The sequence below is a fragment of the Herbidospora cretacea genome (genome assembly GCF_001570605.1).
GTDB classification, from domain to species: Bacteria; Actinomycetota; Actinomycetes; order Streptosporangiales; family Streptosporangiaceae; genus Herbidospora; species Herbidospora cretacea.
Genome location: NZ_BBXG01000021.1, coordinates 1 through 115,343 on the forward strand (window position 1 = coordinate 1; position 115,343 = coordinate 115,343).

96 protein-coding genes (1 of these 96 running past the window's edge) are annotated in these 115,343 nt (G+C 71.2%); 61 read left to right on the top strand and 35 right to left on the bottom strand.

What is annotated here, in order from left to right; genetic code table 11:
* The first annotated feature begins 273 nt into the window (after positions 1–273).
* Both guaB and AW270_RS30735 read left to right on the top strand, forming a co-directional pair.
* Positions 274–1,755: an IMP dehydrogenase gene (guaB, locus tag AW270_RS30730; RefSeq protein ID WP_061299628.1), complete on the top strand. Its 1,482-nt coding sequence runs from the start codon at positions 274–276 to the stop codon at positions 1,753–1,755.
* Positions 1,756–1,779: 24 nt separating this feature from the next.
* On the top strand, positions 1,780–2,898 hold the full coding sequence (locus AW270_RS30735; protein ID WP_174549905.1) for a GuaB3 family IMP dehydrogenase-related protein: 1,119 nt from the start codon (positions 1,780–1,782) through the stop codon (positions 2,896–2,898).
* Between the two features lie 46 nt (positions 2,899–2,944).
* Here AW270_RS30735 and nagA read toward each other — a convergent pair whose 3' ends face one another.
* The 3 genes from nagA to AW270_RS30750 are packed head-to-tail and all read right to left on the bottom strand — an operon-like array spanning position 2,945 to position 5,502.
* A complete protein-coding gene (gene nagA, locus AW270_RS30740; RefSeq protein ID WP_082801948.1) occupies positions 2,945–4,066 on the bottom strand; it encodes an N-acetylglucosamine-6-phosphate deacetylase in 1,122 nt (373 codons plus the stop codon).
* Positions 4,063–4,926 carry an SIS domain-containing protein gene (locus AW270_RS30745; protein WP_061299630.1) on the bottom strand — a complete coding sequence of 288 codons (864 nt, stop codon included), beginning with the start codon at positions 4,924–4,926 and terminating at the stop codon, positions 4,063–4,065. The genes nagA and AW270_RS30745 overlap by 4 nt, the downstream gene beginning before the upstream one ends.
* 9 nt (positions 4,927–4,935) lie before the next feature.
* Entirely contained in the window at positions 4,936–5,502 is a 567-nt protein-coding gene (locus AW270_RS30750) for a dihydrofolate reductase family protein (RefSeq protein ID WP_061299631.1), read from the bottom strand.
* 130 nt (positions 5,503–5,632) lie between these two features.
* Here AW270_RS30750 and AW270_RS42335 point away from each other — a divergent pair, with 130 nt between their 5' ends.
* Positions 5,633–6,670, top strand: a complete 1,038-nt coding sequence (locus AW270_RS42335; RefSeq protein ID WP_245674933.1) for a WGR domain-containing protein — start codon at positions 5,633–5,635, stop codon at positions 6,668–6,670.
* Positions 6,637–7,023: a hypothetical protein gene (locus AW270_RS42340; protein ID WP_245674934.1), complete on the top strand. Its 387-nt coding sequence runs from the start codon at positions 6,637–6,639 to the stop codon at positions 7,021–7,023. The genes AW270_RS42335 and AW270_RS42340 overlap by 34 nt, the downstream gene beginning before the upstream one ends.
* Here the strand turns inward: AW270_RS42340 and AW270_RS30760 are convergent.
* On the bottom strand, positions 6,987–7,736 hold the full coding sequence (locus AW270_RS30760; RefSeq protein ID WP_061299632.1) for a TetR/AcrR family transcriptional regulator: 750 nt from the start codon (positions 7,734–7,736) through the stop codon (positions 6,987–6,989). The two genes, AW270_RS42340 and AW270_RS30760, sit on opposite strands and share 37 nt — an antisense overlap.
* Before the next feature lie 71 nt (positions 7,737–7,807).
* Between AW270_RS30760 and AW270_RS30765 the strand changes: the two genes are divergently transcribed.
* Both AW270_RS30765 and AW270_RS30770 read left to right on the top strand, forming a co-directional pair.
* Positions 7,808–8,629 (top strand): alpha/beta fold hydrolase, encoded by an 822-nt coding sequence (locus AW270_RS30765; protein ID WP_061299633.1) that lies wholly within the window; start codon positions 7,808–7,810, stop codon positions 8,627–8,629.
* A gap of 32 nt (positions 8,630–8,661) precedes the next feature.
* Positions 8,662–10,404, top strand: a complete 1,743-nt coding sequence (locus AW270_RS30770) for a glycerol-3-phosphate dehydrogenase/oxidase (protein WP_082801949.1) — start codon at positions 8,662–8,664, stop codon at positions 10,402–10,404.
* Here AW270_RS30770 and AW270_RS30775 read toward each other — a convergent pair.
* Together AW270_RS30775 and AW270_RS30780 are read right to left on the bottom strand one after the other, a co-directional pair.
* Positions 10,401–12,542 (bottom strand): beta-propeller domain-containing protein, encoded by a 2,142-nt coding sequence (locus tag AW270_RS30775; protein WP_061299635.1) that lies wholly within the window; start codon positions 12,540–12,542, stop codon positions 10,401–10,403. The two genes, AW270_RS30770 and AW270_RS30775, sit on opposite strands and share 4 nt — an antisense overlap.
* Before the next feature lie 31 nt (positions 12,543–12,573).
* Positions 12,574–14,460, bottom strand: a complete 1,887-nt coding sequence (locus AW270_RS30780) for a serine/threonine-protein kinase (protein WP_061299636.1) — start codon at positions 14,458–14,460, stop codon at positions 12,574–12,576.
* A 97-nt stretch (positions 14,461–14,557) separates the two neighbouring features.
* Between AW270_RS30780 and AW270_RS30785 the strand changes: the two genes are divergently transcribed.
* From AW270_RS30785 to AW270_RS30795, 3 genes are read left to right on the top strand one after another with little or no spacing between them, the layout of a single operon-like run.
* Positions 14,558–16,114: a succinic semialdehyde dehydrogenase gene (locus tag AW270_RS30785; RefSeq protein ID WP_061299637.1), complete on the top strand. Its 1,557-nt coding sequence runs from the start codon at positions 14,558–14,560 to the stop codon at positions 16,112–16,114.
* 49 nt (positions 16,115–16,163) lie between these two features.
* Positions 16,164–17,711 (top strand): glutamine-hydrolyzing GMP synthase, encoded by a 1,548-nt coding sequence (gene guaA / locus AW270_RS30790; protein WP_061299638.1) that lies wholly within the window; start codon positions 16,164–16,166, stop codon positions 17,709–17,711.
* 25 nt (positions 17,712–17,736) lie between these two features.
* The gene (locus AW270_RS30795; protein ID WP_063819400.1) at positions 17,737–18,981 is read left to right on the top strand and encodes an acyltransferase family protein; all 1,245 of its coding nucleotides are present in this window, start codon (positions 17,737–17,739) and stop codon (positions 18,979–18,981) included.
* On the opposite strand, the gene AW270_RS30800 is transcribed toward AW270_RS30795, so the two are convergent.
* The 3 genes from AW270_RS30800 to dprE1 all read right to left on the bottom strand — a co-directional run bounded on the left by AW270_RS30800 (position 18,870) and on the right by dprE1 (position 21,807).
* Positions 18,870–19,679: a polysaccharide deacetylase family protein gene (locus tag AW270_RS30800; RefSeq protein ID WP_061299640.1), complete on the bottom strand. Its 810-nt coding sequence runs from the start codon at positions 19,677–19,679 to the stop codon at positions 18,870–18,872. The genes AW270_RS30795 and AW270_RS30800 overlap by 112 nt on opposite strands.
* 92 nt (positions 19,680–19,771) lie before the next feature.
* On the bottom strand, positions 19,772–20,506 hold the full coding sequence (gene dprE2, locus AW270_RS30805) for a decaprenylphospho-beta-D-erythro-pentofuranosid-2-ulose 2-reductase (protein WP_061299641.1): 735 nt from the start codon (positions 20,504–20,506) through the stop codon (positions 19,772–19,774).
* Positions 20,503–21,807: an FAD-binding oxidoreductase gene (gene dprE1 / locus AW270_RS30810; protein ID WP_061299642.1), complete on the bottom strand. Its 1,305-nt coding sequence runs from the start codon at positions 21,805–21,807 to the stop codon at positions 20,503–20,505. Before dprE1 ends, dprE2 begins: the two co-directional genes overlap by 4 nt.
* 194 nt (positions 21,808–22,001) lie before the next feature.
* Here dprE1 and AW270_RS30815 point away from each other — a divergent pair, with 194 nt between their 5' ends.
* Genes AW270_RS30815 through AW270_RS30825 form a run of 3 tightly spaced genes read left to right on the top strand, consistent with a single transcriptional unit; the run spans position 22,002 to position 27,174 of the window.
* Positions 22,002–22,949 carry a glycosyltransferase family 2 protein gene (locus AW270_RS30815; protein WP_061299643.1) on the top strand — a complete coding sequence of 316 codons (948 nt, stop codon included), beginning with the start codon at positions 22,002–22,004 and terminating at the stop codon, positions 22,947–22,949.
* Positions 22,946–24,238 (top strand): polysialyltransferase family glycosyltransferase, encoded by a 1,293-nt coding sequence (locus AW270_RS30820; protein WP_245674935.1) that lies wholly within the window; start codon positions 22,946–22,948, stop codon positions 24,236–24,238. Before AW270_RS30815 ends, AW270_RS30820 begins: the two co-directional genes overlap by 4 nt.
* On the top strand, positions 24,235–27,174 hold the full coding sequence (locus AW270_RS30825) for a bifunctional glycosyltransferase/CDP-glycerol:glycerophosphate glycerophosphotransferase (RefSeq protein ID WP_061299644.1): 2,940 nt from the start codon (positions 24,235–24,237) through the stop codon (positions 27,172–27,174). Before AW270_RS30820 ends, AW270_RS30825 begins: the two co-directional genes overlap by 4 nt.
* Here the strand turns inward: AW270_RS30825 and AW270_RS30830 are convergent.
* Entirely contained in the window at positions 27,152–28,498 is a 1,347-nt protein-coding gene (locus tag AW270_RS30830; RefSeq protein ID WP_061299645.1) for a stealth family protein, read from the bottom strand. The genes AW270_RS30825 and AW270_RS30830 overlap by 23 nt on opposite strands.
* A 340-nt stretch (positions 28,499–28,838) precedes the next feature.
* On the opposite strand from AW270_RS30830, the gene AW270_RS30835 reads away from it, so the two are divergent.
* The 4 genes from AW270_RS30835 to AW270_RS30850 all read left to right on the top strand — a co-directional run bounded on the left by AW270_RS30835 (position 28,839) and on the right by AW270_RS30850 (position 32,144).
* Positions 28,839–29,675, top strand: coding sequence for a CDP-alcohol phosphatidyltransferase family protein (locus tag AW270_RS30835; RefSeq protein ID WP_061299646.1), 837 nt, complete (start codon positions 28,839–28,841; stop codon positions 29,673–29,675).
* Positions 29,668–30,669, top strand: coding sequence for a sulfotransferase family protein (locus tag AW270_RS30840; protein ID WP_061299647.1), 1,002 nt, complete (start codon positions 29,668–29,670; stop codon positions 30,667–30,669). Before AW270_RS30835 ends, AW270_RS30840 begins: the two co-directional genes overlap by 8 nt.
* 4 nt (positions 30,670–30,673) lie before the next feature.
* Positions 30,674–31,720 carry a sulfotransferase family protein gene (locus tag AW270_RS30845; protein WP_245674936.1) on the top strand — a complete coding sequence of 349 codons (1,047 nt, stop codon included), beginning with the start codon at positions 30,674–30,676 and terminating at the stop codon, positions 31,718–31,720.
* 94 nt (positions 31,721–31,814) lie between these two features.
* A complete protein-coding gene (locus AW270_RS30850) occupies positions 31,815–32,144 on the top strand; it encodes a helix-turn-helix domain-containing protein (RefSeq protein ID WP_061299648.1) in 330 nt (109 codons plus the stop codon).
* Here AW270_RS30850 and AW270_RS30855 read toward each other — a convergent pair.
* The 5 genes from AW270_RS30855 to AW270_RS30875 form a co-directional block, all read right to left on the bottom strand.
* A complete protein-coding gene (locus AW270_RS30855; protein ID WP_061299649.1) occupies positions 32,141–33,199 on the bottom strand; it encodes a glycosyltransferase in 1,059 nt (352 codons plus the stop codon). The two genes, AW270_RS30850 and AW270_RS30855, sit on opposite strands and share 4 nt — an antisense overlap.
* Positions 33,196–35,922, bottom strand: a complete 2,727-nt coding sequence (locus AW270_RS30860) for a bifunctional glycosyltransferase/CDP-glycerol:glycerophosphate glycerophosphotransferase (protein ID WP_063819403.1) — start codon at positions 35,920–35,922, stop codon at positions 33,196–33,198. Before AW270_RS30860 ends, AW270_RS30855 begins: the two co-directional genes overlap by 4 nt.
* Before the next feature lie 93 nt (positions 35,923–36,015).
* The gene (locus AW270_RS30865) at positions 36,016–36,630 is read right to left on the bottom strand and encodes an SRPBCC family protein (protein ID WP_061299651.1); all 615 of its coding nucleotides are present in this window, start codon (positions 36,628–36,630) and stop codon (positions 36,016–36,018) included.
* Between the two features lie 90 nt (positions 36,631–36,720).
* On the bottom strand, positions 36,721–36,933 hold the full coding sequence (locus AW270_RS30870) for a hypothetical protein (RefSeq protein ID WP_061299652.1): 213 nt from the start codon (positions 36,931–36,933) through the stop codon (positions 36,721–36,723).
* On the bottom strand, positions 36,923–38,365 hold the full coding sequence (locus tag AW270_RS30875) for a PspC domain-containing protein (protein WP_169807397.1): 1,443 nt from the start codon (positions 38,363–38,365) through the stop codon (positions 36,923–36,925). Before AW270_RS30875 ends, AW270_RS30870 begins: the two co-directional genes overlap by 11 nt.
* 155 nt (positions 38,366–38,520) lie before the next feature.
* Between AW270_RS30875 and AW270_RS30880 the strand changes: the two genes are divergently transcribed.
* From AW270_RS30880 to AW270_RS30890, 3 genes are read left to right on the top strand one after another with little or no spacing between them, the layout of a single operon-like run.
* Positions 38,521–39,675 (top strand): ATP-binding protein, encoded by a 1,155-nt coding sequence (locus AW270_RS30880; protein ID WP_245674937.1) that lies wholly within the window; start codon positions 38,521–38,523, stop codon positions 39,673–39,675.
* Positions 39,672–40,310 carry a response regulator gene (locus AW270_RS30885; RefSeq protein WP_061299655.1) on the top strand — a complete coding sequence of 213 codons (639 nt, stop codon included), beginning with the start codon at positions 39,672–39,674 and terminating at the stop codon, positions 40,308–40,310. The genes AW270_RS30880 and AW270_RS30885 overlap by 4 nt, the downstream gene beginning before the upstream one ends.
* 27 nt (positions 40,311–40,337) lie before the next feature.
* Positions 40,338–41,795 (top strand): glutamate-cysteine ligase family protein, encoded by a 1,458-nt coding sequence (locus AW270_RS30890; RefSeq protein ID WP_061299656.1) that lies wholly within the window; start codon positions 40,338–40,340, stop codon positions 41,793–41,795.
* A gap of 1 nt (position 41,796) precedes the next feature.
* On the opposite strand, the gene AW270_RS30895 is transcribed toward AW270_RS30890, so the two are convergent.
* Entirely contained in the window at positions 41,797–42,561 is a 765-nt protein-coding gene (locus AW270_RS30895) for a class I SAM-dependent methyltransferase (RefSeq protein WP_061299657.1), read from the bottom strand.
* Between the two features lie 132 nt (positions 42,562–42,693).
* Between AW270_RS30895 and AW270_RS30900 the strand changes: the two genes are divergently transcribed.
* Entirely contained in the window at positions 42,694–43,404 is a 711-nt protein-coding gene (locus AW270_RS30900; RefSeq protein ID WP_082801953.1) for a neutral zinc metallopeptidase, read from the top strand.
* Positions 43,405–43,433: 29 nt separating this feature from the next.
* Positions 43,434–44,165, top strand: coding sequence for a CPBP family intramembrane glutamic endopeptidase (locus tag AW270_RS30905; RefSeq protein WP_245674938.1), 732 nt, complete (start codon positions 43,434–43,436; stop codon positions 44,163–44,165).
* Here AW270_RS30905 and AW270_RS30910 read toward each other — a convergent pair.
* Entirely contained in the window at positions 44,154–44,873 is a 720-nt protein-coding gene (locus AW270_RS30910) for a PIG-L deacetylase family protein (protein ID WP_061299659.1), read from the bottom strand. The two genes, AW270_RS30905 and AW270_RS30910, sit on opposite strands and share 12 nt — an antisense overlap.
* 359 nt (positions 44,874–45,232) lie before the next feature.
* Here AW270_RS30910 and pcrA point away from each other — a divergent pair, with 359 nt between their 5' ends.
* Together pcrA and AW270_RS30920 are read left to right on the top strand one after the other, a co-directional pair.
* Positions 45,233–47,461 (top strand): DNA helicase PcrA, encoded by a 2,229-nt coding sequence (gene pcrA / locus AW270_RS30915; RefSeq protein WP_061299745.1) that lies wholly within the window; start codon positions 45,233–45,235, stop codon positions 47,459–47,461.
* A 316-nt stretch (positions 47,462–47,777) separates the two neighbouring features.
* Complete coding sequence (locus tag AW270_RS30920) at positions 47,778–48,722, top strand: amidohydrolase family protein (RefSeq protein WP_061299660.1); 945 nt, start codon at positions 47,778–47,780, stop codon at positions 48,720–48,722.
* Positions 48,723–48,725: 3 nt separating this feature from the next.
* Here AW270_RS30920 and AW270_RS30925 read toward each other — a convergent pair whose 3' ends face one another.
* Complete coding sequence (locus AW270_RS30925) at positions 48,726–49,565, bottom strand: hypothetical protein (protein ID WP_061299661.1); 840 nt, start codon at positions 49,563–49,565, stop codon at positions 48,726–48,728.
* Positions 49,566–49,753: 188 nt separating this feature from the next.
* Between AW270_RS30925 and icmB the strand changes: the two genes are divergently transcribed.
* The 4 genes from icmB to AW270_RS30945 all read left to right on the top strand — a co-directional run bounded on the left by icmB (position 49,754) and on the right by AW270_RS30945 (position 54,080).
* Entirely contained in the window at positions 49,754–50,155 is a 402-nt protein-coding gene (icmB, locus tag AW270_RS30930) for a coenzyme B12-dependent isobutyryl CoA mutase small subunit (RefSeq protein WP_061299662.1), read from the top strand.
* Between the two features lie 203 nt (positions 50,156–50,358).
* The gene (gene sucC, locus AW270_RS30935; RefSeq protein WP_061299663.1) at positions 50,359–51,540 is read left to right on the top strand and encodes an ADP-forming succinate--CoA ligase subunit beta; all 1,182 of its coding nucleotides are present in this window, start codon (positions 50,359–50,361) and stop codon (positions 51,538–51,540) included.
* Positions 51,540–52,415, top strand: a complete 876-nt coding sequence (sucD, locus tag AW270_RS30940; RefSeq protein ID WP_061299664.1) for a succinate--CoA ligase subunit alpha — start codon at positions 51,540–51,542, stop codon at positions 52,413–52,415. Before sucC ends, sucD begins: the two co-directional genes overlap by 1 nt.
* 129 nt (positions 52,416–52,544) lie before the next feature.
* Positions 52,545–54,080, top strand: a complete 1,536-nt coding sequence (locus AW270_RS30945; RefSeq protein WP_061299665.1) for a cell division protein PerM — start codon at positions 52,545–52,547, stop codon at positions 54,078–54,080.
* Here AW270_RS30945 and AW270_RS30950 read toward each other — a convergent pair.
* The gene (locus tag AW270_RS30950) at positions 54,077–54,478 is read right to left on the bottom strand and encodes a hypothetical protein (protein ID WP_063819401.1); all 402 of its coding nucleotides are present in this window, start codon (positions 54,476–54,478) and stop codon (positions 54,077–54,079) included. The genes AW270_RS30945 and AW270_RS30950 overlap by 4 nt on opposite strands.
* A gap of 95 nt (positions 54,479–54,573) precedes the next feature.
* Here AW270_RS30950 and purN point away from each other — a divergent pair, with 95 nt between their 5' ends.
* Genes purN through AW270_RS30965 form a run of 3 tightly spaced genes read left to right on the top strand, consistent with a single transcriptional unit; the run spans position 54,574 to position 57,617 of the window.
* Complete coding sequence (gene purN, locus AW270_RS30955) at positions 54,574–55,179, top strand: phosphoribosylglycinamide formyltransferase (protein WP_061299667.1); 606 nt, start codon at positions 54,574–54,576, stop codon at positions 55,177–55,179.
* A 26-nt stretch (positions 55,180–55,205) separates the two neighbouring features.
* Complete coding sequence (purH, locus tag AW270_RS30960; RefSeq protein ID WP_061299668.1) at positions 55,206–56,747, top strand: bifunctional phosphoribosylaminoimidazolecarboxamide formyltransferase/IMP cyclohydrolase; 1,542 nt, start codon at positions 55,206–55,208, stop codon at positions 56,745–56,747.
* A 9-nt stretch (positions 56,748–56,756) separates the two neighbouring features.
* The gene (locus AW270_RS30965) at positions 56,757–57,617 is read left to right on the top strand and encodes a bifunctional methylenetetrahydrofolate dehydrogenase/methenyltetrahydrofolate cyclohydrolase (RefSeq protein WP_061299669.1); all 861 of its coding nucleotides are present in this window, start codon (positions 56,757–56,759) and stop codon (positions 57,615–57,617) included.
* Between the two features lie 47 nt (positions 57,618–57,664).
* Here AW270_RS30965 and AW270_RS30970 read toward each other — a convergent pair whose 3' ends face one another.
* The gene (locus tag AW270_RS30970; protein ID WP_034383225.1) at positions 57,665–58,327 is read right to left on the bottom strand and encodes an FHA domain-containing protein; all 663 of its coding nucleotides are present in this window, start codon (positions 58,325–58,327) and stop codon (positions 57,665–57,667) included.
* A 181-nt stretch (positions 58,328–58,508) separates the two neighbouring features.
* Between AW270_RS30970 and AW270_RS30975 the strand changes: the two genes are divergently transcribed.
* The 4 genes from AW270_RS30975 (at position 58,509) to AW270_RS30990 (ending at position 63,219) form a co-directional block, all read left to right on the top strand.
* Positions 58,509–59,630 (top strand): citrate/2-methylcitrate synthase, encoded by a 1,122-nt coding sequence (locus AW270_RS30975; RefSeq protein WP_061299670.1) that lies wholly within the window; start codon positions 58,509–58,511, stop codon positions 59,628–59,630.
* A 55-nt stretch (positions 59,631–59,685) separates the two neighbouring features.
* On the top strand, positions 59,686–60,000 hold the full coding sequence (locus AW270_RS30980) for a DUF3017 domain-containing protein (protein WP_061299671.1): 315 nt from the start codon (positions 59,686–59,688) through the stop codon (positions 59,998–60,000).
* A gap of 49 nt (positions 60,001–60,049) precedes the next feature.
* Positions 60,050–61,264, top strand: a complete 1,215-nt coding sequence (locus AW270_RS30985; RefSeq protein WP_061299672.1) for an NADP-dependent isocitrate dehydrogenase — start codon at positions 60,050–60,052, stop codon at positions 61,262–61,264.
* A 113-nt stretch (positions 61,265–61,377) separates the two neighbouring features.
* Positions 61,378–63,219, top strand: a complete 1,842-nt coding sequence (locus AW270_RS30990; RefSeq protein WP_061299673.1) for a serine/threonine-protein kinase — start codon at positions 61,378–61,380, stop codon at positions 63,217–63,219.
* On the opposite strand, the gene AW270_RS30995 is transcribed toward AW270_RS30990, so the two are convergent.
* Positions 63,216–63,581, bottom strand: coding sequence for a hypothetical protein (locus tag AW270_RS30995; RefSeq protein ID WP_061299674.1), 366 nt, complete (start codon positions 63,579–63,581; stop codon positions 63,216–63,218). The two genes, AW270_RS30990 and AW270_RS30995, sit on opposite strands and share 4 nt — an antisense overlap.
* A gap of 60 nt (positions 63,582–63,641) precedes the next feature.
* On the opposite strand from AW270_RS30995, the gene AW270_RS31000 reads away from it, so the two are divergent.
* Positions 63,642–64,445, top strand: coding sequence for a COG1361 family protein (locus AW270_RS31000; RefSeq protein WP_169807398.1), 804 nt, complete (start codon positions 63,642–63,644; stop codon positions 64,443–64,445).
* Between the two features lie 143 nt (positions 64,446–64,588).
* On the opposite strand, the gene galE is transcribed toward AW270_RS31000, so the two are convergent.
* Complete coding sequence (gene galE, locus AW270_RS31005) at positions 64,589–65,527, bottom strand: UDP-glucose 4-epimerase GalE (protein WP_061299676.1); 939 nt, start codon at positions 65,525–65,527, stop codon at positions 64,589–64,591.
* 111 nt (positions 65,528–65,638) lie between these two features.
* Between galE and AW270_RS31010 the strand changes: the two genes are divergently transcribed.
* Genes AW270_RS31010 through AW270_RS31020 form a run of 3 tightly spaced genes read left to right on the top strand, consistent with a single transcriptional unit; the run spans position 65,639 to position 68,950 of the window.
* Entirely contained in the window at positions 65,639–66,928 is a 1,290-nt protein-coding gene (locus AW270_RS31010) for a hemolysin family protein (RefSeq protein WP_245674940.1), read from the top strand.
* 41 nt (positions 66,929–66,969) lie between these two features.
* The gene (gene trpS, locus AW270_RS31015; RefSeq protein ID WP_082801966.1) at positions 66,970–67,977 is read left to right on the top strand and encodes a tryptophan--tRNA ligase; all 1,008 of its coding nucleotides are present in this window, start codon (positions 66,970–66,972) and stop codon (positions 67,975–67,977) included.
* A gap of 10 nt (positions 67,978–67,987) precedes the next feature.
* On the top strand, positions 67,988–68,950 hold the full coding sequence (locus AW270_RS31020) for a YihY/virulence factor BrkB family protein (protein ID WP_245674941.1): 963 nt from the start codon (positions 67,988–67,990) through the stop codon (positions 68,948–68,950).
* Here AW270_RS31020 and AW270_RS31025 read toward each other — a convergent pair.
* Positions 68,932–70,041, bottom strand: coding sequence for a D-alanyl-D-alanine carboxypeptidase family protein (locus tag AW270_RS31025; RefSeq protein ID WP_061299678.1), 1,110 nt, complete (start codon positions 70,039–70,041; stop codon positions 68,932–68,934). The two genes, AW270_RS31020 and AW270_RS31025, sit on opposite strands and share 19 nt — an antisense overlap.
* A gap of 197 nt (positions 70,042–70,238) precedes the next feature.
* Here AW270_RS31025 and AW270_RS31030 point away from each other — a divergent pair, with 197 nt between their 5' ends.
* The 8 genes from AW270_RS31030 (at position 70,239) to AW270_RS31065 (ending at position 79,641) form a co-directional block, all read left to right on the top strand.
* Positions 70,239–71,411 (top strand): glutamate--cysteine ligase, encoded by a 1,173-nt coding sequence (locus AW270_RS31030; protein WP_061299748.1) that lies wholly within the window; start codon positions 70,239–70,241, stop codon positions 71,409–71,411.
* Positions 71,398–72,669, top strand: coding sequence for an amidohydrolase (locus AW270_RS31035; RefSeq protein WP_061299749.1), 1,272 nt, complete (start codon positions 71,398–71,400; stop codon positions 72,667–72,669). The genes AW270_RS31030 and AW270_RS31035 overlap by 14 nt, the downstream gene beginning before the upstream one ends.
* A gap of 156 nt (positions 72,670–72,825) precedes the next feature.
* On the top strand, positions 72,826–73,896 hold the full coding sequence (locus AW270_RS31040; RefSeq protein ID WP_218009389.1) for a BMP family lipoprotein: 1,071 nt from the start codon (positions 72,826–72,828) through the stop codon (positions 73,894–73,896).
* 72 nt (positions 73,897–73,968) lie between these two features.
* Positions 73,969–75,567 carry an ABC transporter ATP-binding protein gene (locus AW270_RS31045; RefSeq protein ID WP_061299750.1) on the top strand — a complete coding sequence of 533 codons (1,599 nt, stop codon included), beginning with the start codon at positions 73,969–73,971 and terminating at the stop codon, positions 75,565–75,567.
* A complete protein-coding gene (locus tag AW270_RS31050; protein WP_061299680.1) occupies positions 75,564–76,703 on the top strand; it encodes an ABC transporter permease in 1,140 nt (379 codons plus the stop codon). Before AW270_RS31045 ends, AW270_RS31050 begins: the two co-directional genes overlap by 4 nt.
* The gene (locus AW270_RS40790) at positions 76,700–77,965 is read left to right on the top strand and encodes an ABC transporter permease (protein ID WP_061299681.1); all 1,266 of its coding nucleotides are present in this window, start codon (positions 76,700–76,702) and stop codon (positions 77,963–77,965) included. Before AW270_RS31050 ends, AW270_RS40790 begins: the two co-directional genes overlap by 4 nt.
* Positions 77,962–78,357: a cytidine deaminase gene (locus tag AW270_RS40795; RefSeq protein WP_061299682.1), complete on the top strand. Its 396-nt coding sequence runs from the start codon at positions 77,962–77,964 to the stop codon at positions 78,355–78,357. Before AW270_RS40790 ends, AW270_RS40795 begins: the two co-directional genes overlap by 4 nt.
* The gene (locus AW270_RS31065) at positions 78,358–79,641 is read left to right on the top strand and encodes a thymidine phosphorylase (protein ID WP_061299683.1); all 1,284 of its coding nucleotides are present in this window, start codon (positions 78,358–78,360) and stop codon (positions 79,639–79,641) included. It begins immediately after the preceding gene.
* A 64-nt stretch (positions 79,642–79,705) separates the two neighbouring features.
* On the opposite strand, the gene AW270_RS31070 is transcribed toward AW270_RS31065, so the two are convergent.
* Entirely contained in the window at positions 79,706–81,490 is a 1,785-nt protein-coding gene (locus AW270_RS31070; protein ID WP_061299684.1) for an MFS transporter, read from the bottom strand.
* On the bottom strand, positions 81,487–82,134 hold the full coding sequence (locus tag AW270_RS31075) for a chorismate pyruvate-lyase family protein (RefSeq protein WP_061299685.1): 648 nt from the start codon (positions 82,132–82,134) through the stop codon (positions 81,487–81,489). The genes AW270_RS31070 and AW270_RS31075 overlap by 4 nt, the downstream gene beginning before the upstream one ends.
* 456 nt (positions 82,135–82,590) lie before the next feature.
* Here AW270_RS31075 and AW270_RS31080 point away from each other — a divergent pair, with 456 nt between their 5' ends.
* Genes AW270_RS31080 through AW270_RS39190 form a run of 3 tightly spaced genes read left to right on the top strand, consistent with a single transcriptional unit; the run spans position 82,591 to position 85,633 of the window.
* On the top strand, positions 82,591–84,150 hold the full coding sequence (locus tag AW270_RS31080; RefSeq protein ID WP_157522864.1) for an ATP-grasp domain-containing protein: 1,560 nt from the start codon (positions 82,591–82,593) through the stop codon (positions 84,148–84,150).
* Complete coding sequence (locus AW270_RS31085) at positions 84,147–85,379, top strand: GNAT family N-acetyltransferase (RefSeq protein ID WP_061299687.1); 1,233 nt, start codon at positions 84,147–84,149, stop codon at positions 85,377–85,379. The genes AW270_RS31080 and AW270_RS31085 overlap by 4 nt, the downstream gene beginning before the upstream one ends.
* An 11-nt stretch (positions 85,380–85,390) precedes the next feature.
* Positions 85,391–85,633: a hypothetical protein gene (locus AW270_RS39190; protein WP_157522867.1), complete on the top strand. Its 243-nt coding sequence runs from the start codon at positions 85,391–85,393 to the stop codon at positions 85,631–85,633.
* On the opposite strand, the gene AW270_RS31090 is transcribed toward AW270_RS39190, so the two are convergent.
* Positions 85,533–88,736, bottom strand: a complete 3,204-nt coding sequence (locus AW270_RS31090; protein ID WP_061299688.1) for an IS630 transposase-related protein — start codon at positions 88,734–88,736, stop codon at positions 85,533–85,535. The two genes, AW270_RS39190 and AW270_RS31090, sit on opposite strands and share 101 nt — an antisense overlap.
* A 429-nt stretch (positions 88,737–89,165) precedes the next feature.
* Here AW270_RS31090 and AW270_RS31095 point away from each other — a divergent pair, with 429 nt between their 5' ends.
* Positions 89,166–90,464, top strand: coding sequence for a hypothetical protein (locus AW270_RS31095; RefSeq protein WP_061299689.1), 1,299 nt, complete (start codon positions 89,166–89,168; stop codon positions 90,462–90,464).
* Here the strand turns inward: AW270_RS31095 and AW270_RS31100 are convergent.
* A complete protein-coding gene (locus AW270_RS31100) occupies positions 90,391–91,335 on the bottom strand; it encodes a hypothetical protein (RefSeq protein ID WP_157522873.1) in 945 nt (314 codons plus the stop codon). The two genes, AW270_RS31095 and AW270_RS31100, sit on opposite strands and share 74 nt — an antisense overlap.
* Positions 91,336–91,799: 464 nt before the next feature.
* Positions 91,800–92,210: a MarR family winged helix-turn-helix transcriptional regulator gene (locus tag AW270_RS31105; RefSeq protein WP_061299691.1), complete on the bottom strand. Its 411-nt coding sequence runs from the start codon at positions 92,208–92,210 to the stop codon at positions 91,800–91,802.
* A 107-nt stretch (positions 92,211–92,317) separates the two neighbouring features.
* Here AW270_RS31105 and AW270_RS31110 point away from each other — a divergent pair, with 107 nt between their 5' ends.
* The 3 genes from AW270_RS31110 to AW270_RS31120 are packed head-to-tail and all read left to right on the top strand — an operon-like array spanning position 92,318 to position 95,413.
* Positions 92,318–93,706, top strand: a complete 1,389-nt coding sequence (locus tag AW270_RS31110) for an MFS transporter (RefSeq protein ID WP_245674942.1) — start codon at positions 92,318–92,320, stop codon at positions 93,704–93,706.
* A 37-nt stretch (positions 93,707–93,743) separates the two neighbouring features.
* Positions 93,744–94,817, top strand: a complete 1,074-nt coding sequence (locus AW270_RS31115; RefSeq protein ID WP_061299692.1) for an adenosine deaminase — start codon at positions 93,744–93,746, stop codon at positions 94,815–94,817.
* A complete protein-coding gene (locus AW270_RS31120) occupies positions 94,814–95,413 on the top strand; it encodes a PH domain-containing protein (RefSeq protein ID WP_061299693.1) in 600 nt (199 codons plus the stop codon). The genes AW270_RS31115 and AW270_RS31120 overlap by 4 nt, the downstream gene beginning before the upstream one ends.
* Here AW270_RS31120 and AW270_RS31125 read toward each other — a convergent pair.
* From AW270_RS31125 to AW270_RS31135, 3 genes are read right to left on the bottom strand one after another with little or no spacing between them, the layout of a single operon-like run.
* Complete coding sequence (locus tag AW270_RS31125; RefSeq protein ID WP_061299694.1) at positions 95,410–97,044, bottom strand: phospho-sugar mutase; 1,635 nt, start codon at positions 97,042–97,044, stop codon at positions 95,410–95,412. The two genes, AW270_RS31120 and AW270_RS31125, sit on opposite strands and share 4 nt — an antisense overlap.
* A 14-nt stretch (positions 97,045–97,058) precedes the next feature.
* Positions 97,059–97,859, bottom strand: coding sequence for a purine-nucleoside phosphorylase (locus AW270_RS31130; protein WP_082801958.1), 801 nt, complete (start codon positions 97,857–97,859; stop codon positions 97,059–97,061).
* A 17-nt stretch (positions 97,860–97,876) separates the two neighbouring features.
* Complete coding sequence (locus AW270_RS31135; protein ID WP_082801959.1) at positions 97,877–98,329, bottom strand: gamma-glutamylcyclotransferase family protein; 453 nt, start codon at positions 98,327–98,329, stop codon at positions 97,877–97,879.
* A gap of 96 nt (positions 98,330–98,425) precedes the next feature.
* Between AW270_RS31135 and AW270_RS31140 the strand changes: the two genes are divergently transcribed.
* Both AW270_RS31140 and AW270_RS31145 read left to right on the top strand, forming a co-directional pair.
* Positions 98,426–99,817: an NAD(P)H-quinone dehydrogenase gene (locus AW270_RS31140; RefSeq protein WP_061299697.1), complete on the top strand. Its 1,392-nt coding sequence runs from the start codon at positions 98,426–98,428 to the stop codon at positions 99,815–99,817.
* A gap of 30 nt (positions 99,818–99,847) precedes the next feature.
* On the top strand, positions 99,848–100,279 hold the full coding sequence (locus AW270_RS31145; protein ID WP_245674943.1) for a VOC family protein: 432 nt from the start codon (positions 99,848–99,850) through the stop codon (positions 100,277–100,279).
* Here AW270_RS31145 and AW270_RS31150 read toward each other — a convergent pair.
* The 3 genes from AW270_RS31150 to AW270_RS31160 form a co-directional block, all read right to left on the bottom strand.
* On the bottom strand, positions 100,276–101,460 hold the full coding sequence (locus AW270_RS31150; RefSeq protein WP_061299699.1) for a pentapeptide repeat-containing protein: 1,185 nt from the start codon (positions 101,458–101,460) through the stop codon (positions 100,276–100,278). The genes AW270_RS31145 and AW270_RS31150 overlap by 4 nt on opposite strands.
* Before the next feature lie 249 nt (positions 101,461–101,709).
* Entirely contained in the window at positions 101,710–103,089 is a 1,380-nt protein-coding gene (locus AW270_RS31155) for a hypothetical protein (RefSeq protein WP_061299700.1), read from the bottom strand.
* Positions 103,090–103,227: 138 nt separating this feature from the next.
* Positions 103,228–104,964: an acetyl/propionyl/methylcrotonyl-CoA carboxylase subunit alpha gene (locus tag AW270_RS31160; RefSeq protein ID WP_061299701.1), complete on the bottom strand. Its 1,737-nt coding sequence runs from the start codon at positions 104,962–104,964 to the stop codon at positions 103,228–103,230.
* Between the two features lie 202 nt (positions 104,965–105,166).
* Here AW270_RS31160 and AW270_RS31165 point away from each other — a divergent pair, with 202 nt between their 5' ends.
* Complete coding sequence (locus AW270_RS31165) at positions 105,167–105,439, top strand: WXG100 family type VII secretion target (RefSeq protein ID WP_061299702.1); 273 nt, start codon at positions 105,167–105,169, stop codon at positions 105,437–105,439.
* A gap of 149 nt (positions 105,440–105,588) precedes the next feature.
* On the opposite strand, the gene AW270_RS31170 is transcribed toward AW270_RS31165, so the two are convergent.
* Positions 105,589–110,076: a type VII secretion EssC family protein gene (locus AW270_RS31170; RefSeq protein WP_061299703.1), complete on the bottom strand. Its 4,488-nt coding sequence runs from the start codon at positions 110,074–110,076 to the stop codon at positions 105,589–105,591.
* A gap of 539 nt (positions 110,077–110,615) precedes the next feature.
* Between AW270_RS31170 and AW270_RS31175 the strand changes: the two genes are divergently transcribed.
* The 5 genes from AW270_RS31175 to AW270_RS31195 all read left to right on the top strand — a co-directional run.
* Positions 110,616–111,317 (top strand): hypothetical protein, encoded by a 702-nt coding sequence (locus AW270_RS31175; RefSeq protein ID WP_061299704.1) that lies wholly within the window; start codon positions 110,616–110,618, stop codon positions 111,315–111,317.
* 3 nt (positions 111,318–111,320) lie between these two features.
* Positions 111,321–112,061: a CpaE/TadZ family protein gene (locus tag AW270_RS31180; RefSeq protein WP_061299705.1), complete on the top strand. Its 741-nt coding sequence runs from the start codon at positions 111,321–111,323 to the stop codon at positions 112,059–112,061.
* Entirely contained in the window at positions 112,058–113,362 is a 1,305-nt protein-coding gene (locus AW270_RS31185) for a TadA family conjugal transfer-associated ATPase (protein ID WP_061299706.1), read from the top strand. Before AW270_RS31180 ends, AW270_RS31185 begins: the two co-directional genes overlap by 4 nt.
* Positions 113,359–114,240, top strand: coding sequence for a type II secretion system F family protein (locus AW270_RS31190; RefSeq protein ID WP_245674944.1), 882 nt, complete (start codon positions 113,359–113,361; stop codon positions 114,238–114,240). The genes AW270_RS31185 and AW270_RS31190 overlap by 4 nt, the downstream gene beginning before the upstream one ends.
* Positions 114,241–114,463: 223 nt before the next feature.
* Positions 114,464–115,343, top strand: the 5' portion of a protein-coding gene (locus tag AW270_RS31195) for a type II secretion system F family protein (protein WP_061299708.1). The gene runs 59 nt beyond the window's last position; the window shows 880 of its 939 coding nt (coding positions 1–880); the start codon lies at positions 114,464–114,466; its stop codon lies beyond the right edge, outside the window.

Below are 115,343 nucleotides of genomic sequence, written 5' to 3' on the forward strand. Positions count from 1 at the left end.
GCCCCCGACCGCCGCCGCCGGTCCCGCTCGCACCCGGCGCCGACCGCCCGCTCCCGCCCCCGGTCGCCGACGGACAAGTCTGGCCGCAGCCGTCGCCACGGATCCACGCCAGACCATCCATCCAGGTCTGGTCATGCTGTGCCCGGCCAAGAGCGCTCGGGCCTGCGCGTGCGGAGCACGCGCCGTCAGACACGCGCCATCAGACAGGGGCCCTAGACTGGCCCGGAGGCCTGACGAGGTCTTCTTTGCCGCCGGAGGGGGTTCGCGGACGCCATGGCCAGATTCACCGAACAAGGGCTCACGTACGACGACGTGCTGTTGGTGCCCGCATACTCGGACCTGCAGCCAGGAGACGCTGACACCGGCACCCGGCTCACGCGCGGGATCACGCTGAAGATCCCGCTGATCAGCGCCGCGATGGACACCGTGACCGAGGCGCGCATGGCGGTGGCGATGGCCCGCCAGGGCGGCGTCGGCATCCTCCACCGCAACCTGTCGATCGACGACCAGGCCCGCCAGGTCGACCTCGTGAAGCGCTCCGAGGCCGGCATGGTCACCAACCCGGTCACCTGCTCGCCCGACGACACGCTCGCCGACGTCGAGAAGCTCTGCGCCACCTACCGGATCTCCGGCGCGCCGGTCACCGACGCCGAGGGCGTGCTCGTCGGCATCGTCACCAACCGCGACATGCGCTATGAGACCGACCACTCCCAGCGCGTCCGCGACGTGATGACCAAGATGCCGCTGGTCACCGCCCCGGTCGGGGTCTCCCGCGACGAGGCGTTCCGGCTGCTGCGCACCCACAAGGTCGAGAAGCTGCCCCTCGTCGACGACCGGGGCCGTCTCCAGGGCCTGATTACGGTCAAAGACTTCACCAAGAGCGAGCAATACCCGCTGGCCACCAAGGACCCCGACGGCCGCCTCGTGGTCGGCGCGGCGGTCGGTGTCGGCGGCGACGCCGAGGAGCGCGCCCGGACGCTCATCGACGCCGGGGCCGACGTGATCGTCGTCGACGTCGCCCACGGCCACTCCAAGGGCATCGGCGACATGATCGCCAAGCTGAAGGCCAACACCGCCGTCCAGGTCGTCGGCGGCAACATCGCCACCCGCGCGGGCGCCCAGGCGCTCATCGACGCGGGGGCCGACGCCGTCAAGGTCGGCGTCGGGCCGGGCTCCATCTGCACCACCCGCGTGGTCGCCGGTGTCGGCGCCCCGCAGGTCACCGCCATCCACGAGGCCTCGCTCGCGGCCGGTCCCGCGGGCGTGCCGCTGATCGGCGACGGCGGCCTCCAGTACAGCGGCGACATCGCCAAGGCCATCGCGGCCGGGGCCGACGCGGTCATGCTCGGCTCCCTGCTCGCGGGCTGTGAGGAGTCCCCGGGCGAGCTGATCTTCATCAACGGCAAGCAGTTCAAGTCCTACCGGGGCATGGGCTCGCTCGGCGCCGTCCGCAACCGCGAGCGCGGCGGGCAGTCCTTCTCCAAGGACCGCTACGCGCAGGACGCCGTGAGCGGCGACGACAAGTACATCCCCGAGGGCATCGAGGGCCAGGTCCCCTACCGCGGCCCGGTCGCCGCCGTGGCCCACCAGTTGGTCGGAGGCGTCAGGCAGGGCATGTGGTACACGGGGTCGCGCACCATCGCCGAGCTCCGCGACAACGGCCAGCTCATGCCGATCACCGCGGCCGGTCTGAAGGAGAGCCACCCCCACGACATCCAGATGACGGTGGAGGCTCCGAACTACCACCGTCGCTGACCTCTTCGAGCAACAGGAACACACATGACACAGGTGGAGATCGGGCGCGGCAAGACCGGGCGGCGCGCCTACGCCCTCGACGAGATCGGCATCGTCCCCTCGCGGCGCACCCGCGACCCCGAGGAGGTGTCGATCTCCTGGCAGATCGACGCCTACCGGTTCGACCTGCCGCTCGTCGTCAGCCCGATGGACAGCGTCGTCTCGCCCCGCACGGCGATCGAGATCGGCAGGCTCGGCGGCCTGGGCGTCCTCGACCTCGAAGGCCTGTGGACCCGCTACGACGACCCGCAGCCGCTGCTCGACGAGGTCGCCGAACTCGGCGCGGCCGCCGCGACCCGGCGGCTCCAGGAGATCTACACCGCGCCGATCCAAGACGAGCTGATCGGCCGCCGCATCGAGGAGATCCGCGCGGCCGGGGTGACGACCGCGGTGCGGCTGTCCCCGCAGCGCACGGTCCAGCACCACAAGGCCGTGATCGACGCGGGCGTCGACATCTTCGTGATCCGCGGCACGACCGTCTCGGCCGAACACGTGTCGGGCCGGGCCGAGCCGCTGAACCTGAAGCAGTTCATCTACGAGCTCGACGTCCCGGTGATCGTGGGCGGCTGCGCCACCTACACGGCGGCGCTCCACCTGATGCGGACCGGCGCGGCCGGCGTCCTGGTCGGGTTCGGCGGCGGCGCGTCCCACACGACCCGCAACGTGCTGGGCGTCGTGGTGCCGATGGCGACCGCGGTCTCCGACGTCGCGGCGGCGCGCCGTGACTACATGGACGAATCCGGCGGGCGCTACGTCCACGTCATCGCCGACGGCGGCATGGGCGGCTCGGGCGACATCGCCAAGGCCATCGCCTGCGGCGCCGACGCGGTCATGGTCGGCTCGCCGCTGGCCCGCGCGGCCGAGGCCCCCGGGCGCGGGTTCCACTGGGGCTCCGAGGCGCACCACCCTGATCTGCCCCGCGGACGTCGCGTGGAGTTCGGGACCATAGGGACGCTGGCCGAGATCCTCCACGGTCCGTCGTCGGTGGCCGACGGGTCGATGAACCTGATGGGCGCGCTGAAGCGGACCATGGCGACGTCGGGCTACTCCGACATCAAGGAGTTCCAGCGCGTCGAGGTCGTGGTGGCCCCGCCGCAGCCGTAAGACCGTTCTGGGACGGGGCGCCGGGAGCTTTCCCGGCGCCCCGTTTTCAGACCCACTCGCCCTGGCGCATCACGCGGTGGACCTCCAGGTCGTCGTTCAGGACGACCAGGTCGGCGCGTTTGCCGACGGCGATGGAGCCGACCTCGGCGTCGAGGCCCAGGGCTCTGGCCGGGTTGAGGGAGGTCACCTCGGTGGCCTGGCTCAGGGTCAGGCCGTTGAGCCGGACGCCTCGGCGGAAGGCCTTGTCCATGGTCAGGGTGCTCCCGGCGATGGAGCCGCCGCCCTCCAGGCGGGCTTCGCCGTTTCTGACCTCGACCTTCATGGGGCCCAGGTCGTAGTCGCCGTCGGGCATGCCGGCCGCGTCCATGGCGTCGGTGATGAAGGCCACGCCGCCCTTCGCCGAGCGGAGGGCCAGGTCGATGACCGCCTCGTGGAGGTGGAAGCCGTCGTTGATCAGCTCCACCGTCACGCGTTCGTCCTCCAGGGCGGCGGTGATCGGGCCGGGGTCGCGGTGGCCCAGGGGGCGCATGGCGTTGAACAGGTGGGTGGCGACGGTGGCTCCGGCGTCGATGGCGGCGCGGGCCTCGTCGTAGGTGGCGTCGGTGTGGCCGATGGCGGCGATCACGCCCGACTCTGCGCAGGCGTCGATGGCGGCCAGCGCGCCGGGGAGCTCGGGGGCCACGGTGAACATGCGGGCGTGGCCCTGGGCCGCCTCGATCAGGTCGGTGAACTCGCTCACCGAGGGGGTGCGGAGCAGCCCCGGGCGGTGGGCGCCGCACCGGGCCGCCGAGATGTACGGGCCCTCGAAGTGGACCCCGGCCAGCAGGCCCTCGGCGCAGAGCCCGGCCAGCATGCCGGCCGCCGCGCGCAGCGCCTCCAGCGGGGCGGTGACCAGGCTGGCGACGGCGGTGGTCGTGCCCCTGGACAGGTGGAAGGCGAAGGCGCGCCTGGCCTGCTCCTCCGAGCCCGCAGGGTAGCCCGCGCCGCCGCCTCCGTGGACGTGCATGTCGACGAAGCCGGGGACCACCAGGCGGTGGTCCAGCGACTCGCCGTCGCGGGGGGCGGCGCCGTGGCCGATGTGGGTGATGCGGCCCTCCTCGATGGAGAGCCAGCCGTCGGTGACCGCGTGTCCGGTGACGACCCGGGCGTTGACGAGGGTCTCGCTCAAGGAAGGATCACCGATCTCGTGAGGTGGAGGGGCTCGTCGGGGTTGAGGCCGCGCGCCTGGGCGCGGGCGACGGCCACGCGCTGGATCTTCACCAGTTCGGCCATCGGGTCGCGGCCCGACCCCACGAACGTGCCGCCGTGGCCGGTCACCTCAGCTTCGAGGCGTTCGGAGGGCCTGCCGAGCATCCACGTCACCCGGCCGGGCCCGGCGATCGAGATCGGGCCGTGGCGGTATTCCATCGCCGGGTAGCTCTCTGTCCAGGCCCGCGCCGCCTCGCGCATCTTCAGCGCGCCCTCGGCGGCCAGGCCGATGGCCCAGCCCCGGCCCAGGAAGGTGTACTGCTCCGCCTCCGGCAGGTCGCCGAGGTCCTCGGCCAGCGCCTGCTCGGCGTGCTCGATCGTCCCGGTCAGGTCCTCGCCGAGGTGGGCGCGGAGCAGCGCGAGCTGGGTGGTGGCGAAGCGGGTCTGGACGACCGACCGCTCGTCGGCGAAGTCGAGCACGATCACCTCGTGGGCCGCCGTCATCACGGGCGTCGACGGGTCGGCGGTGATCGCGACGGTCGGCAGCTCCAGGGCGCCCAGCAGGGCCAGCACCTCGGTCGTCGTGCCCGAGCGGGTCAGCGCGAGGACGCGGTCGTAGGTCCGGCCCAGCGGGAACTCCGAGGCGGCGAACGCGTCGGTCTCGCCCAGGCCGGAGCCCTCCCGGAGGGCGGCGTACGACTGGGCGACGAACCAGGACGTGCCGCAGCCGACGACGGCGACCCGTTCTCCCGGCCTGGGGAGCGGGGCGTCGGCGGCGAGGTCGGCGGCGCGGGCCCAGCAGGCCGGTTGTGAGGCTATTTCCGATTCGGTGTGCGTCACATCGGCACTTTATCCAGTTGTGTACCGACTGACGATCACCGCGTCGTCGCAGGTCCGCGAGTCGACGAGGGTCAGCCGGAGGCGGTCCTTGATCCCGCTCAGGAACGGGGTGCCGCCCGTCAGGACGACCGGGTGGACGACCATGACGATCTCGTCGAGCAGGCCGAGGCCGGCCAGCGTCGAGGCCAGGGCGTTGCCGCCGGTCAGCAGGATGTGCCCGCCCTCCTCGTTCTTCAGGGCGGTCAGGTCGGCCTCCACCGACGCGCCGCGGACGATCCGCGTGTCGCCGGGCACCTCGGTCAGCGTGTCGGACACGACGACCTTGGGCCGGGCCCGCCACTTGGGCGCGTAGGCGATGTCGTGGGGGTGGGCGTCCGGGTCCTGGTCGGCGGTGGGCCAGTAGGAGGCCATCCAGCCGTACACGACCCTGCCGTAGAGCAGGATGTCGGTCTCGTCGGTCAGCCCCTCGGAGAAGGCGGAGAAGTCAGGGCCCACATTGGCCCAGTCGAACGCGCCGCCGGGGCCGTCGATGTAGCCGTCGAGCGAGGTGTTCACCATGTAGATCAGCTTGCGCATGTCCGCTCCTCAGATTGTCGTCTCGTCGGTGAGTCGGAGCCGGTCGCGGGTTCTCTACATGCGTACCGGAAAAAATGTCCGCGTCTTCCCCTACGCTCGCGATCACTGAGCAAAGGGAGGAAATGGGGATATGACGTACCTGGAGCTGTCCGAGGAAGGCGGCGGGGCGCACAAGTTCTACGAGGCCGTGGTCTCGGGGACGCGGGTGACCATCACGTACGGCCGCATCGGAGAGAACGGGCAGGTCAAGGTCACCGACTTCCCGACCGAGGAGAAGGCGCGGGCCGCGGCGGCGAAGAAGGTCGCGGAGAAGACCAAGAAGGGCTACGCCCCGGCGGTGCGAGGGGTCCGGCAGCGCCGGGCGGTCACCCGGCGGGCGATCACCAGCACCCGCTCGACCGCCAAGCAGGCCCCCGTGCTGTGGCGGTTCGCCAGCGGCTCGGCCGCGTTCGGCATCTTCGTCGACCGGGAGCGCTGCTGGGTCGGCAACCAGGCCGGGCACGTCTACACGCTGACGCCCGAAGGCGAGATGACCGGGCGGTACAAGCTGCCCGACGGGGTCAAGTGCATCGTCGCCGACGACTTCTGGATCTACGCGGGCTGCGACGACGGCAAGGTCTACGACCTGAGCGGGAAGGTGCCTCGGGCGGCGTACGAGATCGCCTCCGACGTCGACATCTACTGGCTCGACATCGCGGACGGCGTTTTGGGCGTGTCCGACGACTCCGGGCGGATCACCACGATCGACTACGAGGACGAGTTCCTGTGGGCCCGCACCGGCGGCGGCAGCTCCGGCTGGATGGTGCGCAACGACTCCGACGCCGTCTACCACGGCCACTCCGGCGGCGTGGCCCGCTACGACCTCCAGGGCAGGCCGCCGACGGCGTCCTGTTCGGCTGGCAGGAGGAGAAGTCGGTGTACGCCGGCACGGCCAGCCGTACCGTCCACAAACTGGCCAAGTCGGACGGCGCGGTCGAGGCGGTCTACCAGTGCGACGCGGCGATCTACTCCTGCGCGACCTCGCCCGGCGGCCAGTACGTCTTCGCCGGTGACTCCGCCTCCTCGGTCTACTGCTTCTCGGCCGACGGGACCCGGCTGTGGAAGCTGGCGACCGGCTACGGCTCGGCGTTCTCCATGCAGTACCTCGACGAGCGCCTCTACATCGTGACCACCGACGGCTCGCTGGCCTGCATCGACGCGACCGAGCAGGCCATCGCGGCGGCCCGCGAGGGCACCGTCCCGCAGCCCCGCGACGTCAAGATCGCCGCGTCGCTGCCGGTGGTCGAGCCGTCGATCACGGTCGAGACGACCACCGACACCGGCGACGGTGTGCTGGTCGAGTGCTTCAGCGAGGGCGGCCGTCTCCGGATCCGCGTCCTCAGCCCCGGCTACGAGAACTGGAACGTCCAGTTCCCCCGCGAGATCCGCGAACCCGGCGCCCGGTACGTGGTCGAGGGCATCCGCCCGTCGGGCAACGGCGGCTTCTACCGCGCTTTCGGAGACATCCGCCGCCTGGTCTGATTCTCCAGGCCGTCCAGCAGCAAGGTCAGGCCGCCCGTGAAAGCCTCGTGGGCGGCCTTGTCCCATTCGACTGGGGGCAGATTGGCCGACCTCGGAAAACGCTCGGCGAAGTCGGGGACCAAGCTGCTCATCAGTCCGGATCTGGCCGTCCACCACTCCTGGTCTGAGGTGCCCGTGCCGGTGGCGGCGTCGCGGCTCTCCGCGATGGTCCTCGCCGAGCCTCTGACCAGGCTGAACAGGGCGCTCACCGTCGCTCTGACCGCCACGTCGGGGAGGGCCTCCAGCAGTTTCTCCAGGACCGTCTGTTCGTGGGGGCCCAGGACCGGGCGGGCATGGGAGACCTGGAGGAGCCACGGGTGGCGGAGATAGCGCTCGTGGACGGCCAGGGCCCAGATCTCGACCGCGTCCCGCCATCCGCTGGGGAGGTCGGGTACCAGCCCGGCGTGCGCGTGGTCGTACATGAGGTCGACGAGTTCTCGTTTGGTCGGGACGTAGGTGTAGAGGGCCATCGCGGTCCGGCCCAGGCGTTCGCCGACCGCGCGCATCGAGAGGCCGTCGAGGCCTGACTCGTCGGCGACGGCGATGGCCGCTTCGAGGATCGCGTCGACGGTCAGGGCCGGTTTGGGGCCGCGTCTGGGCGGGCCGTCGGACGTCGTCCGCCACAGGAGCGCCAGGGTGCGCTCGGGGTCACCTTGGCCCGCGTAGACGACCACGCGTTTCAACTCCTTACGGCATAAGCTATTGTCGTCGGTCTGAAATAGCTTACGGCATAAGGAGATCGCTGATGTACGCCACTCTCCACGACGGCGCCCGGATCGAGATCGAAGTCCACGGCCAGGGGCCCGCCCTCCTGCTCCCCGTCGACCCCCGGCCCGCCGGCGACGGGCCGGCGGCGGAGGCCCTGCGGGCCTGGGGAGGCGAGCCCGGCCTCGGGTCCAACCTGGTCGACGGGCTCAAGGGCCGGTTCACGGTGATCGCGTTCGACTACGAGGGGCACTGTCTGGCCGTGCCGAAGAAGGATCTGACGCCCGGGAACGCGGTGAGCGACCTGCTCGCCGTCGCGGACGCGGCGGGGGCGGAGACCTTCGCCTACTACGGCTACTCCTGGCTCGCCATGATGGGGCTCCAGCTCGCGATCCGGTCGGACCGCGTCACCGAACTGGTGATGGGGGGCTACCCGCCCCTCCACGGCCCCTACCGGGAGATGCTCGCCGTCACCGAGGCGGCCTGGGAGTACGCCAGGAACCCGGAGCCGCCGGCGGAGAACGTCGCCCCGGGCGACTGGGACAGCTCCACGCCGAGCGCCAGTCCCGACCAGACCGGGCAGTTCATGGCCCTCTATCAGGAGCTCCAGGAATTCGACGACCGGGCCGTCACGTTGCACATCCCCCGGCTGTGCTTCGCCGGGTCCGGGGACGCCATCGTCTACGGCGACAAGTGGGGCGGGGTCACGGTCGACATCGCCGGGCCGCTGCTCCGGCACCGGGAAGAGATCGAGGCGAGGGGCTGGGAGGTCCGGGTCCTCGACGGGCTCGACCACATGAGTGCCATGCGGTCGGAGGTCGTGCTGCCGATCCTGACAGGATGGGTAGGACGACACGGGTAGGCGCTTAGCCGTACAAAGGGAGAGTTATACCCATGACCGCGCTTATGGGGACAGGGCGGCTGGGGCCGGCGGAGCGATACGCGGCCCTGTCGCAGATGGCGGCGCAGGAGCTCGACGTCGTGGTGGTCGGCGGCGGCGTGGTCGGCGCGGGGGTCGCGCTCGACGCGGCCACGCGGGGGCTGTCGGTGGGGCTCGTGGAGGCGCGCGACTACGCCTCGGGCACCTCGTCGAGGTCGTCCAAGCTGATCCACGGCGGGCTGCGCTACCTCGAACAGCTCAACTTCGACCTGGTCAGAGAGGCCCTCCAGGAGCGGGCGCTGCTGCTGCAGCGGATCGCGCCGCACCTGGTCCGGCCGGTGCCGTTCCTGTTCCCGCTGACCCACGCGGGGTGGGAGCGGCCCTATGTGGGCGCGGGGCTGGTCCTCTACGACTCCCTCGGGTTCTCCTTCGGCTTCACCCGGGGCGTGCCGGGGCACCGGCACCTGTCCCGCACCCGCGCGCTGCGGCTGGCCCCGGCGCTGCGGAAGTCGGCGTTCAAGGGGGCCGTCCAGTATTGGGACGCCCAGGTCGACGACGCCCGCTACGTCATGACGATGCTGCGCACCGCCGCGACCTACGGCGCCCACGTCGCCTCCCGCACCCAGGTGGTCGGGTTCCTCCGGGAGGGGGAGCGGGTCACCGGCGTCCGGGTCCGTGACCTGGAGACCGGCGAGGAGATCGACATCCGGGCCAAGCAGGTCGTCAACGCGACCGGGGTGTGGACCGACGACATCCAGGAGCTCGTGGGCGGGCGCGGGCAGATCCACGTGAAGGCGTCGAAGGGCGTCCACCTGCTGGTGCCCCGGGATCGCATCCACTCGCTGACCGGGATCATCCTCCGTACCGAGAAATCGGTCCTTTTCGTGATCCCGTGGGGGCGCCACTGGATCATCGGCACCACCGACACCGAATGGACCCTCGACCTGGCCCACCCGGCCGCCTCGCGGACCGACATCGACTACGTGCTCGACCACGTCAACGAGGTCCTGGCGGTGCCCCTCACGAGAGACGACGTCGAGGGAGTGTACGCCGGCCTGCGGCCGCTGCTGCGCGGCGAGTCGGAGCAGACGTCCAAGCTCTCCCGCGAACACGTCGTCGCCCACCCGGTGCCGGGGCTGGTGCTGGTCGCGGGCGGCAAGTTCACCACCTACCGGAAGATGGCCGCCGACGCGGTCGACGCGGTGGTCCACGGCCTGGCCACGCGGGTGCCGCCCTCCTGCACCGACACCGTCCCGCTCGCGGGGGCCGAGGGCTACCAGGCCCGCTGGAACTCCCGCTACCGGCTGGCCCAGCAGTCGGGGCTCCACGTCGCCCGCATCGAGCACCTCCTCCAGCGCTACGGCTCGATGATGGACGAGGTCCTCGCCCTCATCGAGGAGGACCCGGGCCTGGCCCGCCCGCTGACCGGCGCCGACGACCACCTGCGGGCCGAGGTCGTCTACGCCGCCACCCACGAGGGCGCCCGGCACCTCAACGACGTGCTCAGCCGGCGCACCCACATCTCCATCGAGACCTTCCACCGCGGCCTGGCCGTCGCCGAGGAGGTCGCCCAGCTCCTCGCGGGGCCGCTGGGCTGGGACGACGACCAGGTCAAACGTGAGGTGGAGTACTACACCAAGCGGATCGAGGCCGAGCGCGCCGCCCAGGAGACCGACACCGACCAGGAGGCCGACGCGATCACCATCGGCGCGCCGGAGATCGTCCCGGTGGCCGCGCCCGATCGCGATCCGGTCTAGAACTTGATCCAGGTCCGGTCGGCGAGGCTGGCCTTGTCGCTGACCTTGACGCCGAGGTCGGAGAAGGTCCAGACGGTGTCGCCGATAATGACGCTGCGCCTGATCGACGGGTCGAGCGGCACGTTCGGGTCGGCCTTCGGGTGGGTGATCACCCCGGCCTTCTCGATCGTGTCGCCGATCTTCAGCACGAGCGCCTGCGAGCCGTCGTAGTAGTCGGCCCCCCACGTGGCGAGCGGGATCAGCGCGAGGCCGTCCTGCGCCCAGTAGAGGAAGGCGTGCGGGTCCCATTCGGCCTGGGTGGCCGAGTCCTCCTGGTGGTAGCGGGACAGCACCGCCGGGGCCCCCGGGTCGCGGACGTCGAACAGCGACACCTGGGTGCCCTGCGTCTGGCCCTTGGTGTTGGCCTCCTGGCCGACGCCGATCAGCCTGCCGTCGCCCGCCGGGTGGAGGTAGGCCGAGAAGCCGGTGATCTTGAGCTCGCCGGTGACCTTCGGGACCTGCGGGTCGCGCAGGTCGAGGGTGTAGAGCGGGTCGACCTGGCGGAAGGTGACCATGTAGCCGACCGGGCCGATGAACCGCACCGAGTAGATCCGCTCACCCTTGCCCAGACCGGTCACCTGGCCCGCCGCCGCGAGGGTGTCGGCCTTGAGGACGTAGACCCCGCTCTCGGAGGTCTTCGTGGTGTTGGTGGTGGTGGCCACGCGCAGGTGGTCCTCGTACTCCGACAGGGAGTACTGGTTCAGCAGCCGCCCGGGGACCGAGCCGGAGGCCAGGTAGCGGGGCACGCCGCCGCCGGACACGTCGAACCGGTGGATCTCGGTGCGCTCCGGCTGGACGACCTCCGGCACCACGTCGCCGCTCTCGGAGGGGGAGGGGGTGATGACCTCGGCCGTCGGGGGCGCCGACGACGGGGTCGGCGTGGAGACCGTCTCGGCCGTCGGCACGACCTTCTCCACGTCGGTCGGCGACGCCTGGACGTCCGGCGCGACCTTGCCCGGGTCGGGGATCTGCGTCGGCATGTCCGGGTCGGGCGACGGAGCCACCGGGGTGGCGGCGTCCGACGGCACGTCCGGCACTGGCACCGGGTCGACGTCGACCGCGATCGGCATGGGGAAGAAGCCGCCCCACCACAGGGGGTTGCTCGTCACGTAGAGGCTGGTCCCGGTGCCGTAGACGGTGTCGCCGTCGGCCGCGACGCTGATCGCGTCGGTCGTGCCGAAGGAGCCGTTCAGGTCCAGGGTGTGCACGGTCAGCAGCGACCGGCCGGTGAAGTCGGCCGGGTGGCTGACGTTCTCGCACTTCACCGCGCCCGGCGTGGTCTGGCCGCCTGACTCGATCTCGTATTTGGGCAGCCACGCGTCGAGCGGCGCTCTGCGGTAGGTCTCCTTGACCGCGTCCAGCATCTGCTGCTGGGTCATGTTCGGGTTGTACTCGGGCAGCGGCACCTGCGGCTCGCCGCGCACCACGATCCGGACGGTCGTGCCGACCATCCGCGCGTCGACGTGCTGGGCGTTGAGGGGGGCCAGGCTGCCGATGACCTTCGGGGTCCCGGCCAGGTCGACCAGCACGTAGCGCGGGGTGGTCGGGATCTCGAAGCCGGGCTTGGCGCGGGCGGTGGCCGAGGCGTAGCCGCCCTGGTTGAACAGCACCAGCGCGCGGTCCCCGGACACCAGCAGGTTGGCCTCGGTCCACCCCAGGTCGTCGCCGAGGAGCTTGAGCGTGCCGGTGACCCGCCGCGACTCGGCGTCGATCACGCGCAGCACGCCGCGGTTGATGGTGATGACCCGGTCGCCGTCGGTCTTGACCAGGTCGGGCTCGTCGACCCCGGCCTCGTGGACGTTGGTCGACGAGTGGGTCTGGTTCCCGGAGGCGGCGGTCGACTTCGCGACGTCGCGGGCGGCGGAGTCGGCCGCCTCCGCGCGTGCCATGGGCAGCACCTGGAAGGCCTGGGCGTGCTTGACCGCGGCCTCGCGCAGCCCTTCGAGCATGCTGTCGCAGTCGTCGAAGGCGACCAGCTTGATGTTCGTGGTCAGGTTGATCGGCGTCACCGGGTCGGGCGACGGGCCGGCACCCGGCGTGCACGCCGCCGCCAGCAGTGCAATCGCGATGGCTCCGGCCACGCGAATCGAGGTGGTCATGCCCCTAGGACGGATCGTCCCCCTTCCGGGTTCAGGGGCGGTGGAGGTAGGAGGAGCGGAAGTAGAGCTTGTCCATCGCCGCGTCGGTGGCCTGGATCAGGGTCTGGGTCTCCACGCCTTCCAGGTCGGTGACCACCACGGCGTCCTCGTCGTCGTCGGCGACGGCCGTGCAGAAGATGTGGGTGGCGTCCCACCAGCCCAGCACGGTGTCGCAGCCCGACTCGAACTCGTTGAGCACCGCGCCGGTCGCGGTGTCCCAGACGCAGAAGGTGACGTCCTTGTCCTGGCAGCGGGCCACGAACGAGCCGCCGCCCTCGCTGAACATGTCGCGGGGGTCGCTGAGGGTGCCGCCGATCGGGGGGAGCGTCCGCAGCTCGCGGCCGGTCAGGTCGTAGACGTGGGGGGCCTGGCCGTCGTCGTCGGTGACGACGGTGGTGACCGAGTCGCCGGTGCCGGTCCAGGCGAAGGCGGTGTCGCCCTTCAGTCCGGGCACGGCGACGACCGCGGCGGTCTCGGCGGCCGGGTCGACCACCACGAAGCCCTGGGTGACCGTGGTGTCGCCGGTCTTCTTCAGCGAGGTCAGCAGGACCTTGGTGCCGTCGGGCGACCAGTGGACGTAGTTGGTGGTCAGCGGCTTGGCCACGGTCTTCACGGTCACCGACGTGCCGCTCGACACCTGGGTGATCTTGACGGTGTCGGAGTCGTCGTCGTCGTACTGCCACGGGATCCCGGCCAGGCGGTCGCCGGTGGGGCTGGGGGCGGCGTCGGCGAGGGAGTGGCGGGTGAAGGTCGTCTTGCCGGGTTCGCGGACGTAGGCGTCCCACTTCTCCCGCTTCACCCAGAAGATCGACAGATAGGCCGGGTCCTGGGGCGACTCCCGCGCGACGGCGGTGGTGTCGTCGAGGTCGATGACCACCGGCGCCGGGCTGGGAGAGGGCGTCACGACGGGTGCGGACGACCGCGTGACCGGCGGCGGTTCGGAGTTCGTGGTCGCGGCCCACACCCCGCCGATCGCGGCGATCACCGCCAGCGCGGTCGCGCCCGTCACCACCGCCAGCGTCGGGAACCCGCGCCTCTGCGCGGGCAGCTGGGGGACGGTCGGCCGGGCCGCCGCCGGGTCGCTGACCAGCAGCCGGTCGATCACCTGGCGGGCGGTCGGCCGCAGCGCCGGGTTCTTGTTCAGGCAGTCGAGCAGGATGCCGCGCAGCGGCTGGGGGATGTCGCCCAGGTCGGGCTGCATGCGCAGCACCCGGTTGATCACCGCGGGCATGGTGTCGTTGCCGAACGGGGCCCGGCCGTTGGCGGCGTAGGCGATCGTGCCGGCCCACGCGAACAGGTCGGCGGCCGGTCCGATCGGGCCCCCGGCGAGCTGCTCGGGCGCCATGTAGGCGGGGGTGCCGATCATCGTCGAGGTCAGCGCCGTGTGGCTGCCCAGGGCCTTGCTGATGCCGAAGTCGATCACGCGCGGGCCGTCGGAGCCGAGGATGACGTTCGGCGGCTTGAGGTCGCGGTGGACGATCCCCGCCTGGTGGATCGCCGCCAGCGCGGTCGCCGTGCCGATGGCCAGCCGGTGGAGCGCGTTGCCGGTGCGCGGCCCGGTCTGCGGGATCGCCTGCGCCAGCGACTGGCCCTCGATGTACTCGCTCACGATGTACGGCCGGGCGTCCTCGGCCCCCACGTCGATGACCTGGGCGGTGCAGAACGGGGCCACCCGCTTGGCCGCGCTCACCTCGCGCAGGAAGCGCCGCACCATCTCCTGGTCGGCGGCGAGCTCCGGCCGCAGCCACTTGATCGCCACCCGCTCGCCGGCCGGGCCCTCGCCCAGGTAGACGATGCCCTGGCCGCCTTCCCCGAGGACCGCCTCCAGCCGGTAGCCGCCCAGGACGCGCGGATCGGTCGGGCGTAAAGGAGTCGCCATGACTCGAATTGTGGCCCATCCCGCCGATGACACGGCGTTGCGAATTGACCGTACCCGCCGGTAGTCATGAGCCTCGCTCCGGAATAGTCTCGCCGGTATGGCTGGTGAAACCCGGGTGCCCGACCCCGCGCTGCTCGACCGTCTCCTCCGCCACGTCACGTCGGAGGGCAAGACCCGGACCGTGGTCACGCCCTTCACCGGCGAGCCGCTGGCCGAGGTGCCGATCTCGTCGGCCGAGGACGTGCGCCTGGCCCACCAGAAGGCCCGGGAGGCCCAGGAGGCCTGGGCCGAGCTGCCGGTGAAAGACCGGATCAAGCCGTTCGAGCGGCTGCACGACGCGATCTTCGACCGCCGCGCCGAGATCCTCGACATCGTCCAGTGGGAGACCGGCAAGGCGCGCCGCCACGCCTACGAGGAGGTCCTCGACGTCGCCGCGAGCGGCCTCCACTACGTGCGCAAGGCCCCCGGCCTGCTCGCGCCGCACGCCCGCCGCGGGCCGTTCCCGCTGGCCACCCGGACCGTGGAGGTACGCCACCCGCGCGGCGTCGTCGCCCTGATCAGCCCGTGGAACTACCCCCTGTCGCTGGGGGTGAGCGACGTCGTGCCGGCGCTGATGGCCGGGAACGCGGTGGTCCACAAGCCCGACACCCAGACCTCGCTGTCCACGCTGTGGACCATCGACCTGCTGACCGAGCTCGGCATGCCGCCGGAGATCTGGCAGGTCGTGATCGGCGACCCGGCCGACATCGGCGAGCCCCTGATCGACGGGGCCGACTACGTCGCCTTCACCGGCTCCACCCGGGCCGGGCGCGCGGTCGCCGAGGCCGCCGCCAAGCGGCTGATCGGCTGCTCGCTGGAGCTCGGCGGCAAGAACCCCATGATCGTCCTGGACGACGCCGACCTCGACCGGACCACCCAGGGCGCGATCAGGGCCTGCTTCACCAACGCCGGGCAGCTGTGCGTGTCGATCGAGCGTCTCTACGTCCACGACGGCGTCTACGACCTGTTCGCCGAGCGGTTCACCCGCGCGGTCCGGAACATGAGCATCGCCCCCGGCCACGACTGGGCCACCCAGATGGGCTCCCTCACCTCCCAGCGCCAGCTCGACTCCGTCGCCGCCCACGTGGACGACGCGGTCGCCAAGGGCGCGAAGGTCCTCACCGGCGGCCGGGTCCGCCCCGACCTGGGCCCGTTCTTCTACGAGCCGACCGTCCTCGCGAACGTCACCGACGACATGGCCCTGTGCCGCGAGGAGACCTTCGGCCCGGTCGTGGCCCTCTACCGCTTCCGCGACGTCGCCGAGGCGCTCGACCTGGCCAACGACACCGCCTACGGCCTCAACGCCTCCGTCTGGACCGGCGACCCCGCCAAGGGCCGCGCCCTGGCCGCCCGCATCAAGGCCGGCACCGTCAACGTCAACGAAGGCTACGCCTCGGCGTACGGCTCGTTCGACGCCCCGATGGGCGGCATGAAGAACTCCGGCCTGGGCCGCCGCCACGGCTCCGAGGGCCTGCTCAAGTTCACCGAGAGCCAGACGATCTCCACCCAGGCGTCGTGGCTCGGCTTCGACCCGATCCTCGGCATGCCCTACGAGACATATGCGGACACCCTGGTCACCCTGCTCAAGGCGATGAAGAGGCTGCGGCTCAAATGACCCCCGGTAGACTGGCGGGACCGCCGGTTCATCTTCAGGGAGTCCTCCTGTGTCAGATTTCGACACGGTCCTGGTCGTCGACTTCGGGGCGCAGTACGCCCAGTTGATCGCCCGCCGGGTACGTGAATGTCAGGTCTACTCCGAGATCGTCCCCTCGACGATGCCGGTGGCGGAGATGCTGGCCAAGAAGCCGAAGGCGATCATCCTGTCCGGCGGGCCGTCCTCGGTCTACGCCGAAGGGGCCCCCGCCGCCCCCGAGGGGCTGTTCGAGACGGGCGTCCCCACGTTCGGCATCTGCTACGGCTTCCAGGTCATGGCGCAGGCCCTCGGCGGCACGGTCGCCAAGACCGGGATCGCCGAGTTCGGCCGCACCGACCTGACCGTCGTCGAGCCGGGGCGCCTGTTCGACATGCTGCCGGTCTCCCAGCAGGTCTGGATGTCCCACGGCGACGCGGTCGCCGAGGCCCCGGCCGGGTTCACGGTCACCGCCTCGACCGGCGAGACCCCGGTCGCCGGGTTCGAAGACCCCGCCCGGGGCTTCTACGGCGTGCAGTTCCACCCCGAGGTCATGCACACCGACCACGGCCAGAAGGTGCTCAAGGCGTTCCTCGACGCGGCCGGGTGCCGGCCAAGCTGGACCATGCTGAACATCGTCGAAGACGCCGTCGAGGCGGTCCGGGCGAAGATCGGCGACGGCCGGGCCATCTGCGCGCTGTCGGGCGGGGTCGACTCCGCCGTGGCCGCCGCGATGGTGCAGCGGGCCATCGGCGACCGGCTGACCTGTGTGTTCGTCGACCACGGGCTGCTGCGCAAGGGCGAGGCCGAGCAGGTCGAGCGTGACTTCGTGGAGATCACCGGCGTGAAGCTGCGGGTGGTCGACGCGTCCGAGCGGTTCCTCAAGGCGCTGTCCGGGGTGACCGACCCCGAGGAGAAGCGCAAGATCATCGGCCGTGAGTTCATCCGGGTCTTCGAGGACGAGCAGCGCGCGATCGTGGCCGACGGCCCGGTCGACTTCCTGGTGCAGGGCACGCTCTACCCCGACGTCGTCGAGTCGGGCGGCGGCACCGGCACCGCCAACATCAAGAGCCACCACAACGTCGGCGGCCTGCCCGACGACCTCCAGTTCGACCTGGTCGAGCCGCTGCGCGCCCTGTTCAAAGACGAGGTGCGCCGGGCGGGCGAGCAGCTCGGCCTGCCCGCCGCGATGGTGTGGCGGCAGCCGTTCCCTGGGCCGGGCCTCGGCATCCGGATCATCGGCGAGGTCACCCACGACCGGCTGGAGATCCTGCGCGAGGCCGACGCGATCGCCCGTGAGGAGCTGACCCGCGCCGGGCTCGACCGCGACATCTGGCAGTGCCCGGTGGTGCTGCTGGCCGACGTGCGCTCGGTGGGCGTGCAGGGCGACGGCCGCACCTACGGCCACCCGGTCGTGCTGCGGCCGGTGAGCTCCGAGGACGCGATGACGGCCGACTGGTCGCGGGTGCCCTACGACGTGCTGGCCCGCATCTCGACGCGGATCACCAACGAGGTCCGCGAGATCAACCGGGTCACCCTCGACGTCACCAGCAAGCCGCCGGGCACCATCGAGTGGGAATAGTCCAGGTCGGGGTAGATTGGCCCCGGTGACCACGTCTACCCGCCTGGCCTGGCTCGACGCGTTGCGCGGAATCGGCGCGCTCGCCGTGGTGGCCGAACACCTGCTCCCCTGGGTCTATCCGCCGTTGCGGCCCACGTTCATGAACGTGGGCATGTACGGCGTGGTGGTGTTCTTCCTGGTCAGCGGCTACATCATCCCCGCCTCGCTGGAGGGGCGGGGAGACGTGCGGGCCTTCTGGACCAGCCGGCTGTTCCGGCTCTACCCGCTCTTCCTGCTGGTCTGCGCGATCGCGCTGCTGGTGGGGCTGTGGGTGCCGATCCGCGAGCAGGTGCCCCGTGACGCCTCCGGGGTGCTCGCCCACGTGTCGATGCTGCTCGACGTCGTCCACGTCGGCGGGCTGGCCGACCCGATGTGGACGCTGTCGTACGAGATGGTGTTCTACCTGGTCGTCACGGCGCTGTTCGTGAAGGGCGTCCACCGGTTCAGCGGGTGGTACGCCATCGCCTTCGGCGGGCTCGCCGTGGTCGCCGGGCTGGTGATCGGGGCGCCCTGGCTGGGCGGACCCTGGCCCGCCGTGGTGTCGGGCGTGGTGTTCGTGGCCGGCATGGTGGCCCTGTTCACCAGGATGGCGACAGCCGCCGCTTACGTCCTCGGCGCGATGGCCCTGGTGCTGCTGGTCGGGTCGTCCTACGTGCCGTGGTTCGGGGCGGCGATCCTCGCGATGATGTTCGCCGGGACCGCCATCTACCGCTGGGAGAAGGGCACCGGCCCGCTGTGGCCGGTGTTCGCCGCGTTCGCGCTGGTGGCGATCAGCCCGGCCTGGGCCATCGCGGCCGGGTGGTGGTGGGTGCAGCCGCCCGTGTGGATCACCACGCTGGTGCTGGCCGGGGCGACCTTCTGGGCCGGGCGGGCGCTGCGCCACCGGACCCTGCCGAGGGTGTTCGTCTGGCTCGGGCTGATCAGCTACTCGGTCTACCTCGTCCACCACCCGATCCTGCGGATGGTGCCGATCGTGTTCGGCCACATGATGTCCAAGCCGCTGGGGGAGCGTGTGCTGCTGGCGGCGGGCTATCTGGCCGTGGTGCTGCTGGTGAGCTGGGCGACCTACCGGTGGGTCGAACTGCCTGCCCAGAGCCTGGGCAGGCGCCTTGTCAAGGCTCAGACCTCGCCGGCGGGCTGGCCGCCGAACGGGTCGTCCTCGTCCTCCAGCAACTGGCCGTCGTCGTCGGCCTCGTCGCTGCCCTCCGGGGCGGGCGGCGGGACGGGGTAGGACAGGCCGGGCGTCAGCTTGACGCCCTCCAGCAGGGTCGAGGCGGTGACGAAGTAGTAGCCCTGCTTCTTCAGCGTGGCCAGCACCTTCGGCATCGAGTCGACGGTCTCCTTGACGGTCTCGTGCATCAGGATGACCTCGCCCCGCCCGGCCACTTCGAGGGCCTTGGAGGTCAGCAGGCCGACCTGGCGGTTCTCCACGACCCAGTCGCCGGTCGAGGTCGTGCCGGGGATCAGCACCATGTTCAGCTTCGCGGCGATCTCCCGGACGGTGTCGTCGGTCAGGCCGCCGGGGGCGCGCATCACCGTCGGGTTCTTGCCGGTGACCTTCTTGATGAGCTTCTGGGTCTCGTTGACCTCGTCGTAGACCTCGGTCCGGGTCAGCTCGGTCAGCCACGGGTGGGTCCAGGTGTGGTTGCCGATCTGGTGGCCGGCCTTGGCGATGGTCTTCAGCAGCGTCTGGTGCCTGTTCACCTCGCGGCCGATCACGAAGAACGTGGCCTTGGCGTTGTACTTCTTCAGGGTGGCCAGCAGCCGGGTCGTGTGGGGCCCCGGGCCGTCGTCGAAGGTCAGCGCCAGGCATTTGTGGGTCGCGCAGAAAGGCTTCTTGGGTGCCTTCTTCGGCGCCGCCACGGCGGGCGCGGCCGGCACGGTGATCACCATCGCGACTGCGGCGAGGGCGGGGATCAGGCGGCGCATCACAGTCTCCTGCGTCTCACGGGCTTCAGGTTAAAAAGGCTTCACTCAAGCCCGAAGCGTAACGCCCGTTCTTGGGAGATTTCTGAGGTACGTCACCCGGTGATGCGGCGAATGAGGGATCCGGGCAGCCGCATGAGCTGTCCGAGGATGCCCGGCACCCAGACGACCTGCGTCTTCGCACGCAGCCCGTCGAGGATCGCGCCCGCCACGGTCTCGGGGCTCGTCGCGAAAGCGGGCGGGGTGACCCCTCTGGTCAGCTTGGTCCGGACGAAGCCGGGCCGGACCACCATCACGTGGACGCCCGATCCGCGCAGCGCCCCGGCCAGGCCCCGGGCGAAGGTGTCCAGGCCCGACTTGGCGGAGGCGTACAGGAAGTCGCGCGGGGACGGACGCCCGGCGGAGACCGATGAGAAGACCACCAGTGCGCCGTGGGTCTGGCGGCGCATCGCCTCGGCGCAGACGATCGCGGCGGTCATCGCCCCCACGTAGTTGACCATCGCCACGTCGGCCGCCTTGAGCGGGTCGAGGTCGGTGTCGCCCAGCAGGCCGCAGGCCACCAGGGCCACGTCGACGTCGCCGGTGGCGAACACGTCGCCGATCACCTTGGCGTGCTCCTCGACCCGGAACGCGTCGAAGTCGGCCGTCTCGACCGTGGCGCCCGCCTCGGCCAGCCGGACCGCCGCGGCGTCGCGGGCCGGCGAGGGCCGCCCGGCCAGGATCACCCGGTGGACCCGGCGGCGGACCAGCCGCATCGCCGTCGCCATCGCGATCTCCGAGGCCCCGCCGACGAGCAGCAGGCTCTGCGGTTCGCCGAACGCGTTCTTCACAACGACAACCTCCTGGCGAGATCTGACTGGAAGACCAGGCGCGGATCGAGCTCCCTGCGCCGCTCCCGGAAGGCGGCCAGCCCCGGGTACATCACCGGCAGCAGCTCGGGCCGCAGCCGCGAGTCCTTGGCCAGGTAGACCCGCCCGCCCGCCTCGGCCACCGCCTCGTCGAGCCGGTCGAGCAGCCAGGCCAGCCCCTTGGTGGTGGTCGGGAAGTCGAGCGCCAGCGACCACCCGGGCGTCGGGAACGACAGCCAGCCGCCGCTGCCCGGCCCGAACCGCTTGAGCACGGTCTGGAACGACGCGGCGTGGCTGCGCCTGATCCGTTCGACGATCTTCACGAGGGTCTGCTCGGCCCCCAGCGGCAGCACGAACTGGTACTGCACCAGCCCGCGCGGCCCGTAGAAGCGGTTCCAGTGGCCCACGCGGTCGAGCGGGTGGAAGAACGAGGCCAGCGGTCTGACCTGCACCGACTGGCGTTTCGCCGTCACGAACAGGCCCCGGTTGACCAGGCCCATGGTGTGGCGGTTGAGCAGCCCGACCGGCAGGAACCCGGGGGAGGCCTCGAACGGCCGGGCCCGGAACGAGCGGGCCGCGCCCTGTCGCGCGTGGTCTGCCCCCTCGACGACGCCCCGGCCCTGCGGCGACAGGCAGTCGAGCCAGGCGGCGGTGTAGCGGTGGGCGACGTCGGCCTCGGCCAGCCGGGCCATCACCGCGTCGAGGTCCCGGCACTTCCAGGTGTTGACGATCATGCGGGAGGTCTCGATCGGCAGCAGCCTGATCGTGGCCTTGGTGATCACCCCGGTCAGGCCCATGCCGCCCACGGTCGCCCAGAAGTCGGGGTCGTCGTGGGTGAGCGTGCGGGTCACGCCGTCGGGGCCCAGCAGGTCGAGGGCGGTGACGTGGCGGCCGAAGGAGCCGTCGGCGTGGTGGTTGCGGCCGTGGATGTCGGCGGCGATCGCGCCGCCCACGGTCACCTGCCGGGTCGCCGGGATGACCGGCGGGACCCACCCCTCGGGCACCAGCTCGCGCATGAGCCGGTGGAGGCTCACCCCGGCCTCGACCGTGACGTAGCCGTCGCGGACCGGGCCGATCGCGGCCAGCGCGGTCATGTCGAGCACCATCCCGCCCGCGTTCTGGGCCGGATCGCCGTAGCTGCGGCCCAGGCCGCGCGCGATCACCCCGCGCCCGCCCGGGGCCAGGACCAGCGAGGCCAGCTCCGCCTCCGCCTCCGGCCGCAGCAGCTCGGCGACGCTCGGGGAGGTACGGCCCCAGCCGGTGAGGATCGTCTTGTTCGCCATCGACTCTCTCCGTGATTGACCGATCGCGTCACGTTATCCCGGCTTTCGGGGGGAGGCGAGCACGCACCCGCCACGGGCGGGTGACCTGCGCCTCAAGGATGGGTCAAGAGATCGGCCGTGACTCACCGTGACCGGCAGGGTTGCGGGGTAAGCGCACCGTAACCACACCGTTCCGCCCGTTGGAGTTGCCCCGGATGGCCGCCACCCTTTCGGTGATCGTTCCCGTCAGGGACGGCGAACGCCACATCGCCGACGCCCTGACCTCCCTGCGCGCCAACGCGCGGGCCGACTTCGAGTTCATCGTCGTCGACGACGGCTCGGCCGACGCGACCCGGGAGATCGCCGAGAGCTTCCGCGGCGACCTGCCGGGCCTGACCGTCATCGGCCGGGACGCCTCCTCCGGCGTCTCGGCGGCCCGCAACCTGGGCCTGTCGGCCGCGACCGGCGAATACGTCACCTACCTCGACGGCGACGACTGGTACGCCCCCGGCTACCTGCCCCAGCTGGTCACCGCGATCGAGCGGCTCGGCTGCGACTTCGTCCGGGTCGACCACGTGCGGGTGACCGGCACCACCCGTGAGGTGCGCCGGGCCCCCGAGCAGCGGCGCGGCGTCGTCTTCAAGGCCCGCGACGGCATCACCGGGATGGGCCGCCTCGGCATGGTCGACTACCCGGTCCCGTGGGCCGGGATCTACCGGCGCTCCCTCGCCGGCCAGGGGCTGCTCACGTTCGACCCCACCCTGGCCACCGCCGAGGACCGGGCCTGGGTGTGGCGGCTCCACCTCCACGCCGCCACCTTCGCCGTCGCCTCGCTGACCGGCGTGTTCTACCGGCGGGGCCTGAAGGCCTCGCTCACCCAGGTCGGCGACGAACGGCAACTGCACTTCATCGACGCCTACCTCGGCGTCATCCACGACCTCGAAGGGGACGACCCGGAGCTGGTCCGCAAGGCGACGCACAACCTGTGCGCGCTGATCGCCTACCACCACAAGCTGCGCGGGCGGTTGAAGCCCGAGGTCGCGGCCACCTTCGCCACCCGGGCCACCGCCGCCCTGCGGGAGGTCCCGCCGGACGCCCTCGCGGTGGTCCTGCCGACGCTGGGCCATGCCCGCGAGAAGCTGCTCAGGAGGTTTCTGCCTTGAAAACCCAGCTCTTCTACTGTTCGACGTTGTTCGGCGCGATGACGCTGGCCGCGGCCATCGACGCCGGACTGTTCGGCCCGGCCGGGCGGCGCGTGCTGCTCGTGTCGAACAACGTGGCCGTCCCCGAGCTGATCGCCCCCCTCCACCGGACGCCCGCCTTCGACGCCATCGGCGACCGGTTCGACCACGTGCACTTCTGGAACGAGCTGATCGCCCCCTACCACCCCGTCCGCGTGCGGGTCAGGCCCGAGCAGGGGCCGCTGCTGCGGCGGCTGCTCACCCAGCGGCTGCTCGACGGGCACGCCCCCGACGAGCTGATCGTCGAGTCGATCGGCGCCTACCCGGCGCGCGGGCTGGCCGAGATCTTCTCCGGCTGCCCGATCACGGTCTACTCCGAGGGCCTGATGAGCTACGGCCCGACCCGCGACGCCATCCCCGGCGACCTCGGCGCAAGGGTCGAGCGGCTGCTCTACCTCGACCTGATCGAGGGCATGCGGCCGCTGATGCTGTCGGAGCACAAGGTCCCGGCGGTGGCGGTGCCCGACGTGGCCTTCCGCGACATCGTCGGCAAGGTCAGCGCGGTCACGCCCGTCGGCGGGCGCGGCGGCGCGCTGCTGCTCAGCCAGTACATGTCCGACGCCAAGATCATCTCGTGGGAGGAGGAGGAGGCGATCCACGCGGCGATGCTGCACGGCGTCGTCGCCCGCGGCTTCACCACGGTCCGGTTCAAGCCCCACCCGTCGGCCGGCCGCCGCCAGGTGCGCGGCATGACGGCGCTGGCCGAGTCGCTCGGCGTGCAGCTCAGCGTGGTGCCCGAGTCGGTGCCGGCCGAGACGTGCTTCGCCGCCTACCGGCCCGACCTGGTCGTCGGCACGTTCTCCACCGGCCTCATCACCGCCCGCCACTACTTCGGCATCCCGGTCGCCACGGTCGGCTGCCCGCGCGTGCTGGAGCGGCTGCGGCCCTACGAGAACAGCAACCGGGTCGCCCTCACGATCGTCGACGCGAGCGTGCCCGAGCTGACCAAGGTCGGCGCGCTGGTCCCGGCCCCGGTGGCGCCCGACCTGCTGCCCCGGCTGGTCGAGGGCGTCGTCTACTGCGCGCAGCGCAAGCGGATGCCGCACCTACGGGCCAGCGCCGAGGCGGCCGTCCGGGAGCTGCCCAAGGAGCTGCGCTGGCGCTACTTCCCGCGCCGCCGCCTGGTCCAATACGGCCTGGTCAAGAAGCCCGTCCGGCTGCCGCTGTGGCGGCGGGCGCTGCGGTTCGCGCGCCGGCTGGTGGGCGTATGAGCCAGCCCGCGAACCGGCCGACCCTTTCCGTCGTGGTGCCCTTCCACGACGTGGCGCCGTTCCTGCGCCGCTGCCTCAACTCGCTGGCCAAGCAGCGGCTCAAGAGCATCGAGTACATCCTGGTCGACGACGGCTCGACCGACGGCAGCGCGGTCATCGCCAAGGAGAGGGCCGCCGCCGACCCCCGGTTCACCCTGATCGAGCAGGAGAACCAGGGCCTCGGGCCCGCCCGGAACGCGGGGGCGCGGGCGGCCCGGGGCACCTACCTGGCCTTCGCCGACGGCGACGACACGCTGCCCCGCACGGCCTACTCGACGCTCGTCGGCAGCCTGGAGGCCACCGGCTCCGACCTGGCCTGCGGCAACGTGAAGCGGATCGTCAGCGGCAAGCTGCGGCCCTCGGCCGGGCACGCCGAGGCGTTCGCCACCACGATCACCGGCACCCACATCCGCCGCCACGGCGCGCTGCTCGGCGACCGGACCGTCTGGAACAAGGTCTTCCGGCGCGAGTTCTGGGACCGGCACGACTTCACCTTCCCGGCCCGCACCTACGAGGACTCGCCGGTCACCATCCCGGCGCACGTCCTGTCGGGCTCGACCGACGTCCTTGCGGACGTGGTCTACCACTGGCGCGTCCGGACCGGCTCGATCACCCAGCGGCGGACCGAGCCGGGCAACGTGCTCGACCGGCTCGCCTCGATGCGGGACGTGTCGGAGTTTCTCAAGGACCGCGCGCCCCGCCTGTGGGCCCGGCACGACCTCCAGGTGACCGAGTTCGACCTGTCGTTCCTGCTGGAGTCGCTGGAGACGGCCGAGGGCGAGGAGCAGGAGGCGCTGCTCGACTCGCTCGCCGAGACCCTCGGCGTGCTGCACCCGAAGGCGATCGCGAGACAGCCGTCGATCCGGCGGCTCGAACTCCACCTGGCCGCCAACCGGATGGTGTCCGAGCTCCGCGAGGTCCGGATGTTCCGCCGCGCCTCGCTCGGCGACGCCGGCGCGGTCCGCCACGGCTGGTTCTCGCGCCGCCGCTGGTACATGGACTACCCGTACCTGCGCGACCCCGCGAAGGGGATCCCCGACTCCGTGTACGACGCCAAGGTCGACATGGAGCTGAAGGCGGTCGTCGACGGCGTCGAGATGGACGGCTCGACGATGACCGCCCGGGGCTACGCCTACATCACCCATCTCGACAGCTCCCGCGACACGGTCGACCTGTGGCTCCAGCGCGAGGGCGTCAAGCTGCCGCTGGAGGTCAGGCGGGTGAAGCGGATGGACGCCACCGCCGACTCCGGCCAGTCGGCGACCTGCCACGACGACGCCGGGTTCGAGGCGTCGATCGACCTGGCCGGCGTGCCGCGCGGGCGCTGGACGCTGCACTGCTCGGTGACCAACACCACGGTCGTCAGGAAGGGCGTGCCGCAGGCCCATCCGGACACCGGATATCGGCGCTATCCCGTCGGCGGAGCCCATCAGCCGATCCTGACCGAAGACGGGCTGGTTCTGCGGCGGCCGGCCAAGGACCGGGGCCACGCCTGGATCGAGTGGAGCGGCGACCGGATCGCGGTGCGGACGCGGAAGATCCAGCCGCTCGTGTTCCAGAAGACCGTCCACCGGCCCGGCGACGACGGGCGCGTCCTGATCACGCCGCCCGCCCGGGTGGGCGTCTGGCGCATCAGGAAGACCGACGGCACACCCCTTCGCCTGCGCGTGGGGGTGTCGCCGTCTCCGCACCGGATCGGGGTGCACCGGGTGTCGTTCCGTACCGAACTCGAAGGGGAGGTCCTCGTGGTGGTGCAGCCCGCGCTGGAGGACGACGAACGCGGCCGCTTCGCCGAACGCCGCCTCCGGGGGACCGCGAAGCACTTCAGGAAGAGCGCCATCCGGCAGACCGTCGTCTTCGACGCCTACGGCGGCCGGCTGGCCTCGTGCAACCCGCGCGCGATCTTCGACGAGATGCGGTCGCGCGACCTGCCGCTGGAGTACGTCTGGGTCACCCGCGACGGCTCGTTCGACACGCCGGAGGACTCCCGGGTCGTCCTGCACGGCTCCAAGGAGCACGAGCACGCGCTGGCGACGGCGCGCTACCTGGTCGGCAACCGCACCCAGCCGAACTGGTACACCAAGCCGCCGGGCCAGACCTACCTCCAGACCTGGCACGGCACGCCGCTCAAGAAACTCGGCCACGACCTGCGCGACCTGCCGTTCCGGCGGACCGAGCTGCTCGACTGGATGGCCCGCGACGTGCCGCAGTGGGACCTGCTGATCTCCCCGAACCCGTTCTCGACGCCCATCATGCGGCGCGCGTTCGGCTACCGGGGCGTGGTGCTGTCGACGGGCTACCCCCGCAACGACGCGCTGTTCTCCGCCGACCGGGTCTTCCAGATCAGGAAGCGGCTCGGCGTCCCGCCGGGCAAGAAGGTGGTCCTGTACGCCCCCACGTGGCGCGACGACCTCCACCGGGGCAAGAAGCGCCGCCTGGAGATGGAGCTCGACCTGGCCCGCATGCAGTTCGCCCTCAAGGACCACGTCGTGCTCGTCAGGGCCCACCACCTGATCACCGACCGGCCCAAGGTGCCCTCGCCGGCGATCGACGTGACCGGCTACCCGGAGATCGCCGACCTCTACCTGGCGGCCGACGTGCTGGTCACCGACTACTCCTCGGCGATGTTCGACTTCGCCTGCACCGGCAAGCCGATGGTCTTCTTCACCTACGACCTGGAGCGCTACCGCGACACGCTGCGCGGCTTCTACTTCGACTTCGCGCAGGAGGCGCCGGGCCCGCTGACGCGGACCACGGACGAGACCATCGAGGCGATCAGGGAGGCGGCGGTGCCGCCGAGCTACTGGGCGTTCCGCCGGAAGTTCTGCCCGTGGGACGACGGGAGGGCGTCGTCCCGCGTGGTCGACATCCTGCTCAGTGGCTTTCGAACGGAGTAGGGATCGGGTAGTAGGCGTCGAGGAAGCGGGCCAGGGCTGAGTCCTGGTCCGCTGTCGTCGGCGCCGTGTCGTTGAGGCAGAAGGCGTCGTGCTCGCGGTTGGCCAGCATGCGGCGCAGCTTGCCGGGCGTCTTCGGCAGCGCCAGGTCGACATAGGTGTAGTCGATCTGGCCCGGCACCGCCCGGCCGGTCAGGTAGCCGTAGTAGTGGGCCAGCGACGAGGCCGTCGAGATGTCGCTGGAGCGCCGGAACCGGCTCGCCGAGACGTCCTTGAACGCCGCCGGGAAGCAGCTCTCCAGCTCGAACAGCAGCGACCGGCGCAGCGCGTAGGGCACGTGCTTCATCTTCTGCGTCAGCGTGCGCCCGCAGAGCTCCTCCAGCATCCGGCGGTTGTTCATGCCGGCCTGGTGGACGGGGTTGTCCTCGTTCAGCGTGAACGGGACCTGCGCGATCGACGGGAAGAACCGGGTGATGCCGTTGCCCTCGAAGAACGTCTCCGGGTAGAGCACCTTGCCCAGGAAGAAGTCGTCGTTCAGGTAGAGGAAGTGCTCCGACAGCCCCTCGATGTGGTGCAGCCGCGACTCGATCGCGTGGCTGTTGAACACCGGCAGCACCGAGGCGTCGGCGAAGATCTCCCGGTGGTCGACCACCCGGATCCGGTCGCTCTCCACCAGCCACGACGGCTTCTGCTGGTCGGTGACGATGAAGACGTTCCTGATCCAGGGCGCGTACGTCATCAGCGACCGCAGCGAATAGCGCAGCTCGTCGCGGCTGACGAACCGGGCCTCGCTCGTGGCCAGGTCGGACAGCCCCCCGGTGAGCGCCAGCTCCTTGCGGGCCCGCCACGCCGGGTCGTTCCCGTCGACCCAGGTGTAGACCGCGTCGATCGGGAAGTCGACGTCGTCGACCAGCCGGCAGGCGAACTCCGGGCGCGTCGGATAGAGCCGCGCGCTGTCGGAGACGAGCCGGTTGAACAGCGTCTCCGGCGCGTCGACGGTCTCCTCGTGGACCGGCACCGCCTCGCACACCCGGTTGGGCCGCGGCGCGACCAGCATGTCGCCCTCACGCGACCAGAACTCCAGGTCGACGCCCGACTCGGGGCCGAGCGTGAGCGTGCGCGACGGGCTCGCGTAGTAGAGCCACAGGCGGACCGCCTTGGCGTCGCCCATGTCGCTGCGGCGCAGCTGCCGGACCTTGCCCAGCTCGCCGACCTTGTGGCGGCCTCCCGGCAGCCTGGCGCCGTAGAGCCCGTGGCGGGCCAGCGACGTGATGGCCCGTTGTCGGTACGACACGCGCACCGCGATGACCGGTGGACGGCCGCGCATGGGCCGTACACAGAAGAACGGAATGGCCGACCCGGACAGTGACCGGCAGATCAGGTCGAAAGTCTCTCGCGAAGCCTGTGCGGGACTGGCGTCCTGCCTGATCAGAGCCACCTTGGGCGGCATCGGCTCGCGCGCTGTCAGGCGGCTGTGAAGCTGTCGGTACAACGTAGACACCGGCATGGCTCTCCCCCCGAAGAATGCGGCGACCCTACCGGACGCCTGAGCGCGTTGGCGGGGGCTTTGCCCACGTCAGGGCAATGGTCAAGAAGTGGCAACGAGATGCTCTGGGGAGCCCAGAAGAACCCGTTGACGACTACTCGGCGTAGTCATTCTTACGTTCATGGGGGGCTTCACGCTCGACGACATACTGGCGACGCGCAAGCCACGGGACTCCTGGTGGACCGTCTTCGCGGTCGACCCGGTCGCGTGCCGGCTCGCGCTCCTGACCGCCAACCACACCTCGATCACGCCCAACGGGCTGACCGGCCTGTCGATGCTGCTCGGCGTCGTCTCGGCCGCGTCCTTCGCGGCCGGTTCGCTGGCCGCGGGCGCGGCGCTGTTCTACCTGAGCTTCACGGTCGACTGCATGGACGGCAAGATCGCCCGGCTGAAGGGGACCGGATCCCCATTCGGTCTCTGGCTCGACTACGTGGGCGACCGCCTGCGGGTCGGGGCGTGCGCGTTCGGCTTCGCGCTGGGCCAGGGCGGCGTCGAGTCGCTGTGGCTGGCGGCCGGGATCGTCTCCCTGGATCTGTTCCGGTACGTCAACGGCCCCCAGCTCCTCAACGTCAGGGAGGCGGCCCGCAACCGGGTCAGGGCGGCCGGCGGCGACCCGGTGTTCGTCGAGGACGTCCTGCTGGCCAATCCACTGGCCGACCCTCGGGACGCGTCCATCGTCGATCTCCAGTCGGCCTTCCGCCGCAGATTCCCCTGGTTCGACCGGTTCCGCCTGTTCCTCGGGCGGCGCCGGGTCCGGACCCATCTCATGAGCGGCATCGAGTTCCACGCGGCGATCTTCGTCATCGCGCCCCTGTTCGGGGTGGCCGCGATGTTCTGGACCGCGCTCGCCACGGGCGCGCTGCTGGCCGCGTTCGAGGCCGCTCTCGTCTACCGCACCTGGCTGGCGGCCCGTGAGGCCGACCGGGTCGTACCGGAAAGGGTGAAAGTGCTTGTCTGATCGGCCGATCTTCATCGTCGCGTGCCCCCGCTCGGGGACCACGCTCCTCCAGCTCATGCTGCACGCCCACCCACGGATCGCGATCCCGCCGGAGACGCGCATCCTCGTGCAGGCCTACCTCAGGCGCCGCCGCTTCGGCGACCTGCGCAACCCCGAGCGCCGCCGCGAGATGGCGCAGTGGGTCACCGGCGGCAACCGCACCCAGTTCGCCGACCTCGGCATCGACAAGAACGAGTTCATCGAGCGCGCCGTGAACGGCCCCGGCTCGCTGGGCTCGGTCGTCGGCCTGGTCTACAAGATGTTCGGCGAGCAGCACGGCAAGCCGCGCTGGGGCGACAAGCGCCCGCCGTACATCAAGCACATGGACGCGCTCATCGCGATGTTCCCCGACTGCCAGATCATCCACATCATCCGGGACGGCCGCGACTGCGTCTCGTCGCTGAAGGAGATGCCCTGGTTCAAGGAGGACATCTACCAGGCGGTCAACCGCTGGTGCGAGGCCATCGACTTCGGCCGCAAGTGCGGCCTCGGCCCCGACAGCTACTACGAGATGCGGTACGAGGACCTCACGGCCGACCCCGAGCTCGAACTGAAGAAGCTGTGCTCCTTCCTGGGTGAGGACTACCACCCGGCCATGACCGAGCCGTCCAAGGTCGCCGACACGATCCCGTCGCACAAGTCGTGGCACGAGAACACCCGCGGCGAGGTCACCACCGCCCGCGCGGGCACCTGGGCGACCCGCCTGGAGCCGTGGGAGATCTCGCTGTGCGAGACCGTCATGGGCGAGCGGCTGACCTCCTACGGCTACCAGCTGTCGGGCGCGCCCAAGTCGGAGCGCAAGCACGTCAACGCCTACGAGAAGACGGCCGCGTACTGGAAGCGCCGCTACCGCAAGCGCGCGGTGACGGAGTGGTTCAACCGCTTCCGCGAGGCCGGCCCGGTCGCCGCCCAGCTCACCGAGGGCCAGCGAGAGCTGGCCGGGCTGGGTTCCTGACGTCGTGGGCGCACCGGACCGTCCCGTCTTCGTCATCGGCTGCCCCCGCTCGGGCACCACGATGCTCCAGCTCATGCTGCACAGCCACCCCAGGATCGCGGTCCCGCCGGAGACCCGCTTCCTGATCCAGGCCTACCACGCGAGGCGTTCCCACGGGGACATGCGGCGGCCCGACAACCGCCGCAGACTGGCCCAGTGGGTGGCCGGCGGCCGGGACACCAAGTTCCGCGAGCTGGGGCTGGACCGGGCGGAGTACGTCCAGCACGCCGTGGCCGCCCCGGGCACCCTCGGGTCGGTCCTGGGCACGGTGTTCCGCGACTACGCCGCGCGCTTCGGCAAGCCGCGGTGGGGCGACAAGCGGCCGAGCTACTTCAAGCACGTGGGGATGCTGCTGCGCCTGTTCCCGGACGCCCAGTTCATCCACCTGGTGCGCGACGGCCGCGACTGCGTGGCCTCGCTGATGGAGATGCCCTGGTACCGACTGGACGCCTACCACGCGATGGCGAACTGGGCCGAGGCCGTCGACTTCGGCCGCCACCACGCGGCCACCCTCCCGGGCGGCTCCTACTATGAGCTGCGCTACGAGGACCTGACGGCCGACCCCGAGCAGTCCTTGAGACGCCTGTGCGGTTTCATCGGCGAGGAGTTCGACCCCGCCATGTGCGAACCCCGGCACGTCGCCCAGGTGGCGGTCCCGGCCCACAAGGTCTGGCACGCCAACACCCACTCGGCCGTCACCACCGCCCGGAGCGGAAGCTGGGCCGGCCGCCTGGAACCCTGGCAGATCTCGCTGTGCGAGACGGTCCTGGGCTCCCGCCTGGAGGCCCACGGCTACGAGCTGAGCGGCGCGGCCCCGGCCACGCGGGACCACCGCCTGGCCTACCGCACCACCGCGGCCAGACGCCGCGCCGCCCGCCTGAAGCGCACCGGCCGCGAACGCCTGTCCCGCCTGTGGGAACCAGGCCCGATCCCGGCCCTGCTCACCACAGGCCAACGCGCCCTGTCCGGCCTCCCACCACTGCCCCAGCACCAACTGGTCGAGTCGTCGTAAGGGGGGCGATTTCCTGGAGCTCCGGCCTGGGAAATCGCCCCACCAGACATTAGTTGGAGATTATGTTCGTCGCGGACTCGAAGGAGGCCGATCGATGAGCAGCGCCCGCCGGTGGGAAGACGTCAAGGCCGAGGCCCACCGCCGCAATCCCGAAAGGGCCGATCCCGGCCGCAGGGCGAAGGCCCGGGCCGAACTCGACGCCTACGTCGCGGGCTATCAGCTCGGGGAGCTCCGCAAGGCGATCGGCAAGACGCAGGCCGAGGTGGCCAAGATCCTCGGGGTCACCCAGGCCCGGATCTCCCAGATCGAGAACGGCAACATCGAGGCGATGGAGCTGGAGACCCTCCGCTCCTACGCCGCGGCGCTCGGCGGGCACCTCGACATCACCATCAGCGTGGGCGACCACTCGGTGAAGGTCGCCTAACGGCTGAGGTGGGCGAAGAGCTGCTCCCACTGGTCGAGGATCGGTTCCAGGCGGAAGGACGCGGCGTGGTCTCGCGCCGCCTCGCCCAGGGCGGCGCGGCGCGGGGCGTCGTCCATGAGGTCGCCCAGGGCGGTGGCCAGGGCGGGGACGTCGGCGGGTGGGACCAGGACGCCGGTGCGGCCGTCGTCGACGATGGCGCGGACGCCGCCCGACACGTCGCAGGCGACCGACGGGAGGCCGAAGGCCGCCGCCTCGCCCAGGACCAGGGGCAGGCCCTCGTGGTCGCTCGACAGGGCCACCAGTGACGCCGCGCGGTATTCGGCCGGCATCTCCCAGGCCGGGACGCGGCCGCGGAACCTGACCTGGTGGGCGACGCCCTCGGTCACGGCGTGGAACTGGAGGCGGTCGGCGTCGGGGCCGTCGCCGATGATGTGCAGTTCCCAGTCGGGGCGGTCGGCCCGTGCGAAGGCCGAGATGAGGCGGTCGAAGCGTTTCACCCCGGTCAGGCGGCCGATGCCCAGCACGCGCTTCTCCGACAGCGGCGAGACCCGGTTGGGCCAGCCCGCGAGCGGGTTCGGGATGTGCCAGGCGTTGGGCAGCAGCGCCTCCTCGGAGAAGCGCCACGCGTCGTCCTCGCTGAGGAAGACGGCCTGGTCGAGCGATCCGTAGTGGGCTTTGACCGAGCCGAAGTGCCAGGTGCCCCGCGCGTGGGCGAAGGAGCCGTGGTACTGGCCGATGCCCCGGTGTCCGCCGAGCAGCCCCGACAGGCGGGTGACCACGCCCGGTGAGGTCATCACCAGCAGGCCGGGGGCGATGCCGTCGAGCAGGGCGCGGGCGCGCCTGGTCGCGCCGGGACGCCAGCGGCGGCCGGGGTTGATCTCGTGCTGGCCGTAGGCGGGCTCGTCGATGTAGGTGACCGGGTCGTCCGAACGGTGCAGGGCGATCAGATGGACCTCGTAGCCCCGGCGGGCCAGGCCCTGGGCCAGGGTGTGCGACACCCGCTGGACGCCGCCCAGGGTGTCAGCGTCCGTGCAGGCGAAGGCGACGGTGTTCACAGGGCGGCCTCCGTCGGTTGCGGGATCACGGCGACCGGCATCTCCGGCGCCAGGCCCTCGAAGAACACGTCCACGATCCGGGCGGCGGCGTGGCCGCGCTCCTCGGCGCACCACATCCGGCGGAAGGCGGCGTAGCGCTCGGGGCTCCACGGGTCGCGGATCGCCGCGGCCAGGTCCCGCGTCGTGGTGACGCAGGGGCCGGGGGCGATGGCGGGCAGGTCGTAGTGGCTGCCGCGTTCGGTCTTCCGGTAGGTGTCCCAGTCGTCGATGAGGAACACCATCGGCTTGCCCGTCACGGCGAAGTCGCACATCAGCGACGAATAGTCGGTCACCAGGACGTCGGCGGCCAGCATCAGATCGTTGACCTCGGGATATCCGCCCGCCTGCCGGACGAACCAGCGCAGGTCCTGCGGGATCACGTGCTTCTCAACGGGATGGGTGCGCAGCGCCACGACCCACTCGTCGCCCAGTTCCGCCGCCAGCGCGCGCAGGTCCGCGCGGACCGAGGCGCCCCTGGAGAGGTCGCGGTACGTGGGGGCGTACAGGACGATCTTCTTGTCGGACGGGACCTCCAGCTTCGCGCGCACCCGCGCCGCGGCCTCGGGGTCGCCGTGGAACAGCACGTCACAGCGGGGCGAGCCGAAGCGGAGCACCGGGCCCTCGTACTCGTTGGCGGGCAGGAAGGTGCGCTCGAACTCGGCGCTGGGGGAGACCAGGGCGTCCCAGCGGGCCACGTTGGCGCGCCACTCCTCGCGCGGGCCGTCGAAGTCGCCGCGCAGGCCGGGGGCGTCCAGGCCGATCGACTTGATGCCCTGGCCGTGCCAGGTCTGCAGATACCGCGTCCTGCGCGGCTTCGGGAAGCCCAGCGGCATGCCGTGGCTGTCGACCCACCAGCCCGCACGGGCCATGGTCCAGATGTGCCGCCAGCTCATCCGGCGGACCGTCGTCAGGTGACCGGGGAACGTGGTCCCCGACGCCTTCGACCAGACCGAGCGGAAGCCCAGGTCCCGGCGCGTCAGCTCCTCGTGGACGTAACGCGGGTGGCCGGTGTAGCCCCGGCCGCAGTCGGCCTCGAACAGGACCAGGTCCTTCCGGCGCGGGACGAAGCGGATCAGCACCTTGTAGACGGCCAGCTTCACGTCCCGGGCGGCGAGGCGTCTCCGCAGCCGGGCCGGCAGCCCTGCGATCCGCTGTGCGTGCGGTCGGACGCGCGGACGCCGCGCGATCGCCCGCAGCGGGCCGGTCCTGCGCCAGTCCAGCCGCAGCGTCGCGGTGTCGCCCACGGGACGGGCGGTGATCTCGTGGCCCTTCACCCGCAGGGTGAGCGGCTCCAGGGCGGCGCTGACGAGCAGCGCGTCGCTGGTCGTGTGGTTGTCGAGGGGGCGGGTGAAGCCCAGGCGGGGTTCGCAGGAGCCGGGCGGGACCGTCGCGAGGTCGAGCTCGACCTCGGTCACGATCGTGCCGTCGGGCTGGCGGCGCGGTATCAGGCGGACCCGCCGGTCGTTGACGATCAGGTCGGCCACGGCGTCCAGGCAGACGACCCGGAAGGGGTCGTAGGTGGTGATCGACAGCGACAGGACCGAGCCGGCGGCCGCGATCTCGGTCACCTCGTGGCGCAGCCGCTTCTCGGAGAACGGCAGCTCGGCCAGGCGCATCGAGGTGATCTCGAACGCCGGGTCGGGCTCGGTGCCCCAGTAGGTCAGCCCGTCGACCTGGACCGCGTGGCGCGGCGCGGCCTTCGGGCCGGTCAGGCTGCGGGCGGCCACGCACAGCTCCTCGACCCGGTCGCGCAGCAGCAGCTCGCCGCAGACCCGCGTCATCGGGTCGGCCCGGTGCAGGACGCCCTCCTCCAGCCGCTCCAGATAGGGGCGCACCACGGCGGCCATCTCCTTGGCCCACACCGCGTCGTACCGGGGCAGCGCGTTCAGGTAGACCCGCAGGTCCTGCTGGACGAAGCGGAACTGGCGGTGGCCGACCAGGTCGGCCATCCCGGCGTCGCGCAGCGCCTGGTCGGAGATCTCCGCCGCCGACACCCGGGCCCGTACGTTGGCCACGTCCTTCAGGCTCAGCGAGATCGACCCGCCCTCGCCCGGCGCCCGGTGCCACCGGTAGACGGCCCAGGGCACCACCGCGAACCTCGCGGCGCGGGAGTAGAGCTCGGCGGTGAAGACGTGGTCCTCGTAGTGCAGGTCCTCGCGGAATCGCAGCCCGGTGCGGCGCAGGAACTCCACGTCGTAGATCTTGTTGGTGGCGAAGCCGTCGAGGAACAGGCCGGGCTCGGCCCGGATCCCCTCGACCACCCGCCGGGGCGTGAACAGCTCGGGGTAGTAGGGCGCGCTCCGGCCGCTGGAGTCGTGGACGCGCATGATCTGGCCCGACACGAAGTCGGCGCCGGTCCGCTCGATCTCGGCCAGCAGCGCCTTGCAGGCGTGTCGCGGCAGCTCGTCGTCGCTGTCCAGGAACATGATGTACGGGGCACGCGCCGCGTCCAGGCCCATGTTCCGGGGAGCGCCGCAGCCGCCCGAGTTCCGGTCGCGCCGCAGGTAGCGCACGCCCGGGAATCGTCCGGCCACGTCGTCGGTGCCGTCGGTGCTGGCGTCGTCGACGACGATGATCTCCAGGTCGCGGAGGGTCTGCGCGTACAGGGACTCCACGGCCCTCGGGAGGCGGGTCGCGTCGTTGTACGTGATCACGACCACGCTCACTGCCGGTCGGGCCGTCATGCCCACCCCCATATCAGGACGAATCTCACCGATATGGGATGTTCCCTGACGAAATCGGACGATTACCCTCTGTCGTCAAGCTTTGCCGACGGCTTACCGGCGACCCCACCGCCGGACCGCGTAGACGATCAGGCCGATCGCGCCCAGCCCGCCCACCACCGGGGCCAGCCGCTTGACCAGCGACGCCCCGGCCGCCTCCCGCAGGTCGAAGGCCTCCTCGGCCGGCGTCCGGGAGGTCCGCAGCGTGCCCGACGGGTGGGACTCGTGAATCGGGTCGGGGACGACCGTCAGATGCCGCCGCCCCTCGATCAGGGCGGCCAGGTTGGCCGCGAACCTGCCGCCGACGTCCTCCACGACGGGCTTGGGCAGGTCGGTCTGACACGTCGTCTCCAGCGTCACCCGGGTGCCGTCGGCGTGTTCCAGCAGGCGGGCGACCATGGTCGCCTCGGCCGTGCCGCTGCCGTCGTTGCCCCGGGCGGTGATCTGGACGCTCCGGGCGTCCTTGTCGACGTGTCCGATCTGGGCGGTGCCCCGGTAGGTGACCGTCAGCGGGCCGACCCTGATCCGCATCCTGCCGACTGCCCGGTCACCCTCGACGGAGTCGATCGTGGCGCCGGGCAGGCACGGGGCCAGCCGTTCGACGTCGAGAAGCACCGACCACGCCTGGTCGACCGGGACCGGCACGGTGAACTCGTGCTCGAATCGCATGGCCCGACTCCGTTCTCTCACAGCCGCTCCGGAGACAACTACCGCCAGACTCCGAACGTACGCCTGCGAAGTCCCAGATCAACCCTCGGGTCACCGCTTCCGGATCACCTTGGCCAGGATGCCCGCGAAACCCGCGATCCCCAGACCCCCGACGAGGACGGGCCCGATGATCGCCGGATCGGGGGTCGGATCGGTCAGATAGCGCACCCCGATCCCCACGAACAGCAGCCCGCACAGCAGCGCCATCCAGTCGGTCCGGTGACCCCTCTTGCGGTCACGGCGGTCGGGCACGTCAGGCGCCACGGCGCACCTCCACATCGCCGACGCCCGCGGAGACGTGCAGCTCGATCGTGGCCGCCGGGCCGTCGGGGCTGGTCACCGGGGTCAGCGTCCGGGTGATCCGGACGTCGGCGCCGTCGCTGACCTGATGGTCGATCTTGATGTCACCCAGGCGGGTCTGGCCGTACACCTCGACGATCGCGTCGGGCGGGACGACCACCGTGAGCTGGCCCAGCGACACCGACGCGTCGAACCTCACCCGTGTCCCCGGTGGCAGTTCCATGTCGGTCAGGTCGAGCTCGCCCGCCCCGACGCCGACGGCGTAGCTGCGTTCGGCGGTGGCGACGGTGGTCGGGTGCCACGAGTAGCTGCCGACCCGCTTCGGTATGCCGGTGACCGACGTGCCGACGACGAGCGCCACCGCGACGATCACGCCGAGCGCGATGAGCCCGGCCCCCCGGCCGAACCACGTGGCGACGAGGAGCCCGCCGCCGATGACGGCGAGCATCGCGCCGCCGACCATCGGCAGACTCACCGATTCGGTCCCGGGCTGCTGCACGGCGACCATGACCCCTCCAACGATCAATGCCAGCACGAATGTCAGGCCGCCGACATAGGACCTGCGCTTCTTGACCTTCGGCGCCCTGGGCGCCTTGACGAATGGGGGCGGCGGCGGTGCGGCCGGCGCCCGCTTCGCGAACGGCCCGTGAGGGGCGAACGCGTCGCCCGCCGCGTAGGCCGCCTGCCTGGCCTCATAGGCCAGATCGGACAGCCGCCGGTAACCGTCGGGCGCTGCGGCCCGGGGCGGCTCCGGCGGTCGAGGCGGCTGGGGGACGGGATGTTCCCTGGTCGGGGCCGGGTCCTGGCCGAACGACTGGCGGTAGGACTCCCGGAACGACTCCTTGACCGTCTCGCGGAAGCTGCCCCCCGTCGCCCCGGTCGTGAAGGCCCCCACCGTGAACGTCGAGGCGACCGGGGCCGGCTCGATCCTGGTCGTCCCGCGCCGCCCGGTCAGCCGCTCGGGGATCGAGGTGATCAGGCCGAGCACGTCGACCCCGCGCGCGTGGGCCGCCAGCAGCGCGATGGCCAGCAGGACCCCGACCACGATCGTCCCCCGGTCGATGCCCCCCGAGGCCAGGTTGACGATCAGGCCGATCATGAAGACCCCCACGAGCAGGGACATCACGGTCTCGGCGTCGAATATCCTGCGCGTCCACTGCTCGACGTAACCGGGGCCCCCGCCCGGCTCGCGCATCAGGAGGAAGGCCGCGATGTAGAGGATGACGCCGATGCCCGACCCCAGCAGCAGCACCGCGAACCCCACGCGGAACAGCACCGGGTCCATGCCCGTGAAGCGGCCCAGCCCGGCGCACACGCCCATGAGCATGCGTCCGTCGGACGCACGGGCCAGTGGATCACGGGCCGGCGGGTTCTCGTCGGGTGGCGCCTCGGTCATGGTGCCCATCCTGTCCGTTTTCCTGGGATGACCGCCATCGGGGACGTCCCTGAAAGCCTTCTCAGGGACTCGCCCTGATGCGGGCGCGCGAAGCGACATGTGACGATGCAGGAGCAATGTCGGATAACCCTGGCGCCGCCGAGGCGTCCCCCAGAATGCTGAGGCCCCGGGCCGGGCGCGTGGTCGCCGGTGTCGCCCAGGGGGCCGCGGCCCAGTTGCGCCTCGACCCGGTCGTGCTGCGGCTGGCGTTCGTGCTGCTCACGATCCTCGACGGGGTCGGGGTGGTGGCGTACGCCGCCCTGTGGATGTTCACCGCGACCGAGCAGCAGGAACACCCCGACCGGGCGGGCAGCCGAGACTGGGGCCAGGTGGCCGCCTACGGCCTGCTCGGGTTCGCCTTCGGGGCGCTCGCCCTGGTCAGCGGGGCGGCGGCCGGAGGCCTGGCCATGTGGCCGATCGCGGTGGGCGGCATCGGCTCGCTCATCCTGTGGCAGCAGGCCGAGCCGGGCCGGCGGCAGAAGTGGATGACCTCCACCGTCGGCCGGGTCCGCGCCACCTGGGTGCGGTCGGGCATCGGCCTTCTCCTGGTGGGCGTGGGCGTCGTCGGGTTCCTCGCGGCCCAGGACCAGCTCGCCCAGGCCAGCACCGGCCTCGTCTTCACCGCGGTCGTGCTCGGCGGCGTGGCGCTCATCGCCGCCCCCTGGCTGGCCGGGCTGTGGCGGGAGCTGCAGAAGGAGCGTACGGAGAGGATCAGGCAGGAGGAGCGCGCCGAGGTCGCCGCGCACGTCCACGACTCGGTGCTGCACACCCTGACCCTGATCCAGCGCGCCGCCCACGACCCCCGCGAGGTGACCCGCCTGGCCCGCAGCCAGGAGCGGGACCTGCGCAACTGGCTCTACATGCCGAAGCAGGACGCCGACGCCACCCTCGCCGCCGCCGTCCGGCGGGCCGCGGCGGAGGAGGAGGACGCCCACGGTGTCCCGATCGAGATCGTCTGCGTCGGCGACTGCGACCTGGACGACGGCCTGCGCGCCATGGTCCACGCGTCCCGGCAGGCGATGGTCAACGCGGCGAAGTATTCCGAATCGCCCGTGGTATCGGTTTACCTTGAGGTCGAACCCGACGAGGCCACCGTCTTCGTCCGGGATCGAGGCAAGGGGTTCGTTCTCGACGACGTCCCGGACGACCGCATGGGCATCCGCCAGTCGATCATCGGCCGGATGGAGCGCTTCGGCGGCACGGGCCGCGTCAAGACGGCCCCCGGCGAGGGCACCGAAATCATGCTGACCATGAAGAGGACGACCGGATGAAGACCGTAAGAGTGCTGATCGTGGACGACCACCGGCTGTTCCGTTCGGGTGTGCGGGCCGAGCTCGGCCCCTCCATCCAGGTGGTCGGCGAGGCCGAGGACGTGGAGTCGGCCGTGGCCACGATCGCCGAGCTCGAACCCGACGTGGTCCTGCTCGACGTCCACATGCCCGGAGGCGGCGGGGTCGAGGTGCTGCGCCGGGTGCTGGGCTCCGGGGCGCAGGTGCGGTTCCTGGCGCTGTCGGTCTCCGACGCCGCCGAGGACGTGATCGGGGTGATCCGGGGCGGCGCCCGGGGTTACGTGACCAAGACGATCAGCGGCGCCGAGCTGACCGACGCCATCTCCCGGGTGGCCGACGGCGACGCCGTCTTCTCGCCCCGGCTGGCCGGTTTCGTGCTCGACGCGTTCGCCTCGACCGAGGCCCCGCCGATCGACCCCGAGCTCGACTCCCTGACCCAGCGCGAACGGGAGGTGCTGCGGCTGATCGCGCGCGGGTACGCGTACAAGGAGATCGCGAAGGAGCTGTTCATCAGCGTGAAGACCGTCGAGACCCACGTGTCGTCGGTGCTGCGCAAGCTCCAGCTCTCCAACCGTCACGAGTTGTCGAGATGGGCCACCGCACGCCGTCTGGTTTGAAAGTCCCTGTCGTGGCAGTCTGACCAGATGGGGCGAGACGTACCCGCGACGCAGTTCAGCCGCGACGACCGGCGGCGCTACCGCGACAAGCTGAAGCGGTCCCTCGACGTGCTCGCCCGCATGCTGGGCGAGGCCCGGTTCGACGCCGAGCGGCCACTGGCCGGGCTGGAGATCGAGCTCAACCTGGTCGACGACCGGGGCGAGCCGGCGATGAAGAACGCCGAGGTGCTCGACGCGATCTCGGCGCCCGACTGGGCCACCGAACTGGGCCAGTTCAACGTCGAGATCAACGTCGAGCCGCGTGAGCTGGGCGGGGCGGGGCTGGTCGAGCTGGAGCAGACCGTCCGCAACTCCCTCAACCACGCCGAGGAGCAGGCCCGGACGGTCGGCGGCCACATGGTCCTGGTCGGCATCCTGCCGACCCTGAAGGAGAGCGACCTCAACGAGGGGACGCTGTCGGCCAACCCCCGCTACAAGCTGCTCAACGAGCAGATCTTCGCGGCCCGGGGCGAGGACCTGCGGATCGCGATCGACGGCGTCGAACGCCTGCACACCTACGCCGACAGCATCACCCCCGAGGCGGCCTGCACCAGCGTCCAGCTGCATCTGCAGGTCAGCCCGCGCAACTTCGCCGCCCACTGGAACGCCGCCCAGGCCATCGCGGGCGCGCAGGTCGCCGTGGCGGCCAACTCGCCCTACCTGTTCGGCAAGGAGCTCTGGCGGGAGACCCGCCTCAGCCTGTTCGAGCAGGCCACCGACACCCGGCCCGACGAGCTCAAGGCCCAGGGCGTCCGCCCCCGGGTCTGGTTCGGGGAGCGCTGGATCACCTCGGTCTTCGACCTGTTCGAGGAGAACGCCCGGTTCTTCCCGGCGCTGCTCCCGCTGTGCGACGACGAGGATCCGGCGATGGTCCTGGAGGCCGGGGGAGTGCCCACCCTGAGCGAGCTGACCCTGCACAACGGCACCGTCTACCGCTGGAACCGGCCCGTGTACGACATCTCCGGCGGCCTCCCGCACCTGCGCGTGGAGAACCGGGTCCTGCCCGCCGGGCCGTCCGTGGCCGACATCCTGGCCAACGCCGCGTTCTACTACGGCCTGATGCGGGTGCTGCCCTTCGCCGAACGCCCGGTCTGGACGCAGATGTCCTTCTCCGCCGCCGCCGACAACCTGCGCGCGGCGGCCCGTCACGGCATCGACGCCCACCTCTACTGGCCCGGCCTGGGCGAGGTCACAGCGTCGGAGCTGATCCTGCGCCGCCTGCTGCCGCTGGCCTACGACGGCCTCGACCTGTGGGGCTGCGACCCCAAGTGCCGCGACCGCCTGCTCGGCATCATCGAGCAGCGCTGCCTGACCGGGGTGACCGGCGCGACCTGGCAGGTCCGCAAGGTCGGCGAACTCGGCGGCGGCCACGAGGCGATGCGGCGGATGACGCTCGAGTACATGGCCAACATGCACACCAACGAGCCCGTGCACCTGTGGGGCTGAGCTACGGCTCGCACCGCCGGGCGAGGTGGATCGTCAGGTCGGTGGTGATCTCCACGGTCTCCGGCAGGACCCGGGCGATGGCGGCGAACACCTGCTCGCGCTGCGCGTCGGGCAGCACGAGATAGGCCGAGACGGTCGACAGATGGCCGATGTAGTCGTCGGCGGTCAGCGTGAGGCGGCGTTCGATCACCTCCTGCCGGACGTCGGTGAACCACTCGGAGCGCTGGAGCTCGGTGCCGGGCCACTGCATCTCCGCCTCCGGCGGGGTGCCGTCGGGGGAGGGCACGTCGTGCCGCTCCACGAACGGCGACCGCGCGGCGCAGACGGCGTCGGCCACCGCCGGGTCGGCCGGCTCTATGGGGCCGCCGAAGGAGGCGAACACCCCGCCCGGCTCGACCATGGCGGCCAGCCTCGACCACCGGTTGCGGGGGTTGGTCCAGTGGAGCGCGGCGGCGGCGTAGACCAGGTCGTAGCGCTCGCCCGGCCGCAGCTCCTCGAAGGCGGCCTGCACGGTCGCCACGTGGGCGGGGACGTGTTTGCGCAGCTCGGCGAGCATGGCGGCGTCGGGCTCGGTCGCGGTCACGGCGACCCCGCGCTCGGCGAACAGGCGGGTCGCCTTGCCCGTTCCGGCCCCGATCTCCAGGGCGGTCTTGATCGGCCGGGCGGCGTAGGCCGTCACCATGTCGTAGACGTCCACGGGGTAGCCCGGCCGGAACCGTTCGTAGGCTTGCGCGATGGCTCCGAAGCTCCGGGAACGAGCAGACATGCCGTTGATGCTAGTCCCGGAGGGTCAGCGGGACGTCATACGGCGTGACCAGTAGGGGTAGAACTCCGGTCTTCTCAAGAAATATCCGACTTTGCTGGGCAGGATTGGAGCGTGCAATTAACCAGGTTTCTCATGGTGTCCCTCCTGGTCCTGACCACCGCCGCGTGTGGCTCGGTCACCGCCTCCGGTCCGGCGACCGACCCGGTCCCCGAGGTGACCACCCCCGACGCGGTCGACACCGAGTTCGACCGGCCCAGTGAGCCGGCCGCCTCCGACGACTGCAGCGTTCGGGGCGAGACCTTCTCCGAGGACGTCCGCCTGGCCCGCTGCCTGACCGAGGAGTTCTGGAGCAAGCAGTTCGCCGAAGCGGGCGGCACCTACCAGCCGGTCAGCGAGTTCATCGAGTACAACGGCGCCGACGGGCCCGCGTGCGGCGGTCAGCCCGCCGTGCCGAACAACGCCTTCTACTGCCCCGACGGCCACTTCATCGCCTACGACGCGACCTGGCTCCAGAGCCTCTACGACCAGCTCGGCGACGGCGCCGTCTACATCGTGATCCCGCACGAGTTCGGGCACGCCGTGCAGAACCTGCTCCAGTCGACCCACGAGTTCACCGTCCAGGCGGAACTGCAGGCCGACTGCTACGCGGGCGGGACCCTGAAGGGCCTGATCGACGGCGGCCGTCTCTCCGCCCAGGAGGGCGACGACGCCGAGCTGATGACGAACCTGGAGGCGGCCGGCGACCCGACCGACGCCTGGTGGGAGCCGGGCGCCCACGGGACCGGCGCGCAGCGGCAGCTCAACTTCGCGCGCGGCTTCGACAGGGGGGTTGGGGCCTGCTGAAAGGGCAGACCCTGACAATGGCTCACGCGATGGCGAGTGGACAGGCCCGGCGACGCCGGACGCGACGACCGGGGGCGGCGATCGGGGCGGCGGTCGGGGTGCTGGCCGTGGCCAACGTCCTCAACAACACCGTGGCCCGCCGCTACGCCCCCCTGACCTCGGCGGCGGCGACCGCCGCGCTGCTGCTGATCGCCCGCCGGGCCGGGGCGGGCGCCCGCGGCCTCGGCTTCTCCTCACCCGCCCGGGGCGCCCTGATCGGCGGCGGGCTGGCCGCGGCCGTGGCGGCCGGATACACCGGCGGCGTCCTGCTGCCCCCCACCCGCCGCCTGTTCCTCGACGAGCGGGCCCTCGCGCTGAGCCGGGCCCGCCTGTTCGAGGAGGCGCTGCTCCAGGTGCCGGTCGGGACGGTCCTGCTGGAGGAGGTCGCCTTCCGGGGCGTGCTCCCCGAGCTGTTCGGCCACTCGCTGAAGCCCCGGGCCGCCTCGGTGGCCTCCAGCGCGCTGTTCGGGCTGTGGCACGTGCTGCCCGCCCTCGACATGGCCCGCGCCAACCCGGCCGCCGCCCGCGCGGGCACCCCCCGGCTGGTCGCCGGGACCGTGGCCACCACGACCCTGGCCGGGCTGGGGTTCCACGAGCTCAGGAGGCGCGGCGGTCTGCTGGCCCCCGCGCTGCTGCACGTGGCGACCAACTCGCTCGGCTTCCTCGCCGCCCGCGGCGCCCGCCGCCTCGACGTGCGCAGGGCGGGGCGCTCAGCCCGTTGAGATCACGTGGAAGGCCTCGGCGTACGTCCCCTCCGGCAGGCCCGCGGCCTTGGCGTTCGCCGACAGGAAGCCCTTGACCATGCCCTCCAGGTCGGCCATGTGCCCGGTCTGCGACTCGTGGGCGCGCAGCGCGGCGATCTTCCGGTCGACCGTCGCGGTGATGTCGATCCAGTGGTTCGGGGTGGGGGAGCCGATCATCCAGACCTCCCGGACCGTCCACGCCTCCAGGCCCTCCTCGGTGAGCAGGTCGGGGAAGGCGTAAGGGTTGCGGGCGTCGGGGTAGACCGCGTCGAGCGCGGCCGAGCCGACGGCGCGGTGGTCGGGGTGGCTCGGGCCCAGGCGGGCGTAGTTCCGTTCGGGGGTCGAGGTGATCACCAGGTCGGGCCTGACCTGGCGGATCACCCGGGCGATGTCCTTGCGCAGCGCCAAGGTGGCCTCGACGGCTCCGTCGGGGTAGCCGAGGTGGCGCACGTCCGAGACCCCGACGCTCTTGGCGGCGGCCAGCTGCTCGGCCTGGCGGATCGCGGCCATGCCCGCGCCGTCGGTCTCCCGGTCGAAACCCCCGGCGTCGCCCGAGGTGGCCAGCAGGTAGATGACCTCCGTCCCCCGGTCGGTGAAGGCCGCGACCGCGCCCGCGCCGCCGAAGTCGATGTCGTCGGGGTGTGCGGTCACCACCAGCACGGTCCTGATCTCCGCGGCGTCCAGCATGTCGTCCTCCTGTCCACGGGGGGCGACCCCCCGAACCCCCCGCTGCGAAGGGGCCTTCGCCCCCTCGCGCTCCCCCTGGCCGCTTTCGCGTCCTGACGTCGCTTCGCTCCGGGTCGCTCCGCTCGGGGCGAAAGGCTCCGCCCCTCGCGCTCCCTGGAAGAGCCTCGCTTCGCTCGGGTCGCTCTCGCTTCGCTCGTTGAAGCCAAACCCATTATTCCGTTACGGCTCCGCCTGGCCGGCCACCCGACCCGACTCTGGCCACCCGGTAGCTCATGGCCGACATGTCCCGCCCCGTGAATGTCCGCACACGTGAGCGAACTGTCAGTCGGCAGCCCTACGCTAGACGGGTGACCCATCCCTTGCTTGACGGCCTCAACCCCCAGCAGAAGGAGGCCGTCGTCCACCAGGGCGGGCCCCTGCTCATCGTCGCGGGGGCCGGGTCCGGCAAGACCAGGGTGCTCACCCACCGGATCGCCTACCTGCTGGCCGAGCGCCACGTGCATCCGGGCGAGATCCTCGCGATCACCTTCACCAACAAGGCCGCCCGGGAGATGAAAGACCGGGTCGACAAGCTGATCGGCCCGCGCTCCAAGGCGATGTGGGTGATGACCTTCCACAGCGCGTGCGTGCGGATCCTGCGCCGCGAGGCCAAGCGGCTCGGCTTCACCTCCAGCTTCTCGATCTACGACCAGGCCGACTCCCAGCGGCTGATGGCGATGGTCTGCCGCGAGATGGACCTCGACCCCAAGCGCTATCCGCCGAGGTCGTTCTCCGCCCAGGTCAGCAACATGAAGAACGAGCTGATCGACTACGAGACCGCCGCCGACAAGGCGCAGACCCATCTCGAGAAGACGCTCGCCGAGGCCTACCGCACCTACCAGCAGCGCCTCACCGAGGCCGGCGCGATGGACTTCGACGACCTGATCATGCTCACGGTCACGCTGTTCCAGCTCTTCCCCGACGTCGCCGAGCACTACCGGCGCAGGTTCCGCCACGTCATGGTCGACGAATACCAGGACACCAACCACGCCCAATACACGCTGGTCAGGGAGATGGTCGGCGTCGAGGCCAAGCACACCGCCGACGGCGACCCGGTCAGGCCGGTCGCCGACGACGCGCTGCCCCCCGCCGAGCTCGTGGTCGTCGGCGACGCCGACCAGTCGATCTACGCCTTCCGGGGCGCCTCGATCCGCAACATCCTGGAGTTCGAGCGCGACTACCCGTCGGCCAAGACGATCCTGCTGGAGCAGAACTACCGCTCGACCCAGACGATCCTCAACGCCGCCAACGCGGTCATCTCCCGCAACGAGAGCCGCAAGCCCAAGAACCTCTGGTCCGACCAGGGCGCCGGTCCCAAGATCATCGGCTACGTCGCCGACAACGAACACGACGAGGCCACCTTCGTCGCCCAGGAGGTCGACCGCCTCTCCGACGACGAGGGCATCACCCCCGGCCAGGTGGCCGTCTTCTACCGCACCAACTCCGCCTCCCGCGTGTTCGAGGAGATCTTCATCCGCACCGGCCTGCCCTACCGGGTGGTCGGCGGCGTGCGCTTCTACGAGCGCAAAGAGGTCAAAGACCTGCTGGCCTACCTGCGGGTGCTGTCCAACCCCAGCGACACGGTGTCGCTGCGCCGGATCCTCAACGTGCCCAAGCGGGGCATCGGCGACCGGGCCGAGTCGATGGTCGAGGCGTTCGCGTCCCGCGAGCGGATCTCCTTCTGGGAGGGCCTGCGCCGGGCCGACGAGGCGCCCGGCATCGCGACCCGGTCGCTCAACCAGATCCGCGAGTTCGTCGCCCTGCTCGACGACCTGCGGGCCAAGGAGCTGCCGATCTCCGACGTCGCCGAGGAGATCCTCACCTCGACCGGCTACCGCACCGAGCTGGAGACCTCCGGCGACCCGCAGGACGAGAGCCGCATCGAGAACCTCAACGAGCTGATCTCGGTCGCCTCCGAGTTCGAGGCCGCCAACCCCGAGGGCACGCTGGTCGACTTCCTGGAGCAGGTCTCCCTGGTCGCCGACGCCGACTCGATCCCCGACCCCGAGACCGGCAGCGGCGGCGTGGTGACGCTGATGACCCTCCACACGGCCAAGGGCCTGGAGTTCCCGGTGGTCTTCCTGACCGCGATGGAAGACGGCGTCTTCCCCCACATGCGCTCCCTGAGCGACCCGAAGGAGCTGGAGGAGGAGCGCCGCCTCGCCTACGTGGGCATCACCCGCGCCGAGAAGCGCCTCTACCTCTCCCGCGCCGCCGTCCGCACCGCCTGGGGCGCCCCCTCCTTCAACCCCGCTTCGCGCTTCCTCGCCGAAGTCCCCCAGGACCTGGTCGAATGGCGCAACGACCCGAAGAAGAACGCCTGGGGTGCGGCCACCAAACGCGAGACCCGCCCGCTCCCGTCACGCGGCGGCGGCAAGCCGGTCCTCCAGCTCTCACCCGGCGACCGCGTCACCCACGACCAGTTCGGCCTCGGCACCGTCATGACGGTCGAGGGCGAGGGCGAGAAGACCCGAGCCAAGATCGACTTCGGCAGCGCGGGCGAGAAGACCCTCATGGTCGGCTACGCGAAAACCCTCGAAAAGCTGTAAAGCCTTTCTATCCGTTACGGCTCCGCCCACCCCGGCCCCGCCCGCCGCCCCCGCCCCTCGCCGCATCCGGCGCCAACCCCCGCGTCCGCCTCGCCCCGCCACGGGTCAGGTCGAGCCGAACCCAAGAACACGGCTGCCCTGTCACGAGGGAGGCTGCCCGATGTCGAACACGCGCTGTCGCTTCAGGGGCGCGGCGTTTCGCGAGAACCGTGACGCGCGTAACCGGGCGGGTGGGGGACCAAGATCCCGGAACAGGTGACGGCGGGCCGCGAAATGCGATATTTCCTGACGCGGACACCCGAGAGACGAGGATCACATGGCCGCGGAACTGATCGACGTGCACGCCCACTTCGTCACCGCCGACTACGTCGAGGCCGCCTCGGCGGGCGGGCACGTCACCCCCGACGGCATGCCGCGCTGGCCCTCCTGGAGCCCCGAGGAGCATCTCCGGCTGATGGACGCCCACGGCATCCGTACCGCCATGCTGTCGATCTCCTCGCCGGGCACCCACTTCGGCGACGACGCGGCGGCGCGCAAGCTCTCGCGGCAGGTCAACGACCACGCCGCCGACGTGGTCCGGCGGCATCCGGGCAGGTTCGGCCACTTCGCCGCGCTGCCGCTCCCCGACGTGGCCGGCTCACTGGCCGAACTGGCCTACGCCCTCGACGACCTCGGCAGCGACGGCGTCGCCCTGATGAGCAACGCCCACGGCCGCTACCTCGGCGACCCGGCCTACGAGCCGCTCTGGGCCGAGCTCGACCGGCGGCGGGCGGTGGTGTTCGTCCACCCGACCTCGCCGGTGAACCACGAGCAGGTCGCGATGGGCCGCCCGAGGCCGATGCTGGAGTTCATCTTCGACACCACCCGGACCGTCTCCGACCTGGTCTTCACGGGCGTCCTCACCCGCCATCCGGGAATCCGGTGGGTCTTCACCCACGGCGCCGGCACGCTGCCGCTGCTCGCCGATCGCATGGAGCTGTTCCGGACCGCCTTCAACGGCGGTTCCCCCGACGACCCCACGGTCGTCGAGCAGGTCGCGAAGCTGTGGTTCGACATCGCCGGCACCCCGTTCCCCCGCCAGGTCCCGGCCCTGACCAGGGCCTTCGGCGCCGACCAGGTCCTCTACGGCAGCGACTACTGCTTCACCCCGATCCCGGCCGTGGCCGGGCAGGTCGCCTCGATCGACGCCGCCGACCAGCCGGGGGAGACGACCTGGCGGGCGCTGACCACGGCCAACGCCCGCCGGTTGCTGTCTCCTTGAGACTCAGGCGGCCTCCCCCGTCAGCCGCCCCAGCGGGGCGCTGGACATGTCCAGGCCCTCGAAGTCGATTTCGTCGATCTCCGCGACGCCCTCGGTGGGGGCCTTGATGGACACCTTCGCGCCCCACGACACGTAGCGGGTGTCGACCGTGACCGGGCCGCCGTTCAGGCCCAAGACGCTGCTCTTGGTGCTGCTGACCAGCCGGGTCACCAGGCCCTTGCCGTTCACGTAGAGCTTGAACGTCACGACGGCCTTCTTCTGGGCCGCCGTCGGGCGCTCGGTCGGCATGACGCCCTGGAGCCACTTCGAGGTCGTCCAGAGCTCACCGATGGTGATCTTGCCGGTGTACACGGAACCGGTGAGCTTGCTCTTCTTGACGAGCTTCTGCAGCGTCATCGGTTCCGTCGGGTTGAGGAACTGCCCGAAGGCGCCGGACACGCCGGTGGCGGGGCCTCCGGGGGCGCGCAGCCAGGTCTTGTCCTCCGGCAGGAGGCTGCCGAAGAGGCCGCCCTTGACGTAGGCGGTGTTGCCGATCCTGATGACCTGCTCGGGCTTGAGGAGCGGCTGGATGTTCTCGGGCATCTCCGCGATGTCGGCGGCCTTGAGGTTGAACTTGGTGGTGAGGTCCGACGCGGCCACGCCGGAGCGGCCGAACTGGAACGTTCCGGTCCGGCGGCTGAACAGCATGCCCTCGGTGCTGAACTTGTCGCTGAACTTGACGCCGAGGCCGGTCTTGAACTGGGCCTTGAGAGCGGCGACCGGGTTCGGGGCGGCGTGCGCGGGCGGGGCGTGGACGACGGTCGCGGCCGCCGCACACGCCAGAATGGCGAGCGTTCGCCTCATGAGTGGGGTTCCTCCAGAAATATGGCCCCTAATGGGAGAGGGGGACCGAAGAGGATTCTGCCGGAACATCTATCTCAAAACGATCACTTATTGTGTCTTTTCACAAAATTCACACATGCAACACCGACAAACGCCGTCAAGTCGAGGCTCCCCCGAGGACCCGACCACGCCGGGTTACAGTGCCAAGCATGGAATCCAGGATCAGGATCGTCGTCGCCAAACCCGGGCTCGACGGTCACGACCGCGGCGTGAAGGTCGTCGCCCGCGCCCTGCGTGACGCGGGCATGGAAGTCGTCTACACAGGTCTGCACCAGACCCCGGAGCAGATCGTCCGCACCGCCATCCAGGAGGACGCCGCCGCGATCGGGCTGTCGATCCTCTCGGGCGCCCACATGACCCTGTTCGCCAAAGTGATGGAGCTTCTGCGCGAACAGGACGCCACCGACATCGTCGTCTTCGGCGGCGGAATCATCCCCGAGGAGGACATCCCCGAACTGCGGCGTCTCGGCGTGGCCGGCATCTTCACCCCCGGCGCGACCACCGACGAGATCGTCGACTGGGTGCGGACGACGATCCCCGCCGCCGCGTAACCCGCCCATACGGGACGTATCCGGGATCCCCCGCACACCCGGCCCGGACGTCTAGTACATAACGGTAAAGTCGGCAACCCCCAAACGCCCCCCTATGACCGCGCCGCGTACGCCCTGGGGCTAGGCTTTCTGCGCGGAAATGCCAGGCAGGACGACGGCGCCCTGTCCAGTGGCGCCCTCGACATTCAAAGGGACGGACCCTCGTGGACCTGTTCGAACATCAGGCGAAGGAGCTCTTCGCCGCGTACGGCATCCCGGTGCCGCGCGGAATCGTCGCGCACACCGTGGCTGAAGCACGGGCGGCGGCCGAACAACTGACCGGGCGGGTCGTGGTCAAGGCCCAGGTCAAGACCGGTGGCCGCGGCAAGGCCGGCGGCGTGAAGGTGGCCGACGACGCGAACGACGCCGAGGCGAAGGCCAAGGCCATCCTCGGCATGGACATCAAGGGCCACACGGTCCACAAGGTCCTGATCGAAGAGGCGAGCGACATCGCGGAGGAGTACTACTTCTCCTTCCTGCTCGACCGCGCGAACCGTACCTTCCTCGCGATCTGCTCCGCCGCCGGCGGCATGGACATCGAAGAGGTCGCGCACACCGCCCCCGAGAAGGTGGCGAAGATCCCGGTCAACCCGATCGACGGGATCGACCGGGCGACGGCGCGCGAGATCGCGGCGGCCGGCGGGCTGCCGGAGAAGTCGCTCGACGGGGCCGCCGAGCTCATCGAGCGCCTGTGGGCCGTCTTCGTCGACGAGGACGCCTCGCTCGTCGAGGTCAACCCGATGATCCTCGCGGCCGACGGCCAGGTGAAGGCGCTCGACGGCAAGGTCACCCTCGACGCCAACGCCGACTTCCGCCAGAAGGAGCACGAGTCCTACGTCGACAAGGCGGCGGAGGACCCCCTGGAGGCGAGGGCCAAGGAGAAGCACCTCAACTACGTGAAGCTCGACGGCAACGTCGGCATCATCGGCAACGGCGCCGGTCTGGTCATGTCCACGCTCGACGTGGTCGCCTACGCCGGCGAGCAGTTCCCGGGCTCGCCGAAGCCGGCCAACTTCCTCGACATCGGCGGCGGCGCCTCGGCCGAGGTGATGGCCAACGGGCTGGAGATCATCCTGTCCGACCCGGCCGTGAAGTCGGTGTTCGTCAACGTGTTCGGCGGCATCACCGCCTGCGACGCGGTGGCCAACGGCATCGTCAGCGCCTTCAAGCTGCTGGGCGACCGGGGCGAGGCGGTCTCCCGCCCGCTCGTGGTCCGTCTCGACGGCAACAACGCGGCGCTGGGCCGCGAGATCCTGCAGAGCGCCGCCCTCCCGGGCGTCGAACTGGTCGACACCATGGACGACGCGGCCAAGCGCGCCGCCGAACTCGCCGCGGTAGGTGCGTAATGGCCATCTGGCTCACCGAGAAAAGCCGAATCATCGTCCAGGGCATCACGGGGTCCGAGGGCACCAAGCACACCCTGCGCATGCTGGCCTCCGGCGCCCAGGTCGTCGGCGGGGTGAACCCGCGCAAGGCGGGCACCACCCACGAGGGCCTGCCGGTGTTCGCGACCGTCGCCGAGGCGATGGAGAAGACCAGGGCCGACGTCAGCGTCATCTTCGTGCCGCCGGCCTTCACCGCGAGCGCGGTCAAGGAGGCGATCGACGCCGAGATCCCCCTCGCGGTCGTCATCACCGAGGGCGTGCCGATCCACGACACGACCGAGTTCTGGGCCTACGCCACCGCCAAGGGCAACAAGACCCGGATCATCGGCCCGAACTGCCCCGGCATCGCCTCGCCCGGCGCCTCCAACGCCGGCATCATCCCGGCCGACATCACCACCCCGGGCCGCATCGGCCTGGTCTCGAAGTCGGGCACCCTGACCTACCAGCTCATGTACGAGCTGCGCGACTTCGGCTTCTCCACGGCGGTCGGCATCGGCGGTGACCCGGTCATCGGCACCACCCACATCGACGCCCTCCAGGCGTTCCAGGGCGACCCGGGCACCGACGCCATCGTCATGATCGGCGAGATCGGCGGCGACGCCGAGGAGCGCGCGGCGGCCTACATCGAGAAGCACGTGACCAAGCCCGTCGTGGCCTACGTCGCCGGCTTCACCGCTCCCGAGGGCAAGACGATGGGCCACGCCGGCGCCATCGTGTCGGGCTCGGCGGGCACCGCCCAGGCGAAGAAGGAAGCGCTGGAGAAGGTCGGCGTCCGCGTCGGCAAGACCCCCAGCGAGACCGCCCGCCTGATGCGGGAGATCATGCAGAACCGCTAGTCGTTCCCCGAGAACCCCGGCGCCATGCGCCGGGGTTTTCTCTTTTCCAAGCACACCCCAAGGACAAACGGGACGCTCATCGGCGCGGCGTGACCGTGTTACGGCCCGCCCTTGAGAGCATCGGCTACTGTGACGGCGCTTCTCGACCAGATTCGGACAGTCCCCCGGGCCGTCTTCGGCGACGACGACCGGCGCCCGCTGCCGGTCTCCGGCATGCTGGCCGCGGCGGGCACGCTCGGCATCGGCCTGGCGGTTCTGACGACGCTGACCCTGGTGGGCTGGATCGCCGCGCCGCGCGGCACGTTCGGCGCGGGGCTGCCGGGGGTGTTCCGGACCGCCTGCCAGCTCTGGCTGGCCGCCCACCACGCCGGGTTCGAGATCCCGGGCGGCGGCCGGGTCGGGCTGCTGCCGCTGGGCCTGATGATCCTGCCCGGCACGCTGCTCTACCGCGCCGGGCTGTGGATGGCCCGCGACGCCGACCTGCGGCTGCGGCTGCCCGCGCGGCTGCCGAAGGGCTCGTCCAAGGACCTGGCGAACGCCCGCCGCAAGGCCCAGCTCATCCTGATCGCCCGCGCCGGCATCTCGCTGGCCGCGCCCTACGCCCTGCTGGCCGGGGTGATCGCGCTGGTGGGGGCCAACGAGGTGACCCGGCCGTCCGTGGCCGAGGCGCTGATCAGCCACCTGCTGCTGGCGTTCCTGGCCGGGTCGGTGGCGGTGGCCCGCACGATCGGCCCGTGGCGGGCGATGGTCCGGCTGCTGCCCGAGCGGCTGCGTTCGGTCGTGGTCGGCACGTTCATGGCCGTGTCGCTGATGCTGGCGGCCGGGCTGCTGCTGGTGCTGGGCCTGATCGCGGTCCACTTCGGCGAGATCCAGCGGCTCACCGAGGCGCTCAGCCCCGGCCTGGTGGGCGGCGCGCTGCTGGCGCTGGTCGAGGGGCTCTACCTGTTCAACGCGGTGATCTGGGGGCTGGCGTACATCACCGGGCCGGGCTTCGCCATCGGGGCCGGCACCCTGGTTGCGCCGACCGGGGTGAAGCTGGGCACGATCCCGTCGCTGCCGCTGCTGGGCGCGCTGCCCGAGTCGGGACCGGTCCCGCCGTGGCTGATGGCCGTGGTGGCGATCCCGTTCGCGGCCGGGGCGGTGGCCGGGGTGATGATGGCCAGGATCGCGCCCACGCCGTCACTGGAGGCGGCCCCGCTGTGGGGCTTCGTCTGCGGCCTGAGCTCGGGCGCGGTGGCCGGGCTTCTGGCGGCGCTGTCGGGCGGCCCGCTGGGCGGCGCCCGCATGGCCGCCGTCGGCCCCTCGGCCTGGGAGGTCGCCTTCTCGGTCACCCTTGAGGTGGGCGTGGCGGCGGGCATCTCGGCGGGGCTGGCCAACTGGTGGCTGATCTCCCACACCCCCGCGCAGCAGCCGATCGCCGAGGTGGTCACCAAGGTCAAGAAGAAGCGCAAGGCGAAGAAGGAGCCCCTGCCGGGCCACTGGATGGACGCCACCGAAGCCGACACCATCGCGATCCCGGTTATCCGCGACATCGAGCCCGACGACCACGCCGTGGAGACCTTCGCCCGCAAGCGGTCGACCCCGACCAGGCCCGACGATGACGAGGAGCCGATCGACGATCCGACCGGCGCCCACGTCACCTATCTGAACATCAAGGACGACTAGCCGGGCAGCGGCATGTTGGCCGGCCACGGCATGCCGAGCTTGGTCTCCAGCGCCGTCTTCAGCGCGTTGGAGCACTCGGTCTGCGCCGTGACGGTGCCGGCCCCCTTCAGGCACTCGGTGTACGCCGTCAGCTCGGTCCCCAGGTAGATCTGCACGCCCGTGCTGACCCCGCCGAGGACGAAAGCCAGCGACGAGATGAGCACCGCCCCGGTCGCCATGCCGGTGGACTGGCCGCCCTTCTTGAGCGTCCGCAGGTCGCGAATGCCCACGATGACGCCGAACACCGACAGGGCCAGGCCCATCGTCGGCACGAACAGTGTGAAGATCAACGCCATCAGAGCGAGCGCCAGCGCACGGCGCCCGCCCATCTCCGCGGCCGTCTGCAGTGGTGTGGTCACGATGTCCTCGCCTTGCTATAGGGCCTTCACGCCGCACGACGGCGTGACCGATACCCTTTGTCACGCACCCGTTCACTTCCCCGAAGGAGACCGCTCTGTCTTCCCGGCTCGTGGTCCTCGTCTCGGGTTCGGGGACCAACCTACAAGCCCTGCTCGACGCGGCGGCAGATCCGGCCTACGGCGCGACCGTCGTGGCCGTCGGGGCCGACCGTCCGGCGATCGAGGGGCTGGCCCGCGCCGAACGCGCCGGTCTGCCCACGTTCGCCGAGCGGGTAAGTGATCATACGGCCCGCGGGGCGTGGGATTCCGCCCTGGCCGAGAAGATCGCCGACCACAAACCCGACCTGGTGGTGTCGGCCGGGTTCATGAAGATCCTCGGCCCGGCCGTGCTGTCACGGTTCACGGTGGTCAACACCCACCCGGCGCTCCTCCCGGCCTTCCCCGGCGCCCACGCCGTGCGCGACGCGCTCGCCTACGGCGTGAAGGTCGCCGGCTGCACCGTCCACCTGGTCGACGACGGGGTCGACACCGGCCCGGTGATCGCCCAGGCGGCCGTCCCGGTCGAAGACGGCGACGACGAGGCGGCTCTCCACGAGCGCATCAAGGTCGTCGAGCGGAGCCTGCTGGTCGACGTCGTCGGGCGGATGGCCCGCGAGGGCTGGCGGGTCTCCGGGCGCACGGTGCGTCTGGGCACCCTCTGAACATCAGGAACACAGGAGGCTACACAGTGACTCGGATCGCCATCCGGCGCGCGCTCATCACGGTTTACGACAAGACCGGCCTGGAAGACCTGGCCCGGGGCCTCGAAGCGGCGGGGGTGGAGATCGTCTCGACCGGCGGCACCGCCGCCGCGATCGCCTCCTACGGCATCCCGGTCACGAAGGTGGAGTCGCTGACGGGTTTCCCCGAGTGCCTCGACGGCCGGGTCAAGACCCTCCACCCGCGCGTGCACGCCGGGTTGCTGGCCGACGGCGCCAACCCCGATCACGTCACCCAGCTCGAAGAGCTGGAGATCGAGCCGTTCCAGCTCTGTGTGGTCAACCTCTACCCGTTCCGCGAGACGGTCGCTTCGGGCGCGTCCGACGCCGACTGCGTGGAGAAGATCGACATCGGCGGCCCGGCGATGATCCGCGCCGCCGCCAAGAACCACAGCACGGTCGCCGTGGTCGTCGACCCGCGCGCCTACCCGTCGGTGCTGGCCGCGATCGGCGAGGGCGGCTTCACCGTGACCGACCGCCGCCGCCTGGCCGCGACCGCCTACGCCCACACGGCCAGCTACGACGTGGCCGTGGCCTCCTGGTTCGCCAACGTCTACGCCCCCGAGGGCGAGTGGCCGGCGTTCATGGGCGCCGACTGGAGCCTGAAGGACGTGCTGCGTTACGGTGAGAACCCCCACCAGCGCGCCGCCCTCTACAGCACCGGCTCGGGCGGCCTGGCGGGCGCCGAGCAGCTCCACGGCAAGGAGATGTCCTACAACAACTACGTCGACGCCGACGCCGCCTGGCGCTCGGCCTGGGATTTCGACTCCCCGGCTGTCGCGATCATCAAGCACGCCAACCCGTGTGGCATCGCGGTCGGGTCCGACGTGGTCGAGGCACACCGTAAGGCCCACGAGTGCGACCCGGTCTCCGCCTACGGCGGTGTCATCGCGGTCAACCGTGAGGTCACCAGGGAGCTCGCCGAGCAGATCGCGCCCATCTTCACCGAGGTCGTCGTGGCGCCGTCCTTCGCGGCCGACGCCCTGACCGTGCTCCAGGAGAAGAAGAACCTCCGGCTGCTGGCCTGCCCGCAGGGCCCCCGCAACGCCGCCGAGTTCCGGCGGATCGACGGCGGGCTGCTCGTGCAGACGGTCGACCGGGTCGACGAGCCCGGTGACAAGGCCGCCGGGTGGGAGCTCAAGGCCGGTCCGGCCGTCTCCGACGAGACCCTCGCCGACCTGGAGTTCGCCTGGAAGGCCGTGCGGTCGGTCAAGTCGAACGCGATCCTGCTGGCCAGCGGCGGCGCCTCGGTCGGCGTCGGCATGGGCCAGGTCAACCGGGTCGACTCGGCGCGGCTGGCGGTCACCCGGGCGGGGGAGCGGGCGGCCGGTTCGGTGGCCGCCTCCGACGCGTTCTTCCCGTTCGCCGACGGCCTGCAGGTGCTGGTCGACGGCGGCGTGACCGCGATCGTGGAGCCCGGCGGCTCGATCCGTGACGACGAGGTCATCGCGGCGGCGCAGGCGGCCGGGGTGAGCCTCTACTTCACCGGCACCCGCCACTTCTTCCACTAAGGGGAGTACATGAGCGCAGGGATTCTCGACGGCAAGGCCACCGCGGCCAAGATCAAGCTCGACCTGGCGCTGCGCGTCGGCAAGCTCGCCGAGGCGGGCGTCACCCCGGGTCTGGGCACGGTCCTGGTCGGCGACGACCCGGCCAGCCACATCTACGTCGCCAGCAAGCACCGCGACTGCGCCGAGGTCGGCATCAACTCGATCCAGCGCGAGCTGCCCGCCGACGCGACGCCGGGCCAGGTCGAGGACGTCATCGACGAGCTCAACGCCGATCCGGCCTGCAACGGCTACATCGTGCAGCTCCCGCTGCCGCGCCACCTCGACACGATGGCGCTGCTGGAGCGGATCGACCCGGCCAAGGACGCCGACGGCCTCCACCCGGTCAACCTGGGCCGGCTGGTCCACATGGTCGACGCCCCGCTGCCCTGCACGCCGCGCGGCGTCGTCCAGCTCCTGCGGGAGTACGACGTGGCCATCAACGGCGCCGAGGTCGTGGTGATCGGCCGGGGCATCACGGTCGGGCGCCCGCTGGGCCTGCTGCTGACCCGCCGGTCGGAGAACGCCACTGTGACCCTCTGCCACACCGGGACGCGTGACCTGGCCGACCACGTCAGGCGGGCCGACATCGTCGTCGCGGCGGCCGGGGTGCCCGGCCTGATCACGGCCGACATGGTGAAGCCGGGGGCGGCCGTGCTCGACGTGGGTGTGTCACGGGTCGACGGGAAGATCGCCGGCGACGTCGCGCCCGGCGTCGCCGAGGTCGCCGGATGGGTCGCGCCCAATCCCGGCGGTGTCGGACCGATGACCCGCGCCCTGCTCCTGACCAACGTGGTCGAGGCCGCGGAGCGGGACGCGGGTCTGCTGAGCTAGAAGCGGAGACCCCTCGCCGAGCTCCGCGACCCTTCAGCCGGTGATCATCAACTCGCCCGGCGCCCGGCTGCGGGCGCCGACGCGGGATGCGCCGGAGTTCCGCTCCCCTCGGTCGCCCGTTGTGGCGGGACGACCGGGGTCGGGCGGACCAGCCCGAGCGCGACCACCTCGTTGGCGAGGCGGGTGCGCCGGTTGGTGCCCTCCGGAATGCGGAACTTCTGGTAGAGCCGCAGCAGGTGCTGCTTCACCGCGGCTTCCGTGACGACCAGGTCGTCGGCGATCTCGCGTGCGGTCGCGGGCGCCACGAACGCTTCGTCCGAGAGCGCCGGTCGACACAGCGAGGTCAGGACGTCGACCTCACGCCGGGTGAGCTCGGGTGCGGCGGCCCGCCGCAACTCGACCTCTGGCGCCAGGTCTTCGCGCGGTATCCCGCCGACCCTCGCGCGGGCGGCGCCGAACGAGACGACGTCGCCATCATCGAGGACCCTCCGGGCGATCGGCCTGCCGTTCACCCGTGTGCCGTTGCGGGACAAGCCCAGGTCAACGACATACAGGTAAGGTCCCCGCCTGACGAACTCGGCGTGTAAACGCGACACGCTCGGGTCTGTCAGCCGGATGTCGGCACCTCGGCCCCGGCCGATCGTGGTGATCTCGGGGCGCAAGGGCACCACTTCGCCGGTGTCCTCGATCCGTATGAACGGCCCCTCCACGGCAGTTCCTCCCCAGGTAGCCCGCCGTTACTTTCACATCAGCTGCGGCTTACCCAAACGTGGGGATCGGGAATCGCCTTTACCTTGACCAGAATCGGCGTCTGATTGGTCTGGACCTTTCGAGGGGTGCTTCACCAGCTCACGGGTAGACTTTCGCGGTAGATAAGCGGAGGAAACACTCATGGCAGACAAGCCCACCAAAGGCCTGGCCGATGTCGTCGCCGCGTCAACAGCGCTCAGCGACATCGACGGCAAGGCCGGTCTGTTGTTCTACCGCGGATACGACATCCACGACCTGGCCGGCCGTACCACCTTCGAGGAAACCGCCCACCTTCTCCAGCACGGCACCCTCCCGAACCGCGACCAGCTCGCCCATTACGGCGCGGAACTCGTGCGGGGGCGCACGCTCGGCAGTCTCGTCGAGCAGAACGTCGTGGAGATCGCCGAGAAGCAGGAGCCCATGGAGGCCCTGCGCACGCTGCTCTCCCTGACCAGCGCCGACGATCCCGACAAGGACTCCAACGCCGCCGACGCCAACCTGCGCAAGGCGGCCCGGCTGACGGCCCTGCAGCCGATCCTGGTGGCCCGCTTCCACGCGGCCCGCCGTGGCGTGGAGATCCCCGAGCCCGATCCCGACAAGTCGATCGCGGCCAACTTCCTGCTCCAGATCACCGGCAGGGAACCGACCCCCCGTGAAGTGGAGATCTTCGACGAGTGCCTGGTGCTCCACGCCGACCACACGATGAACGCCTCGACGTTCGCCGCCCGGGTCTGCGCGGCCACCCTGTCGGACATGCACTCGGCCGTGGTCGCCGCCATCGGCACCCTCAAGGGGCCGCTGCACGGCGGGGCCAACGAGCAGGTCATGCGGACCCTGGAGTCCCTCGACTCCGGCGGCGTCGCCGAGGCCGTCCGGGCCAAGCTGGCGGGCGGCGAGAAGATCATGGGGTTCGGCCACCGGGTCTACAAGACCGAGGACCCCCGGGCGACCCACCTGCGCCGCATGTCCGAGGAGCTGGCCGAGGCGTCCGGCGACGACACCTACTATCGGATGTCGAAGGAGATGGAGGAGGTCGTCTTCTCGGAGAAGGGCCTCTACCCCAACGTCGACTTCTACGCCGCGACGGTCTACCACTTCCTCGGCATCCCGACCGACCTGTTCACCCCGGTGTTCTCGGTCAGCCGGATGGCGGGATGGACCGCCCACGTCATCGAGCAGCACGCCGACAACCGGCTGATCCGCCCGGACAGCGAGTACATCGGCGCGCGCGACCAGAAGTGGATCCACATCGACGAGCGGTGACAACCCGCTTCGACACCAGAGACGGAAACCGACCATCAACACCAACGCGAGGCGCATGGCCTGGGGGGCCTACATCATGGTGGCCGCGGGAGCGGCCGCCGGCCTGATCCTCATCGCCGTGCTCCCGGAACCCTGGTTGGGCGGCGTCGTGCTCGGCGCCGCCTTTCTCGCGGGCGCGGTGCTGCGGCTACTGCTTCCCCGGCGCCACTCCGGCGGGCTCTCGGTCCGCTCCCGGGTGGCCGACACCGTCACGCTCACCCTGTTCGGGCTGCTGATGGTGGCGGCCGGGGTCCTGCTGGAGGTCGACCTCCATCCCTCAGACCTCATCGTCGACCAGGTGCGGCCGTCCGATAGCCTCGTCGGCCAGTGACCTCAAAAAGGACTCCGGCCACAGTTCGTTCAGAAGGGGAACCCCACGCATGCCCAAGATCAAGGTAGCGGGTCCGGTCGTCGAACTCGACGGCGACGAGATGACCCGGATCATCTGGCAGTTCATCAAGGACCAGCTGATCCTGCCCTACCTCGATGTCGACCTCAAGTACTACGACCTCGGCATCGAACACCGTGACGCCACCGACGACCAGGTCACGATCGACGCCGCGAACGCCATCAAGCAGTACGGCGTCGGCGTCAAGTGCGCGACGATCACCCCCGACGAGGCCCGCGTCGAGGAGTTCGGCCTGAAGAAGATGTGGAAGTCCCCGAACGGGACCATCCGCAACATCCTCGGCGGCGTCATCTTCCGCGAGCCCATCATCATGTCGAACGTGCCGCGTCTGGTGCCCGGCTGGACCAAGCCGATCATCGTCGGCCGTCACGCGTTCGGCGACCAGTACCGCGCGACCGACCTCAAGGTCCCCGGTGAGGGCACACTGACCCTGACCTTCACCCCGAAGGACGGCAGCGAGCCGATCGAGCTCAACGTCTTCGACTTCCCCGGCGGCGGCGTCGCCATGGCCATGTACAACCTCGACGAGTCGATCCGCGACTTCGCCCGCTCGTCGATGCGCTACGGCCTGTCGCGCAACTACCCCGTCTACCTGTCGACGAAGAACACGATCATGAAGGCCTACGACGGCCGGTTCAAGGACATCTTCGCCGAGGTCTTCGAGAGCGAGTTCAAGGCCGACTTCGAGGCGGCCGGGATCACCTACGAGCACCGGCTGATCGACGACATGGTCGCGGCGTCGCTGAAGTGGGAGGGCGGCTACGTCTGGGCGTGCAAGAACTACGACGGTGACGTCCAGTCGGACACGGTGGCGCAGGGCTTCGGGTCGCTCGGCCTGATGACCTCGGTGCTGATGACCCCCGACGGCCGGACCGTCGAGGCCGAGGCCGCCCACGGCACGGTGACCCGGCACTTCCGCCAGCACCAGCAGGGCAAGCCGACCTCGACCAACCCGATCGCGTCGATCTTCGCCTGGACGCGTGGCCTGCAGCACCGCGGCAAGCTCGACAACCAGCCCGAGGTCATCGACTTCGCGACCAAGCTCGAAGAGGTCTGCGTCGAGACGGTCGAGAGCGGCAAGATGACCAAGGACCTGGCGCTGCTGGTCGGCGGCGACGCCGAGTGGCTGACCACCCAGGACTTCCTGGCCACGCTCGACGAGAACCTGCAGAAGAAGATGGCCTGACCGCGCCGGAACTCTTCTCCCCCAGAGCCGCTCGCCTTTCCCCGGTGGGCGGCTCTTGTGTTTGCCGTAAAGTCAGCGTGGCCAGTTGATGACGAAAACGGTGGTATTCATTCATGATCGAGCCGCTCGGGTCGGGGGACCCGAAACAGCTCGGTCCCTTCACCCTGTCCGGGCGGATCGGCGAGGGCGGCCAGGGGACCGTCTACCTCGGCACCAACCCGGAGGGTGAGCGGGCCGCGGTGAAGCTTCTGCACGTCAAGTTCACCGGTGACGCCATGGCCCGGTCCCGCTTCGCCCGCGAGCTGAGGGCCGCCGAGCGGGTCGCCAGCTTCTGCACGGCCCGGGTCGTCGGCGCCGACCTGGAAGGCGACACCCCCTACATCGCCAGTGAGTACATCGAGGGCCTGTCGCTGCGCGAGCAGATCGACCAGCAGGGCCCGATGAGCGGCGCCGACCTGGAGCGGCTGGCCGTCGGCACCGCCACCGCGCTGACCGCCATCCACCAGGCGGGCATCGTCCACCGCGACTTCAAGCCTGACAACGTGCTGCTGGCCGCCGAGGGCCCCCGGGTGGTCGACTTCGGCATCGCCCGCATCCTCGACTCCACCGGCACCATCACCAGCCGGGCGATCGGGACGCCCGCGTACATGGCCCCCGAGCAGGTCTCCGGCGACGACGTCGGGGCCTTCACCGACGTGTTCGCCTGGGGCGCGACGATCGCCTACGCCGCCACCGGGCAGGCCGCCTTCGGGGCGAAGTCGATCGCGGCGGTGCTCAACCGCATCCTCAACCACGAGGTCGACCTGACCCCGCTGCCCGAGCCGCTGAAGAGCGTCGTGGCGGCGAGCGTGAGCAAGCGGCCGGCCGACCGGCCGACGGCCGGGCAGATCCTGCTGCGGCTCCTCGGCCACCCCGAGACCGGCGACGCCTCGACCATGGTGATGTCCCAGGGCGCCCTGGTGGCCAATCCCGAGACCGGCCCGTTCCCGGTGATCAGGGACGTCGACGAGGCGACGCGGATGTTCCGGATGCCGCCGCCCGCGCCTCCTCCGGCGCCGAGGCCGAAGAAGAAGTGGTGGCTGCCCGCCGCCATGGCCGGCGCCGCGGCGCTGGTGCTGGGCGGGGTCGCGGTCGTGGTGACGTTGATGGTCAACTCCCCGGCGAACGCCCCGACGAGGCAGTCCCCGAGCCCCAGCCCGTCGGCCCCGTCGCTGCTGGACAAGGTGCGGAAGACGGGCAGGCTGACGATCGGCGTGCGGGGGGACCTGCCGGGGCTCGGGCTGCCGGTCGGCGGGGAGTTGCGCGGCTTCGAGGTCGAGATCGGCCGCCTCATCGCCAAGGAGCTCGGCGCCGACGACGTGACGTTCCAGGTGGTCAAGCCGTTCACGCGGGAGCAGGCGCTGATCTCGGGGGCGGTCGACATGGTGGTCGCGACCTACACCTACGAGATGGCCAAGGACGACGCGGTCACCTTCGCCGGGCCCTACTACCAGGCCAGGAACGACTTGCTGGTGGCCGACGACTCGGGCATCGTCAGGGCCGCCGACCTCCAGGGCAAGCGGCTGTGCGTGCGGGCGGGCACCAACACCTCCGAGGTGCAGACGTGGCTGGAGGCGCGGAAGATCGTCATGGTCGAGGTGCGCGGCACCGACTCGGGCAACTGCATGGACCTGCTGAGAGAGGGGCTGGTCGACGCCGTTCCCGGCGACGACCTCATGCTGGCCGGGTTCGCCGACCGCGAGCCGGTCAAATACCGCGTGCTCGGGCTCGGCATCGGCTCGGCCAGCTACGTGGTCGGGCTGCCGCAGGGCGACGTGGCGGCGTGCGAGGCGACCCAGGCCGCCATCACCAAGCTCTTTAACACCGGCCGCGCCGGGAAGCTGATGGCCACCTATTTCGGCAACGCCGTCTTCACGCCCGACCGCAGGATCCCCACCCAGCTCACCTGCCGTTAGCGGCGGCGCGGCCGGAGCAGCAGCACGATCATCACGAGCGCCTCCAGCGCGAACGCGGCCCCCATCGCCGTCGGCGTCACCCAGTCGGAGACCGGGCAGCTCGTCGCGATCTGCCTGCCGTCGACCAGGACCGTCTCACAGTTGAAGACCATGAGCGGCACGACGTAGACCCACAGGACGCCCAGGGGCCAGACCAGCAGGCCGAGCGCCTTCTCCCAGGGCCGCCAGCGCTTGGAGGCCAGCAGCAGGTAGGCGCCGGCCAGCCAGCCGACCACGAACAGCAGGCCGCCGAAGGTCAGCAGCAGGACCGTGGAGACGTCGTAGAGCAGGGCGCGGACTTTGCCGTCCCGTGTCCCTTCCATGGGTCCGACGGTAGCGTGTCCGAACGATCTTCTCGACGCCCCGGCCGTTGAATGGGGGCCATGAGTCGATGGATGGTCGCGGTGGTCGCGTTCTTCATCTCCGGCACAGTCTGCGGCACGGTCAGCGGTCCCGCGCAGGCCTCCGTGCCGCGGGGGAACGAGGGCCAGTGGGGCGGGGCCGACCTGTCGGTCTCCATCGAGGCCAGCCCGAAGGTGGCCCAGCCCGGCCAGTCGCTGACCTACACGGTCCAGGTGCGGAACGGCGGGCCCGGCGACGCGGTGCTGCCGACGCTGACGGTCCGGGTGCCCACCGACTTCAAGATCGTGAATGTGGACGTCGCCGAGTGTCAGCCCGGCCGGGGTCTGGCTGAGGTCGTCTGCCGCTCGTCCAAGGACGTCGCGCCCGGTCAGGCGGGCGGGGTGGTGATCACCGGGGTGGTGCGCCCGCACGCCCGGGGTCCCCTGCGGGCCCAGGCGCGGCTGACCTCGGAGGTCCTCGACGGCCACGACGTCGACAACGAGGCCGAGTCGGTCACCAGGGTCGACGAGGGCGCCGACCTGGTCGTGAGGCTGTCGCCGCCGCAGCGCACCGGCCGCCGGACGACGGTGAGCGCCTCGGTCCGCAACCGGGGGCCGCGCGTCGTCCGCGACGCCATGGTCTACCTCGACGGCGCCCGCTGCGGCGGCCGGACCGGGTGTGTGGTGCCGACGATCCGTCCCGGGGGGACGGCGTGGTTCCGGCTGGCCGTGCAGCGCGGCAAGGCGGCGGTGACGGCGATCGTGCGCTCCCAGGGGCGCGGCGACCGCCGTCCCGCCAACAATCAGGCCTCGATGACCCTCAGGGACAGGGCGGCGTCCCGGTGATCATGTAGCCGCCGCCGGTGGCGAACACCACTCCCGCGGCGGAGGCGAGGCTGCCCAGCACGACGAGCAGCGCTACCCCCGCATATGCCAGCACGCGCCTCATGGTGCGACCCAATCACATTTAACGCTGCGAATCCGGGCAATTACCGAAGTGATGCCCAGGCGTCCGCGACCATGGAGGTCAGCCCGCTGTGCTCGGGCTGCCAGCCGAGCTCCTTCTGGATCAGCTCCGACGACGCCACCAGCACCGCCGGGTCGCCCGCCCGCCGGGGCGCGATGTCCGAGGGGATCGGATGGCCGGTGACCTCGCGGCAGGCGTCCACGACCTGCTGGTTGGAGAAACCGGTCCCGTTGCCCAGGTTGTAGATCTTGTGGACGCCCCTCTCGCACGCCGCCAGCGCCAGCAGGTGGGCGTTGGCGACGTCGGAGACGTGGACGTAGTCGCGGATGCATGTGCCGTCGGGGGTGGGGTAGTCGCCGCCGAACAGGCTGATCGACTCGCGCTCGCCGAGCGCGACCTTGAGGACGTTGGGGATCAGGTGGGTCTCGACCACATGACGCTCGCGGTAGCGGCCGTAGGCGCCGGCCACGTTGAAGTAGCGCAGGCTGACCGCCGCGATGCCGTACATGGCCGCGAAGGCGGTCAGGGTGGTGTCGACGGCGAGTTTGGAGGCGCCGTAGGGGTTGGTGGGCCGGGTCGGGTCGGTCTCCCTGATGGGGGTGTTCTCCGGCTCCCCGTAGGTGGCGGCGGTGGAGGAGAACACGATGCGGCCGACGCCGCCCTTGCGCATGGCCTCCAGCAGGCGGAGCGTCCCGCCCAGGTTGTGGGACCAGTAGAGTGCCGGTTTCTCGACCGACTCGCCGACCAGCGACCGGGCCGCGAAGTGGAGCACCGCGTCGAAACCGGACAGGTCGCCTGGCTCCATGAAGGAGCCCTCGACGAACCGCGCGCCGTCGGGCACCGCGTCCACGTGGCCCGTCGACAGGTCGTCGAGCACGGTGACCTCGTGTCCCGCCTCGACGAGCTGCGCCGCGGTCACGCTGCCGATGTAGCCCGCGCCTCCGGTAACCAGTAGCTTCACGTTGGATTCCGTTCGACTATGTTCGATTTTGTACGAGGCCCAGCCTAGCCGCGCACTGAGTACGCTTTCAGCTCTCTCGTCATCGGAAGTCGCCAAGGCGGAAACATTCCAGTGAACAGTCTCGCGGCCAACATCGCCCTCGTCATGGTGTTCATCCTGATCGGAGGCTACTTCGCGGCAGCCGAGATGGCCCTGGTCTCGCTGCGCGAGAGCCAGGTGCGGCGGCTGGAGAAACTCGGCCGCCGGGGCGCCCGCGTCGCCAAGCTCGCGCGCGACCCCAACCGGTTCCTGTCGGCGGTGCAGATCGGGGTGACCGTGGCGAGCATGCTGTCGGCCGCCTTCGGCGCCGACACGCTCGCGGGGGAGCTGACCCCGGCGCTCGAAGGGTGGGGCCTGCCCTCCTCGGCCGCGCCGCTGGTCTCGCTGCTCGTGGTGACCCTCTGCATCTCGTACGTCTCCCTCGTCCTCGGCGAGCTGGTGCCCAAGCGGCTGGCCCTCCAGCGGGCCGAGGGCCTGGCGCTGCTGGTCGCCCCCTTCGTCGACCGCATCGCGGCGCTGTCGCGGCCGATCATCTGGGCGCTGTCGAAGTCGACCGACGGGGTGGTGCGCCTGGTGGGCGGCAACCCCAACGCCGACCGTGAGGCGATGACGATCGAGGAACTGCGCGACATGGTCGCCGGGCACGCCGAGCTGACCGCCGACGAGCGGCACCTGATCGCCGAGGTCTTCGCGGCCGGCAAGCGGCAGCTGCGGGAGGTGATGCTGCCGCGTACCGAGGTGGAGTTCATGGCGGCCGACACCACGCTGGCCGAGGCGGCGGTCCTGGTGGCCTCGCTGCCCCACTCGCGGTTCCCCGTCTACCGCAACTCCTACGACGAGGTGGTCGGGTTCGTGCACGTGCGCGACCTGCTCGACCCGGTGCTCACCGGGCGGATCGACCCGATCTCCGAGGTCGTGCCGATCCGGCCGGTCAAGCAGGTGCCGGGCACCAAGCGGGTGCTGGCCACCCTGTCGGAGATGCGCGACGAGGGCCACCACCTGGCCATCGTCGTCGACGAGTACGGCGGCACGGCCGGAATCGTCACCCTGGAGGACCTGGTCGAGGAGCTCATCGGCGACATCCGCGACGAATACGACCAGGAGGAGCCCGGCTTCCGCCGCATCGCGGGCGACGTCGAGGTGGAGGGCCTGCTGCGGCTCGTCGACGCGCTGAGCGAGCTCGGCATCCGGCTGCCCGAGGGGCCGTACGAGACCATCGGCGGTTTCATGATGGCCCGGCTGGGCCATCTGCCCGTGGTCGGCGAGACCGTGGAGGTGCCCGGGGCCCGGCTGGCGATCACCGAGATGGACGGCCGGCGGGTCGCCCGGGTCAAGATCACCCCCGCCACTCCCGAGGACTAAATCGTCGCGACCAGCCTGGGGTTGCTGGAAGAATGACGTACATGGCTCGCCCTCGTGTTCTTTCCGGCATCCAGCCCACGTCGGACTCCTTCCACCTCGGCAACTACCTAGGTGCGGTCCGCCAGTGGGTCCCGCTCCAGGAGACGCACGACGCGTTCTACATGGTGGTCGACCTCCACGCCATCACGATCACGCCGACCGCGGCCGAGCTGCGCGCCCGCACCCGCACCGCCGCCGCGCAGCTGTTCGCCTGCGGCCTCGACCCCGAGCGGTCGTCGGTGTTCGTGCAGAGCCACGTGCGCGAGCACTCCGAGCTGGCCTGGATGCTCAACTGCCTGACCGGCATGGGCGAGGCCGGGCGGATGACCCAGTTCAAGGACAAGTCGGCCAAATACGGTGAGGGCTCGGCCTCGGTGGGCCTGTTCACCTACCCGATCCTGCAGGCCGCCGACATCCTGCTCTACCAGACCGACCAGGTCCCGGTGGGCGCCGACCAGAAGCAGCACATCGAGCTGACCCGCGACCTCGCCCAGCGCTTCAACGCGCGCTACGGCCAGGTGTTCACGGTGCCCAACCCGCACATCGTGAAGGCCGTCGAGAAGATCACCGACCTGCAGGACCCGACGGCGAAGATGTCGAAGTCGTCGTCCAGCCCCCAGGGCATCCTCGACGTCCTCGAAGACCCGGGCCCCCTGCGCAAGAAGGTCATGCGCGCGGTCACCGACACCGGCAGCGAGATCGTCGCCGACGACGAGAACAAGCCGGGCGTCACCAACCTGCTGCGCATCCTGTCGGCGCTGACCGCCACCTCGATCCCCGACCTGGAGGCGCGCTACGTCGGCGCGGGCTACGGCACCTTCAAGAAGGACGTCGCCGAGGCCGTCATCGAGACCTTCACGCCGATCCGCGAGCGGGCCGAGAAGCTGCTCGCCAACGAGGCCGAGCTCGACCGCATGCTGGCGATCGGCGCGGGCAAGGCGCGCGCGGTGGCCCAGGAGACCATGGAGAAGGCCCGCGACGCGATGGGTTTCCTGCCCACCCAGGGGTAGTACCCGGGGCGTGATCAAGCGCGCGGTCCAGTCCTCCCTCCAGTCCATCGATGTGGTGAAGGCCTGGGGCCGCGCGAGAACCGAGAGCGCACGGATCCGCTTCCGGTGGGTCGACCACCTGATCCTCACGCTGCACCGCTACCAGACTCTCCACGGCGACCGGCTGGCCGGCGCGGTGACCTACTTCGCGTTCCTGTCGTTCTTCCCGATCATCGCGCTGGCGTTCGCGGTGTTCGGCTACGTCGTCACGTTCCGGCCCGACGCGCTGCAGACCCTGAGCAGCGCGATCAACGAGCAGCTCCCGGGCCTGGCCGACAAGCTCGACCTGAGCTATCTGGCCGAGGCCCGCAGCGCCGCCACGATCATCGGCCTCATCGGCCTGCTCTACTCGGGCCTCGGCGCGGTCGACACGCTGCGCACCGCGCTCGGCGACGTCTGGATGAACCGCAAGCCCCCGGTGAACTTCTTCCTCGGGAAGCTGTACGACCTGATCGCGCTGATCCTCATCGGCCTCGCGATGGTCCTCTCGACGGTCGTGTCCGGCGTGGCCAGCGGCGCGACGACGACGGTGGCCCACTGGCTCGGGTTCGGCGACTCCTGGCTCGGCTCGGCCAGCCTGGTCGTCGTCGGCATCGCGGCCTCGCTGGCCGCCGACACCCTCGTGTTCCTGGTCATGTTCTGGTGGCTGGCCAGGCCCACGCAGCCGTTCAAGGTGGTGCTGCGCGGGGCGTTGCTCGGCGCGGTGCTGTTCGGCGTGCTCAAGCAGTCGGCGACGCTGATCCTGTCGCACACCCTGGCGAACAACTCGCTCTACGGCGCGTTCACGGTCATGGTCGGGCTGCTGCTGTGGATCAACCTGTCAGCCCGGGTGATCTTCTACAGCGCGGCCTGGACAGCCACCGCCACCCTCGGCCCGCCGCCGCAGCCGAGCCCCGCCCCGGCCACCCATGACGGCTACGACGTCGGCGACTGACGCCGCCTGCGGCGGATGCCCCAGCCGAGCAGGCCCGCCCCGGCGGCCAGCCCGCCGCCCAGGACGATCGTGGCGAGCATCCCCGAACCCTCGCCCTCGCGCGGCCGGGCTGGCTCGGCCGCGGCGGCGTTGCCCTCCGGCACCGGAGCCGCCAGGGCCGAGGGCGGCGGCGACGGCGGCGCGTCGGGCAGTGGCTCGACCAGGGCGCCCACGGCGGTGTTCTTGCCGCGGTTGGCGAAGCCCCAGTTCATGAGCGCCTCGACGTCCTTCCAGAACGACTCCTCGTGGCGCATGACCGACACGATGATCGTGTGGCCGTCGCGCCGCGCCGCGCCGACGAAGCTGCCGAAGGCCTTGGACGTCCAGCCGTTCTTGACGCCGATCATGCCGTCGTAGGTCCACAACATCTTGTTGTGGTTGCCGATCTCGTAGTGGCCCTTGGGCGCCGGGAACTTGGCGGTCTTGGTGGAGATGTACTCGCGGAAGTCCTTGAGCTTCAGGCCGGCGCGGGCGATCAGCGCCAGGTCGTAGGCCGAGCTGCTCTGGCCCGGCTTGTCGAGGCCGCTGGGGGTCTTGGCGACCGTGTCGTTGGCCTGGAGCTTCTTGGCCACCTCGTTCATGTCGGCGAGGGTGGCGGGGATGCCGCCGTTGGCCTCCGACAGGGCGTTGGCGCAGTCGTTGCCGCTGACCATCATCAGGGCCCTGAGCAGGTCGTGGACCTTGTAGATGGGCTTGGGCACGAGGCCGACCGCGCTGCCCTCCTCGTTGACGGCCTGCCGGCTCGGTTTGACCGTCTTGTTCTTGTCGAGCCTGGGGATCAGCGTGAGGGCCGTCAGCGCCTTCAGCGTGCTGGCCGGGAGGAACCTCCCGTGCGGGTTCTTGGCCGCCAGCACCTCGCCGGTGTCGGCGTCGGCGATCACGTACGAGCTCGCCTTGGTCTTCGGCGGCGCCTTCAGGCCCACCGGGGCGATCAGGCCCGTGCCGGCCAGCTGGGGCCCGCCGATCGCGTCGGCCGCCAGGGCGGGCTGCCCTCCCACGAGCAGGCCGGTCGTGAGGACGGCGAGGCTGAGGGCACTCGTACATCTACGCATATCGCGAAAGATCCCCCAAAGATCGCAGGCGTACGCATTGGACCCTACTGGTTGAAAGACCGTTTGGGGGCAGTTGGCTGATCTGGGGTGAGAGGTCACGATGCACAAGAGGCCTTGATCGGATGTGGGCTTTCGGTTTGGCCGATTAACGCCACACCGGGTGACGGTGCCTGAGACGATGGACTATGGAGGTTGTTGTGCCGATCGAGTTCAATCCGTCCCGCGGTGCGACTCTGGGCGTCGAGTGGGAGCTACAGCTCGTCGACACGCACACGCGCAGACTCCGGCAGGACGCGCGCGAGATCCTCGCCGCGGTGCCCGATCTGAGCGAGAGCGCCCGGCCAAAAGCCATGCACGAGCTCATGCAGTCGCAGATCGAGATCGTGACGGACATCTGCCACACGGCGGCGGAGGCCGTACAGGACCTGGAACGCAGTCTCACCCGGCTGCGGGAGGTCGCCGAACCGCGAGGGGTCTCGCTGGCCTGCACCGGGACCCACGCGATCAGCGACTGGCGGGACGCCCAATATTCGCCGAACCAGCGTTACGCCGAACTCGTCGAGGAGATGCAGTGGCTGGCATGGCGCATCCAAACATTCGGCGTACATGTTCACGTCGGAGTGCGGGAACGAGATAAAGTCATTCCCATAGTCAACGCACTTGCGGCCTACCTGCCGCATTTCCTGGCGCTGACGACCTCCAGCCCGTTCTGGGGCGGCCAAGACACCGGGCTCGCCTCCAGCCGGGCAATCGTCTTTGGGGCACTGCCCACGGCCGGGCCGCCGCATTTACTGGCGGACTGGGCGGGGTTCGAGGAGTACATGGAGACCCTGATTCGTGCCGGCACCATCAAAAGCATCAAAGAGGTCTGGTGGGACATTCGGCCCCATCCCGACTTCGGCACGATCGAGATCCGCATGTTCGACGGCATCCCGACCCTCCGTGAGGTCGGCATGGTGACCGCCTTGTCGCAGTGTCTCGTGACGCAGTTCGACCAGCAGCTCGACCGGGGCTACAAGCTTCCGAGCCCGGCGGCCTGGGTCGTGCGCGACAACAAGTGGCGGGCCACCCGCTACGGGCTGGACGCCGTCGTCGTCACCGACGACAAGGGCTCGACCGCCCCGCTGCGCGACATGCTGTACGAACTCCGGCGCGAACTCGAACCGGTGGCCGAGAGGCTCGGCTGCGCCGATGAACTGGCCGTTCTGGGCGACGTCCTCGACCAGGGCAGCTCGTGCGAGCGGCAGCGGGGAATTCTCGCCGCCGGTGGAACTCTTGAAGACGTTGTCGACGCGACCATTACCGAGCTGGCCCAAGACCGGTTCGTCACCGCGAGGAAGGCAGATGGAGCAGATCATGCAGGGACATGATCAGGAGACGGAGTCCCCCGAGGGACATGGTCTTACGGGGGAGCTGGACGCGTTCCTCGCCGCTCACGAGAGTGAGCTCGTCGCGCTGCGGCGCGACATCCACATGCACCCCGAGCTCGCGTTCAACGAGCACCGGACCACCGGCAAGGTCGTGGACCTGCTGAAGGGGGCCGGTCTGGAACCCCAGATCCTGCCCCGGGGCACCGGGATCCTCTGCGACATCGGGCCCGGCGGCGGCCCCACCATCGGCCTGCGCGCCGACATGGACGCCCTCGCCATGCCCGACGAGAAGGACGTGCCCTACCGGTCTCTCCAGCCGGGTCGCTGCCACGCCTGCGGCCACGACGTGCACACCGCGATCCTGGCGGGCACCGGCGTCTTCCTGGCCCGCCAGGCGGCGGCCGGGCTGCTGCCGGGCCGGGTCCGGCTGATCTTCCAGCCGGCCGAGGAGATCGTCGAGGGCGCGCTGGAGGTCATGGCGGCCGGCGGCATCAGCGGGCTCGACCGGGTGTTCGCGCTCCACTGCGACCCGCGCCTGGAGGTGGGCCAGCTCGGCCTGCGCTCCGGCGGCATCACGGCGGCCTGCGACCGGCTCACCGTCCGGCTGCGCGGCCCCGGCGGCCACACCGCCCGCCCGCACCTGACGGCCGACCTGGTCTACGCCCTGGCGAAGATCGTCACCGAGCTGCCCGCGGCCCTCAGCCGCCGGGTCGACCCGCGCTCGTCGCTGTCCCTGGTCTGGGGCCGCGTCCAGGCGGGGTCGGTCGGCAACGTGATCCCGGAGGACGGCGTGATCGAGGGCACCGTCCGGTGCCTGGAGGACGAGGCCTGGCACGCCGCCCCCGACCTGATCAAGGCGCTGCTCGACGGGGTCGCGGGCGCCTACGGCGTGGAGGCCGAGCTCGACTACCGGCGCGGCGTGCCGCCCACGGTCAACGACGCCGCCAGCGTGGAGATGTTCCGCGACGCCGCGATCCAGGTCCTCGGGCCCGACGCGCCCGCGCCGACCTCCCAGTCGCTCGGCGGCGAGGACTTCGCGTGGTACCTGGAGTCGGTCCCCGGCGCGCTGGCCCGGCTGGGCGTGCGCACCCGGGGCGACAACCGCGACTTCGACATCCACCAGGCGACGTTCGACGTCGACGAGCGCTGCGTGGGTGTGGGCGTCCGGGTGCTGGCCGCCACCGCCCTGACCGCCCTCTGGGACGGGCAGCGCACGGCGGTCCGCAGGGGCTCGGAGTCGGAGGCACTTCTGACCTGACTCGGTCACAAGGTGGGATGAGCTGCATAACAGGGTGATTGCGGAGCTGTGCTGGCGTTTTGAGCATCCTTCCGGAACAACTATCTTCCGTGCAGGTTGCCGTGCGTTCCTTCGCGCGTGCGACGGAAGTGAACGTCACGGAAGGGGAGTCCCACCTTGCTCCGCAATCGTTTTGGCAAGGTCGTCGCCGGTGCCGCCACCGGTGCGATGCTGCTTGCCGCCGCCGCCTGTGGCGGTGGCGACACCACTGAGGGCGCTCCCAGCGCCGCGCCGACCGACGCGGCGTCGGCCCCGGCGGCCTCCGGCGCCAAGGTCGGTCTCGCGTACGACATCGGCGGCCGTGGCGACCAGTCCTTCAACGACTCCGCCGCCGCCGGCCTCGACAAGGCCAAGGCCGAGCTCGGCGTCGAGGTCAACGAGCTGGAGGCCGGCAACGGCGAGGCCGAGTCGGCCAAGGAGGAGCGCCTGCGGCTGCTCGCCTCGGGCGGCTTCAACCCGGTCATCGCGGTCGGCTTCGCCTACTCCGCGTCGGTCGCCAAGGTCGCGGCCGAGTTCCCCGACACCAAGTTCGCGATCGTCGACGACGACGCCGCCAAGGGCGCCAACATCTCGAACCTGGTCTTCGCCGAGGAGCAGGGCTCGTTCCTGGTCGGCGCTGCGGCGGCGCTGAAGTCGACCAAGGGCGACGTCGGCTTCGTCGGCGGCGTCGAGGTTCCCCTGATCAAGAAGTTCCAGGCCGGTTTCGAGGCGGGCGCCAAGGCCGTCAAGCCGGACATCAAGATCCAGTCGAAGTACCTCACCCAGCCGCCGGACTTCTCCGGCTTCGGCGACCCGGCCAAGGGCAAGACGGCCGCCGAGGGCATGTTCGACGCGGGCGCCGACGTGGTCTACCAGGCCGCCGGCGGTTCGGGCGCGGGCGTCTTCGAGGCCGCCAAGGCCGCGGGCGGCATGGCGATCGGCGTCGACTCCGACCAGGCCAAGACCGCCGACCCGACGGTCGCCGACGTCATCATCACCTCGATGCTGAAGAAGGTCGACGTCGCGGTCTTCGACTTCATCAAGAGTTTCACCAGCGGCTCGGTCGCGGCCGGCCCGAAGGTCTACGACCTCGCGGCGGGCGGCGTCGACTACTCGACGACCGGCGGCAAGGTCGACGACATCAAGACCAAGCTCGACGAGTACAAGGCCAAGATCGCGAGCGGCGAGATCACCGTTCCCAAGGAATAAGACGGCGACGTGACGTCGAGAGGCCCGGTGATCCCCACCGGGCCTCTTGGCACGCTTACGCAGGAGGCCAGCATCAGCACCGAGACCACCGTCTCCGAGGTCGCCGTCCAGCTTGAGGGGATCACCAAGCGGTTCCCGGGTGTCGTCGCCAACCGCGACATCCATCTGACGGTCCAGAAGGGGCACATCCACGCCATCGTGGGGGAGAACGGCGCCGGCAAGTCGACCCTCATGAAGATCCTCTACGGTATGCAGCGGCCCGACGAGGGCGAGATCCGCGTCAACGGCACCCCGGTGACCTTCCACACCCCGGGCGACGCGATCTCCGCCGGAATCGGCATGGTGCACCAGCACTTCATGCTGGCCGACAACCTGACGGTGCTGGAGAACGTCATCCTCGGCAGCGAGCCGAAGAAGGGCGGCCTGGCCCTCGACTTCGCCGCCGCCCGCACCAAGATCAGGCAGATCTCCGACGCGTACGGCCTGGGCATCGACCCCGACGCCCTGGTCGAGGACATCGGCGTCGGCGCCCGCCAGCGGGTGGAGATCCTCAAGGTCCTCTACCGGGGCGCCCGCATCCTCATCCTCGACGAGCCGACCGCCGTCCTCGTCCCCCACGAGGTCGACGAGCTGTTCGACAACCTCCACGGCCTGGTCCGTGAGGGCATCACGATCATCTTCATCTCCCACCACCTCGACGAGGTGCTCAAGGTCGCCGACGCGATCACGGTCATCCGGCGCGGCACGACCGTGGCCGAGGTGAACCCCGAGGGGGTCACCGCGCGCCAGCTCGCCGAGCTGATGGTCGGCAGCGAGCTGCCCAGCCCGGAGACCCGCGAGTCGACCGTGACCGACGTGGTGGCCCTGGAGGTCGAGGGCCTGACGATGGCCGCCGGCACCTGGCGGCCCATTCCCAAGGGCACGCCCGCGTCGTTCTACATGGACCGGATGCGCCAGGAGGGCGGCCGGCTGCTGCTCGCGGACGTGTCGCTCACCATCCACAAGGGCGAGGTCCTGGGCATCGCCGGTGTGGAGGGCAACGGGCAGGCCGAGCTGGTCGAGGCGATCATGGGCATGCGCCCGGCGGCCGGCGTGGTCAGGCTCGACGGGGTCGAGATCACCGACTGGACGACGCTGCGCCGCCGCGACGCCGGGATCGGCTACATCCCCGAGGACCGGCACCGCCACGGCCTGCTCCTGGAGGCACCCCTCTGGGAGAACCGGATCCTCGGCCACATGACGGAGAAGGTCAACGTCCGGGGCTGGTGGATCAACCGCAAGGGCGCCCGCGCCGACACCCAGCGCATCGTCGACCAGTACGACGTGCGGACCCCCGGGATCGACGTCTTCGCCTCCGCCCTGTCCGGCGGCAACCAGCAGAAGCTCATCGTGGGCCGGGAGATGAGCGGTGAGCCGAAGCTGCTCATCGCCGCCCACCCGACCCGGGGCGTCGACGTCGGCGCCCAGGCCGCCATCTGGGACCACCTGCGGACCGCCCGCGCGGCCGGGCTCGCGGTGCTGCTGATCTCGGCCGACCTCGACGAGCTGATCGGGCTGTCCGACTGGCTCAAGGTCATCCACCGCGGTGAGATCGTCGCCGAGTTCGACCCCGCGACCGTCACCCCCGAACAGCTCGGCTCCGCGATGACCGGCGCCGGGGAGGAAGCATGACCTCGTCATTCACCGACCGGCTGCTCGGACGGGTGAAGCTGACCGGATGGGTGTCGCTGGCCGCCCCCCTGCTGGCGATCCTGTTCGCCGCGGTCGTCACCTCGATCGTGCTCAGCCTCACCGGCAACCCGGTGCTCGACACCTTCGTCACGATGGTCGACTACGGCTCCCAGCCCCGGTCGCTCGTGCTGATCCTCAACTACGCCACGACCTACTACCTGTCGGCGCTCGCGGTGGCCCTCGGGTTCCGGATGAACCTGTTCAACATCGGCGTCGACGGTCAGTACCGGCTCGCCGGGCTGGTCGCGGCGGCGGTCGGCGGCGCGGTCACGCTGCCCGCGCCGTTCCACCCGATCCTGATCATCCTGGTCGCGATGCTGGTCGGCGCGGCCTGGGCGGGCATCGCCGGCATCCTCAAGGCGACGCGGGGCGTCAGCGAGGTCATCTCGACCATCATGCTGAACACCATCGCCACCGGCCTGGGCGCCTACCTGCTGGCCGAGTGGGCGGTGCCGATCGCGGGCGGCAACAACATCGGCACCACCCCGATCGCGGCCTCCGGCCACGTGCCCGGCGTCGCGCTGGTCCCCGGCTCCTCGCTGAAGGTGTTCGGCCTGATCTTCCTGGCCGTCGCCGTCGGCATCGGCTTCCACGTGCTGCTCAACAAGACCCGCTTCGGGTTCGACCTGCGCGCCACCGGCCGGTCGGAGCAGGCCGCCGTGGCCAGCGGCGTCAACGTCAAACGCATGGTCGTGTACGCCATGCTGATCTCGGGCGGCATGGCCGGTCTGATCGGCATGCCCCAGCTGCTCGGGGAGGCCTACAGCTACAGCCTGAACTTCCAGGCCGGGCTCGGCTTCACCGGCATCGCCATCGCGCTGCTAGGCCGCAACAACCCCGTCGGCATCGCGTTCGGCGCGCTGCTGTGGGGCTTCCTGGACGTGTCGTCCAACATCCTCGACCTCCACAAGATCTCACCGGAGATCGTCACGATCATGCAGGGCGTGATCGTGCTCTCGGTGGTCATCGCGTACGAACTCGCGCACCGCTACAGCGTCGTCGCCGAGCAGAAGCGGGTCAGCCGGGAACTGGCCGGCGCCGCGCCCACCCCGGAGAAGGAAGGAGCGGCGGCGTGACCACCACGACAACGGCCGCCCCCGCCGCCGCGCCCCCGGCGCGGAAGTTCAGGCTGACCTGGCAGATCCTGCTCCTGGGGCTGCTCGCCCTGCTGTTCCTGCTCTCCATCGCCCGGGTGCTGACCGGCGCCAACGACATCACCTCCGGCGGCGCGATCGGCGCGGCCCTGATGGCGGCCGTCCCGATCGGCCTCGCGGGCCTCGGCGGCCTGTGGTCCGAGCGGGCCGGCGTGGTCAACATCGGGCTTGAGGGCATCATGATCCTCGGCACCTGGTTCGGGGCCTGGGGCGCCATCGTGACCGGCAACGCCTGGGCGGGCGTCCTGGCGGGCGCGGTCGGCGGCGTGCTGGGCGGGCTGCTGCACGCCGTGGCGACCGTCACCTTCGGCGTCGACCACGTGGTGTCGGGCGTCGCGCTGAACATCCTCGGGCTGGGCGTCACCAAGTACCTGTCGACGCTGGTCTTCGCCGACATGGCGGGCGGCGGCGACACCCAGTCGCCGCGCGTCCCCGCGATGCAGACGGTCAGCATCCCGGGCATCGGAGGTCCGCTCCAGGACCTGGAGTCCCAGCACTGGTTCTTCGTCTCCGACCTGGCCGGGGTGCTGCGCGGCCTGACCCAGAACGTGTCGCTGTTCACCCTGCTGGGTGTGCTGCTCGTACCGCTGACCTTCTGGCTGCTGTGGCGCACCGCCTTCGGGCTGCGCCTGCGCTCGGTCGGCGAGCGGCCGGTCGCGGCCGAGTCGCTCGGCGTCAACGTCTACTTCTACAAGTACGTCGCGGTGCTGGCCTCCGGTGTCTTCGCGGGCCTCGGCGGCGCGTTCCTGGCGATCGTCTCCGCGGGCACCTACCGTGAGGGGCAGACCGGTGGACGCGGGTTCATCGGCCTGGCGACGGTCATCTTCGGCAACTGGCGTCCGGGCGGCCTGGCGGCCGGCGCGGGGCTGTTCGGCTACACCGACGCGCTCCAGCTGCGGCAGGGCGGCACCTCCGTCCACGCGCTGCTGCTGGTCGTGGCGCTGCTGCTGGTCGCCGTGGCGATCTGGCAGTTGGTGCGGCTGCAGCGGTCGCGGGCGGCCCTGCTGACCGGGATCGCGGCCATCGCGATCCTCGTGGTGTTCGCGGTCACCGACACGATCCCCGAGCAGTTCACGTCGTTCACGCCGCACCTGACGACGCTGCTGGTGCTGTCGCTGGCGTCACAGCGGCTGCGGATGCCGGCCGCCGACGGGTTGCCTTATCGGAGGGGACAGGCGAAGTGACCAAGGTTGACTGGGACGCCCTGCGCGCCGCGGCGGGGGAGGCCATGCGGCACGCGTACGCGCCGTACAGCCACTTCCCGGTGGGCGCGGCGGCGCTGGTGGACGACGGCCGGATTGTGACCGGCTGCAACGTCGAGAACGCCTCCTACGGCATCGGGCTGTGCGCCGAGTGCGGCCTGGTGTCGGCGCTGCACGCCTCCGGCGGCGGCCGTCTGGTGGCCTTCACCTGCGTCGACGGGCACGAGGAACTGCTGATGCCGTGTGGCCGGTGCCGTCAGCTGCTGTTCGAGCACGGCGGTCCGGAACTGCTGGTGGAGACGCCGGAGGGGCCGTGGCCGATGGCGAAGTTCCTGCCGTTCGCCTTCGGGCCTGACGATCTTTCGGGGAAATGAATGGCATTCGACGCGATCGACATCATCGTCACCAAGCGTGACAAGGGCGAGCTTTCGGCCGACCAGATCGACTGGGTCATCGACGCCTATACGTCCGGATCGATCGCCGACGAGCAGATGTCGTCCCTGGCGATGGCCGTCCTGCTCAACGGGATGAACCGGCGCGAGATCGCCGACTGGACCGCCGCGATGATCAGGTCGGGCGAGCGGATGGACTGGTCGATGCTCGACCGCCCGACCGCCGACAAGCACTCGACCGGCGGCGTCGGCGACAAGATCACCCTGCCGCTGGCCCCGCTGGTGGCGGCCTGCGGGGCCTACGTCCCGCAGCTGTCCGGCCGGGGCCTCGGCCACACCGGCGGCACGCTCGACAAGCTGGAGTCGATCCCCGGCTGGCAGGCGTCCCTGTCCAACGACGAGATGCTCGCCGTCATCCGCTCGGCGGGCGCGGTCGTCTGCGCCGCAGGCACCGGCCTCGCCCCCGCCGACAAGAAGCTGTACGCCCTGCGCGACGTGACCGGAACCGTCGAGTCGATCCCGCTGATCGCCTCCTCGATCATGTCGAAGAAGATCGCCGAAGGGACCGGCTCGCTGGTCCTGGACGTCAAGGTCGGCTCCGGCGCGTTCATGAAGAACGTGGCCGACGCCCGGGAACTGGCCCGGACGATGGTCGAACTCGGCACCGACGCCGGTGTCCGCACCGTGGCCCTGCTCACGGCCATGGACCGCCCGCTGGGCCTGAAGATCGGCAACGCCCTCGAAGTCGAGGAGTCGGTCGAGGTCCTGGCCGGTGGCGGCCCCGCCGACGTGGTCGAACTGACGTTGACCCTGGCCAGGGAGATGCTCGAAGCCGCCGGAGTCTCGGGCAAGGACCCGGAACAGGCGCTCAAGGACGGCTCGGCGATGGACGCCTGGCGGCGCATGATCAGCGCCCAGGGCGGCGACCCCGACGCCCTGCTGCCCCGCGCGGCCGAGACGATGGAGATCACCGCCCCCGCCTCCGGCGTGCTGACCACCCTCGACGCCCTCGGCGTCGGCGTGGCGGCCTGGCGGCTGGGCGCGGGCCGGGCCCGCAAGGAGGACCCGGTGTCCTTCGGCGCCGGGATCGTGCTGCACGCCAAGCCGGGCGACATCGTCCGCCAGGGCCAGCCGCTGATGACCCTGCACGCCGACGAGACGGGCCGCTTCGACCGCGCCCTGGAGTCCCTCGACGGCGCCTACGAGGTCACCGAGAACACCGACCCGGGCCTGCTCCCCCTGGTCGTGGAGCGCGTCACCGCCTGAGACGTGAAAGAGCCTGCCCCGTGACCTGAGCAGCAGGTCGCGGGGCAGGCTTGTTCCCGGGGGCTCACCGGTTCGGGCGCTGCTGGTCCAGCAGGACGTCGGCGATGAGGTTGATGCGGCTGGTCGTCTCTTTCAGCGTGCGCAGCATCTCGGCCGCGACGGGGTCGCCGACGGGATCGGGGACCGGCGCCGACAGGGGGACGGCGCGGCGCGGCTGCGGGATCGGCGGGTGGTCGGGGGTTCGGGCCACCGGGCGGTCGGCCGGGACCGGGCGGCGGGCGGGTGGCGGGGCGGGCGGGAGTGCCCGGGGGGATGCGGGTGGGAGTGCCTGCCGCCGGGGGGCGGCGCGTTTGCTGGAACGGTCCTGAGGGCGGGACTTCACGGCGGTGCCGAAGGCCAGGCCCAGGCCCCCCGCGAAGATCGCGACGGCCAGCGACAGGAGCACGACGCTCGTGTAGCCGGGCATCGGCGCCTCCACCATGGGACGCTCCAGCAGGACGACCGTGACGGCGACGCCGATCGTGCCGCCCACCTGGCGGACGGACATGGTCGCGCCGACCGCCGTGGCGTGCTTCTCCGGGCCGGCGGTCAGCGCCGCCGCCGCGGAGGAGCCCGCGTTGAGCAGGCCGAAGCCGAGGCCCAGCGCGGCGTTGAGCGGCAGCCACACCTGGGTGACGTCGAGCGCCTGGCCGGTGCCGATGACCAGGTGCAGCAGGCCGATGCAGCTTCCGGCGATGATGACCGCGCCCAGGTAGATGACCGTGCGGGGGCCGCTGCGCTTGGTCAGGCTGCCGGCGATGACGCTGCCGATGAGGACACCGGCCGCGTTGGGGGCGATCATGGCGCCGATCAGCTCCGGCGACTTGAGCCACACGTCGCCGAGGAACAGCGGCATGACCACCAGCAGGGGGAGCGAGACCAGGCCGTAGAGGGCCGAGAGGGTACCGGCCAGGGCGAACCGGCCGTTCCGCCACAGGCCGAGGTCGATGGCGGGGGCCTTGTGGTGGGCCGACCTGGCCATCGTCGCCAGCAGCATCAGGGTCCCCCCGGACACCGCGCCGATGACGTAGGGGTCCCAGCCTCGGCGGGGTGACTGGACGACCGCCCAGGTGAGCATCGCCAGGGCGGCGCCCAGCAGCAGGCAGCCGATGATGTCGGGCACGACCCCCCGGGTGTGGGGCGGCCGGGGCAGCGTCATCGCCAGGGTCAGCAGGAGCAGGGTGATGAACGCGCTGGGCACGAACAGGACGCGCCAGCCGATCTCCATGTTCTGGCTGAACCAGCCGCCGAAGGCGTACATGGCGGTGCCGGCGACGCCCGTCGACGCGCTCCAGATGCCGATGGCGGCGGCCCTGCGGGAGGCGGGCACCGTCGCCAGCAGCATCGCCAGCGAGGCGGGGACCATGAGCGCCGCGCCGAGCCCCTGGGCGGCGCGGGCGGCGAGCAGCAGGCTCCACAGGGGAGTGGCGACCGTGCAGAACGCCGCGAGGGAGAACAGGGACAGCCCGATGGTGAGCAGCCGCCGCGGGCCGAACACGTCGGCGAGCCGCCCCCCGACCGGCAGCAGCGCCGCGTACGGGAGGGCGAAGGCGGTCAGCAGCCACTGGGTGTCGATCGGTGAGGAGGGCCCGAAGTCGCTCGCGGCGAGCTGGGGCACGCCGAGGGTCGCGCCGAGCGTGTCGGCCATGGTGATGCCCATGATCCCGGCGCAGACGATGACGGGCAGGAAGGTGGTCCGGCGCTTGTGGGAGCTGGGCGCCGGCCGTCCGCGTCCCTGGAGGCGGCGGGGTGGGTCGGTGAGCAGCGGCGGCAGGCCGTCGTCGCTTCGCTGCTGCGTGAGGACGCTCATTCGGCCGGCTTGCGCGCGGGTACGGGAGGCTGGGGGAGGGAGACTCGGCCGTCGCCGATGTACGTGTGCATCTCGGGTCCTTGCCGGGGGTGCGCCGGCCGGGCCTTCCTGGGCCACGGCCTGGGGTCCTCCTCCAGGAGGGGAAGGTCCCTTATGGGGGTCACGATCGCGGGGTGGAACTGCTCTTCGACGTAGAGGAACGGCCTGCCTCCGGCGAAGACCAGGTAGGAGCGGTAGACGCTGGGACGTCCGACCCCGCCCCACTCGCTCATCCGGCACCCGGTCTCGGTGATCACGCGGCGCTGTTCGACGGCCCCCTGCAGCACCTGGCCGAGGGGCGTCCCCCCGCCGTCGACGATGCTGCGGGCGACCAGGTGGCTCGACGTCATGATCACCGTGTTGTGCGAGATGGGCCGGCCGTCCGGACGGACGAGCTGCGATTTCCGGACGACCAGCGGCGCGTCGGCGTCGCCGGGAACCAGCGCCTTGACAGCCGCCCGTGGTCTCACTTGCGAGGACGGGACCCCTCGCTGGTCGAGCACACGGACGCGGAGCGGATGGCCGAGTAATGCCGCGAGTAATTGTGTGGTTGATCCGTCGTTGGCGAGGACCATTCGGGTCACGGCGTCGGCCGGGATGCTCATATGACCCTCCGTTCGCGTTCTGACAAAGAGTCTGACACAAGTTGAGAGCTTAATTACTTTCTGCAATAACGCAATAGTGCCGAGTTTCGGTCTCGTGTGAAAAACGGGGTTGACCGACGTCTTAGGTGCTGGTAGCCGTATCGGTCCTGCTGTAAGACTTCTTGTCAAATTCCTTTACAGAAATGCAAGTGACGGAAGATACTTGAGTCTGGATTGCCCTAGTTTGTGGTGGTATGTCCTGTGGGCAAGTTCACGGCAGATATGCATTTCCCCGTACGTCACCATTCTGCTTGACATCGGCCTGTCAATACTTCCAACATCATTTGCAGTAAGCCCGCGCGAACCCTCCTCCGTAAAGGTGGAAGTCAAGTGAACGTGCAATACCTGTTCGTTATGAACGGTGAAAGGGGCGGACTCCCGCTCTCCCGTACGGCGATGTCCCGGCACCGTCTGGTCGTGAAGAGCCGGCTCCTGGAGCGCCGGGTGCCCTGGCCCCACCGGGTCGCCGTGCGGACCCCCGCCCCGCACCGCGGCACCGTGGCGCTGATCGGCTCCGGCGGCCCCGGCGACACCGGGGCGCTGCTCGCCCAGGTCCGCCAGGGCGGCTACGACGTGGTGCTCGTCGACACCCTTCTCCCCACCGGTCTCCCCATGGGCGACGCCCCGGCGATCGCGGACCGGCTGCGCGTTCCGGCCATGACGGCCGCGGCCGTCGCCGAGGCGATCGAGGGCTACTCCCGCCGGGTCCAGGGCGTCATCTGCTGGGAGCCGCGCTACCAGCAGGTCGCGGCTGCGGCGGCGCTGCGGCTCGGGCTGCCCTCCTTCGGGGAGACCGCCGCCATCGGCAGCGCCGACCCCGTCAGCACCCAGGTCCTGCTCGCGGCGGCGGGCATGCGCACCCCCCGCTCGATCCTCGCCGTCTCGCCGGAGGAGGCCGACCGGGCCGCCCAGCTCATCGGCTGCCCGGTCCTGTTCGTCGCGCGCACCCCCGGGGGCAACCTGTCCCGGCGCCGGGTGGACGACCTCGCCGGCATCCCGGCCGGGTTCGCCGGAGCCCAGGCCGCCACGGGCGACAGCGGGGCCGTTCTCGTCGAGGAGGTACCGATGGGTTCACCGGTCACGGTGGAGTGCTGGGTGCGCTCGGGCGCGCCGATCGGGGTGGCGGTGGTCCGCCGGTTCGGTCAGTACGAGATCGTCGACGCCGCCGACCCCCTGACCGACGACGCCGACGTCGTCTCGGTGATCGAGGCCGCCGTGGCGGCCGTGGGCGTGCACGACGGGCACTGCGGCGTCGAGCTGCTGCTGTCCGACGACGGGGCGATCGTGACCGGTCTGCGGGCCGGCCCGCCCGACGCGCTGATCAGCCACGTCGTCGAACTCGTCACCGGGGTCAACATCCCGGCGGCGGCCGCGGCCATCAGCTGCGGCCAGGATCCCGCGCAGGACCGGCACCGCCAGCGCCGCGCCGCGCTCGTGACGCCCGTCGACATCCGCGCGCCCCGCCTGGAGGACCTCGACGACGACCTGCCCTACGCGGGCTGGATCGAGCGCTACGAGCCCGGCGGCCGGGCCGTCGTCACGGGCCGCAGCCCGCGCGAGTGCGCCCTGCGCGCCGCCCAGCTCCGGGCCGCCCACCTGCGCGCCGAGCACCTGTACATCCCGGCCGAGTGGCCGTTCCTGCCCCCGTCGTTCCAGCGCATCCGCGAACCGGAGCCCCAGCCGGTGACCGTCGCGGTGCCCGTGCCCGCGCCGACCCCGCTGCCCGTGCCCGCCCAGGTCGTTCTGGAGCCGCTGCCGCCCGCCCTCCCGGCCGCCGCGCCGCAGCTGATGATCGAACCGCTCGCCGTCCCGGCCCAAGAAGCCCCGGTGGAAGCCCCGGTGGACGCGGCAGCGGAGGTCGTGGCGGAGGTCGTGCCGGAGAACGTGCCGGAACCCGAACCGGAGGCGGCGGAGGAACAGCCGCCCGCGCCCGCGCGGCCGGTGATGCCGCCCAGCATGGCGAAGGCCCTGCAATGAGGGCGGGGAACTCGGCGGCCGTCTCCTTCTACGAGGAGTCCCCGGTTCCGGTCAGACGCCCGGGAACCGAGGAGGTCCGGCTGACGATGGCCCCCCTCCGCTCGGCTCCGGCCCGGTGGGACGAGCTCGTCCCCCGTACGGCGGCGGGGCTGTTCAACGGCCGGGCCTGGCACCAGACGCACGCCGACCCGGACGCCGCCGCCTGGCACGGGGTGGCCCTCGGCTGGGTCGGCGGCGCGGGGCGGCCCTCGCTGCGCACGGTGGTGCCGATGAGCCACTACGACCGGGCCCCCACCCGCCCCATGCTCGACCCCTCCCGGCTGTTCGGCTCGATGCTGCGCGGCGGCCGGCTGCGCACGCCGGAGGCGTGGGGGAGGATCACCCTGATCGGGGCGACCGCCGGATACCGCACCGTCCCCGTCTGCCACCCCGACGACGAGCACCTGTGGGCGCGCGCGGTCGAGTACGCGATCCCCGACGACGGCGCGGCCGTCATCCTCTACCTCGACGGCCCCACGGCCGGCCGCCTGTCCCGCTACTTCCCGCGCGCGCCCCTCATCCTGACCCACGCGCGGACCACCATGCGGATCCAGGGGGCCACCTTCGAGGAGCACCTGGCGGCGCTGCCGCGCTCGCGGCGGACGCTGGCCCACCGCGAGGAGCGCGTCTTCGAGGACGGCGCCCGCGTGGTCAAGGTGCTGCCGCTGACGGCGGCCCTGCTGCCCGACCTGGCCCGGCTGCACCCGACGCCCAAGGAGGCCACCTCCGCCGAGCGGGAACTGCGCCGCTACCTCGCCTCACCGCTCGCGGCCTCGGCTCACGTGATCATGGCAACGCACAACGGCGTCCCGGTCGGCTACCGGCTGGTCTTCCAGCACGGCGACGGCCTGGTCGCCCACCGCATCACGGTCGACCCCCGGCGCACCGGCCACTTCGCCGAGCAGCCGGTGCTCCAGGCGCACGCCCCGGTCCGGATGTGCCTGGCCCGGCACCTCCAGGAGATCGACTTCGGCGTCGGCGGGTTCACCGACAAGCTGCGGCGCGGCGCCCGGCTGCTGCCGCTGTGGTCGCTGCTGCTGCGCCCGCCGGTCGGCTGGACGGCCCGGCACACCCGCGAGGTCAACCGCAGGCGCGCGGGCGAGCTCTTCGACGCGTACGCGCAGGACATGGACGTCGACGACCTGGCCCTGCTCCGGCTCATCTCCCAGACCGGCATGTTCGCCGCCTAGAAGGAGCCCTCATGACGCACTCCATCTTCGGCTCGTTCGAGGACGAGTACTCCGGCCGCCGTCCCTACGCGGACGCCGACTCCATCACCACCCTGGTCGACTCCTTCCGGCTGGCGGCGACCGACGACGACGTCCGCGAGCTGTTCGACCAGCTCAACTACCATCTGGTCGCGGTGGAGAACCTGCTGACGTCCTGGTATGCCCGCAAGCATCCGGAGCGTCCGCTGCCGCTTCCGCGCCGACCAACGCGGTGATCGTGCGGGAGTCGGCGCCCGCGCAGACGGCCAGCACGACCGGGTCGCCGACCCCGCCCGCCCACGCCGCCCGCACCGCGAGGTCACGGGCGGCGGTGGCCAGCGCCTCGGTGTGAGCGGCCTCGGCGACGGCCCGCACGGCCGCCGCCACGTCGTCCAGCAGCGGACGGCAGGCCCGCGCCAGGCCCGCCGTCCGCCGGTCCAGTTCGGCCCGGCTCGCCGCCAGGGCCGTCAGGGTCTCCTCACGTGTGGGGGAGGGCCGCAGCGCGCGGACCCGGGCCTGGGTGAGGTCCCCGGCCTCCGCGAGCAGCCCGACCACGTTGACCCCCGCGGCCAGCGCCGCCCGGACCTCGTCGTCGCGCCCCCGGCGCGCCTCGCCCAGCAGGACGGCGGCCCGCGCCACCTCGGCCCGCGCCTCCGGACCGGGCCGCCCGGACGGCGGCAGCAGCAGCAGGTCGGACCCGAGCCCCTCCAGGATCCGCCCCAGCGTGTACGGGCTGATCCGCGCCACCTCGCACATCGCCGTCACCGTGCGGTGCCCCTCGCGCCAGGCCCGGCGGACGGCGTCCCCGTGCTCGGCCCGCCGCATGCGGACCAGGGCGGCCGAGGCGGCGATCCGGGCCAGGAAGGCGGCCTCCTGGGCCCGGGCCCGCGCCCGCACCTCCCGCCGGACCGCCCGCACCCGGCCCTCGGGCAGCCCGCTGGCCCGCATCAGGGCGGCGAGCCCGGTCACCCCGGCGCGCACGCACGCGCGCACCGCCTCGATGTGCCCGGCGTCGATCGGCTCGGAGACGAAGGGCATGTCAGCTTCCGGCAGCCCGGTCCAGGCGGCCACCAGGGCGGCGTCCCTGGCCCCGGCGGCGTGCAGGACCCTGAGCGTCTCCCGCAGCGTCTCCCCGGCCGCGTCGCCGGACCTGCGGGCCGCCGCGAGGTCGGCCGCCGCGGCGCGCACGGCGTCCAGGAGCGGCCCGGACCGCTGCCCGTGGACGGCCAGCCGCCGCGACCGCCGGGCGTGTGTGCGGCACTGGTCGCCCATCACGGCCCGGTTGGCGCAGCCCGCCGGCCAGACGCACAGGTAGGGCGTGCCGGCCGCGACGACCAGGACGGGCCGCCGGGCCAGGGCGGCGGCCAGTTCCTTGGACTTCCATCCGGCCTCGTCCGCGACGACCAGGCAGAGCGGCCCGCCGGCCTCCTCCAGCAGCAGCTCGGCGAACGAGATCAGGGTCGCCGCGCGCACCCGGCCCCGGTAGCGGGCCCGCGGATACCAGGCGAACCGCGTCTCACCCGCGCGGTCGAGGGCGACCATGAGGCTCAGGTCTCCGCCCAGCCGCGCCTCGGCGACGAACCGGACGGCCGCGCCCGCGCCGGCGTGCGCCAGGTAGCGCGGCAGGGTCTCCTGCTCCCAGCGGCCGGGCTCGGCCGACGGGGTCTCCTCGGGCCACAGGCCCTCGTCCCGCAGCGAGGAGACGGCGCGGGCCGCGTCGACGCCCAGCAGGGCGGTGAGGGTCCGCATGGTCAGCAGGGCGGGCGGGCCGGTCAGGACGAGGTCGCGCAGCCGGTCGCCGGGCACCGGCCGCCGCCGGGCGCGTTCCCGGGCGGCGGCGATCCGCACCTGGCGGTCGGCCGTCCCCACGGGGCCGCGCGGCGGGTGCTCCATCTCCAGCGAGGGCGGCTCGGGCCGGTGGAGTTCATGCCGCCGGTGGAAGTGGCGGCGGCACAGCGCCTGGACGGGGTCGTCCTCCGGGACCCGCCAGACGCGTTCGCCGCAGCCATCGGGCCAGGTGCAGTAGAAGGCGTCGCCCACGGTCGTGGCGGTGGCGTCGAGTTCCCGGGAGCGCCAGCCGGAGCCGTCGGTGACCACGAGGCACTGCGGGGCGGTGAGGTCCTCGCGCAGCCGCCGGGTGAAGTCGGCCAGCGTCGCGGCGCGCATGCGGCCCTGGTAGCGGGCCTCCTCGTACCAGGCGAAGCGGCGTTCCTGCCCGGGGGTGACGGCCAGCAGCAGCGTGCGCCCGCCCGGCAGCGGCACCTCCTGGACGAACCGCACGTCCGCGCCGGCCCCCGCCTCGTCGTGGAAGAGCGGTAGCACGTCGTGACACCAGCGGCCCACAGCGGGTGACCCCGGCGGCACCACCGGCGGCAGCGGTCCGTCGGGCCACAGGTTCTGCGCGGACAGCAGGACTTCGGCCTCGCCGGTACTGACCGGATGACCGATAACCCCGCCGAGCCGCTCGGCGAGCCGGCGCATCGTCCACAACCCGGAGGGCGGCCCGCCCACGACGGCCCGGCGCAGGTCGGGCGCCGAGGCGGTCGCCCGCACCAGGGGCGGCCGGACCGACCGGGCCGCGCCCCCTTCGCGCACCCACAGCGTCAGCGGCAGCGCGGCCACCCCGCGCGCGCATTCCGGCAGGTCGAAGACGGGATGGCGGGCCGCGATGAGACAGGTGGGGCGGCCGGTCCCGGCCACCAGCCCGGCCGCGAAGTCGAGGAACGTCGCCGCGCTCGCGGGCCCGGAGTAGGCCCGGAACAGCAGCGGGCCGCCCGGGATCAGGGCGTAGGCCAGGTGGAAGCCGAAAGTCGCGGCGGGGTGGGCCGAACGCGGCAGCGGCGCGCCGATGTCCACCAGCCCGCCGCGCATCAGGAGCGCGTCCTGTTCCCGTGCTTTCTCTTTTATGTACGCGTAACGCTGTTTCCACAATCGGTCGGCGCCGTCCGGCCACGTGACGAGAGAGTGACGCGGCCATAAACCGAGTGAACGCAGCAGCCGGCCGATGCTGGTGAGCGTCAATGAGACGCCGTGGTCACGCGCGACGAGCTCGTTCACGAGTTCCCGCGTCCACAGCCGCCCTGTCAAGCCCGACCGCTCCGGCTCGGCCAGCAGGGCGGTCGCCAGGTCGTGGAGGCCGTCGGGGGAGAGCGCGGACGGCCGGCCCTGCAACGGACTGGCCTGCAACTTCTCCGGGGCCGAGCGGGCCTGGCGGAGCCATTCGTAGATCGACGACCGGGAGACGCCCATGTTCCGGCTCACCTGGGCGACGCCCTCACCCGCCTCGACGCGGGTCACGGCGGCGGTGCGCAGGGACGCGAGGAAGGCGCGTCCGTCCACATCCCGCATTCGATGCGGCCGACTTGTCAAATCCTTGTCAATGACCGAGTAATGATCCACGTGCGACCAAATAACACGAATTCTCCCCCTATGCAAACAATCTACTCGTCAAAGGAGTCAGGAAACCTGACACAAATAGGGGCCCTCCAGGAGAGGTGCCCTGACCAGTGCCGTAGCGGCCGAGTATCTGCCGCCCCAAACCAGAATTTCGGTCCAGACGGGATGGGCATGAACTGAGAAAGGGTTACTGATTAGTCCCGTGAACACGTTTGCTGGTGGTCAAGTTGTCCTGTCACGTCTATGCTCCGTTTGACGCACTTGATCAAGGCGTCGCTTGACGCACCGTGTTAGGCGAGGAGCACAGTGCCCGAGAAGATCGCCCAACGTGTTCGAGCCGCTCGCCTGCAGAGAGGGTTGTTGCCATTCCAAGTGACGTCCGAACTGGACGCCGACTCGATCGAACGGATTGAAAGCGGAGACCTCGAACCCACCGCGGGCATGATCAGGATCATCGCGCGAGGACTCCACTGCTCCCCCCTGTGGCTGACCGACGGACTCGACCCGCACATGATCGCGGGACTTCGGGCCGAAGCCGCCAAGGCGGGCGCCGCCCTGGCGGAAGGGCGGTTCTCCGAGGCGCGGGACCGCTACGCGACGCTGCTCCGGCAGCCGCCGCTCGGCATGGTCCCCGACCTCTGGCGGCAGGCCGAGCTCGGCCAGGCCCACGCGGCCGAACGCGAAGGCGACCTCCCTCAGGTGATCACCAGGGTGACCCGCCTCCTCGACGCCCATCTCGACGAGCCCGCCGAGAGGGTGGCCCGGGCGAGCGGGCACTGGACGCAGTTCGTCGACTACCGCGTCCGGCTGGCCACCGTGCTGTGCCGGAGCCACCTCGAAGCGGGTGACATTTCGGCCAGCGTGGCCGTCGGCGAGCGCGCGCTCGACCGTGAGATCGGCGCGGCCGGCTGGACTTCGAGCGTCATAGAGCTCGGTTGCGCCCTGATTTCGACCTACGGAGAGCAGGTCGACCTCGGTTCTCACCCCGAAGAGGCCGGACATGGTTCGCATCTGCGATTGCATCTGCTGCTGAGCGAGCTGACGAGCGCCGCGATAGAGCTCGGAGAGCCCCGCGGCCGAATTGCGGTCGCCTGGCAGAACGGGATCACGGCCGCGAGATCGAAAATGTCGTCCACCGCGAGAGGGCTTTTCGAGCAGGCGCTGTCCCTCTACGCGGCCGGCTACCACGATCCCCACGGCCTGGCGCGGCTCCGGGCGAGCATGGCCGGGGAGATGGTCACGGCCGACCCCGAGGCGGTCGAGGAGATCCATCCGCTCCTCATGGGGGCCCAGATCGAGCTGGCCGACGCGGCGGCCGGGATCGTCGACCGGGGCCGCTGCACCCTCGCGCTGGCCCGCGCCGACGTCCTCAGAGGCGATCACCGCCAGGCCGTCGACCGGGCCAACGAGGTCGTCAAAGCCGTCGGCGAGACGGCCGCGCTGCTGGTCGTCCACGCCTCGGAGGTCATCGCCGAGGCACACCTGCGGCTCGGCGAGGCCTGGGAGGCCGAACAGGCCCTCGTGGCCGCCGCCGAGCGCTGGGAGACGATGACCTCCCGCGAACGCGCCTCGGCGATGTGGATGCGGGTCGCCGACCTCAGATCGCGGGGCGGCGACCTGGAAGGCGGCCGAGCGGCCCTGGACCGGGCGCTCGCCGTGATCGGGGTCTGAGCCCGCGCAGCAGGTCGGCGGGCTCCCGTCCCAGGTGCCGCAGCACGCAGCACAGGTGCGGATAGACGGCCTCGGCGCGCGGATAGCGGTCGGTGGGCGCGGCGCGCTCGTGCGCCTCGAAGGCGGCGATCAGCGCCTCGGGATAGTCGGCCAGGTAGACGCCCGAGATGCGCGGCGCGAACATCGACAGCTCCCGGTCGAGCTGCCAGTAGTAGGACACCAGGTCGGTGAGCGGCTCACACGCCTTGACCAGGTCGTCGTGGTTGTCGAAGCGGGGCACCGGATGGTCGTGGTCGCAGAAGGGCAGGTCGTCCTCGGACGCCACCTCCTCCGGCTCTCCGGGGTCGAGGGGCACGTCGGGGAACTCGATCTCGCTCTCGCCGCCGGTCTCCAGCAGGATCCGGCGGGCCGTGGCCAGCGGGGGATAGCCGAGGGTGAGGCCGCGCAGGGCCCTCGGCAGCTCGGCGAACGCGTCCATGCCCGCGAAGGTGTGGTTGGCGGGGGATTCCTTGCGATGGGACAGCAGCGCCCAGGCGGCCGTCTCAGCGGCTTCTGGGGGCAGCGCGTCGCGGTAGCAGGCGACGAGCGCCTCCAGCTCGAACAGCTCTCCGTACGTCTCCTCGCGGCCCGCCGTGATGTGCAGGGCGTTGCCGTCGACGAGCTCGCGGTGGTATTCCAGGCCCACTCTGCGGGCGCGGGTGCACCAGGCCTGCGCCTCGTCGAGCGGAAGGGTGAATCGGCCGAACGGCTTGCGCCCGGAAAGGAGGGCGCCGGCGATCCAGCGTTCACTCCAGCCGGGTCCGTCGTAGGGGGAGGGATCGGCGAGATCTCGCAGTAGCCCTTGAGAAAGGATCTCATTCCACGGGCTCACTAGAGAACTTCTGAATCCATTCATGGCCGGCCCGGTGAAATCCCAGACCCGGTATCCGTGCCACACGGCCAGTATCCGCGTCCAGGCGCCGAACTCGCTTTCCGCGCGTTGTCCGTCGTATAGGCCGTGCAATGGGTTGCCGAAGTCGTCCTGGAAGGGTCCGGGTTGGCACCGTCCTACGGGGCTCACCGGCGTTCGATCATCATATAGGGGCGTCCAGCCGCGCACGGGGCCGGGCCTCCTTTCCGCCATAGGGATTGTCAGGCTCCCCACCGGCACCTTCAGAAGCGCGCCGAAACCGAAAAGAATTTTGCCTGATCAACGATCGGTCGCGCAATGCACCAAATTAACCATGATGGGCAAATTGCGCTGCACGTGCATCCTCACGTGCCTCCGAAAAATACTTTCCCTTTTCGTGCGGTCCGAAATAGGCGGACGACGGCGGATCCGCGGGAGGGCGGCGATCAGGCGGGCGTGGTCCCCAGATGGGCGCGGAGCACCCGCCGCTGCGTGGGCAGCGCCTCAGAATGACGTACGCGCCCGGCGTCGGTCAGGTTCACGAAGACCCCGCGCCGGTCGTCGGCGCACATCGACCGCACCACGAAGCCCGACTTCTCCAGCCGGGCGATCAGCCGGGAGAGGGCGCTCTGGCTCAGGCTCACGCCGGCGGCGAGCTCCTGCACGCGGAACTTGCCGCCCGGGCTCAGGCAGACGCCCTCGACGAGCCGGTCGAGCACCTCGAACTCGCTCACGCCCAGGTCGTGGTGGTCCTGCAGCTCGCGCTCCAGGTCGGAGACGATCGCGGCGTGCCTGGCGGACAGCTCACGCCAGGTCGAGACCACGTCGGCGTCGACGTCGTTGTCGATCTCGGTCATCGTTCCACTCCAGATTTCCTTCGCCGCACCATAGCACCGGGACCAGTCGTATGCAAACGCATTATTTGCTTGTGCATTGAATGCATGTGCATGTAACGTCCTCGACCATGATGTCTACTCGTGAGGGCCGCTGGGGGGCCTCCCTTTGGGGCGTCCTCATCGTGCTCTGCACCGTCGTCTTCCTCGACGGACTCGACGTTTCGATGGTCGGCGTGGCGCTGCCGTCCATCCAGGCCGAACTCGGCATGTCGACCTCGGCGCTCCAGTGGGTGGTCAGCGGGTACGTCCTCGGCTACGGCGGCCTGCTGCTCCTCGGCGGACGGACCGCCGATCTGCTGGGGCGGCGCCGGGTCCTGCTCGTCGCCCTGGGCGTCTTCGCCTTCGCCTCCCTGCTCGGCGGCATCGTCGACAGCGGCGCCCTGCTCATCGCGGCCCGGTTCGTGAAGGGCATGTCGGCCGCCTTCACCGCCCCCGCGGCGCTGTCGATCATCACCACGACCTTCGCCGAGGGGCCCGAGCGCAACCGGGCCCTGAGCATCTTCACCGCCTGCGCGGCCAGCGGTTTCTCCCTCGGGCTGATCCTGTCCGGGCTGCTGACCGAGCTCGGCTGGCGGTGGACCTTCCTCATGCCCGTGCCGGTCGCCATCGCGGCGCTGATCGCCGGGGCCCGGCTGCTGCCCCGCTCGGAGGAGCGCGGCGAGGGCGGCTACGACGTCTTCGGGGCGCTCACCATCACCGGCGGCATGCTGCTGCTCGTCTTCACCGTGGTCGAGGCTCCGGAGGTGGCGGTCGCCCGGACCGTCGCGACCGGGGTCGTCGCCCTCGTCCTGCTGGGTGTGTTCGTCTGGTGGGAGCTGCGGACCAGGCACCCCTTGGTCCGGCTCGGGATCCTGCGGTCGGCGCCGCTGCGCCGGGCCAACCTCGGGCTCGTCATCCTCTTCGGGTCGTACGTCGGGTTCCAGTTCGTCGCCATGCAGTTCTTCCAGAACACGCTCGGCTGGTCGGCGCTGGCCACCTCGCTGGCCTTCCTGCCGGCGGGGCTGCTCGTGGCGCTGTTCTCCACCCGGGTCGGGTCGCTGGCCGACCGCCACGGCACCCCGAAGATCATCCTGGGCGGGGCGGTGTCGCTGGTCGCCGCCTACCTGATCTTCCTGAACGTCGCGTCGAACCCGACGCTCTGGCTCATCATCCCGGGGATGCTGCTGCTCGGCGCGGCGTTCGCGCTGGCGTTCCCCTCGCTCAACATCCAGGGGACCAACGGGGTCGCCGACGCGGAACAGGGGCTCGCGTCGGGGCTCATCAACACCTCGGGCCAGGTCGGCGGGGCGGTCGTGCTGGCCGTCGTGACCGCCACCCTGACGTCGAGCGGGTCGGTCCAGGCCGCGATCGTCGTCTCGGCCGTGTTCGCCCTCATCGGGCTCGGCATCGCGATCACGGGGGTGGTCGGGGCGCGGGCCGCCGCCCGCTCCGCCGAGCCGGTTCTGGAGGCCGTGTAGCAGATCATATTTGCGCAGGTGACGGTAGTATGCCGCAATGACCCTGCCCACTTTTGAGCAGATCCGCCAGGCCCCCAAGGTGCTTCTTCACGATCACCTCGACGGGGGCCTGCGCACGGAAACGATCATCGAGCTGGCGCGTGAGACCGGCTACGACAAACTGCCCTCCACCGACGCCGCCGAGCTGGCCGCGTGGTTCCGCGAGTCGGCCGACTCGGGGTCGCTGGAGCGCTATCTGGAGACCTTCGCCCACACCGTGGGCGTCATGCAGACCCGCGAGGCACTGGTCAGGGTGGCCGCGGAGTGCGCGGAGGACCTCGCGAACGACGGAGTGGTCTACGCCGAGGTCCGCTACGCCCCCGAACAGCACACCGAGCGCGGCCTGACGCTCGACGAGATCGTCCAGGCCGTCAACGAGGGGTTCCGGATCGGGTCCGAAGGACGCGGCATCCGGGTCGGCGCGCTCCTGACGGCCATGCGCCACCAGGCGCGGTCGATGGAGATCGCCGAACTGGCGGTGCGCTACCGCGACGTCGGCGTGGTCGGCTTCGACATCGCCGGGGCCGAGGCGGGCTACCCGCCCACGCGCCACATCGACGCCTTCGAGTACCTCCAGCGGGAGAACGCCCACTTCACCATCCACGCCGGTGAGGGCTTCGGGCTGCCGTCGATCTGGCAGGCCATCCAGTGGTGCGGGGCCGACCGGCTCGGCCACGGGGTGCGGATCATCGACGACATCACCGTGTCGGGAGACGACGCGAAGCTGGGCCGGCTGGCCGCCTACGTGCGGGACATGCGGATCCCGCTGGAGATGTGCCCGACGTCCAACATCCAGACCGGGGCGGCCGACTCGATCGCCGACCACCCGATCGGGCTGCTGCGCCGCCTCCAGTTCCGGGTCACCGTCAACACCGACAACCGGCTGATGAGCGGCACCTGCGTCAGCAAGGAGTTCGCCCAGCTCGTCGACGCCTTCGGCTACGGCTGGGACGACCTCCAGTGGTTCACCGTCAACGCCATGAAGTCGGCTTTCATCCCCTTCGACGACCGGCTCGCGCTGATCAACGGGGTGATCAAGCCGGGGTTCGCGCAGTTGAAGTGGCGCGCATGACCTTCCGTTCGAAGACGGCCTGGTTCTTCGGCTGGGCGTGGCTGGTGTTCGTCGTGATCAACACGGTCGACCTGATCGTGCGGGGCACGCTGCCGTCGGCGCTGGTCGTGGGCGCCTTCCTCGGCCTCGTGACGTGGATGACCTACTTCCTGGCGCTGCGGCCGGCCACGATCACCGAGGCGGGGGGCGTGCGGGTCCGCAACCCGTTCCGGACCGCCTACCTGCCGTGGGCGTCCATCGACGAGGTCACCGTTACCGGCGCGATCACGATCACCGCCGGTGAGCTGACCGTCCGCTGCTGGACGCCGATGCCCACCGCGCGCGAGCGGGCCAAGAGCCTGCGGACGCAGGACCGCCAGGTCAGGCGGGGCCGCTATCCGACCTCTCAGCCGACCCTCACCAAGGGCGAGCAGGCCGCCCGCGAGGCGATGGCCGGCCGCACCCACGCCGACTGGGTGGCCGACCAGATCAGGGAACAGGTCACCACGAAGAAGCGCGACTCCACCGGCGAGCCGGCCGTGACGTGGGCGGTCGACTCGATCGCCGCGACGGTGGCGATGGTGGTGCTGGCCGTCGCGGCGATCCTGGTGCTCTAGAGGTCCAGGGCCGTGCGGAGATCGGCCTTCAGCGCCTCGATCTGAGCGGCCGCCGCCTCCCGCGTCTCGACGATCCCGGTCACCGGGAGCACGAGTTCCAGGTAGCACTTGAGCTTCGGCTCGGTGCCGCTCGGCCGGATCACCACCCGGCCGCCGCCGGACAGCCGGTAGCGCAGGCCGTCGGTCGGGGGCAGGTCGGGGGAGCCCGCCGCCAGGTCGTCGACCGCCTCGACGGTCCGGCCGCCCAGCTCGGCGGGCGGGTCGGCCCGCAGCCGGGACATCGCGCCGGTGATCTGGGACAGGTCGTCGACGCGGAAGGAGAGCTGGCTGGTGGCGTGCAGGCCGTAGCGGACCGCCTGTTCGTCGAGCAGGTCGGTGAGGCTCAGGCCGCGCTGCTTGGCCTCGGCGGCGATGGCCGCGACGGTCAGCGCCGCGCCGATGCCGTCCTTGTCGTGGACGGGCAGGCCCTCGTCGGAGCCGACGCTGTACCCCAGCGCCTCCTCGTAGCCGAAGACCAGCCCCTCGCCGGCCTTCATGATCCACTTGAACCCGGTCAGGGTCTCCCGGTGTCGCACGCCGTGGGCCTCGGCGATCCGCCCGAGCAGCGACGACGACACGATCGTGGTGGCCACCAGGCGGTCGGGTCCGCTCGTCGAGCGCAGCACGTGTTCGGCCAGCAGCCCGCCGACCTCGTCACCCGTCAGCATCCGGAACGTGCCGTCGGCCTGCCGGGCCCCCACGGCGCAGCGGTCGGCGTCGGGGTCGTTGGCGATCACCAGGTCGGCGCTGACGGCCGAGGCGGAGGCCAGCTCCAGGGCCAGGTCCATCGCGCCCGGCTCCTCCGGGTTGGGGAAGGCCACCGTCGGGAAGTCGGGGTCGGGCCGCGACTGCACCCCCACGCTCATCGGCGAGGCGAACCCGGCCAGCATGAACGCCTGCCCCAGCGTGGTCCCGCCGACGCCGTGGAGAGGGGTGTACGCCACCCGCAGATCCCGCGCCGAACCCAGCGGCAGCGACGTCACCGCCTCCAGATAGGGGGCGAGGATGTCGCGGGCCGACAGGGTCGTCCAGTCTTCGCCGAGGGGCAGCTCGTCGACCCGCCCGGCCGCGTCGATCGCCGCCGAGATCTCCGCGTCGACCGGCGGGATGATCTGCGCGCCGTCGCCCCAGTAGACCTTGTAGCCGTTGTCGCGGGGAGGGTTGTGCGAGGCCGTCACCATCACCCCGGCGTCGGCCTTGAGGTGGCGGACCGCGAAGGCCAGCACCGGCGTCGGGAAGAGCCCGCCCATCAAGGACACCTGGAGGCCCGCCCCGGTCAGGACGGCGGCGGTGTCGCGCGCGAACACGTCGGAGTTGTGCCGCGCGTCGTATCCGACGACCACGTGACGGCCCGGCCCCAGCACGGCCGCCAGCCCGGCCGCCGCGCGCATCACGGTCACCCGGTTCATCCGGTTGGGGCCCGCGCCGAGTTCGCCGCGCAGACCGGCCGTGCCGAACTCCAGCTTCGCGCCGAACCGGTCGGTCAGCCCGTCGTGGTCGCCCGATTCCAGGAGCGAGGCCAGTTCCGCCCGGGTCACCGGGTCGGGGTCCTGGCCGAGCCACTCCTGCGCGCGTGCCGTCAGATCGTTCATCGCCGTCCCCGAGTTCAGAGCTTGCCGACGACCTGGCTGAGCAGGCCACCCATGCGCTGCGCGGTGGCCCTGCCGACCTCGAGGACCTCCTCGTGGTTCAGCGGCTCCCCGACGAGCCCGGCGCCCGGATTGGTGACCAGCGACAGCGCCAGCACCTCCGCGCCGCACTGCCGGGCCGCGATGGCCTCCAGCACAGTGGACATGCCGATCAGATCCCCCCCAAGGGTGCGGAGCATGCGGATCTCGGCCGGAGTCTCATAAGTCGGGCCGCGGAAGGCGACGTACACGCCCTCGGCGAGCGACGGGTCGGTCTCCCGGGCGAGCGCGCGCAGCCGCTTGGAGTAGACCTCGGTCAGGTCGAGGAAGGTCGCGCCGGTCAGCGGGTTGGCGCCGGTCATGTTGATGTGGTCGCTGATCAGGACCGGGTCGCCCACGTTCTGGGTCTCCGGGCGCAGGCCGCCGGCGGCGTTGGTCAGCACGACCACGCGCGCCCCGGCCGCGCATGCGGTCCGGACGCCGTGGACGACCGGCTCGACGCCGAGGCCCTCATAGAGGTGAGTGCGGCCCAGGAAGATCAGGACGTGCTGCCCGTTGGGGGCCTTGACGGCCCGGATCCGCCCCGCGTGGCCCTCGACGGCCGGGGGCGCGAAACCGGGCAGGTCGGTCGAGGGGAACTCCGCCAGGGGCTCGCCGATGGCGTCGGCGGCCGGCACCCAGCCGGACCCCATCACGAGCGCGACGTCGAACGCGTCGACACCCGTCTTCGCGCGCAGCGCGGACGCCGCGTCGGCGGCCAGGGAAAATGCGTTACTCACGCCCCCGAGCGTACAGATCAGTCACCGAGGGACTTACAGGGACGTGCACGCAGTTCGTGGACGTAGTCATCGGGAGCTCCAGCCTTCTCGGCGGCGTCGGCGATGATGCCGAGATAGCGCGCCGAGGGAAGCCCGCCCTCATAGGAGTCGACCACGTAGAACCAGGCCAGCACGTCGCCGTCGAGCGTGGCCACCCGCAGCCGGATCTTCTTGTAGAGCCCCAGGTCGAGGCCGGTCCAGCGGTCGAGGGACGGCTCGTCCCACTCCGGGACGTCGTAGAGGACGATGAAGACCTGCGCGCCCTCGTCTTCGACCACCGTCGCGAGCGGGCCCTCCCAGCCGACGTCCTCCCCGCCGAAGGTGAGCCGCCAGCCGTTCAGCCAGCCGGTTCCCCTCATCGGCGAGTGGGGCGCCCGCTCAGCCATCTGCTTCGGATCCATGTTGCTGCCATAGGCGGCGTATACAGGCACCGCATCAGACTAGACCAAGATCGCCCGCCGGGCCGGTCGTGGCGGTTGCGCGTAGTCGTGCCGTTACACCTCCCCGGGTACGGAAGAATGGGACATGTGACGAGGATCGTGATCATCGGCGGCGGCCCCGGCGGATACGAGGCGGCCCTGGTCGCCGCCCAACTGGGAGCACGGGTCACCGTGGTCGAGGAAGAGGGGCCGGGCGGCGCCTGCGTCCTGACCGACTGCGTCCCCTCGAAGACCATGATCGCGACCTCGGTCCGCAAACAGGCCCTCGTCGACGGCACCTCCCTGGGCGTCCACTTCACCGGCGGCCCCGACGGCGACGTCGGCGGCGCGGTGGCCGACATGCCCGTGGTGAACCGCCGCGTGAAGGAGCTGGCCCGCGCCCAGTCGGCCGACATCGCCGCCCGCCTGGCCGCCGAGAACGTCGAGGTCGTCAGGGCCCGGGGCCGTCTGGTCGAACCGGGCACCGTCCGGGCCGGCGACCGCACGATCAGGGCCGACGTCGTGATCGTCGCCACCGGCGCCACCCCGCGCGTCCTGCCCGGGGCCGAGCCCGACGGCGAGCGCATCCTGACCTGGCGGCAGATGTACGACATCGACGAGCTCCCCGAGAAGCTGATCGTCGTCGGCTCGGGCGTCACCGGCGCCGAGTTCGCCGGGGCCTACATGTCGCTGGGCTCCGAGGTCACCCTGGTCTCCTCGCGCGACCGCATGATGCCCAACGAAGACGCCGACGCGGCCGAGGTCCTCGAAGAGGTCTACCGCCGGCGCGGCATGAACGTGATGGGCCGCTCCCGCGCCTCCTCGGTCAAGCGGACCGCCGACGGCGTGGTGGTGACCCTCGAAGACGGCCGCACCGCCGAGGGCACCCACTGCCTGATGACCGTCGGCATGGTCCCCAACACCTCCGGCATCGGCCTGGAGGACAACGGCGTCAGGCTCGACCGCAACGGCTTCATCGAGGTCGACAAGGTCTCCCGCACCTCCGCCCCCGGCGTCTACGCCGCGGGCGACTGCACCGGCGTCCTCATGCTCGCCTCGGTCGCCGCCATGCAGGGCCGCATCGCCGTGTGGCACGCCCTGGGCGAGGCCGTCCAGCCGATCCGCCTCGCGACGGTGGCCTCCAACATCTTCACCGACCCCGAGATCGCGGCGGTGGGGGTGACCCAGAAGCAGGTCGAGAACAAGGAGGTCGACGCGAAGGTCGTCAAGCTGCCCCTGGCCACCAACGCGCGGGCCAAGATGCAGGGCTTCAACGACGGCTTCATCAAGATGTTCTGCCGCCCCAACACCGGCATCATCCTCGGCGCGGTGGTGGTGGCGCCCCGCGCGTCCGAGCTGATCCTCGCGCTGTCGGTGGCGGTCCAGCACCGCCTGACGGTCGACCAGCTGGCCCACACCTTCGCGGTCTACCCCTCGCTCTCGGGCTCGATCACCGAGGCAGCGCGCCGCCTGATGTCCCCGCTCACCGCGGGCATCTAGTCTGTCGGTCCCGCCGCCTAGGTTGAGGGCATGACGATTCGGCGGATGGACCATGTCAGCATCGTGGTCGACGACCTCGCGGCCGGTGTCGGCTTCTTCACCAGGCTCGGCATGCAGGTGGAGGGCTCGGCGCCCATCGAGGGCCCGTCGGTCGACGCCCTCAACGGCATCGACGGCCTCCGGGCCGAGATCACGATGCTGCGGACCCCCGACGGCCACGGCAGGGTCGAGCTGACCAGGTTCCACGCCCCGGCGGCCTTCAGCCAGGGAGACCAGGCGAGACCCAACGCCCTGGGGCTGCGCAGCATCATGTTCCAGGTCGACGACCTCGACGAGACACTCGCCAGGCTGGGCGCCGACCTGGTGGGCGAGGTCGTCCACTATGAAGACGCCTACCGGCTCGCCTACGTCCGGGGGCCCGAGGGCGTCATCGTGGCCCTGGCCCAGCAGCTCGATTCCTAGCGGGGCAGCACCGACCGCACCCGGTGCAGCGCCTGCCGCCCGTGGTGCACCGCCGCCGCGGCGGCGTGCAGCTCCTCCGGCGTCCGGGCCAGGTAGAGCGCCTGCTTGGCCGCCTCGTAGGCGTCCAGCGCGGCCCGCCAGTCGTGGCTCGGGCCGCTGACCGCGTTGACCTTCATGTCGAAGTCGAGGGTGTCGATCTCCTCGCCCAGCCGGGTCACGTCCTCCTCCGCGGCCCGGCGGGCCAGGGCGAAGTTCGCGTCGGTGCGGCGGGTGCGCTGGTGGCTCACGCCCCAGACGATCAGGGTCAGGCTCAGTCCGAGCGCGCCGGCCAGGATGATCAGCAGGGCGGGGGACATCCCCAGGATCCGGGGCGGCACGTTGCGGCTCGGGATGGCGGAGATGTCGTCGCCGGTGTCGGTCGCCGGGGGGTCGTACTGCGTGTCCTCGGGGACATCGGTCGCACCCTCCCCGGCGCCGCTCAGGTTCACGTCGTCGGCCTGGATGAAGCTGGCCTTGTCGATCACCGCGCCGGTGAAGTCGGCGCCCTGGAGCTCGGCCTGGGTGAACTCGGCCTCGGTCAGGTCGGTCCCCTTGAAGACGGCGTGCTGCAGCTCGCCCTGGCCGAACGTGGCCTCCTTCATCTTGGCGCCGGAGAAGTCGGCCTTGCGGCCCTTGACCTGGCCGAGGGTGGCCTCGTTGAGGTCGGCGCCGACCAGCTTGGCGTTGGTCAGGGTGACCTGGGTCAGGTTGGCCCTGGTCATGATGGCCTCGGTCAGGTCGGCGTTGGGGAACTCGGCCTGGCCCGCCTCGACGTCCACGAGGATGGCCTTCCGCAGGTCGGCCTGCTTGGCCCGCAGCTGGCCCAGGTCGGCGGAGGTGAGGTCGGCGCCCTGGAGGTCGGCATACTCCAGGTGGGCCTGGGTGAAGTCGGCCTCCTTCATGGAGGCGTTGCGGAGGATCGCGCCGGTCAGGTCCTTCTGGGTGAAGTCGACCTCGTCGAGCTTGGCGCCGGTCAGGTCGGCGCAGCGCAGGTTGCTCGGCAACTGGCGGCCGTTGGTGAAGTCGGCGCCGCGCAGCTGGGGGCCGGAGCCCTTCTGACAGGGCCCCGCCGTGGCATGGGCGGCGGTGGCCGGGGCGAGGGCCAGGGAGAGAACGAACAGCGAAGCGACGACGGCACGCACGGGAAACAGCCTCCTGAGGGGATGATCCGAGTTTCTCACGGGCCCTTTCGCCCCGCTTGCAGTCGTCTTGCTCAACCGTTTTAAGGCTTTTCTCCGTTACGGCTCCGCCTACCCTGACCCCGACCGCCGTCCCGCACCTCACCGCGACCGGCGCCGACCGCCCCCGCGCCGCCGCTCTCCGACGACAGACGCGAAAAGGCCCCGCGACCTCCCGAAGAGGTCGCGGGGCCCGAGCCCTGAGCGGGGGGACTACCAGTCGCCGCCGCCGAAGTCTCCGCCGCCGAAGTCGCCGCCACCCCAGTCGCCGCCGCCGCCGAAGTCGCCACCGCCGCCGCCGAAGTCGCCGCCGAAGTCGCCGCCGCCGTCGGCCGCCACGCCGTCGGCGTAGCCCGCGCCGTAGCCGCCGTAACCGAAGCCGCCGAAGGCGCTGCCGAGCATCGTACCGACGAGCATGCCGGTCAGCAGGCCGTCGAAGCCGCCGTAGTAGCCGTTGGCGTAGGGCTGGTAGGCCGGGCCGGCCGCCCAGTAGGGCGCCCGCTGGCCGTTGGGCAGGACGACCTCGCGCATCTGCGGGTCGAAGCCGCGCTCGATCGCGTCGGCGTCCATCGCGCAGGCGGGGACGTCGCGCAGCGCGCCGCCGGGCGGGGCCCAGCGCACGTTGCGGACCGACGGGCCGTGCTGGGGGTTGAAGAAGCACGGCGGGAGCCGCTCGGGGAGCGGCAGCTGGTTGACCTTGGCCTTCACGACGGCCAGGGCGTAGCGGCCGTCTTCCAGGGTGGCGGTGACGTCGCGCAGTTCGTCGGCCCGCCGGACCTGGGTGAGCTGGACCTTGGCCTTCTCGTAGGAGTCGAGGGCGTGCTGCCAGTCGTGGTCGGTGCCGGCCGCCGGGAGCATCTTGGCGTCGAGGTCGAGCGAGGTGATCTCCTCGCCGAACTTGGTGACGTCTTCTTCGACGGTCTGCTTGACGGCCTTGAGCTCGGCCGCCTCCTTCTCCTCGCGACGGCGCTTGTTCCGGCGCGCGATCAGCCAGATGCCGCCGCCGCCGACCACGGCGATGACGCCGAGGGTGGCCCAGACGCCGCCGTTGCCGCTGATCGTGTCACCGGGCTTCAGCGGGGCGGTGCGGTTGCCGCCGAGGTACATCTCGACCCGGTTCGTGAACTCCTGCATCACGGCGACCGGGTTCTCGACGTGGGCGCTGGCGGACTCGTTGGCCATCGTGGCGACCGCGCGCTGGGGGAACGCCGTGGTGCCGGCGAAGAGGGTCGTGCCGTCGATGACCGCCACGGTCGCCGCCGAACGGCCCTCCTTGTCGAGCTGGGTGAGCAGGCCCGGGATGAACTGGGCGACGTTGGCGCGGGTCACCGTGCCCTCGGGCAGCGCGACCGCGTAGATCGGATATTTGGCGTCGTCGAGAGTCGTGGAGATCTCCGACTGCTGCGCACTCGTCAGGGGAGACCCGCTCAGGGTGAACAGCGGGTTGGTCTTCCACGCGCCGATCACCGTGGCCGCGTCGGGAGGCGCGGCAGCTGCCCCTGCCGGAGGACTCACCAGGAACAGGGCGGACAGACCGATGAACAGTGCCCCGATGACTGCCCCGAGGCGGCCAAGCGGGTGGGATTTTGTCACGATTCGGGCCTCCTTCGCCCTTGAGGACGAACGGCGTTGCGCGATGGTTCCGCTGCCCTCCACCGTATCCGCCTCCGGAGCACGCCAAGCGCACGGAAACCCCGGAGAACCAGGGCTGTCCGCTCGCCGCGAAATCCGTCAGGCGTCCTTGATCTCGCAGATGACCGAGCCCGCGGTGACCGTCTGCCCGACCCCGGCCGCCAGCCCGGTGATCACGCCCGTCTTGTGCGCGGTGAGCGGCTGCTCCATCTTCATGGCCTCCAGGACCACGATCGTGTCGCCCGCCGCCACCGCCTCGCCGTCGCCGACGACGACCTTGACGATCGTCCCCTGCATGGGGCTGACCAGCGAGTCCCCGGAGGCCGCCGCCTTCTTGGCGGCTCCGCCGGCCCGCTTGGGAGCCTTCTGGACGGTCTTCGCCGGCGCGCCCATCGAGGGCAGCACCACCTCGATCCGCCGGCCCCCGACCTCCACGGTGATCCGCTCACGCGAGACCGGCTCGGCCGTCTCCTGGACGCCGTCGTAGGGCGGGATGTCGTTCACGAACTCGGTCTCGATCCACCGCGTGTGCACCGAGAACGGCTCGCCGGTGAACGCCGGGTCGGACACGATCTTCCGGTGGAACGGGATGACGGTCGGCATCCCGTCGATCTCGAACTCCGCGAGCGCCCGCCGGGCCCGCTCCAGCGCCTGCGTGCGGGTGGCCCCCGTCACGATCAGCTTCGCGACCAGAGAGTCGAACGACTGGGGCACCGTCATCCCGGCCTCGTAACCGGAGTCGAGCCGGACGCCCGGCCCCGAGGGGGTCCGCATCGCGGTCAGCGTGCCCGGGGCGGGCAGGAAGCCGCGCCCGCCGTCCTCGGCGTTGATCCGGAACTCGAACGAGTGGCCGCGCAGGTGGGGGTCGCCGTAGCCGAGGGTCTCGCCGTCGGCGATCCGGAACATCTCGCGGACCAGGTCGATCCCGGACACCTCCTCGGTCACCGGGTGCTCCACCTGGAGGCGGGTGTTGACCTCCAGGAAGGAGATCGTGCCGTCCTGGCCGACGAGGAACTCGCAGGTCCCGGCCCCCACGTACCCGGCCTCGCGGAGGATGGCCTTGGAGCTGTCGTACAGGATGACCATCTGCTCCTCGGTCAGGAACGGCGCGGGCGCCTCCTCGACGAGCTTCTGGTGGCGGCGCTGGAGCGAGCAGTCGCGGGTCGAGACGACGACCACGTTGCCGTGGGCGTCGGCCAGGCACTGGGTCTCGACGTGGCGCGGACGGTCGAGGTAGCGCTCGACGAAACACTCGCCCCGGCCGAACGCGGTGACGGCCTCGCGCACCGCGGATTCGTACAGGTCCGGGATCTCCTCCGTCGTGCGGGCGACCTTCAGGCCGCGCCCGCCTCCGCCGAAGGCCGCCTTGATCGCGATCGGCAGTCCGTTCTCGGCCGCGAACGCGACCACCTCGTCGACGCCGCTCACCGGGTCGGCGGTCCCCGCCACCAGAGGCGCGCCCACGCGCTGGGCGATGTGCCGCGCCTGCACCTTGTCACCCAGCGCGTCGATCGCCGAGGGGGGCGGTCCGATCCAGGTCAGCCCGGCGTCGATGACCGCCTGCGCGAACCCCGAGTTCTCCGCGAGGAACCCGTAACCGGGATGCACCGCGTCGGCCCCCGTCTGACGGGCCACCGCCAGCAGCTTCTCGATGTCGAGGTAGGTCTCCGCCGGGCTCTGCCCGCCCAGGGCGTGCGCCTCGTCGGCCACCCTGACGTGGAGGGCGTCGAGATCCTGGTCGGCGTAGACCGCGACGCTCGCCAGACCCGCGTCAGCGCAGGCACGGGCGATCCGAACGGCGATCTCGCCCCGATTGGCGATCAGGACCTTCTGCACCGGGAGCTCCTAACACTCGACCTGACAGGAGTGTATGGATGCCCGCCCCATCACTGCCCGGCGACCCGGGTATGTGCGGGTATTTCACCGTTGAGCTGCCGAAATCAGTCCCGGGTCATAGCGACTGCGCATAACCGGTGCTCAGGGCCGGTCCGGCGTCTACGGTGAGGGCGCCATATCGGTGTCCGTGAAGGGAAAAAAGATGAGTCAGAGCTTGCTCGGCGGTGACCCGGCGGAGATGCAGACCATGGCCGCCCAGTTCACCCAGCAGGCCGACCAGGTCCGCGCCACGATGGCCACCCTCGACCGCGAGGCCGCCAAGGTCGGCTCGGTCTGGACCGGCCCCGGCGCGGAACGGTTCCGCGACGCGTGGCAGAACCACCGGGCGGCCTTCCAGCGCATGTCGGAGGAGCTCAACGAGGCATCCCGCACCATCAACACCTACCGGGGCAACATCGAGTCCGCCACCCGCTGAGTAGGGGGCGTGGTTCCGCGCGCCAGGAACCACGCCTTTACCGGGCCCCTCGCCGGTAGGCGCTGAGGGGCCGGGCGCTTTGCCGCGAGTGGCCGCGCCGAGTCTGGAATCGACGCGTCGCCGGCTGCTTCTCGCTGACTCGTGATGGCTTACGGGACCGCTGTCTGGATCGGGGTGGCGGTGCCGGAGACGATCAGGAGGCCCCGGCCCACCGGGCCGCCGCCCGTCGCGCCCCTCGGCAGGCGGACGTTGAACAGGTCGCCGTCGGCCGGGCTCTGGACCGACAGGAGCAGGCCCGTCCGTGACTTGCGCGCCTCCGCCACGAACCCCCGGTAGGCCGTGGCCAGATCACCCGTGGTCCCCGCGATCAGCAGCCCGTGGTCGCCGTCGCGGGCCTTGCGGAGGATCTCGTCGAGGGCCGTGCCCAGGGCCGAGTCGGGGGAGATGAGCTCGGCGTCGTCGACGATCACCACGTAGTTCTGCTGCCCCTCCAGCAGCCTCATCGGGTCGTGCGCCCCCGGCAGCCCCCCGAAGCCCCCGTCGGCCGCCTGGTCGTCTTCGCGGACGCTGCGGGCGTTGCCGTCGAGCACCGCCAGCACCCCCCGCAGCTCCCGCAGCGGGCTCCGGCGCGGGGCGATCACCAGGACCGGCACGTCGTGGTCGAGCAGGGACTGTGCCGCCGTCAGCAGCGTCGACGACCGGCCGGAGCGGGAGGGCCCGGCGACGACCGCCGCGGGACCCTGGCCCAGCAGGTCGACGCCCATGGGGGCCAGCGCGTCGCCGCCCGCCCCCAGGAGGGCCCACAGGCGGGAGGGCGGTTGGAAGCCGCGGACGAGGTTCATGGCCTGGTCGGCGGTGACCCGGGCGGGCAGGGCGTCGACGCGCAGCGGGCGGTTGACCGACGCGGGGGCGGCCGACCGGGCCAGCGACTGGAGAGCCGCCACCTGGGCGGGGCCCGAGGGATCTTCGGCCAGCAGGGCGATCTGGCTCTCCACGATGCCGTGTTCGCTCATCGACAGGGCCCGGCCGTTGGGCATCGAGGCGGGCACGTTCTTGGCGGGCAGGCCGGCCAGGCCGTAGTCGGCCGGGTCGGACAGGCGCAGGACCAGGCGGTCGTCGAACACCGTCGAGATCTGCCCGATCAGGCCCGACCGGTCGGAGGTCACCACGGCGCGCAGGCCCACCGCCGGGCCCTCGCGGAGGAGCTGCATCACCCCGTCGACCAGACGGCCGTAGTCGTAGTTCTCGAAGGCGGCGACGAAGCCCTCCCAGCGGTCGATCATCAGCACCAGCCACGGTTCGCGCAGCCCGGCGGCCCGCGCCTCGGCCAGGGAAGCGAAGCCCGCCTCGGCGAGAACCTGCTGGCGGCGGGCCAGTTCCGCGCGGAGCCGGGCCAGCAGGCGTTCGACGCGGTCGAGCTGGTCGCGGGTGACCACCGCGCCGCAGTGGGGGAGCGCGACCAGGGGCAGCAGCGCGCCCGAGCCGCAGTCGATGGCATGGAGGTGCAGGTCGTCGGCGGTCATGCGGGTGGCCAGCGACCCGGCGATGGTCCGCAGGGCGGTGGATCGGCCGCTCCGGGCGGTCCCGGCGATCAGCAGGTGGCCGGGGCCCAGCACCAGCGGACGCCGGCGCTGCGCCCACGGCAGGTCGGTGACCCCGAACGGGATCGCCTCGCCGCCCGCCTCGGGCAGGCTCACGTGGTCGTCGAGCGGAGGCAGCCACGGGCTCGGCTGTTTCGGCACGCCCCGGGACACCTCGATGACCCGGTCGACCAGCCTGGCCAGGTCGGTCGTGCCGGACAGGTCGGTGACCAGAGTGCTCGCCGGCGGACGCCCGAGGGCCTCCCAGGGCAGGTCGGTGACCCGTACCTGCCCGAGAGACCCGCCCCCGCCGGGCGCCCGCCCCCCGATGCGAGCGGCCTGGACGGCCACCGCCGGCCCCGAACCCGACCGGACGTAACAGCGCCCGGGGACGGACTTGGGGATGTGGGCGGCCTCCGGCCCGTCGATGACGTCGGCCGACTCGCGGGCGTCGGTGACGCGGAGCGCGATGCGGAGCGACGTGTTGGCCTGGATGTCGGCGGTGACCACGCCCGCCGGGCGCTGCGTGGCCAGGATCAGGTGGATGCCCAGCGAGCGGCCCCGGCGGGCGATGTCGACCAGGCCCTCGACGAACTCGGGCAGCTCGGCCACCAGGGCGGCGAACTCGTCGATGATCAGCACCAGGCGCGGCATCGGCTCGCGCACGCCGGTGGTCCGGACGGCGGCCCGGCCGAAGATGCCGGGGGCGGTCGCCTGCTGGACGCCGCTCGCGCCCATGATCCAGGTGGTGCCGCGTTCGTCGAGGTAGTCGTCGATGTCCTTGGCCCCGGCGTCGAGGAGCAGCCGCTCGCGTCGGCGGATCTCGGCGGCCAGGGACGCCAGGGCGCGCTGGGTCAGGTGGGCGTCGAGGTCACTGACCATGCCGACCGTGTGGGGCAGCCGGACGCACTCCTTGAACGCCGCGCCGCCCTTGTAGTCGACCAGCACGAACGTCATCTCGTCGGGCCGGTTGACCGCCGCCAGCGAGCTGATGAGCGTCTGGAGCAGCTCGGACTTGCCCGCGCCGGTGGTGCCCGCGATCAGCGCGTGGGGGCCGTCGCGGCGCAGGTCGATCGTGAACGGCCCGTCGGGGCCCACGCCCAGCACCGCCTGGGTCGAGCGGCCCGGATTGGCCGGCACGTCGATCAGGTCGAGCAGCCGCGCCGAGTCGGGCAGCGCCGCCGCCGGGTCGTCGCGGCTCACGTCGCGGAGCGGGGCCAGCGAGCGGGCCAGCCGGTCGGCCCACGCGGGCGAGACCAGGTCGGGGCGGATCGCGCCGAGGGCGTCGAGGCCGCCGCCGCGCAGCCGGATCGTGCCGTCGTCCTCGCAGGCCACGACGGTCGCGCACTCCTCGGGCAGGAGCGACTGCACGTCGTCGATCGCGATCGTGTAGACCCCGGCGGGCGGGCCCTGGCGGAGCACCTGGGGCATCCCGGGCAGCGCCCGCAGCGCCTGCGCGCCGTCGAGCACGACCAGCACGTCGTAGGGCCGCTCGTCGTAGGTGCCGAAGGCGGGTTCGGCGGTCTTGGGGGCGCCCCGGCCCAGGTCGTTCCAGCTCGACGGGCCGCCGGTCAACCGGCCGGGCTTGAGCAGGGGGCCGCCCTCCTCCCCCTGGCGTTCGGTGATCAGGGCGGCCAGTTCGGCGACCCGCCGGGCGGCCGTCTCCAGGTCGCCGCCGACCGAGGCCAGGCTGCCGCTGGCGTGGGTGACGCAGTGGGGCAGCCAGCGCACCCAGCCCCACTGCGACGCGCCGTCGGGGCTCGCCGACAGCACGACGATCGCCAGGTCACGGGGGCTGTGGAGCGCGGACGCCTGGGCCACCAGCCAGCGGGCCACCCCGATGGCGCTCGCCCGGGGGCCGGTCACGCCGGCCACGCCCAACCGGCGCATCGCCAGCGCGACCGGCACGTCACGGGCAGGCGGCACCCGCTCGGGGGAGGGCGGCTCAAAGGTGATCTCGGCGGGCAGGTCGGCGAGGCCCACCCGCAGCCGCAGCGCGTCGGCGTCGTGGGTGCGGCGCTCCCACAGCCGCCGCCGGGGGCCGGTCGCGGTCAGCAGCACCTCGGCGGGGTCGGGGGCGGCGGCCCGGCGGGCCTTCTCGTCGGCCGCGCGGGCCTTCTCGACGGCGCGGTCGAAGGCCTCCATGGCCCGTTTGTGGTCCCTGACCGCCTGGCGGTGCTGCTTGCGGCCGTGGCGCCGGTCGCTCGCCCACTGGCCGATCATGATCATTGGGGTCATGAACGCGATCAGCAGGAAGTACCAGTTCTTGAACGCCCACGCCATGACCAGCCCGAACGCCGCAGGCAGGAACGCCGCCAGCAGTTGGAGCCGGGCGCCCTCGGCCCGCCGGGGCTCCTGGGGCACCTCGATCCGGGCCGTCCGCTCGGGCGGCACGAGTCTCGGGGGGCGGTTGTAGGCGAGCCCGCCGTCGGGCAGCGCGTCGAGGTGGGCGTCGGGCTGTTCGATGCGGCCGACCGTGAAGACCGAGTGGCCGATGGCCAGCACCGCGTCTTCGGGCCAGTCGACCGGGCTGGTCACCTGCTCTCCGGCCAGGCGCAGCGGGACCGTGCCGACCGGTTCGACGGTGATCCCGGCCGGGCCCAGGCGGACCACGGCCGCCTCGGGCGGCAGGAGAGGGTCGGTCACCGCCACGGCGCACGCCGGATCGCCGCCGATCACGTGGGCGCCGAGCCCCAGGCGGTGGACCGACCCGGCTCCCGGGCCGCCGGCGACCCGCAGCTCGGCGGTGCCGCCGGGCTCCTCGACCACCGTGGCGGCCGCCCCGCCGGGGTCGAGCGCCACCCGGTCGCCGTCGCGCAGCAGGCCGAACACGCGCGCGTCGGCGGGCAGCGGACGGCCGTCGAGCCAGAGCACCCCCTCGGAAGCCGCCTCCCGGTCGATGCCGTAGGGCGCGCGGGCGCGCGGCAGCCTGACGACGTTGCCCAGGTTGCGGGTGTCGAGGGCGGTGGCCAGGCCGGTGGCCGTGGTCGACTCGTCGCCGTCGACGATCACCTCACGGTGACCGGCGCTGCCGACGACGGTGAGGGTGATCCGCATCGGCGGCACTCCAATGGGGGTCGGTGGCGGGGTCACCGTACAGAGATGTCAGCTCCGCACGGCTGTGTATGACCGAATCGGTTGGTCTGTGGACAACACCCCAGGCCTGTGGGTAACCCTGTGGATAACTCGCGGGCCTTCATCAACGGCGTGCGACGGCACGCGGCTGCCAAGTGGGGGCTTTCCCGGCGGATCCCGATTCGGATCCGCCCCGTTCACCTGGCGTTTCTGTGGAAAACCTGTGGATTGTCCACCTGTCCTCAGGTACGTCAATGGATATATGCCGAAATGCCATAGCCATTGTGTTCATGCCCCGATCCATGGAGTGTGGGGCAATTGTGGCCATTGTGAACGGTGGGACGGCTCAACCTCGTCCACCTGGGAAAATGCGGGAAGGTGCCGTTCTCTTTGACGACGTGACCTATAACCGATAAGCATGGCTCGCGAATTTCCCGAACCGGCGGGTTCGGTGATGTCCATAATGGCGTGATATTTCGTCGCGAATCCTAAATTGCTTTTGATCTGGGAGTCCCCTGCCCATGAGGATCAGCGAGAAGCCCGTCCGGGACGCGCCCCGCCCCGTCAACGGCTCACCCGTCGATCGGCCCACTCTTTCCGGCCCGGCCTCGCGCAAGCTGCCGGTGCCACCACGGGAGCGCAAACCCGCGCTCGCGGCCGTCGCCGTGCTCCTGATCATCGGCGGCGCCCTCACCAGCACCCTGCTCGTGATGCGCAGCGGCGACCGCGTCTCGGCCGTCGGCGTGGCCGAGCAGATCGGCGCGGGGCAGCAGATCCCGGTCGCCGCGCTGCGCGAGGTGCAGATCGCCGACACCGGGATCTCCTACGTCCCGTGGAGGTCCCGCGACGAGGTCGCCAAGACCTTCGCCGCGGTGACCCTGCTGCCCGGCACGCTGCTGACCGAGACGATGGTCACCACCGACAGCGAGGAAGTGGGGCCCAACCGCGCCCGCGTCGGGCTCTCGCTCAAGGCGGGGCAGTATCCGTCCGGGCTCAAGGCCGGCGACGTCGTGCAGGTCATCTACGTCCCGGCCAACGCGCGCGGCGCGGTCGTGCCGCAGAAGGTGCTGGTGCCGTCGGCGCGGGTGCACAGCGCCGGGTCGTCGGAGCGGGGCGCCTCCGGGCTGGTCACCGTGATCGTCGACGCCTCGCTGTCGCCGCAGGTCGCGGCGTTCGCCTCGACGGGGGAGATCGCCCTGGCGGTGCTCCCGGGGGCCAGGTAGCCGATGGCGCTGATCGTGCTCGCCGCCGACAAGGGCGCGCCCGGGGTGACCACCGCGGCGACCGCGCTCGGGGCCGTGTGGCCCCGCCCGGTGCTGCTGGCCGAGTGTGACCCGTCCGGCGGCGACCTCGCCTACCGCCTCCCGGCGGCCGACGGCGGGGTGCTGAACCCGGCCCGGGGGCTGCTCAGCCTGGGCGCGGTGGCCCGGCGCGGGCTCCACCCCGACCAGGTGTACGAACACACCCAGAAACTCGTCGGCGGCCTCGACGTCCTGGCCGGGCTGACCAACGGCGAGCAGGCGGCCGGGCTGACCTGGCTCTGGGGCCCCCTCGGGCGCTCCTTCGCCTCGCTCGACCACGCCGACGTGCTGGCCGACTGCGGGCGGCTGGGCGTACAGGCCGCGATGAACGAGCTGGTCGACGAGGCCGACCAGATCCTGCTGTTCACCCGGGCCAGCCTCGACCACGTCGCCCACCTGCGCGAACGGCTGACCCTGCTGAAGCGCAAAGCAGGCGTGGTCGTGGTCGCCGATCCGCGCAACTACCGGCCCTCGCTCGACGAGGTGCGGCGCATCGTGGCGGGCTACGAGGTGTCGTTCGTCGGCGGCATCGCCTACGACCCCAAGGGCGCCGAGCTGCTGCGCGGCGAATGGGGCGGCCGGCTGGAGCGCAGCCCGCTCATCCGGACCGCCCGCGAACTGGCCGGACGCCTGGCCGGCCACCTCCAGAAGAGGGTGGCCCCGTGATCGACCACGCGCTCGTCAAACGCTTCCGCCAGGAGGTCGGCGACCGGCTCGCCCACCAGCGGCGGCTCGACCAGGCCAGCGGCATCCCGCCCATGAGCGGCGAGGACGAACGCCAGTTCGCCCGCGCCCTGATCGCCCAGGTCCTCGAGGAGTTCGCGCGCGGCGAGATCGGCGTCGGCCGCACCCCGCCGAGCGCCGACGAGGAGGAGGCCCTCGCGGCCGGGATCCACGCCGCTCTGTTCGGCGTCGGCCGGTTGCAGCCGCTCCTCGACGACGCCGAGGTCGAGAACATCGACATCAACGGCTGCGACCGGGTCTTCGTCAGCTACGCCGACGGTCAGGAGCTCAGCCACGAACCGGTCGCCGAGTCCGACGAGGAGCTCATCGAGCTCATCCAGATCCTCGCCGCCTACTCGGGCCTGTCGTCGCGGCCCTTCGACACCGCCAACCCCCAGCTCGACCTGCGGCTCCCCGACGGGTCGCGGCTGTCGGCGGTCATGGACGTGGCGGTCCGGCCCGCGATCTCCATCCGCCGCGCCCGGCTGGGGAAGGTGTTCCTGACCGACCTGGTCGGCAACGGCACGCTGACGCCCGATCTGGCCCGGTTCCTGGCGGCGGCGGTGCAGGCGCGCAAGAACATCATGATCGCCGGATCGACCAACGCCGGGAAGACGACGCTGCTGCGCGCGATCGCCAACGAGATCCCGGTCCACGAGCGCCTCATCACCGTGGAACGTGCCCTGGAGCTCGGCCTCGACCAGTTCCCCGAGCTCCACCCCAACGTGGTGGCGTTCGAGCAGCGGCTGCCCAACTCCGAGGGCCAGGGCGAGATCACCATGGCCGAGCTGGTGCGGCGCTCGCTGCGCATGAACCCGTCCCGGGTGATCGTCGGCGAGGTGCTGGGCGACGAGATCGTGACCATGCTCAACGCGATGACCCAGGGCAACGACGGGTCGCTGTCGACGATCCACGCCAACTCGTCGATGGAGGTCTTCAACAGGATCGCGACCTACGCCCTGCAGGCCGAGGAGCGGCTGCCGATCGAGGCGTCCCACATGCTCATCGCCGGGGCCATCGACTTCGTGGTGTTCATCGAGAAGCGCAACGACTACCACCGGGGCGGGGCGCTGAAGCGGTTCGTCTCCTCCGTCCGCGAGGTCGCGGGCTGCGATGGCCGCGTCCTGTCCTCGGAGATCTTCACCGCCTCCGAGGCGGGGGTGGCGGTGGCCCACGCGCCGATCGCGTGCATCGACGAGCTCGTCCACCACGGCTACGTGCCGTCGGGAGGTGGGTGGTCGTGATCCCGTTCGACCCCCTGGTGATCCTGGCCGGCGCCGCCGCCGGTGGCGGCCTCTACCTGCTCTTCCTCTCTCTGTACGGCCTGCGCCCCCGTCCGGCCTCACCCGACACCGGCGCCAGTCGTCTCCGTCTCCTCCAGTCGCTGACCACCCGTGGCGCCGTCGCGGCCATCGCCGGAGGGCTGACCCTGGTGGTGACCGGCTGGCCGGTCGTGGCCGTCGGCGCGGTGGCCCTGGTGATCGCCTGGAAGGGCTTCACCGGAGGCGCGGCCGAGGAACGCGCCGCGATGAAGCGCCTGGAGGGCCTGGCCGCCTGGGCCGAGTCGCTGCGCGACACCATCGCCGGCGCGGCCGGTCTGGAGCAGGCCATCCCCGCCTCGATCCGGGCCGCCGCCCCCATGCTCCAGCCGCATCTGCGCGCCCTCGTCGACCGGCTGCGCGCCCGCATGGCCCTCGGCGACGCCCTGCGGATGTTCGCCGACGAACTCGACGACCCCTCCGCCGACCTGGTGGTGGCGGCGCTGATCCTCAACTCCCGCCTGCGCGGCCCCGGCCTGCGTGACGTGCTGTCCGCCTTGGCGGTGTCGGCGCGCGAGGAACTCGACATGCGCCGCCGCGTGGAGGCCGAACGGCGCTCGACGCGGCGCAGCGTGCAGATCGTGGTCGGGACGGCGCTGGCCTTCGCCGCCTTCCTGGTCATCGCCAACCGCGACTACGTCGCCGAGTACGACTCCCTGCTGGGCCAGGCGGTGCTCGTCGTCGTGGCGGGACTGTTTGGCGCGGGGTTCGCCTGGATGCGCAGGCTGGCCCGCTTCGACAAACCGGGCCGCATCCTGGCCCCTTATCGGCGCCCGGAACCCGTGGAGGCGGTGAGCTCGTGACAAGCCAGGTCGATATGCCGAAATTTCGGGCGCGGCAGCGCCCGGCCCGAGGCGCGCGCGGGGATCTGGAGGCGAGGCGGTCCGGCGACCTGCCCGGCCGGTTCACCGCCAGACCGACGCGGTATGGCGTGGCCTCTCCCGCAGGGCCGGAGGCGTCCCATGACTGGGGGTCGGGCGTGGCCTTGCGGCATCAGGGCTGCGCCGCCCCTCGAAAGGGGGGCCTGTGATCGCGACCGCCTTCGCCGGCGGGGTTCTCGGACTGGGGATCCTGCTGCTGCTGCGGGCGCTGTTCCCGCCGCGACCCGGGCTGGCGACCCGGCTGGCCGCGCTCGAACTCGCCCGCACCGGGGAGGACGCGCCCAGGACGCCGCTCGTCGCGCCCGACGAGGAGGTCAGCGCGTTCCGGCAGGCGCTCGGGCAGCGGCTCGCCAAGTTCTACGCCGCGCGCGGCTGGGAGGCGCGGTCGACCCGGGCCGACCTGACGCTGCTGGGCAAGTCGTTCGAGGGGTTCCTCGCCACCAAGGTGCTGCTCGCCGTCTCGGGGCTGCTGGCGTTCCCGCTGCTCGTGGGGTGGCTGGCGGTCATGGGGTGGGGGGTGTCGCTGCAGATCCCGCTCTGGTCGGCGCTGCTGGTGAGCGTGATCTTCTTCTTCCTGCCCGACGTGCAGATCGGCAAGGACGCCAACGTCCGCCGCCGCGACTTCCGGCACGCCGTCGGGGCCTTCCTCGACCTGGTCGCGATGAACCTCGCGGGCGGGCGGGGCGTGCCCGAGGCGCTGATGATGGCCGTCTCCGTCGGCACCAACCCGGGTGTGGACGCCCCCGGCTCCAACTGGGCCATGGAGCGCATCCGGGAAGCCCTCGCCAACGCCCGGATCGTCGGGATCACCCCCTGGCAGGCCCTCGGCCAGCTCGGCGACGAGATCAACGTCGACGAGCTCCGGGACCTGTCGGCCGCGCTCGGGCTCGTCGCCGACGACGGGGCCAAGGTGCGGTCGTCGCTGACGGCCCGCGCGGCCACGCTCCGCAGGAGGGAGCTGGCCGAGATCGAGGGCAAGGCGGGCGAGCGCTCGCAGTCGATGCTCGTGGCGCAGCTCCTGCTGT

Excerpts from the sequence above, each read along its gene's own strand:
- AW270_RS31115 (WP_061299692.1), top strand. The coding sequence starts at position 93,744 with ATGACCCTGCCCACTTTTGAGCAGATCCGCCAGGCCCCCAAGGTGCTT.
- AW270_RS30780 (WP_061299636.1), bottom strand. The coding sequence starts at position 14,460 with ATGGCGACTCCTTTACGCCCGACCGATCCGCGCGTCCTGGGCGGCTAC.
- AW270_RS30735 (WP_174549905.1), top strand. The coding sequence starts at position 1,780 with ATGACACAGGTGGAGATCGGGCGCGGCAAGACCGGGCGGCGCGCCTAC.
- AW270_RS31065 (WP_061299683.1), top strand. The coding sequence starts at position 78,358 with ATGGCATTCGACGCGATCGACATCATCGTCACCAAGCGTGACAAGGGC.
- AW270_RS30995 (WP_061299674.1), bottom strand. The coding sequence starts at position 63,581 with ATGGAAGGGACACGGGACGGCAAAGTCCGCGCCCTGCTCTACGACGTC.
- AW270_RS31170 (WP_061299703.1), bottom strand. The coding sequence starts at position 110,076 with ATGCGGATCACCCTCACCGTCGTCGGCAGCGCCGGTCACCGTGAGGTG.
- AW270_RS42335 (WP_245674933.1), top strand. The coding sequence starts at position 5,633 with ATGACGTACCTGGAGCTGTCCGAGGAAGGCGGCGGGGCGCACAAGTTC.
- AW270_RS30750 (WP_061299631.1), bottom strand. The coding sequence starts at position 5,502 with ATGCGCAAGCTGATCTACATGGTGAACACCTCGCTCGACGGCTACATC.
- AW270_RS30825 (WP_061299644.1), top strand. The coding sequence starts at position 24,235 with ATGAGCCAGCCCGCGAACCGGCCGACCCTTTCCGTCGTGGTGCCCTTC.
- AW270_RS31180 (WP_061299705.1), top strand. The coding sequence starts at position 111,321 with ATGGCGCTGATCGTGCTCGCCGCCGACAAGGGCGCGCCCGGGGTGACC.
- AW270_RS30920 (WP_061299660.1), top strand. The coding sequence starts at position 47,778 with ATGGCCGCGGAACTGATCGACGTGCACGCCCACTTCGTCACCGCCGAC.
- AW270_RS31120 (WP_061299693.1), top strand. The coding sequence starts at position 94,814 with ATGACCTTCCGTTCGAAGACGGCCTGGTTCTTCGGCTGGGCGTGGCTG.
- AW270_RS30860 (WP_063819403.1), bottom strand. The coding sequence starts at position 35,922 with ATGACGGCCCGACCGGCAGTGAGCGTGGTCGTGATCACGTACAACGAC.
- AW270_RS31050 (WP_061299680.1), top strand. The coding sequence starts at position 75,564 with ATGACCTCGTCATTCACCGACCGGCTGCTCGGACGGGTGAAGCTGACC.
- AW270_RS30850 (WP_061299648.1), top strand. The coding sequence starts at position 31,815 with ATGAGCAGCGCCCGCCGGTGGGAAGACGTCAAGGCCGAGGCCCACCGC.
- AW270_RS42340 (WP_245674934.1), top strand. The coding sequence starts at position 6,637 with ATGCAGTACCTCGACGAGCGCCTCTACATCGTGACCACCGACGGCTCG.
- AW270_RS30775 (WP_061299635.1), bottom strand. The coding sequence starts at position 12,542 with ATGACCACCTCGATTCGCGTGGCCGGAGCCATCGCGATTGCACTGCTG.
- AW270_RS31075 (WP_061299685.1), bottom strand. The coding sequence starts at position 82,134 with ATGAGCATCCCGGCCGACGCCGTGACCCGAATGGTCCTCGCCAACGAC.
- sucD (WP_061299664.1), top strand. The coding sequence starts at position 51,540 with ATGGCCATCTGGCTCACCGAGAAAAGCCGAATCATCGTCCAGGGCATC.
- AW270_RS31175 (WP_061299704.1), top strand. The coding sequence starts at position 110,616 with ATGAGGATCAGCGAGAAGCCCGTCCGGGACGCGCCCCGCCCCGTCAAC.
- AW270_RS39190 (WP_157522867.1), top strand. The coding sequence starts at position 85,391 with ATGACGCACTCCATCTTCGGCTCGTTCGAGGACGAGTACTCCGGCCGC.
- AW270_RS30925 (WP_061299661.1), bottom strand. The coding sequence starts at position 49,565 with ATGAGGCGAACGCTCGCCATTCTGGCGTGTGCGGCGGCCGCGACCGTC.
- AW270_RS31085 (WP_061299687.1), top strand. The coding sequence starts at position 84,147 with ATGAGGGCGGGGAACTCGGCGGCCGTCTCCTTCTACGAGGAGTCCCCG.
- AW270_RS30890 (WP_061299656.1), top strand. The coding sequence starts at position 40,338 with ATGGGGCGAGACGTACCCGCGACGCAGTTCAGCCGCGACGACCGGCGG.
- AW270_RS31105 (WP_061299691.1), bottom strand. The coding sequence starts at position 92,210 with ATGACCGAGATCGACAACGACGTCGACGCCGACGTGGTCTCGACCTGG.
- AW270_RS30965 (WP_061299669.1), top strand. The coding sequence starts at position 56,757 with ATGAGCGCAGGGATTCTCGACGGCAAGGCCACCGCGGCCAAGATCAAG.
- AW270_RS31165 (WP_061299702.1), top strand. The coding sequence starts at position 105,167 with ATGAGTCAGAGCTTGCTCGGCGGTGACCCGGCGGAGATGCAGACCATG.
- AW270_RS31035 (WP_061299749.1), top strand. The coding sequence starts at position 71,398 with ATGCAGGGACATGATCAGGAGACGGAGTCCCCCGAGGGACATGGTCTT.
- AW270_RS30770 (WP_082801949.1), top strand. The coding sequence starts at position 8,662 with ATGACCGCGCTTATGGGGACAGGGCGGCTGGGGCCGGCGGAGCGATAC.
- AW270_RS30785 (WP_061299637.1), top strand. The coding sequence starts at position 14,558 with ATGGCTGGTGAAACCCGGGTGCCCGACCCCGCGCTGCTCGACCGTCTC.
- icmB (WP_061299662.1), top strand. The coding sequence starts at position 49,754 with ATGGAATCCAGGATCAGGATCGTCGTCGCCAAACCCGGGCTCGACGGT.
- AW270_RS30800 (WP_061299640.1), bottom strand. The coding sequence starts at position 19,679 with ATGCGCCGCCTGATCCCCGCCCTCGCCGCAGTCGCGATGGTGATCACC.
- AW270_RS31110 (WP_245674942.1), top strand. The coding sequence starts at position 92,318 with ATGATGTCTACTCGTGAGGGCCGCTGGGGGGCCTCCCTTTGGGGCGTC.
- AW270_RS30880 (WP_245674937.1), top strand. The coding sequence starts at position 38,521 with ATGCTGAGGCCCCGGGCCGGGCGCGTGGTCGCCGGTGTCGCCCAGGGG.
- AW270_RS30885 (WP_061299655.1), top strand. The coding sequence starts at position 39,672 with ATGAAGACCGTAAGAGTGCTGATCGTGGACGACCACCGGCTGTTCCGT.
- AW270_RS31125 (WP_061299694.1), bottom strand. The coding sequence starts at position 97,044 with ATGAACGATCTGACGGCACGCGCGCAGGAGTGGCTCGGCCAGGACCCC.
- AW270_RS31070 (WP_061299684.1), bottom strand. The coding sequence starts at position 81,490 with ATGAGCGTCCTCACGCAGCAGCGAAGCGACGACGGCCTGCCGCCGCTG.
- AW270_RS30990 (WP_061299673.1), top strand. The coding sequence starts at position 61,378 with ATGATCGAGCCGCTCGGGTCGGGGGACCCGAAACAGCTCGGTCCCTTC.
- trpS (WP_082801966.1), top strand. The coding sequence starts at position 66,970 with ATGGCTCGCCCTCGTGTTCTTTCCGGCATCCAGCCCACGTCGGACTCC.
- AW270_RS30865 (WP_061299651.1), bottom strand. The coding sequence starts at position 36,630 with ATGCGATTCGAGCACGAGTTCACCGTGCCGGTCCCGGTCGACCAGGCG.
- AW270_RS30975 (WP_061299670.1), top strand. The coding sequence starts at position 58,509 with ATGGCAGACAAGCCCACCAAAGGCCTGGCCGATGTCGTCGCCGCGTCA.
- AW270_RS30980 (WP_061299671.1), top strand. The coding sequence starts at position 59,686 with ATGGCCTGGGGGGCCTACATCATGGTGGCCGCGGGAGCGGCCGCCGGC.
- guaB (WP_061299628.1), top strand. The coding sequence starts at position 274 with ATGGCCAGATTCACCGAACAAGGGCTCACGTACGACGACGTGCTGTTG.
- AW270_RS30875 (WP_169807397.1), bottom strand. The coding sequence starts at position 38,365 with ATGACCGAGGCGCCACCCGACGAGAACCCGCCGGCCCGTGATCCACTG.
- dprE1 (WP_061299642.1), bottom strand. The coding sequence starts at position 21,807 with ATGGCGAACAAGACGATCCTCACCGGCTGGGGCCGTACCTCCCCGAGC.
- AW270_RS30835 (WP_061299646.1), top strand. The coding sequence starts at position 28,839 with ATGGGGGGCTTCACGCTCGACGACATACTGGCGACGCGCAAGCCACGG.
- AW270_RS30905 (WP_245674938.1), top strand. The coding sequence starts at position 43,434 with ATGGCGAGTGGACAGGCCCGGCGACGCCGGACGCGACGACCGGGGGCG.
- AW270_RS30910 (WP_061299659.1), bottom strand. The coding sequence starts at position 44,873 with ATGCTGGACGCCGCGGAGATCAGGACCGTGCTGGTGGTGACCGCACAC.
- AW270_RS30765 (WP_061299633.1), top strand. The coding sequence starts at position 7,808 with ATGTACGCCACTCTCCACGACGGCGCCCGGATCGAGATCGAAGTCCAC.
- AW270_RS30830 (WP_061299645.1), bottom strand. The coding sequence starts at position 28,498 with ATGCGCGGCCGTCCACCGGTCATCGCGGTGCGCGTGTCGTACCGACAA.
- AW270_RS30985 (WP_061299672.1), top strand. The coding sequence starts at position 60,050 with ATGCCCAAGATCAAGGTAGCGGGTCCGGTCGTCGAACTCGACGGCGAC.
- AW270_RS31145 (WP_245674943.1), top strand. The coding sequence starts at position 99,848 with ATGACGATTCGGCGGATGGACCATGTCAGCATCGTGGTCGACGACCTC.
- AW270_RS31000 (WP_169807398.1), top strand. The coding sequence starts at position 63,642 with ATGAGTCGATGGATGGTCGCGGTGGTCGCGTTCTTCATCTCCGGCACA.
- AW270_RS30900 (WP_082801953.1), top strand. The coding sequence starts at position 42,694 with ATGGTGTCCCTCCTGGTCCTGACCACCGCCGCGTGTGGCTCGGTCACC.
- AW270_RS30815 (WP_061299643.1), top strand. The coding sequence starts at position 22,002 with ATGGCCGCCACCCTTTCGGTGATCGTTCCCGTCAGGGACGGCGAACGC.
- AW270_RS30895 (WP_061299657.1), bottom strand. The coding sequence starts at position 42,561 with ATGTCTGCTCGTTCCCGGAGCTTCGGAGCCATCGCGCAAGCCTACGAA.
- AW270_RS31025 (WP_061299678.1), bottom strand. The coding sequence starts at position 70,041 with ATGCGTAGATGTACGAGTGCCCTCAGCCTCGCCGTCCTCACGACCGGC.